The 111,881-nt window shown below is 64.4% G+C and carries 106 protein-coding genes and 2 tRNA genes (2 of these 108 only partly in view); 55 read left to right on the top strand and 53 right to left on the bottom strand.

The features are described from left to right. Both IGS58_RS17035 and IGS58_RS17030 read left to right on the top strand, forming a co-directional pair. A protein-coding gene (locus IGS58_RS17035) for a carboxymuconolactone decarboxylase family protein (protein ID WP_230522117.1) crosses the window boundary here: on the top strand, window positions 1–128 show its 3' end. 313 nt of this gene lie to the left of the window's left edge; the window shows 128 of its 441 coding nt (coding positions 314–441); the start codon falls outside the window, past its left edge; it ends in the stop codon at window positions 126–128. Window positions 129–208: 80 nt separating this feature from the next. Next, window positions 209–505: a hypothetical protein gene (locus tag IGS58_RS17030; RefSeq protein WP_230522116.1), complete on the top strand. Its 297-nt coding sequence runs from the start codon at window positions 209–211 to the stop codon at window positions 503–505. 127 nt (window positions 506–632) lie between these two features. On the opposite strand, the gene IGS58_RS17025 is transcribed toward IGS58_RS17030, so the two are convergent. Next, window positions 633–1,820 (bottom strand): multidrug effflux MFS transporter, encoded by a 1,188-nt coding sequence (locus IGS58_RS17025; RefSeq protein ID WP_099393181.1) that lies wholly within the window; start codon window positions 1,818–1,820, stop codon window positions 633–635. Window positions 1,821–2,009: 189 nt separating this feature from the next. Between IGS58_RS17025 and epsC the strand changes: the two genes are divergently transcribed. Continuing rightward, entirely contained in the window at window positions 2,010–2,948 is a 939-nt protein-coding gene (gene epsC / locus IGS58_RS17020) for a serine O-acetyltransferase EpsC (protein ID WP_052140419.1), read from the top strand. A gap of 93 nt (window positions 2,949–3,041) precedes the next feature. Here the strand turns inward: epsC and IGS58_RS17015 are convergent, their stop codons facing one another. The 6 genes from IGS58_RS17015 to IGS58_RS16990 all read right to left on the bottom strand — a co-directional run bounded on the left by IGS58_RS17015 (window position 3,042) and on the right by IGS58_RS16990 (window position 8,894). Then, entirely contained in the window at window positions 3,042–3,521 is a 480-nt protein-coding gene (locus IGS58_RS17015; RefSeq protein WP_230522115.1) for an META domain-containing protein, read from the bottom strand. Window positions 3,522–3,594: 73 nt separating this feature from the next. Continuing rightward, a complete protein-coding gene (gene bla / locus IGS58_RS17010) occupies window positions 3,595–4,494 on the bottom strand; it encodes a subclass B3 metallo-beta-lactamase (protein ID WP_230522114.1) in 900 nt (299 codons plus the stop codon). A gap of 65 nt (window positions 4,495–4,559) precedes the next feature. Then, window positions 4,560–5,363 carry a hypothetical protein gene (locus tag IGS58_RS17005; protein ID WP_230522113.1) on the bottom strand — a complete coding sequence of 268 codons (804 nt, stop codon included), beginning with the start codon at window positions 5,361–5,363 and terminating at the stop codon, window positions 4,560–4,562. 72 nt (window positions 5,364–5,435) lie between these two features. Then, window positions 5,436–6,827 (bottom strand): LLM class flavin-dependent oxidoreductase, encoded by a 1,392-nt coding sequence (locus IGS58_RS17000; RefSeq protein ID WP_230522112.1) that lies wholly within the window; start codon window positions 6,825–6,827, stop codon window positions 5,436–5,438. Window positions 6,828–6,830: 3 nt separating this feature from the next. Then, the gene (locus tag IGS58_RS16995; RefSeq protein WP_070259117.1) at window positions 6,831–7,658 is read right to left on the bottom strand and encodes a MetQ/NlpA family ABC transporter substrate-binding protein; all 828 of its coding nucleotides are present in this window, start codon (window positions 7,656–7,658) and stop codon (window positions 6,831–6,833) included. Between the two features lie 21 nt (window positions 7,659–7,679). Continuing rightward, a complete protein-coding gene (locus tag IGS58_RS16990; RefSeq protein WP_211547376.1) occupies window positions 7,680–8,894 on the bottom strand; it encodes an acyl-CoA dehydrogenase family protein in 1,215 nt (404 codons plus the stop codon). Between the two features lie 253 nt (window positions 8,895–9,147). Here IGS58_RS16990 and ssuE point away from each other — a divergent pair, with 253 nt between their 5' ends. From ssuE to IGS58_RS16965, 5 genes are read left to right on the top strand one after another with little or no spacing between them, the layout of a single operon-like run. Beyond that, window positions 9,148–9,768, top strand: coding sequence for an NADPH-dependent FMN reductase (gene ssuE / locus IGS58_RS16985; RefSeq protein WP_230522111.1), 621 nt, complete (start codon window positions 9,148–9,150; stop codon window positions 9,766–9,768). Window positions 9,769–9,792: 24 nt separating this feature from the next. After that, window positions 9,793–10,791, top strand: coding sequence for a sulfonate ABC transporter substrate-binding protein (locus tag IGS58_RS16980; RefSeq protein WP_268989840.1), 999 nt, complete (start codon window positions 9,793–9,795; stop codon window positions 10,789–10,791). 33 nt (window positions 10,792–10,824) lie between these two features. After that, window positions 10,825–11,985 (top strand): FMNH2-dependent alkanesulfonate monooxygenase, encoded by a 1,161-nt coding sequence (gene ssuD / locus IGS58_RS16975; RefSeq protein WP_230522110.1) that lies wholly within the window; start codon window positions 10,825–10,827, stop codon window positions 11,983–11,985. A 1-nt stretch (window position 11,986) separates the two neighbouring features. Next, complete coding sequence (gene ssuC / locus IGS58_RS16970) at window positions 11,987–12,778, top strand: aliphatic sulfonate ABC transporter permease SsuC (RefSeq protein ID WP_070259107.1); 792 nt, start codon at window positions 11,987–11,989, stop codon at window positions 12,776–12,778. A gap of 17 nt (window positions 12,779–12,795) precedes the next feature. Further along, window positions 12,796–13,626 carry an ATP-binding cassette domain-containing protein gene (locus IGS58_RS16965; protein ID WP_070279796.1) on the top strand — a complete coding sequence of 277 codons (831 nt, stop codon included), beginning with the start codon at window positions 12,796–12,798 and terminating at the stop codon, window positions 13,624–13,626. On the opposite strand, the gene IGS58_RS16960 is transcribed toward IGS58_RS16965, so the two are convergent. Then, the gene (locus tag IGS58_RS16960) at window positions 13,583–14,293 is read right to left on the bottom strand and encodes an HAD-IA family hydrolase (protein WP_034782899.1); all 711 of its coding nucleotides are present in this window, start codon (window positions 14,291–14,293) and stop codon (window positions 13,583–13,585) included. The genes IGS58_RS16965 and IGS58_RS16960 overlap by 44 nt on opposite strands. Window positions 14,294–14,348: 55 nt before the next feature. After that, the gene (locus tag IGS58_RS16955; RefSeq protein ID WP_230522109.1) at window positions 14,349–14,816 is read right to left on the bottom strand and encodes an META domain-containing protein; all 468 of its coding nucleotides are present in this window, start codon (window positions 14,814–14,816) and stop codon (window positions 14,349–14,351) included. Between the two features lie 149 nt (window positions 14,817–14,965). Between IGS58_RS16955 and IGS58_RS16950 the strand changes: the two genes are divergently transcribed. The 5 genes from IGS58_RS16950 (at window position 14,966) to IGS58_RS16930 (ending at window position 20,091) form a co-directional block, all read left to right on the top strand. Continuing rightward, entirely contained in the window at window positions 14,966–15,901 is a 936-nt protein-coding gene (locus IGS58_RS16950) for a hypothetical protein (protein WP_230522108.1), read from the top strand. Further along, window positions 15,898–17,373, top strand: a complete 1,476-nt coding sequence (gene pdxR, locus IGS58_RS16945) for a MocR-like pyridoxine biosynthesis transcription factor PdxR (protein ID WP_230522107.1) — start codon at window positions 15,898–15,900, stop codon at window positions 17,371–17,373. The genes IGS58_RS16950 and pdxR overlap by 4 nt, the downstream gene beginning before the upstream one ends. Window positions 17,374–17,550: 177 nt before the next feature. Then, window positions 17,551–18,687, top strand: coding sequence for a benzoate/H(+) symporter BenE family transporter (locus tag IGS58_RS16940; protein WP_070259289.1), 1,137 nt, complete (start codon window positions 17,551–17,553; stop codon window positions 18,685–18,687). Window positions 18,688–18,773: 86 nt separating this feature from the next. After that, a complete protein-coding gene (locus tag IGS58_RS16935) occupies window positions 18,774–19,517 on the top strand; it encodes a CPBP family intramembrane glutamic endopeptidase (protein ID WP_230522106.1) in 744 nt (247 codons plus the stop codon). A gap of 31 nt (window positions 19,518–19,548) precedes the next feature. After that, window positions 19,549–20,091: a gamma carbonic anhydrase family protein gene (locus tag IGS58_RS16930; RefSeq protein ID WP_070259099.1), complete on the top strand. Its 543-nt coding sequence runs from the start codon at window positions 19,549–19,551 to the stop codon at window positions 20,089–20,091. Here IGS58_RS16930 and IGS58_RS16925 read toward each other — a convergent pair. The 7 genes from IGS58_RS16925 to IGS58_RS16895 all read right to left on the bottom strand — a co-directional run bounded on the left by IGS58_RS16925 (window position 20,064) and on the right by IGS58_RS16895 (window position 26,115). Further along, window positions 20,064–21,005 carry an acyl-CoA desaturase gene (locus tag IGS58_RS16925; RefSeq protein WP_230522105.1) on the bottom strand — a complete coding sequence of 314 codons (942 nt, stop codon included), beginning with the start codon at window positions 21,003–21,005 and terminating at the stop codon, window positions 20,064–20,066. The genes IGS58_RS16930 and IGS58_RS16925 overlap by 28 nt on opposite strands. Beyond that, on the bottom strand, window positions 21,005–21,322 hold the full coding sequence (locus IGS58_RS16920; protein WP_034782889.1) for a DUF3144 domain-containing protein: 318 nt from the start codon (window positions 21,320–21,322) through the stop codon (window positions 21,005–21,007). The genes IGS58_RS16925 and IGS58_RS16920 overlap by 1 nt, the downstream gene beginning before the upstream one ends. Window positions 21,323–21,392: 70 nt before the next feature. Next, entirely contained in the window at window positions 21,393–21,896 is a 504-nt protein-coding gene (locus tag IGS58_RS16915; protein ID WP_230522104.1) for a gluconokinase, read from the bottom strand. After that, window positions 21,893–22,396: an OmpA family protein gene (locus IGS58_RS16910; protein ID WP_034782886.1), complete on the bottom strand. Its 504-nt coding sequence runs from the start codon at window positions 22,394–22,396 to the stop codon at window positions 21,893–21,895. Before IGS58_RS16910 ends, IGS58_RS16915 begins: the two co-directional genes overlap by 4 nt. Before the next feature lie 16 nt (window positions 22,397–22,412). After that, the gene (locus tag IGS58_RS16905; protein WP_034782885.1) at window positions 22,413–23,684 is read right to left on the bottom strand and encodes a diguanylate cyclase domain-containing protein; all 1,272 of its coding nucleotides are present in this window, start codon (window positions 23,682–23,684) and stop codon (window positions 22,413–22,415) included. Next, window positions 23,681–24,268, bottom strand: coding sequence for a YfiR family protein (locus tag IGS58_RS16900; RefSeq protein ID WP_230522103.1), 588 nt, complete (start codon window positions 24,266–24,268; stop codon window positions 23,681–23,683). The genes IGS58_RS16905 and IGS58_RS16900 overlap by 4 nt, the downstream gene beginning before the upstream one ends. 194 nt (window positions 24,269–24,462) lie before the next feature. Continuing rightward, window positions 24,463–26,115 carry a Na+/H+ antiporter gene (locus IGS58_RS16895; protein WP_034782883.1) on the bottom strand — a complete coding sequence of 551 codons (1,653 nt, stop codon included), beginning with the start codon at window positions 26,113–26,115 and terminating at the stop codon, window positions 24,463–24,465. Between the two features lie 207 nt (window positions 26,116–26,322). On the opposite strand from IGS58_RS16895, the gene IGS58_RS16890 reads away from it, so the two are divergent. The 4 genes from IGS58_RS16890 (at window position 26,323) to IGS58_RS16875 (ending at window position 31,275) form a co-directional block, all read left to right on the top strand. Next, on the top strand, window positions 26,323–27,621 hold the full coding sequence (locus IGS58_RS16890; protein ID WP_211547398.1) for a cytochrome c: 1,299 nt from the start codon (window positions 26,323–26,325) through the stop codon (window positions 27,619–27,621). Between the two features lie 24 nt (window positions 27,622–27,645). Continuing rightward, on the top strand, window positions 27,646–28,113 hold the full coding sequence (locus IGS58_RS16885; protein ID WP_070259091.1) for a (2Fe-2S)-binding protein: 468 nt from the start codon (window positions 27,646–27,648) through the stop codon (window positions 28,111–28,113). Continuing rightward, complete coding sequence (locus tag IGS58_RS16880; protein ID WP_230522102.1) at window positions 28,106–30,424, top strand: xanthine dehydrogenase family protein molybdopterin-binding subunit; 2,319 nt, start codon at window positions 28,106–28,108, stop codon at window positions 30,422–30,424. The genes IGS58_RS16885 and IGS58_RS16880 overlap by 8 nt, the downstream gene beginning before the upstream one ends. A gap of 185 nt (window positions 30,425–30,609) precedes the next feature. Beyond that, the gene (locus IGS58_RS16875) at window positions 30,610–31,275 is read left to right on the top strand and encodes a dienelactone hydrolase family protein (RefSeq protein ID WP_052140159.1); all 666 of its coding nucleotides are present in this window, start codon (window positions 30,610–30,612) and stop codon (window positions 31,273–31,275) included. A 9-nt stretch (window positions 31,276–31,284) separates the two neighbouring features. Here IGS58_RS16875 and fghA read toward each other — a convergent pair whose 3' ends face one another. The 5 genes from fghA to IGS58_RS16850 all read right to left on the bottom strand — a co-directional run bounded on the left by fghA (window position 31,285) and on the right by IGS58_RS16850 (window position 35,136). Then, on the bottom strand, window positions 31,285–32,151 hold the full coding sequence (fghA, locus tag IGS58_RS16870) for an S-formylglutathione hydrolase (RefSeq protein ID WP_329958000.1): 867 nt from the start codon (window positions 32,149–32,151) through the stop codon (window positions 31,285–31,287). Between the two features lie 72 nt (window positions 32,152–32,223). After that, on the bottom strand, window positions 32,224–32,778 hold the full coding sequence (locus tag IGS58_RS16865) for a hypothetical protein (protein WP_230522101.1): 555 nt from the start codon (window positions 32,776–32,778) through the stop codon (window positions 32,224–32,226). Continuing rightward, the gene (locus IGS58_RS16860; RefSeq protein WP_230522100.1) at window positions 32,778–33,641 is read right to left on the bottom strand and encodes an NAD-dependent protein deacetylase; all 864 of its coding nucleotides are present in this window, start codon (window positions 33,639–33,641) and stop codon (window positions 32,778–32,780) included. Before IGS58_RS16860 ends, IGS58_RS16865 begins: the two co-directional genes overlap by 1 nt. 48 nt (window positions 33,642–33,689) lie before the next feature. Next, window positions 33,690–34,361: a signal peptidase I gene (gene lepB / locus IGS58_RS16855; protein ID WP_230522099.1), complete on the bottom strand. Its 672-nt coding sequence runs from the start codon at window positions 34,359–34,361 to the stop codon at window positions 33,690–33,692. A gap of 223 nt (window positions 34,362–34,584) precedes the next feature. Next, entirely contained in the window at window positions 34,585–35,136 is a 552-nt protein-coding gene (locus tag IGS58_RS16850) for a GNAT family N-acetyltransferase (protein WP_230522098.1), read from the bottom strand. A 79-nt stretch (window positions 35,137–35,215) separates the two neighbouring features. Here IGS58_RS16850 and IGS58_RS16845 point away from each other — a divergent pair, with 79 nt between their 5' ends. Beyond that, the gene (locus IGS58_RS16845; RefSeq protein ID WP_230522097.1) at window positions 35,216–35,608 is read left to right on the top strand and encodes a VOC family protein; all 393 of its coding nucleotides are present in this window, start codon (window positions 35,216–35,218) and stop codon (window positions 35,606–35,608) included. A gap of 1 nt (window position 35,609) precedes the next feature. Here IGS58_RS16845 and IGS58_RS16840 read toward each other — a convergent pair whose 3' ends face one another. Continuing rightward, window positions 35,610–36,194 (bottom strand): DinB family protein, encoded by a 585-nt coding sequence (locus IGS58_RS16840; protein ID WP_230522096.1) that lies wholly within the window; start codon window positions 36,192–36,194, stop codon window positions 35,610–35,612. 239 nt (window positions 36,195–36,433) lie between these two features. Here IGS58_RS16840 and IGS58_RS16835 point away from each other — a divergent pair, with 239 nt between their 5' ends. Next, complete coding sequence (locus tag IGS58_RS16835) at window positions 36,434–37,345, top strand: HDOD domain-containing protein (protein WP_167468649.1); 912 nt, start codon at window positions 36,434–36,436, stop codon at window positions 37,343–37,345. 40 nt (window positions 37,346–37,385) lie between these two features. Here IGS58_RS16835 and IGS58_RS16830 read toward each other — a convergent pair whose 3' ends face one another. The 8 genes from IGS58_RS16830 to IGS58_RS16795 form a co-directional block, all read right to left on the bottom strand. Continuing rightward, window positions 37,386–38,087, bottom strand: coding sequence for an ABC transporter ATP-binding protein (locus IGS58_RS16830; RefSeq protein WP_070259070.1), 702 nt, complete (start codon window positions 38,085–38,087; stop codon window positions 37,386–37,388). Continuing rightward, window positions 38,080–38,793, bottom strand: a complete 714-nt coding sequence (locus IGS58_RS16825; RefSeq protein ID WP_070259068.1) for an ABC transporter ATP-binding protein — start codon at window positions 38,791–38,793, stop codon at window positions 38,080–38,082. The genes IGS58_RS16830 and IGS58_RS16825 overlap by 8 nt, the downstream gene beginning before the upstream one ends. Beyond that, the gene (locus IGS58_RS16820) at window positions 38,786–39,748 is read right to left on the bottom strand and encodes a branched-chain amino acid ABC transporter permease (protein WP_230522095.1); all 963 of its coding nucleotides are present in this window, start codon (window positions 39,746–39,748) and stop codon (window positions 38,786–38,788) included. The genes IGS58_RS16825 and IGS58_RS16820 overlap by 8 nt, the downstream gene beginning before the upstream one ends. Then, window positions 39,745–40,617 carry a branched-chain amino acid ABC transporter permease gene (locus tag IGS58_RS16815; protein ID WP_034782865.1) on the bottom strand — a complete coding sequence of 291 codons (873 nt, stop codon included), beginning with the start codon at window positions 40,615–40,617 and terminating at the stop codon, window positions 39,745–39,747. Before IGS58_RS16815 ends, IGS58_RS16820 begins: the two co-directional genes overlap by 4 nt. A gap of 104 nt (window positions 40,618–40,721) precedes the next feature. Further along, on the bottom strand, window positions 40,722–41,888 hold the full coding sequence (locus IGS58_RS16810) for an ABC transporter substrate-binding protein (protein WP_034782864.1): 1,167 nt from the start codon (window positions 41,886–41,888) through the stop codon (window positions 40,722–40,724). A gap of 60 nt (window positions 41,889–41,948) precedes the next feature. Continuing rightward, complete coding sequence (locus IGS58_RS16805) at window positions 41,949–43,487, bottom strand: class I adenylate-forming enzyme family protein (protein ID WP_230522094.1); 1,539 nt, start codon at window positions 43,485–43,487, stop codon at window positions 41,949–41,951. 11 nt (window positions 43,488–43,498) lie between these two features. Further along, window positions 43,499–44,653, bottom strand: a complete 1,155-nt coding sequence (locus IGS58_RS16800) for an acyl-CoA dehydrogenase family protein (RefSeq protein ID WP_034782861.1) — start codon at window positions 44,651–44,653, stop codon at window positions 43,499–43,501. Window positions 44,654–44,704: 51 nt separating this feature from the next. Further along, window positions 44,705–45,529 (bottom strand): IclR family transcriptional regulator, encoded by an 825-nt coding sequence (locus tag IGS58_RS16795; RefSeq protein WP_070259059.1) that lies wholly within the window; start codon window positions 45,527–45,529, stop codon window positions 44,705–44,707. A gap of 277 nt (window positions 45,530–45,806) precedes the next feature. Here IGS58_RS16795 and IGS58_RS16790 point away from each other — a divergent pair, with 277 nt between their 5' ends. Together IGS58_RS16790 and IGS58_RS16785 are read left to right on the top strand one after the other, a co-directional pair. After that, window positions 45,807–47,795 (top strand): TonB-dependent receptor plug domain-containing protein, encoded by a 1,989-nt coding sequence (locus IGS58_RS16790; protein WP_230522093.1) that lies wholly within the window; start codon window positions 45,807–45,809, stop codon window positions 47,793–47,795. Between the two features lie 30 nt (window positions 47,796–47,825). Next, a complete protein-coding gene (locus tag IGS58_RS16785; RefSeq protein ID WP_167468650.1) occupies window positions 47,826–48,362 on the top strand; it encodes a molybdopterin-dependent oxidoreductase in 537 nt (178 codons plus the stop codon). 51 nt (window positions 48,363–48,413) lie between these two features. On the opposite strand, the gene IGS58_RS16780 is transcribed toward IGS58_RS16785, so the two are convergent. From IGS58_RS16780 to IGS58_RS16770, 3 genes are read right to left on the bottom strand one after another with little or no spacing between them, the layout of a single operon-like run. Beyond that, a complete protein-coding gene (locus tag IGS58_RS16780) occupies window positions 48,414–49,343 on the bottom strand; it encodes an alpha/beta hydrolase (RefSeq protein WP_230522092.1) in 930 nt (309 codons plus the stop codon). Next, a complete protein-coding gene (locus IGS58_RS16775; protein WP_034782854.1) occupies window positions 49,340–50,206 on the bottom strand; it encodes an alpha/beta fold hydrolase in 867 nt (288 codons plus the stop codon). The genes IGS58_RS16780 and IGS58_RS16775 overlap by 4 nt, the downstream gene beginning before the upstream one ends. Before the next feature lie 12 nt (window positions 50,207–50,218). Further along, on the bottom strand, window positions 50,219–51,280 hold the full coding sequence (locus tag IGS58_RS16770) for a sugar phosphate isomerase/epimerase family protein (RefSeq protein WP_070259049.1): 1,062 nt from the start codon (window positions 51,278–51,280) through the stop codon (window positions 50,219–50,221). 140 nt (window positions 51,281–51,420) lie between these two features. Here IGS58_RS16770 and IGS58_RS16765 point away from each other — a divergent pair, with 140 nt between their 5' ends. After that, window positions 51,421–52,026, top strand: coding sequence for a TetR/AcrR family transcriptional regulator (locus IGS58_RS16765; protein WP_070259047.1), 606 nt, complete (start codon window positions 51,421–51,423; stop codon window positions 52,024–52,026). A gap of 20 nt (window positions 52,027–52,046) precedes the next feature. Here the strand turns inward: IGS58_RS16765 and IGS58_RS16760 are convergent, their stop codons facing one another. Further along, complete coding sequence (locus IGS58_RS16760; RefSeq protein ID WP_034782850.1) at window positions 52,047–52,418, bottom strand: flagellar basal body protein; 372 nt, start codon at window positions 52,416–52,418, stop codon at window positions 52,047–52,049. Window positions 52,419–52,658: 240 nt separating this feature from the next. Between IGS58_RS16760 and IGS58_RS16755 the strand changes: the two genes are divergently transcribed. The 5 genes from IGS58_RS16755 (at window position 52,659) to IGS58_RS16735 (ending at window position 57,369) form a co-directional block, all read left to right on the top strand. Further along, window positions 52,659–53,774, top strand: a complete 1,116-nt coding sequence (locus IGS58_RS16755; RefSeq protein ID WP_230522091.1) for a dienelactone hydrolase family protein — start codon at window positions 52,659–52,661, stop codon at window positions 53,772–53,774. A gap of 112 nt (window positions 53,775–53,886) precedes the next feature. Beyond that, window positions 53,887–55,386, top strand: coding sequence for an NYN domain-containing protein (locus tag IGS58_RS16750; RefSeq protein ID WP_230522090.1), 1,500 nt, complete (start codon window positions 53,887–53,889; stop codon window positions 55,384–55,386). Between the two features lie 135 nt (window positions 55,387–55,521). Beyond that, window positions 55,522–56,139, top strand: coding sequence for a PAQR family membrane homeostasis protein TrhA (trhA, locus tag IGS58_RS16745; RefSeq protein WP_034782847.1), 618 nt, complete (start codon window positions 55,522–55,524; stop codon window positions 56,137–56,139). Window positions 56,140–56,230: 91 nt separating this feature from the next. Then, complete coding sequence (locus tag IGS58_RS16740; RefSeq protein ID WP_034782846.1) at window positions 56,231–57,112, top strand: LysR family transcriptional regulator; 882 nt, start codon at window positions 56,231–56,233, stop codon at window positions 57,110–57,112. Between the two features lie 8 nt (window positions 57,113–57,120). Continuing rightward, window positions 57,121–57,369: a hypothetical protein gene (locus tag IGS58_RS16735; RefSeq protein ID WP_230522089.1), complete on the top strand. Its 249-nt coding sequence runs from the start codon at window positions 57,121–57,123 to the stop codon at window positions 57,367–57,369. Here the strand turns inward: IGS58_RS16735 and IGS58_RS16730 are convergent. Both IGS58_RS16730 and IGS58_RS16725 read right to left on the bottom strand, forming a co-directional pair. After that, window positions 57,359–60,238: a bifunctional diguanylate cyclase/phosphodiesterase gene (locus IGS58_RS16730; protein WP_230522088.1), complete on the bottom strand. Its 2,880-nt coding sequence runs from the start codon at window positions 60,236–60,238 to the stop codon at window positions 57,359–57,361. The genes IGS58_RS16735 and IGS58_RS16730 overlap by 11 nt on opposite strands. 154 nt (window positions 60,239–60,392) lie before the next feature. Continuing rightward, complete coding sequence (locus IGS58_RS16725) at window positions 60,393–61,169, bottom strand: transferase spermidine synthase (RefSeq protein WP_070259038.1); 777 nt, start codon at window positions 61,167–61,169, stop codon at window positions 60,393–60,395. A 178-nt stretch (window positions 61,170–61,347) separates the two neighbouring features. Here IGS58_RS16725 and IGS58_RS16720 point away from each other — a divergent pair, with 178 nt between their 5' ends. After that, window positions 61,348–61,623 (top strand): hypothetical protein, encoded by a 276-nt coding sequence (locus tag IGS58_RS16720; protein WP_034782903.1) that lies wholly within the window; start codon window positions 61,348–61,350, stop codon window positions 61,621–61,623. A 37-nt stretch (window positions 61,624–61,660) separates the two neighbouring features. After that, window positions 61,661–62,812 carry a GGDEF domain-containing protein gene (locus tag IGS58_RS16715; protein ID WP_034782841.1) on the top strand — a complete coding sequence of 384 codons (1,152 nt, stop codon included), beginning with the start codon at window positions 61,661–61,663 and terminating at the stop codon, window positions 62,810–62,812. 16 nt (window positions 62,813–62,828) lie between these two features. Here the strand turns inward: IGS58_RS16715 and IGS58_RS16710 are convergent, their stop codons facing one another. After that, on the bottom strand, window positions 62,829–63,158 hold the full coding sequence (locus tag IGS58_RS16710; protein WP_070279126.1) for a hypothetical protein: 330 nt from the start codon (window positions 63,156–63,158) through the stop codon (window positions 62,829–62,831). 296 nt (window positions 63,159–63,454) lie between these two features. Between IGS58_RS16710 and IGS58_RS16705 the strand changes: the two genes are divergently transcribed. The 4 genes from IGS58_RS16705 to fdhD all read left to right on the top strand — a co-directional run bounded on the left by IGS58_RS16705 (window position 63,455) and on the right by fdhD (window position 67,825). After that, window positions 63,455–64,537: a calcium:proton antiporter gene (locus tag IGS58_RS16705; RefSeq protein ID WP_070259032.1), complete on the top strand. Its 1,083-nt coding sequence runs from the start codon at window positions 63,455–63,457 to the stop codon at window positions 64,535–64,537. A gap of 163 nt (window positions 64,538–64,700) precedes the next feature. Further along, complete coding sequence (locus IGS58_RS16700) at window positions 64,701–66,158, top strand: Ppx/GppA phosphatase family protein (RefSeq protein WP_230522243.1); 1,458 nt, start codon at window positions 64,701–64,703, stop codon at window positions 66,156–66,158. Window positions 66,159–66,251: 93 nt separating this feature from the next. Continuing rightward, complete coding sequence (locus tag IGS58_RS16695; protein ID WP_230522087.1) at window positions 66,252–66,929, top strand: hypothetical protein; 678 nt, start codon at window positions 66,252–66,254, stop codon at window positions 66,927–66,929. A 68-nt stretch (window positions 66,930–66,997) separates the two neighbouring features. Beyond that, entirely contained in the window at window positions 66,998–67,825 is an 828-nt protein-coding gene (gene fdhD, locus IGS58_RS16690) for a formate dehydrogenase accessory sulfurtransferase FdhD (protein ID WP_081345828.1), read from the top strand. On the opposite strand, the gene IGS58_RS16685 is transcribed toward fdhD, so the two are convergent. Beyond that, the gene (locus IGS58_RS16685; protein ID WP_230522086.1) at window positions 67,822–70,128 is read right to left on the bottom strand and encodes an FdhF/YdeP family oxidoreductase; all 2,307 of its coding nucleotides are present in this window, start codon (window positions 70,126–70,128) and stop codon (window positions 67,822–67,824) included. The genes fdhD and IGS58_RS16685 overlap by 4 nt on opposite strands. A 143-nt stretch (window positions 70,129–70,271) precedes the next feature. Here IGS58_RS16685 and IGS58_RS16680 point away from each other — a divergent pair, with 143 nt between their 5' ends. Beyond that, window positions 70,272–71,033 carry a GNAT family N-acetyltransferase gene (locus IGS58_RS16680; RefSeq protein WP_070259024.1) on the top strand — a complete coding sequence of 254 codons (762 nt, stop codon included), beginning with the start codon at window positions 70,272–70,274 and terminating at the stop codon, window positions 71,031–71,033. Here IGS58_RS16680 and IGS58_RS16675 read toward each other — a convergent pair. The 3 genes from IGS58_RS16675 to IGS58_RS16665 form a co-directional block, all read right to left on the bottom strand. After that, on the bottom strand, window positions 70,966–76,431 hold the full coding sequence (locus IGS58_RS16675) for a CHAT domain-containing protein (protein WP_230522085.1): 5,466 nt from the start codon (window positions 76,429–76,431) through the stop codon (window positions 70,966–70,968). The genes IGS58_RS16680 and IGS58_RS16675 overlap by 68 nt on opposite strands. A 290-nt stretch (window positions 76,432–76,721) precedes the next feature. After that, a complete protein-coding gene (locus IGS58_RS16670; RefSeq protein ID WP_034786045.1) occupies window positions 76,722–77,009 on the bottom strand; it encodes a hypothetical protein in 288 nt (95 codons plus the stop codon). Window positions 77,010–77,190: 181 nt separating this feature from the next. After that, a complete protein-coding gene (locus tag IGS58_RS16665; protein WP_230522084.1) occupies window positions 77,191–77,883 on the bottom strand; it encodes an ABC transporter ATP-binding protein in 693 nt (230 codons plus the stop codon). Between the two features lie 324 nt (window positions 77,884–78,207). On the opposite strand from IGS58_RS16665, the gene egtD reads away from it, so the two are divergent. Together egtD and egtB are read left to right on the top strand one after the other, a co-directional pair. After that, on the top strand, window positions 78,208–79,200 hold the full coding sequence (gene egtD, locus IGS58_RS16660) for an L-histidine N(alpha)-methyltransferase (protein WP_099387361.1): 993 nt from the start codon (window positions 78,208–78,210) through the stop codon (window positions 79,198–79,200). An 11-nt stretch (window positions 79,201–79,211) separates the two neighbouring features. Continuing rightward, window positions 79,212–80,453: an ergothioneine biosynthesis protein EgtB gene (gene egtB, locus IGS58_RS16655; RefSeq protein WP_230522083.1), complete on the top strand. Its 1,242-nt coding sequence runs from the start codon at window positions 79,212–79,214 to the stop codon at window positions 80,451–80,453. Window position 80,454: 1 nt separating this feature from the next. On the opposite strand, the gene IGS58_RS16650 is transcribed toward egtB, so the two are convergent. The 4 genes from IGS58_RS16650 to IGS58_RS16635 all read right to left on the bottom strand — a co-directional run bounded on the left by IGS58_RS16650 (window position 80,455) and on the right by IGS58_RS16635 (window position 85,243). Further along, window positions 80,455–82,059 carry a methyl-accepting chemotaxis protein gene (locus IGS58_RS16650; RefSeq protein WP_230522082.1) on the bottom strand — a complete coding sequence of 535 codons (1,605 nt, stop codon included), beginning with the start codon at window positions 82,057–82,059 and terminating at the stop codon, window positions 80,455–80,457. Between the two features lie 169 nt (window positions 82,060–82,228). Next, window positions 82,229–83,935: a 2-isopropylmalate synthase gene (gene leuA, locus IGS58_RS16645; RefSeq protein WP_070259012.1), complete on the bottom strand. Its 1,707-nt coding sequence runs from the start codon at window positions 83,933–83,935 to the stop codon at window positions 82,229–82,231. Window positions 83,936–84,299: 364 nt separating this feature from the next. Then, window positions 84,300–84,587, bottom strand: a complete 288-nt coding sequence (locus IGS58_RS16640; RefSeq protein ID WP_230522081.1) for a barstar family protein — start codon at window positions 84,585–84,587, stop codon at window positions 84,300–84,302. Further along, window positions 84,584–85,243, bottom strand: a complete 660-nt coding sequence (locus IGS58_RS16635; protein WP_230522080.1) for a hypothetical protein — start codon at window positions 85,241–85,243, stop codon at window positions 84,584–84,586. The genes IGS58_RS16640 and IGS58_RS16635 overlap by 4 nt, the downstream gene beginning before the upstream one ends. A 179-nt stretch (window positions 85,244–85,422) precedes the next feature. On the opposite strand from IGS58_RS16635, the gene IGS58_RS16630 reads away from it, so the two are divergent. From IGS58_RS16630 to IGS58_RS16605, 6 genes are all read left to right on the top strand, one after another. Continuing rightward, window positions 85,423–86,334 (top strand): patatin-like phospholipase family protein, encoded by a 912-nt coding sequence (locus IGS58_RS16630; protein WP_230522079.1) that lies wholly within the window; start codon window positions 85,423–85,425, stop codon window positions 86,332–86,334. A gap of 59 nt (window positions 86,335–86,393) precedes the next feature. Beyond that, window positions 86,394–86,801 carry a GlcG/HbpS family heme-binding protein gene (locus tag IGS58_RS16625; protein WP_034786036.1) on the top strand — a complete coding sequence of 136 codons (408 nt, stop codon included), beginning with the start codon at window positions 86,394–86,396 and terminating at the stop codon, window positions 86,799–86,801. 295 nt (window positions 86,802–87,096) lie between these two features. Then, the gene (carA, locus tag IGS58_RS16620) at window positions 87,097–88,275 is read left to right on the top strand and encodes a glutamine-hydrolyzing carbamoyl-phosphate synthase small subunit (RefSeq protein WP_092610630.1); all 1,179 of its coding nucleotides are present in this window, start codon (window positions 87,097–87,099) and stop codon (window positions 88,273–88,275) included. Continuing rightward, window positions 88,268–91,498, top strand: coding sequence for a carbamoyl-phosphate synthase large subunit (gene carB, locus IGS58_RS16615; RefSeq protein ID WP_034786033.1), 3,231 nt, complete (start codon window positions 88,268–88,270; stop codon window positions 91,496–91,498). The genes carA and carB overlap by 8 nt, the downstream gene beginning before the upstream one ends. Window positions 91,499–91,661: 163 nt before the next feature. After that, window positions 91,662–92,138: a transcription elongation factor GreA gene (greA, locus tag IGS58_RS16610; RefSeq protein ID WP_034757428.1), complete on the top strand. Its 477-nt coding sequence runs from the start codon at window positions 91,662–91,664 to the stop codon at window positions 92,136–92,138. Further along, complete coding sequence (locus IGS58_RS16605) at window positions 92,138–92,581, top strand: DUF4149 domain-containing protein (RefSeq protein WP_230522078.1); 444 nt, start codon at window positions 92,138–92,140, stop codon at window positions 92,579–92,581. The genes greA and IGS58_RS16605 overlap by 1 nt, the downstream gene beginning before the upstream one ends. Window positions 92,582–92,792: 211 nt before the next feature. On the opposite strand, the gene IGS58_RS16600 is transcribed toward IGS58_RS16605, so the two are convergent. Beyond that, window positions 92,793–93,263, bottom strand: coding sequence for a YhbY family RNA-binding protein (locus tag IGS58_RS16600; RefSeq protein WP_010397237.1), 471 nt, complete (start codon window positions 93,261–93,263; stop codon window positions 92,793–92,795). A gap of 42 nt (window positions 93,264–93,305) precedes the next feature. Here IGS58_RS16600 and IGS58_RS16595 point away from each other — a divergent pair, with 42 nt between their 5' ends. The 6 genes from IGS58_RS16595 to IGS58_RS16570 all read left to right on the top strand — a co-directional run bounded on the left by IGS58_RS16595 (window position 93,306) and on the right by IGS58_RS16570 (window position 98,730). Next, a complete protein-coding gene (locus IGS58_RS16595) occupies window positions 93,306–93,989 on the top strand; it encodes an RlmE family RNA methyltransferase (protein WP_034757436.1) in 684 nt (227 codons plus the stop codon). Window positions 93,990–94,191: 202 nt separating this feature from the next. Further along, a complete protein-coding gene (gene ftsH / locus IGS58_RS16590; protein ID WP_034786027.1) occupies window positions 94,192–96,075 on the top strand; it encodes an ATP-dependent zinc metalloprotease FtsH in 1,884 nt (627 codons plus the stop codon). A 115-nt stretch (window positions 96,076–96,190) separates the two neighbouring features. Then, the gene (folP, locus tag IGS58_RS16585; RefSeq protein ID WP_230522077.1) at window positions 96,191–97,024 is read left to right on the top strand and encodes a dihydropteroate synthase; all 834 of its coding nucleotides are present in this window, start codon (window positions 96,191–96,193) and stop codon (window positions 97,022–97,024) included. A gap of 40 nt (window positions 97,025–97,064) precedes the next feature. Then, window positions 97,065–98,402: a phosphoglucosamine mutase gene (gene glmM / locus IGS58_RS16580; RefSeq protein ID WP_070259002.1), complete on the top strand. Its 1,338-nt coding sequence runs from the start codon at window positions 97,065–97,067 to the stop codon at window positions 98,400–98,402. An 82-nt stretch (window positions 98,403–98,484) separates the two neighbouring features. Continuing rightward, window positions 98,485–98,561 (top strand) — tRNA-Pro (locus IGS58_RS16575). A gap of 94 nt (window positions 98,562–98,655) precedes the next feature. Then, window positions 98,656–98,730 (top strand) — tRNA-Arg (locus IGS58_RS16570). Window positions 98,731–99,153: 423 nt separating this feature from the next. On the opposite strand, the gene IGS58_RS16565 is transcribed toward IGS58_RS16570, so the two are convergent. Further along, window positions 99,154–99,720, bottom strand: a complete 567-nt coding sequence (locus tag IGS58_RS16565) for a PEP-CTERM sorting domain-containing protein (RefSeq protein ID WP_230522076.1) — start codon at window positions 99,718–99,720, stop codon at window positions 99,154–99,156. 306 nt (window positions 99,721–100,026) lie between these two features. Next, window positions 100,027–100,578 carry a GbsR/MarR family transcriptional regulator gene (locus IGS58_RS16560; RefSeq protein WP_170909696.1) on the bottom strand — a complete coding sequence of 184 codons (552 nt, stop codon included), beginning with the start codon at window positions 100,576–100,578 and terminating at the stop codon, window positions 100,027–100,029. Window positions 100,579–100,717: 139 nt separating this feature from the next. Between IGS58_RS16560 and cydD the strand changes: the two genes are divergently transcribed. The 5 genes from cydD to cydX all read left to right on the top strand — a co-directional run bounded on the left by cydD (window position 100,718) and on the right by cydX (window position 107,092). Next, window positions 100,718–102,406: a thiol reductant ABC exporter subunit CydD gene (gene cydD, locus IGS58_RS16555; protein WP_230522075.1), complete on the top strand. Its 1,689-nt coding sequence runs from the start codon at window positions 100,718–100,720 to the stop codon at window positions 102,404–102,406. Next, complete coding sequence (locus IGS58_RS16550) at window positions 102,403–104,085, top strand: amino acid ABC transporter ATP-binding/permease protein (RefSeq protein WP_230522074.1); 1,683 nt, start codon at window positions 102,403–102,405, stop codon at window positions 104,083–104,085. Before cydD ends, IGS58_RS16550 begins: the two co-directional genes overlap by 4 nt. A 114-nt stretch (window positions 104,086–104,199) precedes the next feature. Beyond that, window positions 104,200–105,777: a cytochrome ubiquinol oxidase subunit I gene (locus IGS58_RS16545; protein WP_099387367.1), complete on the top strand. Its 1,578-nt coding sequence runs from the start codon at window positions 104,200–104,202 to the stop codon at window positions 105,775–105,777. A 13-nt stretch (window positions 105,778–105,790) separates the two neighbouring features. After that, window positions 105,791–106,945, top strand: a complete 1,155-nt coding sequence (gene cydB, locus IGS58_RS16540) for a cytochrome d ubiquinol oxidase subunit II (RefSeq protein ID WP_230522073.1) — start codon at window positions 105,791–105,793, stop codon at window positions 106,943–106,945. Window positions 106,946–106,966: 21 nt separating this feature from the next. Beyond that, window positions 106,967–107,092, top strand: a complete 126-nt coding sequence (cydX, locus tag IGS58_RS16535) for a cytochrome bd-I oxidase subunit CydX (RefSeq protein ID WP_070258990.1) — start codon at window positions 106,967–106,969, stop codon at window positions 107,090–107,092. A gap of 62 nt (window positions 107,093–107,154) precedes the next feature. Here cydX and IGS58_RS16530 read toward each other — a convergent pair whose 3' ends face one another. Continuing rightward, a complete protein-coding gene (locus IGS58_RS16530; RefSeq protein ID WP_139144250.1) occupies window positions 107,155–107,403 on the bottom strand; it encodes a hypothetical protein in 249 nt (82 codons plus the stop codon). Window positions 107,404–107,492: 89 nt separating this feature from the next. Continuing rightward, entirely contained in the window at window positions 107,493–107,672 is a 180-nt protein-coding gene (locus tag IGS58_RS16525; protein WP_034786014.1) for a hypothetical protein, read from the bottom strand. 164 nt (window positions 107,673–107,836) lie between these two features. Here IGS58_RS16525 and IGS58_RS16520 point away from each other — a divergent pair, with 164 nt between their 5' ends. Then, complete coding sequence (locus IGS58_RS16520; protein ID WP_230522072.1) at window positions 107,837–108,559, top strand: hypothetical protein; 723 nt, start codon at window positions 107,837–107,839, stop codon at window positions 108,557–108,559. A gap of 640 nt (window positions 108,560–109,199) precedes the next feature. Here IGS58_RS16520 and IGS58_RS16515 read toward each other — a convergent pair. Together IGS58_RS16515 and IGS58_RS16510 are read right to left on the bottom strand one after the other, a co-directional pair. Then, window positions 109,200–109,574: a DUF1294 domain-containing protein gene (locus IGS58_RS16515; RefSeq protein WP_070258986.1), complete on the bottom strand. Its 375-nt coding sequence runs from the start codon at window positions 109,572–109,574 to the stop codon at window positions 109,200–109,202. A 59-nt stretch (window positions 109,575–109,633) separates the two neighbouring features. After that, entirely contained in the window at window positions 109,634–110,200 is a 567-nt protein-coding gene (locus IGS58_RS16510; protein ID WP_230522071.1) for a methylated-DNA--[protein]-cysteine S-methyltransferase, read from the bottom strand. 106 nt (window positions 110,201–110,306) lie between these two features. On the opposite strand from IGS58_RS16510, the gene IGS58_RS16505 reads away from it, so the two are divergent. Next, window positions 110,307–111,065 carry a nucleotidyltransferase domain-containing protein gene (locus tag IGS58_RS16505; protein ID WP_230522070.1) on the top strand — a complete coding sequence of 253 codons (759 nt, stop codon included), beginning with the start codon at window positions 110,307–110,309 and terminating at the stop codon, window positions 111,063–111,065. A gap of 18 nt (window positions 111,066–111,083) precedes the next feature. Here the strand turns inward: IGS58_RS16505 and IGS58_RS16500 are convergent, their stop codons facing one another. Then, on the bottom strand, window positions 111,084–111,881 hold the end of the coding sequence (locus tag IGS58_RS16500) for a carbohydrate binding domain-containing protein (protein ID WP_230522069.1). The gene runs 1,011 nt beyond the window's last position; only the last 798 of its 1,809 coding nucleotides appear in the window; the start codon falls outside the window, past its right edge — the gene reads right to left on this strand; its stop codon occupies window positions 111,084–111,086.

Here is a 111,881-nt window from a genome sequence, read left to right as displayed (position 1 = left end):
CCGACGCAGACTATGGGGCGCTGGCGGAACAATTGACGCCGGCGGAAATGGTCAATGTCACCCTGGCCATCGGCTCCATCAATACCTGGAACCGCCTGGCCGTGGGTTTCCGCAAGATGCCCGAATAAGTTCTGTGTTCGTTCGCGAACAGACGCCTGGCTGGTCTCTGGGTAGGCTGGCAAAATAACTTGTCAGCGAGGGAACAGTCATGGAAGTCAATATTAGCGAAGCAATTGAAAAGACTCCGGAACAGCTGGAAGAGACGCGCCGCGAATTCGTCGCCGAACTGTGGCGGCGCTTTGAAGCCTTGCAGGAATGGGCCGTCAGCCACTGGCCTGACCAGCACAACCCCTTGAGTTCCGCCGACTTCGTCGAGGCGCGCAAGGAAATCTTGAGTCTGCGTTCGCCGGCCGGTTCCTTGAACCAGCCTGTGCAGCAAAATGAAGCGGAACCGGAGCAGGGCGGCGCGCAGTATGTGGATGTGACGCCAGCGCCCTGGCCTTGAGGAGCGCCTGAGAAAACGTCCATGACGGCGTTGCCGTGCCTTGCCGTACTAGCGTACTGCCTGCGGCACGGCGCCTTGTCCTGAACGTTTTTCAGGTGCTCCCGACCTGAAAAATCCGCTGTAAAAGCTACTGCTTGACCGCTTCCGTTTTCCCGCCCTGCGCAAACACCCAGCAAACCAAACTCACCAGCAATCCCGCCATCACGCCATACGCCAGATTCAAGGCGCTGTCGAACAGCAGCGGCGCCACCAGGCCCGAGACCAGCGCGAACAGCAGCATCTGGATGAACGACTGCATCGACGACGCCAGGCCGCTGTTGTTGGGGAAGTGGTTCAGGGCCATCAGGGTCATCGGCGGCATGGCGATCGACAGGGCGAACGAGTAGAAGAACAGCGGCAGCACGGCCCACGGCACTTCGGCGGCGAAGACATAGTTGTAGCCGATGTTGGCTGCAGCCGCCACCAGCATCAGGATAAAGCCGGCCCAGATCATCTGGCGCTGGCTGTAGCGGTGGGCGATCTTCGCCGACAGGGCCGAACCGAACACCATGCCGCTGATCAGGGGAATGAACAGCCAGGCAAATGCCGTTTCCGGCAGGTGCAGGATGTTGATGATGAAGTAGGCGGCCGAACCGATGTACAAAGCGAAGCCGCCAAAGGCGGCGCCGATGGCCGTCGACAGCAGCAGGAACTGGCGGTGGCACAGCACTTTCCAGTAATTGACGGCGATATCGCCCAGGTGGAAGGCGTGGCGCTGCTCCTTCGGCAAGCTTTCCGGCAGCGCGCGCCAGACGACGACGAACATCAGCACGCCAAACGCCGTCAGGAACCAGAAGATCCAGCGCCAGCCCAGGCCCACTTGCAGCCAGCCGCCCAGCACGGGGGCGATGGCCGGCGCCAGCGCGAACACCATCATGATGTGCGAGAGGATTTTTTGCGCGGCGGCGCCCGAATAGCGGTCTTGCACGATGGCGCGCCCGATCACGGAACCGGCGCCCGCCGAAAGTCCCTGCAGCACGCGCCAGGCCAGCAGCCAGCCCAGCGACGGCGCCAGCGCGGCGCCCACGGAGGCGATCACATACAGCACCAGCGAGACGAGAATCACGGGACGGCGGCCGAACGAGTCGGACAGGGTGCCGTAAAACAGCATCATGAAGGCGAACGTGAACAGGAAAAAGCTCAGGGTTTGCTGCACCAGCAGGGGGCTGGCATTGAAATCTTGCACGATGGCGGGGAAAGACGGCAGATAGGTGTCAATTGCAAGCGGTCCGACCATCGCCAGGCCCGCCAAAATCCATGTTAATAATTTAGTCATGTTGAAGAGTGTTTTTGTTAGCCCGTCATTTTACGCTAGTGGACGCAATCGGGTTTGGCGCCGGCCTTGTTTGTCATTCATATGTGTTTTTCGCATATGGAATCTTGAAATTCTTCGTTTGCATCGCTTGTCGCCACCGCTATGCTTGGGCGACCCGGCTTGTTTGCCATTTTCTGGAAGTGATACGCCATGCACAGTATTTATCCCGCGGCGCCCGCCGACGACACGGCTCAATGGAACCTGGGGCCCGTGATCCAGGCCTTGCGCAGCTCGCGCGAAGACAAGCACAAGATCCGCCATAACGGCAGGGTGCGCGAACTGCCGTCGCGCGAAGCCCTCACTACCATCGTCAACGGCCTGTCGGCAGCCTTGTTCCCCACGCATTACGGGCGGCCCAACCTGACGGACGAAAGCATCGATTATTTTGTCGGCGACACCCTCAACACCACCCTGAACCGCCTCAGCGAACAGGTGCGGCGCGGCTTGCTGTTCTCAGTGCCGGCCGGCGATGAGGGGGATGCCGCCAGCGACGACGCGGCCTTGGCGCAGCAGGCGCGCGACATCACCCGCGCCTTTGCCGCCAGCCTGCCCGATATCCGCGCCCTGCTGGTGTCGGACGTGCAGGCCGCGTATGCGGGCGACCCGGCCGCCACCTCGGTGGCCGAGATCATGCTGTGCTACCCGGGCACCATCGCCATCCTGTACCACCGCCTGGCGCACCGCCTGCACGCGCTCGGCGCACCGTTCCTGGCGCGCCTGATCGCCGACATCGCGCACACCCTGACGGGCATCGACATCCACCCGGGCGCGCACATCGGCGCCTCCTTCTTCATCGACCACGGCACGGGCGTGGTGATCGGCGAGACGGCCATCATCGGCCAGCGCGTGCGCCTGTATCAGGCCGTCACCCTGGGCGCCAAGCGTTTTCCCGCCGATGCTTCCGGCGCGCTGATCAAGGGCACGCCGCGCCACCCCATCGTCGAGGACGACGTGGTGATATACGCGGGCGCGACCGTGCTGGGGCGCATCACCATCGGCGCGGGATCGACTATCGGGGGGAATGTGTGGCTGACGCAGAGCGTGCCAGCGAACAGTAATGTATCGCAGGCGCAGATGCGCAATGACTAGGTGCGGTGGAGGTGGAGCAAGCCCCTGACAGATGCCGGGGTCGTACCCTGAGGGTACGACCCCAGTCTTTGCCTTTGGGGGAAGGCAGCAGTTTTACTTCACCGTCAGCGCTTCATAGCGCGCCACGGGCACGCCATCCTTCAGCAACAGCAATTCCTGGTCGGCGTAGCGGTAGCCATTGACTTCGCCCAAGGTGGTCAGCAGCAGGCGTTCCAGGTCCATGTCCTGCGGCTGGCACATCATCATGGTGCCGGCCATCTGCCCAAAGTTCAGGGTGCTGACGCCATCGCTGGTGTAGCCGCCCATCATCTGGTTGCAGCCGCTGTTGCCGCTGGCGCGGCCTTCAGCCAGCAGCAGGGTCACTTCGCGCTGCTCGGGCGCCTTGCGCACCACTTGCTTGCCCTTCAATTCCTTCAGCTTCCACTGCGTGCCCGTCAGCTTCGGTGCCGGCTTGGCTGGCGAGGTGGCGCCTGGCGCGGCGGCGGCAGCGTCGCTGCGCACGGGCGTCTGCGCGCAGCCGGCGGTGATGGCGACGATGGCGGCGAGGGGAATCAATCTGGCGAGTGTGAACATGGCATTTCCTTCTTCAAATGAATGGCGCCAGCGTAGCAGATCGGCGCCACGCCAGCGTGCACGGTTGACAAGCCTACCGTTCCTGCTCCAGGCGCGCCTCGAGCACGGTGCGCGCCGCCGCCACGTAGGCGCGGCAGGCTTGCGGGTCGATGAACGCCTCGCTGCCGGCCGTGGCGCTCGCTTCCAGCCGCTCCCACAGCTGCGACGCCTCCGGGTGGGCGGAGATCAGCACGTCGCAAGGCAGTTTTTCCAGGGTCTCGAAGCTGCGGCGCAAGTCCGCCACCGCGTTCGGATACTCGCTGCTGGCGCTGAACTTGAAGCCGGGACGCGAGACGGCGTTGAGGCTGTCCGCATAGACCATGTTCAGGCAGCGGGGGCCGTCGCACGATTGCCACGTCCAGCTCAAGCCTCCGGGCGTGTGGCCCGGCGTGGCGTGCGCCGTCAGGTTGACGGGGCCGACATTGAACCGGCCGCCGTCGCGCGCCAGGCGCATGTCCTTGACGGGCGGGTACTTGGGCAGCGCGTGGTATTGCGGGTCATCCGGCCCCACTTCGCCCGACGCCAGGTCCAGCGCGGCCGACGGGCTGGCGGCCACCAGCGCATTGCTGCGCCGCTGCAGTTCGGCCAGGCCGCCCGCATGGTCGATATGGCCGTGCGAATTGAGGATCAGTTTCACGTCCTCGATGCGAAAACCCAGCGTGCCGATATTGGCGCTGATCTTGGGCGCCGATTCCGGCAAGCCGCCGTCGATCAGCACGTGGCCCTGCGGCGACGTCACCAGCACGGAACTGAGGCCTTTGACGCCCACATAATAGGTATTGCCGAAGATGCGAAAGGGGGCCTGGTCCGCATTCCAGGTGGCGCAGACATCGCAACCAGGCGTCGGCGGCGTGACTGGCGCTTGCGCCAATGCCAGGGAGCCATGGCCTGCCAGCAGCGCCAGTGCCAGCGCGCGCGTAAGAGTGGGGGGCATTGCGATCCTTATCCGTGGTGCCAGGGTGGCATATGCTGACATGGAACGGGGCGCGACGCAAATGGTCACAAGGATGCGGGCGGTGCACCGGCGGCATCAAGGTACACCAGTTCTATCAGGGTATCGTCCGCATAGCGGGTGTCGCCCAAGGGGGCCAGGAAGGACGTGCCGCCATTTTTCACCTGCAGCGCGACGCGACGCCCGCCATCGAGCAGGGTGGCGCTGGCGATGGCCGGATCGCTGTAGGTGCTCATCTTGAGTTCAATGGCGGAGCACCAGTCGGTGGTGCGCAGCTTGGTGGCGACCAGGGTGCGTAGCAAGAAGGGCGTCTCTTTCTTGGCAATGGCGATGCCGACCTGGCACTGCAGGCGCAGGTCGCCCAGGCGGCGCATGCCGGGCGGTACGTCGTCGCTGCGTACGCTGGCTTGCCAGCGGAACCGGTCTTTTTTCTGGTTGGTGACCAGGTCCGCGTCGTCGCTGTCGGCTTGCGCGCTGCGGGGCAGCACAAAGCTGCCATCGGCAGACAGGGGCACGCTGATCGCCGTCTCGTTGCCGACGATGCGCAAGGTTGCGTCCCGCAGGGCATCGGCCGCGACACCGGGGGCGGGAATCAGCTGGAAGCGCACTTCGCGTGCCCTGGGCGCCAGTGCATGGTGGTCGTCAAAGGCATCGAGGCCGGCCGCCATCACGCGGTACGATTTCAATTCCGGATTGCGGATGCTGCTGACGTGGACGGACTGGCTGGTGTCGGCCGGCGCGGCCCGCTCGTCGTTTTGCGCGGCGGCCTGGCCACCGCACAGCAGGCTGGCGGCCAGGACGCCGCAGGCGAGGAGGGTAGCTGGTTTGTCTGGAGACGAAAAGGAATGCACGCACTTGCCCATGTATTATTAACACGGCAAGCTAACATGAATGGCAGGGCTTGTCACTGCCCCGCCTGGCATTCATGCGGCGGCCAGGGTGGCGCTGTCCGGTGCGATGCTGACCTGCCGGCCCGCGTGATCGGCGGGCAGGCGGGGGCCCTGGCCGAAGACCTTGTGGCGCAAGCTGCCTTCCTCGTATTGGGTGCGGTAGCGGCCGCGCCGCTGCAGTTCCGGCACGATGTGTTCCACCACGTCGGCCATGCTGTCGTGGGCCACGGCGAAGGCGAGGTTGAAGCCGTCGATGCCCGTCTCGTCGAGCCAGTTTTCCAGTTGGTCGGCCACCTGGCGCGCATCGCCCACCAGCACCGGGCCGCGCCCGCCCAGGCCGATGTATTCGGCCGCTTCACGTACCGTCCACGTGCGACTCGGATCGGCCTGGCTGAACGAGGCCAGCGCCGAGCGGCCGGCCGGGGAATCGATGTAGTCGATGGTGGCGTCGAGCGGGTAGCGGCTGAAATCGACGCCCGTCCAGCCGGACAGCAGCACGAGGGCCGCCTCGATATTCACGTGGCGCAGGTAGTCGGCATGCTTGGCGCGCGCTTCTTCCTCGGTGGCGCCCGTGATGACCAGCGCCTGCGCGTAGATCAGCAGCGCGTCGCCATCGCGGCCGGCCTGCCGCACGGCGGCGCGCAGGTCGTCGGCGTAGCGTTTCACCACCGTCTTGCTGGGGCCACTGACAAAGGTGGCTTCCGCATGGCGCGCCGCGAAGCGCGTGCCGCGCGGCGAGGTACCCGCCTGGTACAGCAGGGGCGTGCGCTGCGGCGACGGCTCGCACAAATGGATGCCGGGCACCTGGTAGTGGCGCCCGGCATGGTTGATCGGATGGACTCTGGCCGGATCGGCATAGATGCCGCGTGCCTTGTCGTTGACGACGGCGTCGTCGTCCCAGCTTTTTTCCCACAGCTTGTAGACGACGTCGAGGTATTCGTCGGCCAGGTCGTAGCGCTCGTCGTGGCCCAGTTGCTGGCCCAGGCCCAGGTTGCGCGCCGCGCTATCGAGATAGCCGGTGACGATATTCCAGCCGATGCGCCCGCCAGTCAGGTGGTCGAGGGTGGACATGCGCCGCGCGAACGTGTACGGATGTTCATAGGTGAGGGCGCAGGTGACGCCGAAACCCAGGTGCGTGGTCGCCTGCGCCATGATGGGCACGAGGGCCAGCGGGTCGTTCAGCGGCACCTGCACGCCGTGTTCCAGGGCCGCATCGAGGCTGCCCCGGTACACGTCATACACGCCCAGCACGTCGGCCAGGAACACCGCGTCGAACAGACCCGCTTCCAGCAGCCGCGCCAGTTCCGTCCAGTGCTGCGGATCGGTATAGCGGTGGCTGCGGTCGCGCGCATGCGTCCACAGGCCCGGCGACTGGTGGCCGACGGTATTCATCTGGAAGGCGTTGAAGCGTATCGTCTTTGCCATGGCTTACTTGGCCGCCGTCTGCAAGGCTTGCTGGTAGTCGGGTTTCGAATAGCCGGCAAAGTGTTTATTCGTGATGTCGAGGAATTCGCGCGAGCGGTAGGCGGCCGCCAGGTCTTTTGCGAACTGCTTGTCCTTGTCCGCCGTGCGCACGGCCACCAGGTTGATGTAGTTGGGCGAGATTTTCTCGGCCACCAGCGCGTCCGTCAGTTTCAGCCCCGACGCCAGCGCGTAATTGCCGTTGATGAAGGAGTAGTCGGTGTCGCCCAGCGAGCGTGGCAGCTGCGCCGCTTCCAGCGGCAGCAGCTTGATTTTCCTGGTGTTGACGGCGATATCCTTTTCCGATGCGCGCACGGGGTCGAAGCTGGCGCGCAGCTTGATCCAGCCCAGCTGGTCGAGCAGCACCAGCGCGCGCGCCTGGTTGGTCGGATCGTTCGGCAAGCCCACCGTCGTGCCTTCCTTCACGTCGTCCAGGGTCTTGTGCTTCTTGCTGTAGATGGCAATCGGCGCCGTGGGGATCGTGATCAGGTCCGTCAGCGCCAGCTTGTGCTCCAGCGCGAATTTCTTCAGGTAGACGATGTGCTGGAAGACGTTGGCGTCCAGCGAACCCTCGGCCAGCGCGAAGTTCGGCTGGATGTAGTCGTTGAATTCCACCAGCTTGACCTTGTAGCCCTGCTTTTCCAGGATGGGCTTGATGCCCAGCTTGATCTGGTCCGCGTACGGCCCGGCGCTGGTGCCGATGGTGATGTCCTTCGGGTCCTTGGCGTGGGCGAAGGTGGCCGTCAAGGCCAGGGTCAGGGCGCTGAGGAGGATGCTGCGGCGGGCGATGGTCATGGTGGCTCCTTGGTGGGTGAATTATGAATACGCGGTTGGTTCGGGCACCGTGCCGGTCAAGGCAAAGCGTCCCAGGTCGCGCAGCTTGTAGTCGATGGGGTCGTGCAGGGTATGCACGCGCACGTTGCGCCAGAAACGGTCGTAGCCATACTGGGCCGAGGTGGAACGGGCGCCCGTCAGTTCGAACATCTGGCTGCTGATTTCCAGCCCAGCCTTGTGCGCCAGGCACTTGGCTTCGGCCACGGCCACGGCCAGCAAGCCCCGTTCGCGCGCCGTTACCAGCGCGCCCTTGCGGAACACCTTTTCCAGTTCCTGCGCCGCCGCGTCGGCCAGCACTTGCGCGGGACGCAGCAAGAGCCACAGCTGGCCGTAGCGGTGCTGCACCAATGGGTCGTCCGTTGCCTTGGCCACGCCCGAGGCAAACCAGGCTTTCGCCTGCTCGTCCGTGTACCGGCGCGCCGCCTCGAACGCGCCTTCGGCGATGCCCAGATAGAGGTTGGCCATGATCAGTTGCGCGATCTGCGAGCGCACGGTGGCTTGCGGCGTGGCGGCCTGCGCGGGCGCCTGCAGCACCAGTTCGCGCGGCAGGGCGACGCCGTGGAAATGCACATTGCCGCTGTCCGTCTGGCGCTGGCCGAAGGCATCCCAGTCCGCCTGCACGGTGACGCCATCCTGGCGCGTGGGCAGGGCGGCGATCAGCGCCGTTTGCGTGGGCGCATGCCAGGCGGAGACGGTCAGCCAGTCCGATCCCACGGAACCGGAAGAAAAGCTCTTGATGCCGTCGAGGAGGTAGCCGTCGTCGCTGTCGCTGGCCGTGACCCGTTTGTCGAGGGGATTCAAGGCATTGCCCCAGAACAGGCGCTCGTCAACGGTCAAGGCGAGCAGGCGGCGCTGCTGCTGCGCGCTGCCATACAGCTGCAGGCCGGCCAGCTGCAGGTGGTGGAAGCCGAAGACATGCGCCAGTGCGCTGTCGGCCCGCGCCAGGATGCGGATCACCTGGTACACGAGGGGCCACGACGCGCCCTGGCCGCCGAATTCCACGGGGATCGACAAGGTCAGCAAACCCGACTCGCGCAGCCATTCGCGTTCCTGCGCAGCGTGCCCGCCGGCCTGGTCGCGGGCATTGGCCGTTTCAGCCAGGCGCGCGGCCAGCGACGTGGCGATGCTGATGGCGTCCTGCAGGGGTTCCGGCACAGGTGGCTGGGGACGGGCGGCATGGAGAAAAACGCTAGACATGGGTGACATTCCAGAAAGACGATGACGCCGATATTGCACCGCCAGGCACGCGCCGTACACGAAGAAAACCGCGCATGGATATGCGAAAAAAGCCGCGCAAGGAGCGGCGACTTCGCTTGCGGGGCGTCAGGCCTGGATGGTCAAAAAACGCATATCGAAGCGCGAAAGCATTCGTTTTACACGGCTGCTGATGGCGATAGGCTGCAAGCATCCGAGTAACTCCAATCCGACAACGTACAGGGACGGGCATCACATGAGCATCTTGTTATTGGGCGGTAGCCCGCAACTCCCATCGAGTTCCAGCCGTCTGCTGCTGCATATCGGCGAACAGCTGGCGCTGCAGGGCTACAGCTACGCCAAGCTGCATGTGCGCGACTTGCCGGCACATGCCTTGCTGCTGGCCGACTACGACGACGCGGCGATTGCCCGCGCCGTGCGCGCCGTGGCTGACGCGGACGCCATCGTGATCGCCACGCCCATCTACAAGGCTTCATATACCGGCTTGCTGAAAGCCTTCCTCGACCTGTTGCCGCAAGATGGCCTGGCCGGCAAGCTGGTGCTGCCGCTGGCCACGGGCGGCGGCCATGCCCACACCCTGGCGCTCGACTATGCGCTGCGTCCCGTGCTGCATGCGCTGGGCGCCAAGCAAGTCTTCACCAGCATCTATGCCAATGCGCAGCAGCTGGCGTGGCATGAAGAGCGGGGCCTGAGCCTGGATGCGCCGATTGCTGAACGCGTGCAGGCCGGCATCGAGGAACTCTCCACCGGCCTGTTCGTGCTGCAGGGACAGCGCCCGTCCGCGCCCGCCGATATCCCGTTGCCCGTGCGTTCGCTGCAAGACCAGCCTTACGCGCCCCAGTATCAAGCCGCCTGATTATTCACCGACCAAGGAACTGCCATGACACACCGCCACGCACAACGACTCTCGCGCCGTACCACCCTGGGCCTGCTGTTTGCCGCCGCCGCGGGCGTGATGGCGGCCGGCATGCCGGCCGCGGCGCAGGCGCAGGCCAAGGGGGAGGTCCGCATCGGTTACCAGAAATACGGCACATTGACCTTGCTGAAAGGGCGCGGCACCCTGGAAAAACGCCTGGCAGAGCAGGGCGTGGGCGTGAAATGGACGGAGTTCCCGGCCGGTCCCGTGCTGCTGGAAGGCCTCAACGTGGGCAGCATCGATTTCGGCACCGTGGGCGAGGCGCCGCCGATCTTTGCCCAGGCGGCCGGCGCGAATCTGGTGTATGTCGGCAATGAGCCGGCGTCGCCTGCCAGCGAAGCCATCGTCGTGCCCAAGGGTTCCGGCCTGCGCACCTTGGCCGACTTGAAGGGCAAGAAAATTGCCCTGAACAAGGGTTCGAACGTGCATTACCTGTTATTGAAGGCGCTGGAAAAGGCCGGTGTCGCGTACGCCGACATCCAGCCCGTGTTCCTGCCGCCGGCCGATGCGCGCGCCGCCTTCGAGCGGGGCAGCGTGGACGCGTGGGCCATCTGGGATCCGTTCCTGGCGGCCGCCGAAAAGCAGCTGGGCGCCCGCGTCCTGGCCGATGGCAAGGGCCTGGTGGCGAACTACCAGTTCTACCTGGCTTCGCGCACGTATGCGGAAAAAAATCCCGAGATCCTGCGCATCGTGCTCGACGAGGTGGCCAAGGTCGATGACTGGGGCCGCAACAATCCGGAAGAAGTGGCGACGATCCTCGCCGCGCAGACGGGGCTGGGCAAGGATGTCGTGGCGCTGGCCGCTTCGCGCTATGCGTATGGCGTCAAACCCGTGTCGGTCGACGTCATCGCTTCGCAGCAAAGGGTGGCGGACGCGTTTTCCAGCCTGAAGCTGATTCCGAAACCGATCGTCGTCAAGGACGCGCTGCTGCCGGTGCGCCAGCTGGCCACCAGCACAAAATAAACAAGCAAAGAAACAAGCAAAGGAAAGCACGCCATGTCATTGAATGTCTTCTGGTTCATCCCTACCCACGGCGACAGCCGCTACCTGGGCACGTCGCAGGGCGCGCGCCCCGTCAATGCCGATTATCTGCGCCAGGTGGCCGTGGCCGCCGATACGCTCGGCTACGACGGCGTGCTGCTGCCCACGGGCCGCTCCTGCGAAGACGCGTGGGTGGTGGCGTCGTCGCTGATCAGCGTGACGCAAAAGCTCAAATTCCTCGTGGCCATCCGTCCCGGCCTGTCCACGCCCGGCCTGGCCGTGCGCATGGCGTCCACCTTTGACCGCCTGTCGAATGGGCGCCTCTTGATCAATGTCGTCACGGGCGGTGACCAGGGCGAACTGGAAGCGGACGGCCTGTTTGCCGACCATGCCAAGCGCTATGAAATTTCCGATGAATTCATCAAGGTGTGGCGCGCCACCCTGGCGGGCGAGGGCGGCGCGGCCGGCTACGATTTCGAGGGCAAGCATATCCAGGTAAAGGGCGCGAAAACCCTGTACCCGCCCGTGCAGAAACCGTATCCGCCCCTGTATTTCGGCGGCTCGTCCGAGCCGGCGCATGAACTGGCGGCCGAGCAGATGGACGTGTACCTGACGTGGGGCGAGCCGCCGGCCGCCGTGGCCGAGAAAATCGCCGACATCCGCGCGCGCGCAGCAAAAAAAGGCCGCACAGTCCGGTTTGGCATCCGATTGCACGTGATCGTGCGCGAAACCAACGAGGCGGCCTGGCGCGCGGCCGATGAACTGATCAGTCACCTGGACGATGACATCATCGCCAAGGCGCAGGCGGCCTTCGGCAAGATGGATTCCGTGGGCCAGCAGCGCATGGCGGCCTTGCATGGCGGGCGGCGCGACAAGCTCGAAGTGTCGCCGAATCTCTGGGCCGGCGTGGGCCTGGTGCGCGGCGGCGCGGGCACGGCCCTGGTCGGCGACGGCCCGACCGTGGTGGCGCGCATGCAGGAATACGCGGACCTGGGCATCGATACCTTCATTTTCTCCGGTTATCCGCACCTGGAAGAATCGTACCGCTTCGCCGAACTGGTATTTCCGCTGCTGGGCAAGGGCAAGGCCTTGGGCGAGCAGTCACTGACGGGGCCCTTCGGCGAAGTCATGGCCAGCAATATCGTGCCGGCCGCGCCGCAGAAAAAGGCGGCCTGAGATGGCGGCCGGCTCCATACAACGGGCAGGCGCCGCGCCGTGGCGCAATGCCTTGGCGCCGTGGGCCTTGCCCGTGGCGCTGCTGCTGGCCTGGCAACTGGCGGCGCAGTGGGGCTGGCTGTCGAGCCGCATCCTGCCCGAGCCGTGGGCCGTGGCGAAAGCCTTCTGGCACCTGGCCGTGTCGGGCGAACTGTGGCTGCACCTGAAAACGAGCTTGTGGCGCGCGACGGTCGGTTTCGCCATCGGCGCGGGACTGGGCTTGCTGCTGGGGCTATTGACGGGCAGTTTCCGCCATGCGGAAACACTGCTCGACACGACCCTGCAAATGGTGCGCAACATCCCGGCCCTGGCCCTGATTCCGCTGGTGATCCTGTGGTTCGGCATCGATGAGACGGCCAAGCTGTTTCTGCTGGCCGTCGGCGTGTTCTTTCCCGTCTACCTGAATACCTTCCACGGCATCCGCTCGGCCGACCAGGGCTTGATCGAAATGGCGAAAAGCTATGGCTTGTCCGGCTGGCCCTTGTACCGCGACGTGATCCTGCCGGCCGCCATGCCTTCCATTCTGGTGGGCGTGCGCTTTTCGCTGGGCCTCGTGTGGGTGCTGCTGATCGTCGCCGAAACCATCTCGGCGCAGGCCGGCATCGGCTACATGACCATGAATGCGCGCGAATTTTTGCAAACGGACGTGGTGCTGGTGGGGATACTGCTGTATGCCTTGCTGGGCAAGCTGGCCGATTTGTTCTCGCGCCGGCTGGAGCGCCACTGCCTGCGCTGGAATCCCGCTTACCGCTAATGACGAAAGAAGACACCATGCTGCTTGCCCCCATCCAGATCGAAACGGATTTCCTGTCGCACTTCGTGCAGTACGACCCGGCCAGTGCGCCGCCGCAGGCGAAGATAGCCCCACAGGCTCCCTTGCAGCGGCGTGGCGTACCCTTGGCGCTGACGAACCTGAGCAAATCCTACACCAGTCGCTCCGTGCTGAAAAACGTCGACCTGCAGCTGGAAGCGGGCGAGTTTGTCGCCATCGTGGGGCGCAGCGGCTGCGGCAAGAGTACCTTGCTGCGCTCGATCGCGGGCCTGGAAAGCGTCGATGACGGCAGAATCGCCATCGGCAGCGGCATCGGCGCGCCCGACATCCGCATCATGTTTCAGGAATCGCGTTTGCTGCCGTGGAAGACAGTGCTCGACAACGTGGCTCTGGGCCTGCCCCGTTCCGTCGGTGCGGCGGCCGCTTCGCTGTGGACGGTGGGCCTGGCCGAGCGGGCGGACGACTGGCCGTCGGCCCTGTCGGGAGGGCAGAAACAGCGGGTGGCGCTGGCCCGCGCCCTTGTGCACGAGCCCCAGTTGCTGCTGCTCGACGAGCCGCTCGGGGCGCTGGACGCCCTGACGCGCATCGAGATGCAGCAGCTGATCGAGTCGCTGTGGCTGGCGCGCGGCTTCACGGCCGTGCTGGTGACGCATGACGTGGCCGAGGCCGTGGCCCTGGCCGACCGCGTGCTGCTGATCGAGGATGGGCAGATCACCATGGACGTGCAGGTGGATTTGCCGCGCCCGCGACAGCGCGGCCATGCGGCTTTCGCCGCGCTGGAGCAGGCTATCTTGTCGCGGGTGTTGCAGCCATCTCCGCCAGGACAATAAAGCCGTCACCATCGACGGTTGCCACGATGCGCTCGTAGCTGTCGATGGCCGGGTGGCGCGTGGCCAGCGGATGCGCATGCGTGGCAGTGACGACGATGACCTTCGCACCGGCCGCTTCTCCCGCCTCGATGCCGACGGAGGCATCCTCGAATACCAGGCAGTCAGAGGGCGCAACGCCCAGTTTTTCCGCCGCCAGCAGGTAGCAATCGGGTTTCGGCTTGCCGGCCTTGACGTCTTCCGCCGTCACCATGATGGCGGGGATGGGCATGCCGGCCGCCTTCAGGCGGGCCGTGGCCAGTGCCCTTGGCGCCGAGGTGACGATGGCCCATTGCGCGGGCGGCAGCGACTGCAAGAAGCGCAGCGCGCCGGCGATTTCAATAATTCCTTCCACATCGATGATTTCCGCATCCGTGATGCCCTGCGACTCGCGCTGCGCGTCGACGCCGGGCAAGCGCAGCTTGGCGATGGTGTCGACCGAGCGCGCGCCGTGGATGGTGGGCAGGAAGGCCGCCACGTCGAGGCCCTGGCGCTGCGCCCACGTGCCCCAGATGCGTTCGGCGGCGGCGATGGAATTGATGACGGTGCCGTCCATGTCAAAAAGAAAAGCCCGGTAGCGGCCGGCGGCCGATGGTGTCGGGGATGAAGACGGCGAGGGCAGTGCGGACATGGCTTCCTTCCGGATGATGGGCTGGAAGCCATTGTAACGGCAGTCGATTTTTATTTCACAGGTAGACCGATTCAAACCTGGCCACAGGCGCGCCATCCTTGAGCAGGATCAGGTACTCGCCTTCGAAGCGGTAGCCCGTCACGCTGTTCAAATTGGCCAATACCGCGCTTTCCAGCCGTATCAGGGGCGGCGGGCAGGCCATGCGCGTGCCGGCCAGTTGCGTGAAGCGCAGGACGTTGCCGCTCAAGGTATAGCCGCCCATCACGCGGTTGCAGCCCGTGAAACCATGGACCTTGCCATCGTCGGTGAGGGTGATGCGTACTTCGCGCTCCTGCTGCGGCGCCATCGTCACGTCGGCGCCATCGAGCTGCGTCAGCTTCCAGTAGGTATTCGTCAGGCTGTACATCGGTGTCAGACCGGTGTCCGGCTTGGCGCTGTCGGGCGTGGTGGCGCAGCCGCCGGCCATGGCGATGGCGGCGGCAAGGGGCAGGTAGGTGAGACGATGCGTCAGGCGATGCAGCATGGGGCGCTCCTGTGAGGGGGGAATGCCTGCAGACTAGCAGGTTTTTCGCGCCGGCCGGCGTACGGCAGCGGCGAATGTTTCCATTTTGCCAGTACTGGCATTACACTCATGCTTTCTATTGTTTTAACCTTGATCGGGGAGCCGGGCCGATGCTGCAAGCGCAAGCGCTGGATAATCGACTGGTCGCCACCAGTGCCGACGATGTGCTGGTCGACCGCATCGTGCCCGGCGCGCCGCTGGTGATCGCCTTCGGTTTCGTTTCGTGGACGACGCGTCCCGCCTTCGATTTTTACGGGCGCCTGCGCAAGCTGGAGCAGGCCAGCGGCCAGCATCTGAACAAGATCCTCGTGCGCGATTCGGGCAATGCCTGGTACCACCGCCGCATCGCGGGCCTGGGCAGCCATGTGGATGAAACGGCGCAGGCCCTGCGCGAACTCGTGCGCCGCATCGCGCCCAGTCAAGTCACCACCGTCGGCCAATCCATGGGCGCGTACGCGGCCGTCATGTATGGTTTGCTGTTGGACGCGCAGCAGATCGTCGCCTTCGGGCCGCTGTCCTTCCTCGACGTGCAGCAGGCGCGCTTGTACCATGAGCTGCGCTGGCTGCCCGTGATGGAATCGCTGGCGCAAGACCCGCCGCCGTCTGGCTACTATGACCTGGCGGCCCTGTGCCGCGCCAGGGCGACGGACGATACGCAGCTGCACCTGGTGTTCGGCACGCGGCCTGACGCGGCCAGTGCCGGCGCCAGCGCCAGCGAATCGGTCAACCTCGACGCCATGCACGCGCAGCGCCTGGCCGCCTTCGGCCGCTGCACCCTGCACCCGTTCCCGCAGTCGGGCCACGCGGTGGTGCAGCACCTGATCGACACGAAGCGCATCAACGGCTTGCTGGCCGCATGCATACTCGGTCTCACGCTGGAAGATGAGCCCATGCCGGAGATCGGCGCCGCCTGGCAAGACTGGGTGGCGGAAAACCTGCGTTTGGGCTGCGCCGGCGAGCAGCTGGTGGCGGTGCTGCAGCAGCACGGTTTTTCGCTGGCCAGCAGCATGGCTGCCGTGGATGCGGCCCGCGCCAAGGCCATATGACGCCGCAGTTCGAACTCGACACCCTGAAAATCCGCATCGCCGCGCCTGAACTGGCGGCGCTCGACTTGCGCGTGCGGGTGCAGCGCGCGCTGCGCCAGCTGATACTCGACGGCGTGCTGACGCCCGGCCTGCGCCTGCCGGCCACGCGCGCGCTGGCGCAATCGCTGGGGGTGTCGCGCGATACGGTGGAAATGGCGTATGCGCAGCTGCGCCTCGATGGCTATCTGCGGCGGCGAACGGGATCGGGCAGTTTTGTCTCGCCGACGATAGGCGCGAGCTTGCTGGGCAAGCCTGCGATGACGCTGCCGCCCTTGTCCGCGCAGCCGGTGGCCCTCAGCGCGCGCGGTGCGCAGATTCTCGCCAGTGGCGGCGTGGCCGACCAGCAGAGCGTGAAGGCATTCGCCACGGGCTTGCCGGAAACGCGGGCCTTTCCGCTCGACGTGTGGGAGCGCTTGCGGCGCCAGGCGGCAGGCGAACACCAGGCCGGCATGCTGCTGCACGGCGACCCGCAAGGGGCCGGGCCTTTGCGCCAGGCCATCGCCGACTATGTGAACCTGGAGCGGGGCGCGCGGGCCACGGCCAGCCAGGTGCTGGTGCTGAGCAGCACGCGCCAGGCCCTGTACCTGTGCGCGCAGGTGCTGGCCGACGCGCACGGTCCCATCCTGATGGAAGACCCCGGTTATTTCGGCGCGCGCAAGGCGTTCGAGATGGCGCAATTGCAGGTGATTCCAGTACCCGTCGATACGCATGGCTTGTCCATCGACCACCTGCGCGCGGACCGCAGCGGCGCCAACACGATTTACGTCACGCCATCGCATCAATACCCGACGGGCGCCACCCTGGCGCTCGAGCGCCGGCTGGCCCTGACTGCCTGGGCTGCGGAACGCCGGGGCTGGATCATCGAGGATGATTACGACAGCCAGTTTCACTACGCGGGCTTGCCGACGGCGTGCGTACAGGGGCTGGACACGCAGCAGCGCACGATTTATCTGGGTACCTTCGCCAAGTCGCTGTATCCGGGCCTGCGCATCGGCTACATGGTGCTGCCGCCCGCGCTGGTCAAGCCGATGACCCATGCGCGCAGCATTCTCGATGGCCACACGCCGCAGCTGGACCAGCTGACACTGGCCCGTTTCATCGCCGATGGCCATTTCGCGGCCCATGTGCGCGCCATGCGCAAGGTCTACGCCGTGCGCCGCGATGCGATGGCGCAGGCCGTGCAGCGGCACTTGCCGCACGTCGTCGCGGCGCAGCTGCCGCCGGGCGGCTTGCAGATGCCGTGTCTGCTGCACGAGGGCAGGGACGAGCTGGAGACGATACGCCTGGCGGCGCAGGCGGGCATCGTGCTGCCGGGCCTGAGCCGGCTGTACGCAACGCCGCCCGCGCGGGGCGGCTGGCTGCTGGGCTTTGCCGCACTCACGCCGCACGAGATCGACAGCGGTATCGTCCGCCTGGCCCGCGCGCTGGGGTAAGTATTCAAGTGGTCTGTTATGCATGCGGAAAGTGGCCTGTCCGAGCAGTCCATGCAAACGCTAAGATGCCCCTTTTGAACATCAGGCAAGGGCACACGCATGCACACAAGCTCCACATCATCGGCCGCAACCGGCAACAGGCGCCAGGCGCGCTGGCGCGACCTGGCGTCCCCCGCCATGGCCGCCTTCATTTCCGTCCTCGTCAACTATGGCGGCACCTTCGTGCTGGTGTTCCAGGCAGCCCAGCTAGCCCAGCTGAGCGCGGCGCAGACGGCATCCTGGGTCTGGTCGCTGAGCATCGGCGTGGGCGTGACGGGCATCTGGCTCAGCTACCGCTACCGCGCGCCCATCATCACGGCCTGGTCCACGCCCGGCGTGGCCTTCCTGGCCACCGTCATGCCGCACACGCCGTATGCCGAGGTGATCGGCGCCTACATGATCTCCGCCATCGCCTTCATTGTGCTGGGCATGTCCGGCGCCTTCGAGCGCCTGGTGCGCTTGATTCCTGGCGGCATCGCTGCCGGCTTGCTGGCCGGTATCCTGCTGCAGTTTGGCGTGAATGCGTTTGGCGGCGCCAGCGCCGACCCGCTGCTGGTGGTGGTATTGCTGCTGTCGTATGCCGTGCTGCGCCGTTTCACGGCACGCTTTGCCGTCGTCGGCATCATGCTGATCGGCCTGGTCCTGCTGCTGGCGCAGGGACGCATCGATGCGCAAGGCATAGCACTGGCCCTGGCCGCGCCCGTGTTCGAGATGCCGCGCTTTTCCGTGGCGTCCCTGCTGGGCGTGGCGCTGCCCCTGTTCCTGATCACCCTGACGGGGCAGTACATGCCCGGCATGCTGGTGCTGCGCAATGACGGCTACCAGGTCAGCGCCAATCCCATCCTGACGGTGACGGGGTTCGGTTCGCTGCTCATGGCGCCATTCGGCGCGCACGCCTTCAACGTGGCCGCTATCACGGCCGCCATCTGCACGGGCAAGGATGCGCATGCGGATCCGTCGAAGCGCTATGTCGCGGGGCTGGCGTGCGGCGTGCTGTACATTCTGGTGGGCATCTTCGGCGTCACCCTGGCCAGCCTGTTCATGGTCTTGCCGCGCAGCTTCATCACGGCGCTGGCGGGCCTGGCCCTGCTGGGCGCCATCGGCAACAGCCTGGCGCAGGCGATGGCGGACGTGCGCATGCGCGAAACGGCCTTGATTACTTTCCTGGCGACGGCCGCGAATGTGACCCTGCTGGGCGTGGGCGGCGCCCTGTGGGGGCTGGCTGCCGGACTGGCGGCGCATGGCCTGATGCATGGATGGCGCAAGGCCGCATAGCAAGATAGGTTGCCCGTTTTGCCAGCCGGCGCATACAATTGCTGCGCCCGTGCCCGTTGGCACCGTATTCCGACTTGAGCCGAACGATGCCCGAGATCACTTCCCTGGCGCAGTATCTGCTGGCGATCACGCCCGCCTTCCTCGTTTGCGGCGCCTTGCTGCTGGTGTTGCCGCGTACTGTGCCACGCTCGGTGCCGCTGCTGCGCGTGCTCGTGCACATTTTATTTTTCGTGCTGGCGCGCGATGCGATGACGGCACACGGCTATTGGCAGGTGGCGGCGGGCGGCTTGCGTTTCACGGCGCCGCCGCTGGACTTGCTGGCGCTGGGCGCCATGTCGCTGGGGCTGGTGGCCAGCACATGCTGGCTGGAAAGCGAGGCGCGCCGACAGATCCACTGGTTCGGCATGCGGCCAGCCCTGTCCGTGCTGCTGGGTGTGGCGGGCGCCGGCCTGATCATCGCGCTGGCGACGGGCTTGAAAGCCGTGTTTAACCTGCCCTCGCTGGCGCCCGTCGCGCCATCCGCGCTGCCCTTGCTGCTGGGTTTTGCGCTGGCGGCCAATTGTTATGAGGAATTGCTGTTTCGCGGTTTGCTGCAGCAGCAATTGCGCGCCTGGCTGCCGGCCTGGCGCGCGGCGCTGGTGTCGGGCCTGCTGTTCGGCCTGTGCCACGCCTTCCTCGCCACCACCGTCACGCAGGTGGGCGCGCCCATCCTCGTGTTTACCGTGATCGAAGGCGTGGTGGCGGGGCTGGTATATTGCCGTGCCGGCTTGCTGGGCGCGTCCCTGGTGCATGGGCTGGCCATTTTTGCGCTGGCCGCCGGCTGGGTGTGAATGTTTACTATTTATGAAGAGTGAGAAAGCGATGCCTGTCAGTTCCTACCTGAATACCCGCCCCGTCGTGGGCGAGCGCGTCTACCTGCATGATACGGCGCAAGTGATCGGCGATGTGCAGATCGGCGACGACTGCTCCATCTGGTGCAACAGCGTGCTGCGCGGCGACGTCAACCGCATCGTCATCGGCGAAGGCAGCAATATCCAGGACTTTTCCATGGGCCACGTGTCGCACAGGAATGCGGCCAAGCCCGATGGTTCACCGCTGACCATCGGCAACTACGTGACCATCGGCCACTCCGTGATCTTGCACGGCTGCACCATCGGCGACGAGTGCCTGATCGGCATGGGCAGCATCGTCATGGATGACGTGGTGGTGGAAAAGCACGTGATGCTGGGTGCGGGCAGCCTGGTATCGCCGGGCAAGGTGCTGGAAAGCGGCCATCTGTACGTGGGCCGGCCCGCTGCCAAGGTGCGCGCGCTCACCGAAGCCGAGATCGCCTACCTGCGCTATTCGGCCGAGCATTACGTGCGCGTCAAAAACAATTACCTGGCCGGTGGCGACGGCGCCTGAGCGCTAGCGGTATCAATGCGGCGCAGTTCCGGCCGCGGCGCCAGGTCTTGCGGCAGGCGCAGGCCGGAGACGAGCCTCAGGCGCCGCAAGAGCAGCAGCATCCACCAGCCCGGGTCCCATTCTCCCGGCAGCAGGCCAAGCCTGGCCGAGCCCGGGTACGCGTGATGGTTGTTGTGCCAGCATTCGCCCATGGTCAGCAGCGATGTCAGGCGGATATTCCGGCCTTGCACGGCGGCGCCGTCGACATGAAAGTGCATCTGGCCATGGTTGTGGGCGAAGTAGCCGATCAGCCAGTGACCGAGCACGCCGGCGCTGACCCGCGCGCAGACGCCCCAGCAGACCAGGCCCCAGCCGCCCCAGGCGTAGAACAGCACGGCCCACGGCAGTTGCTGCAGCATCCAGGTTCTTTCCAGAAAACGATAGAAGCGGTCGTGCGCGATGCGCGGCTCGATGGCGATGTGCGGCGGATGGTCGAGGTCGAGGCGGCAGAATAATTGCCACCAGGCATCGCGCCAGAAGCCGGCGCCGTGGCGCAGATACGGGTGGCAAGCGGGCAGGCGCTGCGCATAGTCGCGCAGTTCGTGCTGGCGCAGCAGGCCCAGCGGGCCGCTGAGGCCCACCAGCACGCCCAGGTACACGAGTACATATGCCAGCCATTGCGGGCATGCAAAGCTGTCGTGGATCAGCTTGCGATGGCTGCCCAGCGAATGGCCGAACAGCAGGACGATGGCCGTGCCGCTCACAAACAGCAGCAAGCCGGTCCAGCTGAAATAGAACAGGGCGCCCGTCACGGCGCCGGCCAGCATGGCTATCAGCCACAGCGATTGCAAAGGCGCAAAGCGTACTGCACCTTTCAGCACGCTGTCGGCGTAGGTGGCGCGGGCGCGGTGGCTGGCCAGGCTGGCTGCGGACATCAACCCTTGGGGGCTGACGACGGTTGCGTGTACTTGTCGAAGTTGGTGATGTAGTCGTTGAAGTTGTCGGTCAGCATGCGCTTGTACTGTTCCGTGAAGAACGCCACGGCACCTTCCTTCTCTTCCTGCATCTTGGCCACGTCGTTGCTCTTGCTGGCGACGAGGAAGGCGTTGAAGCGGGCAGCCGCGTACAGCAGCGAGGTGGCGACTTCATTGCCGCCGCTGTGCATGCATTGTTCATTGGCCAGGGCGATGACCTGGTCGGCGCGTTCCCAGAATTCCGGGCCCGGTGCTGGTTTGGTGGTTGGTGTGCTCATAAAAATCCCCATGAAAGTGCGCGCCAGTCTACACAGGGGGCCGCGGGCTGTCCAGCCGCGCGGCTGCCAGTCAGGGCGTTTGCAGGATCTGTCCGACCAGCACGGCCAGCGGCTGGCGGATGTCGAGCACGATGCCGGCCTCGTCCGCCTGCAGCGGTTGCAGCGTGGCCAGCTGGCTGTCGAGCAGGCTGGCCGGCATGAAATGGCCGGGGCGCTGCAAGCGGCTTTCCAGCACGGCGCGCGGGCCGTCCAGGTGGACAAAGCGCAGGGCCGGGTCGCCCTCGCGCAGCACGTCGCGGTAGGCGCGCTTCAGGGCCGAGCAGGAAACGACGAGGCCGTCGCCTTGCGCGCTGGCCGTGGCGATGCGCTCGCGCAGGGCGGCCAGCCAGCCGGCACGGTCGGCGTCGTCGAGCGGGATGCCGGCCGCCATCTTGGCCACGTTTTCCGGGGAATGCACGTCGTCGCCTTCCACATACGGCACGCCCAGCGTGCTGGCCAGCAGGCTGCCGACGGCGCTCTTGCCGCAGCCGGACACGCCCATCACGACCCAGCGGGCGGGCGCGCCTGTCCTCATGGGGCCGAGACGATGACGGTGACGCGGCGGTTTTCCGCCTTGCCGGCCTTGCTGGCGTTCGAGGCGACCGGCTTGCTCATGCCCAGGCCCTTGACGGTGATATTGCCGCGTGGAATGCCGGCCACGCCCATCGCATCGGCCACCACGTTGGCGCGCGCCAGCGACAGTTTGTTGTTCAGCACTTCGGCACCTTCGTTGTCCGTATGGCCTTCCACGCGCATGTGCGTGATGCCCACTTTCAGCAGGGCGGCGCTGATTTTCTGGATGGCGGCCCGGCTCGGCGCCGTCAGGCTGGAAGCGCCGAAATCGAACAGCAGCTTGTCGGTAAAGCTCAGCTCCCAGCCTTCTTCGGTCTGGTTGAAGCCTTGCTCCTTCAAGGTGGCCACTTGCTCGGCATTGAACAGCGGTTTTTTCTCTGGCGTGCTCTGGCAGGCGGCCAGCAGGCCCAGCATGAACAAGCCGAGGAAGACGCGGCGTAATTGCTTGTAGATGGATTGCATGGTATTGCTCCTTGATTCAGGGGTGGGTATGGGGTTGCGGCAGGCGCGCCACCTGGCGCGTGCCGCGCTGCGCCTGCTTGGCGCGGTACATGGCTTCGTCCGCCGCGCCGACCAGCGAAACGGCGTCGATGGCGTGATCGGGGAAGACGGCCACGCCGATGGTCAGCGAGCTGACGATGCTATTGCCGGTGGGCAGCTCAATGGCTTGCGCCATGGCGGCGATGATGTTGTCGGCGATGTGCATGGCGTCGCTGCTGTTGCGCAGCGGCTTGAGCAGGATGGCGAATTCGTCGCCGCCCAGGCGCGCCACCAGGTCGCCCTCGCGCAATTGCTGCTTGATGCGCGCGGCGATCGTCACCAGCACGCGGTCGCCCGAGGCATGGCCGAAGGTGTCGTTGATATATTTGAAACGGTCGCTGTCGAGGAACAGCACGGCCACCTTGCCATTGCCGACCCGCGCTTCGAGGATGGCGCGTTCCAGCTCCGCTTCCATGAAGGCGCGGTTGGACAGGCCCGTCAGGCTGTCGTGGTTGGCGCGGTGCGACAGCGAGGCGTTTTCCTTTTGCAGATGGCTTTGCCATGCTTCCAGTTCGTCGAGCAGGGCGTTGAAGTCGTCATTGATCTGGTTCAGCTCGGCAATATTGGCCGGCGGCACGCGCAGTTCGAACGAGCGGTCGCGCCGCACGCGGTGGGCCGTTTCCGCCAGGTGGCGCAGGGGCGACGTGATCTCCGTTTCCATGCTGCGCGACAGGCGCACGGCGACGACGAGGCTGAGCACCAGGCAGGCGAGCAGGCAGGTCAGGCCGCTGAGCAGGAAGGGCAGCAGGCTGCGGCTGTGCGGCACCAGCTTGATGCTGCCGATGGCCTGTTCGTTGCGCGTGATGGGGAAGGTCAGCGAATCGGGCAGCATCCAGCCCGTCAGCGCGCGTTCGATGTAGTAGCGCGTGCCGTGTTCGCCCCGTTCCCAGCGGGCCAGCACGTTGCCGGCCGTGTCGCTCACCTGCGCCTGGTCGATGTCTTCATTGACGCCGATCAAGGCCAGCGCTTCCTTGGCGGCCATGGAATCGCCAAAGACGACGGCCCCTTCCACCGTGTAGCTCATCGAGCGGGCCACCAGGCGCAGGTTCTGGTCCGAATACACGCGCAGGGCCAGCAGCGCCACGGCTGTCAGGGTCAGGCCAGCCGCCAGCACGGCGATCAGCGACACGCTCAGGTGGGCGCGCCGCAGCACGCTGTCGAGCGTCGGGCGGGGCCGGCGGGCAGGCTTGTTGCTCATCCGGGCGCTCATGGCGGCGGTCCCTTGCGACGTGCAATTTGCAAGGCGTTCGGATGCACGCGCAGGCCGCTGCGGGCGATGGCGTCGAGGTTGACGTCAAAACCGATCTGCGCCTCGGCGAGGCGCAGGCAGAACATGGTGCCCACGGCGCAGGACGTGCCGGGTTCGGCCACCGATAAAATCGGCTTGCCGATGATCTGCGCCAGCAGATGCTCGCGTTCGCCCTCGGGCAGGCTGCCCAGGTAGATGACGTCGCATTCGCTGACAGCGGCGGCTGCCGCCGGAATTTTCACGCGGATGCGCTGGCCCAGGCTGGAAGCGGGCGTGTCGACGATGGCCGCGCCGTAACGGGGCGCACCGAGCATGCAGACGCGCACTTCCTGGCGCGCCACGGGCCAGCGCACATAGCTGATGATGCCAAACAGGACCTGGGCCACCTCGGCGGGACGCCTGGCGTCCACCGCCGCGCCCGTTTGCGCCCACGCACACGGGGCCAGCGCCGTGCAGGCCAGCAATGATGCCAGCAGCGCGGCCAGCAGCACGACGAGCAGGGCGGGCGGCGCGGAGCGCTGCCGGTGGCGAGGGAAGGAGGGCACGGCGTCGGTGTCTTTATGCAGGTCGGGTTGCTATTCAACTAGTTACTCAGCAACACAGACTCTACGGAAGTCCCTGTTGAAAGTAAATCACGGCGCTACGCCATAAACCTTGCATTATAAACACGAATGTGAAAACTTGCATTCTTTACCATGAGAATTACTTGTCAACACTGCCGTGGCGTGCCAAAGTGTTGCTATTCTTCCAGTGTCGCTTCCAGCAAGTCGATTTCGCGCAGCAGGCGCAAATGGATGGTGTCGTCCAGTTCGCCCGAGATGCGTCGGCGGAACAGTTCATCCCGCTCCGCATTCAGCGCTTCCAGGCGCAGCGCCCGTTCGGCCTTGGCCAGTTCCTGCAGCCGCATCGCTTCGTCGTTGCTGCTTTCGCCATACGCGAGGCGGCGCCGGTAGGCTTCGATCAGGCGGTTGGCCGCCTCCGTGACGACTTGCTGCTTGTCATTTTTGTCGATGCCTTCGCACACTTTTTCCAGCCGCGCGATGGCCGCTTCGGCGGCAGCGGCGCGGGCATTGCGCTCTTCCGTCGAACGGCGCGCGGGCGGCGCGAACACGAGGCCCTTGGTCAGCAAGGGCAAGGTGACGCTGGCCAGCAGCAGCGACAATAAAATCACGCCCATGGCCAGGAAGATGACGAGGTCGCGCGCGGGAAAGCGCGTGCCGTCGGGCAAGAACAAGGGCAGGGTCAGAATGCCGGCCAGGGTCAGCGCACCGCGCACGCCCGCGAACGACGCCACCAGCAGCAGGCGCAGGCTGGGGCGCGCCAGCAACGCCGCGTCCTTCGGTTCGCCCGCCATTTTCTTGTGGTGCTTGAACAGGGTCAGTTTCATGGAAATGAAGACCCACAGGAAGCGCATGAAGGTCAGTCCCACCGTGATGGCGATGACGAACAGCGGCAGTTTCCAGGCGCTGCCGGCGCCGATTTCGGCGGAGGCGGCCGGCAAGCCGGCAACGGTGGTGGGCAGCTGCGCGCCCAGCATGACGAAGATCACGCCATTCAAGACCAGTTGCACGGTATCCCACACCGCCTTGCGCTGGGTGCGCGTGGCGGCCAGCGGACGGCCGATCAGGTCGGCGTAATGCATGGACACGCCCGCCGTGGCGGCGGCCAGGATGCCGGAACCGTGGATTTGCTCGGCGCCCAGGTAGGCGGCGAACGGGATCAGGATGCTGATGAGGATTTGCAGGCCCGGCTCTTCGCCGACCTTGCTCACCAGCCATTTATTCGCCAGGCCCACGCCCCACGAGATGGCCAGGCCGATGATGATGCCGCCGCCCGCTTCCTGCAGGAAACTCAGCGAGGCGGCACCGATGGAAAAGCCGCCCGTCATCATGGCGCCTACGGCAAACGTGAAGCAGACGAGGCCCGACGCGTCGTTGAGCAGGGATTCGCCTTCCAGGATGTGCATCAGGCGCGGCGGGATCGGGTTGCCGGCGGCGATCGCCGACACGGCCACGGGGTCCGTCGGCGAGAGGATGGCGCCCAGCGCGAAGGCGACGGCCAGCGGCACGCTGGGGATCAGCCAGTCGATGAAAAAGCCCATGCCCAGCACGGTAAACAGCACCAGGCCGATGGCCAGCATCAGGATCGAACGGGCGTCGGAAAAGAAGGCGCCCTTGGGGATGCGCCAGCCATCGAGAAACAGCAGTGGCGGGATGAAGAGCAGGAAGAAAATGTCGGGATCGAGCGGCACTTGCACGCCAAACACGGCCAATCCCGTGCCGCCGGCGATCTGGATCAAGGGCAGCGGCAGCTTGACCCAGCGCGAGCGGGCGAGAAAGCCGCACAGGACGACGGTCAGAACGAGGATGAGGATGATGGTAACGGTATGCATGAAGGAGCGGCGGCGTGCTGAAACGCTGATTATAAGGCGCGGCCCGCCTGTAGGCACCGCCTGCGTGTCATTGCGTACATACAACAAGTCACAATCGCGGTAAGATTGTCACTGTGGCCCTGCTGCCGCCGCCGTTGGCCGGCGGCTGGCCGCCTTGCTTGATATCTTTGCTTTTACCCTGGCCTTTACTTTTCACTGGTTCCTGTTTTGCTCAAGAAAATTTTCACCGGACTGCTGCTGTCGCTGGCATTGCTCATCGTGGCGGCCCTGGCCGCGTATCTGTATTACTGGCGCCCTGCGCTGGCGCCCATCGATCCGCCTGCCGCCACGGCATTTTCCCCGCAAGTGGTGGAACGGGGCCGCATCCTGGCCGGCATGGGCAATTGCGCCGCCTGCCATACGGCCAAGGGCGGCGCCGATTACGCGGGCGGCCACGGCCTGGCCACGCCGTTCGGCACGATCTACGCGACGAATATCACGCCCGACAGGCAAACGGGCATCGGCCGCTGGTCGCTGGCCGCCTTCCAGCGGGCCATGCGCGAAGGCGTGGGCCGCGATGGCGCCCATTTGTATCCTGTCTTTCCGTACACCCATTTCAACCTCGTTTCGGATACGGACCTGACGGCCTTGTACGCGTATGTCATGACGCGCCCGCCCGTGTATGCGGTGGCGCCCGCCAACAGCGTGCCGTTTCCCCTGAACCTGCGCCCCTTGCAGGCGGGCTGGAAGCTGCTGTTTTTCAAGCCAGCGACTTTCCAGCTTGATCCTGCGCAAGGACTGGACTGGAACCGGGGCCGCTATCTGGCCGAAGGCCTGGCCCATTGCGCCGCCTGCCACACGCCGCGCAATGCGCTGGGCGCCGAGCTTGCCGGTTCGTCCTATCTGGGCGCGCCCATCGACCACTGGTATGCGCCGGCCTTGACCAGCGCCAACACGGCACCCTTGCCATGGACGCAAGACGAGCTGTACGCCTTCCTGCGCACGGGGGCGACGGCCCTGCACGGCGTGGCGGCAGGACCCATGTCGGCCGTCGTGCATGAAGGCATGGGCGCCTCGCCCGACAGCGATATCCGCGCGCTGGCAACGTATTTTGCCGGCGTGGCCGGGGCAGAGCAACGCCAGGTGGATACCGATACCGTGGTAAAGGCCGGCATCGCCCGCTCGCAGAGGGTCAGCCTGGTCGACAATGACCGTGGCGCCAGCCTGTACGTGGCCGCCTGCGCGTCGTGCCACTCGAACAGCGATGGCCAGCCCGCAGCCTTGCGTCCGGAACTAAGCCTGAACAGCGCCGTCAGCGCGCCCGATCCCGCCAACCTGATCCAGGTGATATTGCACGGCATCAGCAAGGATGCAGCCATGCCCGGCGTGCTGATGCCCGGCTTTGCCGCCTCGCTGACGGACAACGACGTGGCCCAGCTGGCCGCCTATTTGCGCCGCAGCCGCAGCCATCAGCCGGCCTGGACGAACCTGGAAGCGGCCGTGGGGCGCGCGCGCGCCGGCAAGTAATTCTTGAAAGTTTCTTAAATATTTATGTATAACATTACCGTGAATGGCCAACCCTTCGGCACCGAGGCCGACGCCGAGACGCCGCTGCTGTGGGTGCTGCGCGACGAAGCCCGCTTAAAAGGCACGAAGTTTGGCTGCGGCATCGGCATGTGCGGCGCCTGCACCGTGCACGTGGATGGCCGCGCCATGCGCTCCTGCATCACGCCGATTGCCGCCGTGGCCGGCTGCGCCATCACCACCATCGAAGGCCTCTCGCCAGACGGCACGCACCCGCTGCAGCGGGCGTGGCTCGCCACGCAGGCGCCCCAGTGCGGCTATTGCCAGTCGGGCCAGATCATGCAGGCAGCCACCCTGTTGAAAGACTATCCGCAGCCGACGGATGCGAATATTGATGCCGTCATGAGCGGTAATCTGTGCCGCTGCATGGCATATGTGCGCATTCGCAAGGCAATCAAGCTGGCGGCCGGCATGCAGGAGGCGCCCGGTGTTTAAGTTGCCAAAAGAAACTACCAGTGCCTGTCCCAGCCCGCTGAGCCGGCGCGGTTTCCTGATCGCCGCCGCCGGCACGGGTTTTACCCTGGCTTTCTTGCGCGCCGACAGCTCCCTGGCCGCCGGCAAGGCGGCGCCCGTGCCGCCAAAACAAGGCATCGCGCCCGTGTTCGATCCCGGCATCTGGTTCCAGATCGGCCGCGACGGCATCGTCACCGTCAACATCGCCAAGGCGGAAATGGGCCAGCACATCGGCACGGCCCTGGCGCGCATCGTCGCCGAGGAGCTGGAAGCGGATTGGAGCAAGGTGCGCCTGCATTACGTGGATACGGACCCGAAATGGGGTTTGATGGTGACGGGCGGCAGCTGGTCCGTCTGGCAGAATTTCGACCCGCTCAGCCGTGCCGGCGCGGCCGGGCGCCTCGCGCTCGTCGAGGAAGGCGCGCGCCTGCTGCGCGTGCCCGTGTCCGCCTGCCACGCCAGACTGGGCGTCGTGCATGGCCGGGGGCGCTCGATCAGCTATGGCGACATCGTGCGCCGTGGCAAGCTGGCGCGCCAGTATACGCCCGAGCAATTGAAGGCCATCGTGCTGAAAACGCCGCAGCAGCGCAGCCTGATCGGCCAGCAGGTGCAGGCGCTGGACATCCCCGCGAAGATCAATGGCACGGCCGTGTACGGCATCGATGCGGAAGTCGAGGGCATGCTGTTTGCGCGCCCGAAGATCCCGCCCACGCGCTATGGCTCGAAAGTGGTGTCCATCGATGATACGGCCGCGAAAAAGGTCAAGGGCTACCTGCGTTCGTTTGCCTTGCAGGATCCCAGCGGCACGGTGCCCGGCTGGGTCATGGTGGTGGCTGAAACGTATGCGGCCGCCATGCGCGCGGCCGAGCTCGTGCAAGTGAAATGGCGGGCCGGCGCGGCAGCCCACGTGGCGGAGCAGGATATCCTCAACTATGGGACCAAGCAGCTGGCCGATGCCAGCCTGGGCGCCCGCGTGGTCGATGATGATGGCGTGGAGCAAGCGTTCAACGATGCCAGCCTGCAGCTGGAACGCCACTACACGACCAGCACCGTGCTGCATTTTCAGCTGGAACCCGTGAATGCCGTGGCGCAGGAAATCGACGGCGTCTGGCACATTCATGCGGGCAACCAGTGGCAATCGTTGATCCTGCCCGTGCTGGCGCAAGCGTTGACGGTGCCTGAGAGCAATGTCATGCTGCACACCTATCTGCTGGGTGGCGGCTTCGGGCGGCGCCTGAATGGCGATTATTGCGTGCCGGCCGCGCTGGCCGCGCAAGCCGTGGGGCGCCCCGTCAAGATGATTTGCACGCGGGCCGACGATGCCCGTTTCGATTCGCCCCGTTCACCATCCGTGCAGCATGTGCGCATGGCCTTCGACGACGCCGGCAAGGTGTCGGCGATGGTGCACGAAGCGAGCGCGGGCTGGCCCACGCAAGCCATGATTCCCGCCTTCCTGGCCAAGGATAAGCAGGGCCATCCGTATGACCCGTTCGCCATCGCCGGCGCCGACCACTGGTACACGGTCGGTGCGCAGCGCGTGCGGGCCGTGTCGAACGATCTGGCCAATAGCAGTTTCCGCCCCGGCTGGCTGCGCTCCGTGGGGCCCGGCTGGACGAATTGGGCCGTGGAAAGTTTCATGGATGAGGCGGCGCAGGCGGCCAAGGTCGATCCGCTGGCGTTCCGTTTGTCCTTGCTGCAGGGCACGGGGCGCAACGCGGGCAGCGCGCCGAACGCCGTCGGCGGCGCCGCGCGCCTGGCCCACGTGCTGCAGCGGGTGGCGGACAAGGCCGGCTGGGGCAAGGCCATGCCGCCCGACACGGGCCTGGGCATCGCCGCCACGTTCGGCCAGGAACGCGACATGCCCACCTGGACGGCCTGCGTCGCGCGGGTCAAGGTGGACCGCAGCACTTGCATGGTGAAAGTCGAAAAATTGTTCATGGTGATTGACGCGGGCAGCATCGTCGACCCCGATGGCGCGCTGGCGCAGGCGGAAGGGGGCGCCCTGTGGGGCGTGAGCATGGCCTTGCATGAAGGCACGGCCTTCCTGAATGGCGAAGTGAAGGACACCAACCTGAATACCTATACGCCCTTGCGCATGGCCGACGTGCCCGAGCTCGACATTGAATTTGTTGCCAGCACGGCAACTTCGACGGGCATGGGCGAACCGCCCACGACGGCCGTGGCGCCCGCCATTGGCAACGCCATCTTTGCCGCCGTGGCCTCGCGCGTGCGGCATTTGCCGATCCGCCCGGAAGCCGTGCTGAAGGGGCTGGACCGGCACGGCGCCGTGTAGTCCTGTCATCCTGCTTTCCTGGCGGCGGTGCGCGAACGGCTGCGCAGGAATGGCTGCGGGCTGCTACACTGAGGTTAGCCGCCCCGGGTATGCAGGCTGTGCCCGTCCCGGCAAGATCAGCGTAAAATCAGCGCACAGCTCGACTTCAGCGTTAGCTTGATCCCAGCTCGATTGCGGAGGCAACCATGCAAGAACAATTTGTCAGCATTACGGCCGATGAACTTCAACTGGATGGCGTGCTTGAAATGCCCGAGCGGCCGGTCGGTATCGTCCTGTTTGCCCACGGCGCAGGCGCCGACAGCGACTACCTGGGCGCCTCCAGCCACGCCACTTCCCAAGATTTCTTGCGAGCGGGCATCGCCACCCTGCGCTTCGACCAGGGCGGCGTCGGGCCTGGCGGCGGCAGCAATGGCCACGCCTATTTCGTGCGCAGCGATATCGTGCTGCTGGCGCGCCAGCTGGAAAAAGCCCTGGGCTGGCTGCAGATGGACGCGTCCACGCGGCGCTTGCCCTGCGGCCTGTATGGCTATGGCACCAGCGCGGCCGTCGTGATGCAGCTGGCGGCCTGGCGCAGCGCGGAAATCGCCGCGCTGGCCGTGTGCGATGGCCAGGTGGAAATGGCGGGCAAGGCGGCGCTGGAAAATGTGCGCGTGCCATCGTTGCTGATTGTGGGCGGGCGCGATCCCGACGTGGCTGGCCTGAACCGCATGGCGTTCGCCACTTTGCGCTGCGACAAACAACTGGAACAGATTGCCGCACCCGGCGGCCCCGACACGCGCCACCAGGCGGCCTTGCTGGCCACGGACTGGTACACGCGCCATTTCAACGGGCATACCAGCACGTCGCAGTAGCGCGGCAGATCAGGCGGCGCGCAGGTTCTTCGCATGGAAGCGCAGATGCTCTTCCATGAAGCTGGCGATGAAGTAATAGCCGTGGTCATAGCCGGCATGGCGGCGCAGCTGCAAAGGCTGGTCGGCGTCGCGGCACGCCGCTTCGAAGACGTCGGGGTACAGTTGCTCGGGCAGGAACTTGTCGGCCAGGCCCTGGTCGATCAAGATACCTTCGGGAAATGATGCTGGCTGGCCTTGCCGGCCGCGCATCAGCGCGCTGGCGTCGTACTGCTGCCAGCTGGCTGCATCGCTGCCCAGGTAGCCCGTAAACGCTTTCTTGCCCCACGGACATTGGCTCGGTGCGGCGATGGGGGCGAAGGCGGAGACGGAGCGGAACAGCGCAGGATTGCGCAAGGCCAGCACCAGCGCGCCATGGCCGCCCATCGAATGGCCGAAGATGCCCGTGCGTTGCGCATCGATCGCCAGTTCCTGTTCCAGCAGGGCGCGCAATTCCAGGATGTAGCTGTACATGCGGTAGTGGCTGCTCCACGGCGCCTCGGTGGCGTCCACGTAAAAGCCCGCGCCCACGCCGAAATCCCAGGATTCGCTCTCGCCCGCGATGTTCGCGCCACGGGGGCTGGTGTCGGGCGCGATCAGGATCAGTCCTTCTTCTGCCGCCACGCGCTGCGCGCCGCCCTTGATCATGAAGGTTTCTTCCGTGCAGGTCAGGCCGGCAAGGTAAAACAGGGCGGGGCGCTTGGTGCTGACCGTGGCGCCTGGCGCCGTGTCGGGAATGAAGGCCGAGAAACGCATGGGCAAGCCGATGGCTTGCGCGTCGTGGCGATAAAAGCGTTGTACGCCGCCAAAACAGGCGTGTTCACTCAACAGTTCCAGCATGAATTCTCCTCGTTAATCTCACAGTATAGCCAGAGTGGCAGGCGGCTGGAATAGCAGAGCGGCAAGCACGCGTCACCACTTGCAGCCGCTGTCGCCCGTCGCGCCTTTCAGCAGGAAGGGCAGCTTGGCCAGGCCGGCGAATTCCACATTGCCTAGCCGCGGCTTGTAATCGTTGTCGCACTTGGGCCGCGCGGCGCTGGCGATGGCTTGCGCCGTCCTGTCGCTGGACGTCAGTGCTGGCCCGGCGATGGATGGGCCAGTCTGACGCGCCGCTTCCCTGGCCTGGTGTTTCAAGGCGTCAAGGTCGAGCGCAGCGGGAGGCGGCAATGCGGCTGCCACGTCGCCATCGGCAGCAGGTGCGGGCATTGCTGCGGACACCGGCACGGGCGTGATGGCTACCGTATGCCGGGGCCGTGCCTGGATTTTTGAGATTGCTGGCGGCAGGGGTTGCGCGGGCGGCGTCACGGGGGCCAGCAACAGCAGTTGGGTGCTGCGCTGTGGCAGCAACGGTGGCGCCGGCAGGTGGTTTGAACGCAGCACTTGCCAAAGCAGCACATGCAGCAGCACGGCGATGCCGGCACCGGCCAGCATGCGTGCCGATTCCCGTGGCAGCGGCGGGGGCGGCATCAATCGAGCATGGCCGCAACCAGCGGCAGGATGTCCTGTGCCGGCGCTTCGGTCTTGAATGCCAGTAAATGGTCGGCGCGCGTCTTGCCCAGGTTGATGGCGGCCACGGGCTTGCCTGTTTCGGCCGCCATGCGGCACAGGCGAAAGCTCGAATACACCATGACGGATGAACCTACCACCAGCAGGGCGCCAGCTGCCATCATCTTGCGCTCGGCTTCGGCCGCGCAGGCGGCAGGCACGCCATCGCCGAAAAACACCACGTCAGGCTGCAGGGTGCCGCCGCAGCGGGGGCAGGCGGGCACGTGGAAGGTGGCCAGCTGCATTGGTTCCAGCAAGGCATCGCCATCGGGCGCCGGCGTGGCCGTGGCGCCCAGCAGCTGCGGATTGTCGCGTTCGAGCTGATCCTGGATCAGGCGGCGCGTGTGGCGGGTATGGCAATCGAGGCACACGACGCCATGTATGCTGCCGTGCAACTCCGTGACGGCCGCGCTGCCGGCTTGCTGATGCAGGCCATCCACGTTTTGCGTGACCAGGCCGCCTATTCTCCGGCGCTGCGCCAGTTGCGCGATGGCCAGGTGACCGGGATTCGGCACGGCCCGCGCCAGGGTCGGCCAGCCCACCATGCTGCGCGCCCAGTAGCGGCGGCGCACGGCTTCCTGGCGGCGAAAATCGGGACCTTGCACGGGCGCGTTGCCGCGCCGCACGCCCTCCATGTCGCGGTAGTCGGGAATGCCGGACGCCGTGCTGATGCCGGCGCCCGTCAGCAGCAGCACGTCGGGATGGCGCTGCAGGAACTGCGCCAGCTGATCGAGGGCGTGGTGGCTGCTGGCTGGCTGCTGGCTGGCGAAGGAAAAATTTTGCATGATGCGCCATGCTAACCGAAAAGCAGGACGCCGTTGCAAGGGCGATACTTACTCCAGTTTCATGCCGAAACGCTGCAGCCGCGGCTGCCAATGTTCCTCGATATTGGCCGAGACGAGGATGCGCTCGGCCTTGCCGATCAGCAATGCACGGGGCACGAAGCCGAAATAGCGCGAGTCGGCGCTGTTGTCGCGGTTATCGCCCAGCATGAGGAAATGGTCGGCCGGCACCGTCACGGGGGCAAAGCTGCGCCGCGCGCCAGCGATTTGCGGCAAGACCTGGATGCGGTGCTGCTCGGTTTGGTTGCGTTCGCTGATGCGCTGGGCCGTCAGCTGGCCCACGTGGGCGATGGTTTCAGGCGCCGTGTCGAGCGCCGTGTACTGGGCAGGCAGGCCATTGATGACCAGCTGCTCATTGCGCATTTCCACCGTGTCGCCGGGCAGGGCGATGATGCGCTTGATCAGGCGCGTGCCGTCTTTTGGCGAAGAAAAGGTGACGATGTCGCCCCGCTGCGGTTCGGCCAGGCGCTGCAGCACGATATCGGTGAGCGGCACTTTCAGGTTGAAGGCCAGGCGGTTGACGAAGACCACGTCGCCTTCGAGCAGGTTGGGGCGCATGGACGCCGACGGTATCGGATTCCAGTCCGCCACGGCCGTGCGGAACACGCCGAACAGCAGGAGGAACATCAAAAAACCTTTGTTTGCGCGCATCCATGTGCTCATGTCGGCTCTTTCGCTGGGCTGTGCCCGTGATGGTGAAGGGAGGCGCCATTGCTGCTGGCGACCTATTCACGATGCACGGCGAGGCTGAAGCCAGTCTTAAATGGCGCCAATGCGGGCACCAATGCGCAGGTGAATGGCGGGGATGGCGTACCGCTGTTGCGTGCACGCATCACTACGCCGGCTTCCGCGATGCCGGCACTTGTCGTGCATGCCATCCCACAGCTCACCGAGCGCCGTCATCCATGGTTTGCGTGTTGCGCCGTTCAAAATACAGCAGGTCCGACCAGACATCCTGGAAGCGCATGGCTTTTTCCGAGCGGCCATACTGGTGAAAGCCGTTACGCTGCATGACGGCGACCGAGCCCAGGTTTTGCGGCCGCGCCGTCGCTTCCAGGCGCCACAGTTCCAGTGTGCCGAACGCTTCCTCCAGCAGCAGGGCGACCACGCGCGTGGCGTAGCCGCGTCCGCCGAACCGTTCGCCGATGCGGTAGCCGAGCGTTGCCTTGTTGAAATAGGGGCGCGTGACGGCCGTCAGATTGACCCGGCCGATGATTTGCCCGTCCAGTTTTGCCAGGTACTGGTAAGCGAGGTCTTGCTGGCGCTCGCGCTGCGCCTGCTCGATGGCGGCGGCGATGGCTTCCGGGTGGTAGTAGGATGGCGCGCGCGCCGTGACCCAGTTTTCAAAATACGCGCGGTTTTCCAGTTCGAAGGCCAGCAAAGCGGGAAGGTCGCTGCTGGCCGGCGGGTGTAGCTGAAGGCGGTCGAGGTCTGGCATGGGAGCGTGTCGGAAAGCGATGCGCCATTATAATCAGCTGGCGCATTTCGCCGCACATCTGAATTCATGAAGGAGCAGCATGCTGTCCCATATCTGCCTGGGAACCAACGACTTTCCCCGCGCCTACGCCTTCTACACGGCGCTGCTGGGAGAACTCGGTTTGATCGAGAAATTTCATGACCCCGTCAAGCCATGGGCAGGCTGGATGGCGCACGATGCGCCGCGTCCCTTGTTCGTGCTGACGGCGCCGCATGACGGCTTGCCGGCCGCGCCCGGCAATGGACAGATGACGGCCCTGCTGGCGGCCAGCCGCGCCCAGGTGGACCGCTGCCACCGGGCCGCGCTGGCGCTGGGCGCCGCGTGCGAAGGGCCGCCCGGCTTGCGGACCCACTACCACGCCCATTACTATGGCGCCTATTTCCGCGACCTCGACGGCAACAAGCTGTGCGTCTGCTGCCACGCCGAGGAATAGTTCAGCGCTGGCCCCAGATATCTTCCTCTGTCCAGCCCAGCTCCGCAAAATCCTGCGCCCGCTCGTCCGCTTCGCCGGCGCAATAGAATTCGTCGAGCTGCGGCGGCGCGATGCGCGTGCCGGCCAGCATGGCGTGCACTTGCCCCCGGTGGTGGATCTGGTGCTGGAACAGATGCGCCAGCATGCGCTGGCGCGTGTCGACTTGCGGCGTGTCGCGCAGGATCGTCACGGGCCGCGCCAGGTCCGCGTCGCACAGCCTGCGGCAATGGGCGATCAGGCGCGCATCGGCTGCATGCTGTGCCGCCTGCAGCGTGGCGCAGTCGGTAAATGGCTCATCCTGTTCAAAGAAGACATAGCAGTCGGGATGGGGCGCTTCGTCGCGCAGCTCGCGTTCGAGCGCATCGAGGTAAAACCAGTCGCACGTGAGAATGTGGTTCAGGGTGGACTGGATGGTGGGGAAAAAGCTGACGCGCGTGGCCTGGAATTCGGCCTGGCTCAGTTCGCCGCAGGCTTTCAGCAGGCGGTGGTTGGCCCAGGCGTTGTTGTGGGCCTGGCTGGTGACGTACTGGGCCAGCAGATTGTTCATGATGTACCTTGCAAAGAGGGGGACCTGCGCGAGCGCCACTGTAGCACTTTGCGGCAGGTGGACCAAGCCGGCCACGCCCGCCGCACTGGCACGGCTGTCATCAAGTAAAATCGCGCAGCGGATGTCGCGATAGTGATGCATATAAGGCTGGAATAGCAATGGGTTGGATAGGAAAATTACTGAACGGCGGCGACGGAAAAAACAAGCTCGCGCCAGCCACGGCAGGGGCGGCACCCGAGATGGCACGGCAGCCAGCCACCATCACCGAAATCGATGCCATCTACTACCGCTGGCTGGCGGCCGCGGGTGCGACGCAGGCGACAAAGCAGGCCGAACAGCAGATGCTGGATGAATTGACGCGCCTGGCCAGTGAACCGGTCGCCGGCGCCGCGCTGGTGCCGCGCATTCCGGCCATCATTCCGCAGTTGATGCGTACCTTGCAAAATGAAAACATGAGCGCGGCCGAGCTGTCGCGCCAACTGGCCCAGGACGTGCTGCTGGTCGCCGAGGTCTACCGCGAAGCGAACCGGCCACGCTACCATTCGCGCTACAACGCCAGCCCGTCGATCAACAACATGGAAGGCGCCATCATGCTGCTGGGGCAAAACGGCATGCGCATGCTGCTCGCCCGCGTCGCCTTCCGTCCCATCGTCAGCATGCAGAGCGGCGGCCTGACCATACGCACGGCGCCGCTGATCTGGCGCCAGTCCGAGAAATGCGCGCTGGCGGCCAACCTGGTCGCGCCCGCCATGCAGGCCAACGCCTTCGACGCCTATCTGGCGGGACTGATGGCCAATGTCGGCCTGGTGGTGGCGTTCCGGCTGATCGACCAGATGCATGCGCCCGATGCCTTTCCGCAATCGGATGCCTTCATTGCCCAGGTGTTTGCGCAAGCGCGCATCCTGTCGGTACGGATCGCCGAGTTATGGGAGTTTCCCGAGTCCGTGACCCGCGCGATCGGGCATGCCGGCGTCGATGCCGATGCCGATCCGCAGGCGCGAGCGCTGGCGCTGGGAGATCGCTTGAGCAAGCTGCGCATGCTGGTCGATACTGGCCGCTTTCCTGCCGACGATCCCTTCGTGATGACGGGATTGAGCAAGGCCGAGCTGCAGGTGTTCGACAAGCTGGCCGACGAGGACGACGAGGAGTGACGGCCGCAGGCCGTCACGATGGGCATGCGGCGGATATCGCTCAGCGCGCAAAATAGAGTTCGTGCAGGTGATCGAGGTCGACCTCGGAAGCCGCCTGCGACAGCGCTACTTTGCCGCTTTGCATCAGGTAGACGTGATCGGCCACGCCCACGGCGCGCGCCGTGTTCTGCTCGACGAGGATGATGGTGCGCCGGCCGTCGTTCAGGCGCGCGAGGATCTCGAACAGCTCGTTGACCACCAGCGGCGCCAGGCCCAGCGACGGTTCGTCGATGATCAATAGCGACGGATCCGACATCAAGCCCCGCGCCATCGCCAGCATCTGCGCCTCGCCGCCGGATAATGAACCGGCCAGCTGCTTGCGCCGCTCGTGCAGGCGCGGGAACATGGCGTAGGCTTCGGCCAGGCGCGCCGGCATGTGGCTGCGGTGCTCTTTCGGAAACGCGCCCATGATCAGGTTTTCTTCCACGCTCATGTCGCGAAATGTCATGCGGCCCTCGGGGATCATGGTGACCCTCGCGTCGCTCATCTTCCACGTGGGCGTGCCGTTGATGGCCACGCCATCGAGCGCGATGCTTCCCGCGCCCACGGGCAGCAAACCCATGATGGCGCGCAGCAGGGTGGTCTTGCCGGCCCCGTTCGGGCCGATGATGGTGGTCAGCTTGCCCTTCTGGATCGACAGCGACACATCCCACAGCACATTGATGGCGCCATAGCCGGCGCGCAGATTCTCTATGTTAAGCATGCGCGGCTCCCGTGTAGCTTTCGATGACGGCCGGATCGCGGAACACGGCATCGGGCGTGCCGTCGGCGATCAGCTGGCCAAAATTGAGCACGGCCACGCGCTGGCACAGATTGCTGATGGTTTCGATGTCGTGCTCGATCATGACGATGCCCACGCCAAAGGCCGCGTGCAAGTCCTTCAGCATGCCCATGAAGCGGCGCTTGCCGTTCGTTTCCAGGCCGGCCAGCACTTCGTCGAGCAGCAGCAGCTTTGGATTGGTGGCCAGCGCCTTGGCCACTTCCAGCGCCTTGAGTTCCGTCAGCGCCAGTTCGCTGGCCGCGTCGCGCCCGGCCTTGTCCGCCAGGCTGGTGAAGTCGAGGATTTCATCGATCTTGCGCATGTCCACCTTGCCGGTGCCGAAGCGCTGCGCCACGATGAGGTTTTCGCGCACCGTCAATTCATGCATGGGTTGCGGAATCTGGAAGGTGCGGCCCAGTCCCAGGCGGGCGCGCTGGTACATGGGCGTGGCCATGATGTCGCGCCCCTCGAAGCGGATGCTGCCGCTGGTGGGGCGCACCAGGCCGGAGATCGCGTTGAACAGGGTGGTCTTGCCGGCGCCATTCGCGCCCACCAGGCCGATCACGTCGTGGCTGCCCACGTTCAGGGTGACGGAATCGACGGCCGTCAGGCCGCCGAAGCGCACGCAGACATTATCGAGTTCAAGCATGTTGTTTCTCCTTCGCTTTGAACGCCTTGCGTAGCAGCGGCAGCAGGCCGTTCGGACTGAAGACGATCATCGCCACCAGCAGCACGCCCAGCACCAGCTGGTGGCCAGTGGGAATCAGCGATTTGAAAATCAGCTGGTCGACCAGGTAGACCACCACGGCGCCCAGCACGGGGCCGAGGATGGTGCGGTAGCCGCCGAAGATGGCCGCCACGATCGGCAACGTCACCCACAGGCTGTTGAAGGCGTAGTCCGGCTCCAGGAAGTTGATGTAGTGGGCGTTGAAGGCGCCGAACAGGCCTGCCATGAAGGCCGACACGAGCAGCATGGCGCCTTTCAGCAAGGTGCTGTTGACGCCGACGACGCGCGTGGCGTCTTCGCTGTCGTGCATGGCGCGCAGGGCGATGCCGTAGTGGCTGGCGCGGATGCGGCTGTAGGCAAACGCGCAGCACACCACCAGGGTCAGTACCACCAGGTAGGCGCCCGTCTTGCTGGCCAAATCAAAACCGAAGACGGTGGGCAAGGTCGGGATGTTGTTGATGCCGCCGGCGCCGCCCGTCACGGAACTCCATTCCGTGGCCAGGATGCGGAAGATGTGGGCGTAGGCGAGGATGGCCAGCGCAAAATACGGCCCGCGCAGGCGCAGCACGGGCAGCATGATGACGGCGGCGATGGCTGCCCCCGCGCCGCCCAGCAGCATGGCGGCAAACACGGGCAAGCCCAGTTTCACGGTAGCGAGGGCGGAGACATACGCGCCCACGCCGAAGAAGGCCGCATGGCCGAAGCTGACCATGCCGCCCAAATTGCCCAGCAGGGCCCAGGACATGGCCACGCCGCCGATGATCAGGGCCGCAACCACCATGCTCATCACATACTGGTTGCCGCCCAGGGCCAGCGGCACGGCGATATAGGCGGCCAGCAGCAGGCCCGCCGTGGACATCAGTGAAGTACGGCTCATCCGCGCCTCCGTTGTGCGCCGAACAGGCCGTTCGGCATGATGAACAGCACCAGCAGGAACAGCACCATGCCGGACAATTCCTGCAACGCGGAGCTGGCCAGGGTGACGGTCAGCGCTTCGGCCACGCCCAGCAGCACGGCGGCGATCAGCACGCCGGGTATCGAGCCGATGCCGGCGAGGACCGTAATGATGAAGGCTTTCACCGTCAGCGCGCCGCCGTAGGCGGGCTGGATCACGCCATAGCTGAACAGGGCGACGCCGGCAAACGCGGCCAGGATGCCGGCGACTAAAAAGGAAACCAGTTCCGTGCGGCCCGGGTCGATGCCCATCAGCTTGGCCGCGTCGCGGTTGCTGGAGACGGCGCGCACGGCGCGGCCATACCAGCTGGTGGACAGCCAGCGCCACAGGGCCGCCATCAGCACCAGGCTGACGCCAAAGAAGATCACTTCGCTGCGCATGCTGAAAAACGGACCGATCTCGATGCCTTCCTGCAGCCAGCTCGACGAGGTCGAGCGGATGTCCGCCTTCCATACGAGCAGGATGAAATTGGTGAGGATGACGCCGATGCCATAGGTGAGGATCAGCGAATTGATTTCGCGGTCTTTCTTGATGCGGCTGACGATCAGGTACACGCCCACGGATGTGAGGCTGACGATCACCAGCGCGATGGGAATGGCGAACATGGGCCCCAGGCCCAGGCCGGATTCCACGCTGTAGGCGATGTAGGCGGCCAGCAGCACCAGCTCGCCGTGCGCCAGGTTGATCACTTTCATGGTGCCGAAGACCAGCGCCAGTCCCAGTGCGATCAGGGCGTAGGAGCCGCCCTGCAGCAAGCCAGAATACAAGGCTTGCAAGATTAATTCTGTCATGTCGTCATCCCGTCAGGCTTTCCTGGCGCATCGCGAAGATGCACCAGGGCCGCCGTTCATCGGTGCACGCCCGGCAGGCGTGCGCGTGTGCAGCGGGAGGCTGCCTACCAGGGCAGGGCTGGATAGGCCAGCTTGCCCGTGGCGTGTTCCTTCGGCCAGACGATCACCACTTTCTTGTCCTGGTGCTGCGCCATGCGGTGCACGAAATTCTGGTTGTCGCCATTGGCGGCGAACTGCACCCGGCCGATCAGGGTTTCACGGTCCGTCTTGCGCATTTCCTCGGCCACGCCGCCTTTCTTGAGCGTGCCCTTGTCGGCCGCGCGCGCGATGGCTTCGAACAGCAGCATCGATTGCACATAGCCGAACTGGCCCAGGTAGTCGGGCTCCTTCTTGTACAGCTGCTTGTAGGCGTCGCTGAAGGCCTTGCCGTCGGCCGTCTTGAATTCCGTGGGGAAGGGCAGCAGGGCCGTGCCGAACACGTTCGGCATCAGGTCGGGGAAGTCGGCCGCCATTTTCGGCGTGGCCAGCGACCACACGCCCACCATGGCCTTGATCTTCGGCTTCAGGACGCGGGCGGCGCGGATGATGCCCACGTAATCGTTTTCGTAGCCGACCATGGCCACCACTTCCGATTTATCCTGCAGCTTGATCTTGTTGATGATTGGCTTGAAGTCGGTAATGGCCGGGTCGAACGAGTGTGTCGTCACTTTCACGCCCTTGGCGGCCAGGGCCTTTTCCACGTCTTTCGCCAGGCCCGTGGTGGCGTCCTTGGTCGAATACACGATGGAGACGGACTTGGCGCCCACATCCTGCAGCAGGCCCAGCATGGCTTTTTCGTAGCCGGCCGTGTTATTGATGCGGAAAAAATTCTTGCGCCCGCTGGACACCAGGCTGTCGTCCACGCCGCCCGAGGTGATGTAGACGAGGCCCAGTTTATTCGCCGTGTCCGAGGCGGGCGAGATATTGTTCGAGCCATAGCCGCCCGTGATGGCCACCACGCCCTGGCTGGCCAGCTTTTCCACGGCGGCGATGGCCTTGGCGGGCGCCGATTCGTCGTCGACGGTGATGATCTTGATGGTGTGCTTGCCGTTGGTCTTGTTGAAGACTTCGGCCGCGACCATGATCCCTTCCTGCATGCCGGCGCCGACCCGCGCCAGGTTGCCCGTCAGCGGGATTTCCGCGCCGACTAGAAATTCGTCGGCGCTGGCCTGTGCCATCCAGGCGCTGGCAACCAGCGCTGCCATGGCGATGCGTGTATAGGTGCGTTTCATCGTGTCTCCTCCGGTGATGTGGCTTGGTTTTATTGTCGGGTCTGGTACAGCATGGTCAACTTATCGTGCATTCTGCGCCATTTGCCGCAGCTGCCCCTTTAAAATCTTGCCCGTGGCGGCCGCTGGCAGCGCTTCCATGACGATGATGGCGGATGGGCACTTGTACGGCGACAGGGTCTGTGCCAGCCATGCCTGCAATTCTGCCACGCTGGCGGGCTGGCGCGGGTCCAGTTCCACGTAGGCGATGACGTCCTCGTTGCCATCGGCCACAGTGCGCCCCACTACGGCCGACTGCACCACGGAAGGGTGGGCGTTCAGCGCCGTTTCCACTTCCAGCGGATACACATTGAAGCCGGAGCGGATGATCAATTCCTTGGTGCGTCCGACAATGAACAGCGCGCCGTCCGCTTCCTGGCGCGCCATGTCGCCCGTATTGAGCCAGCCGCCGTCGCGCATGGTGGCCGCCGTCATGGCCGGTTCGCGGTAATAGCCGGCCATGATGTTCGGTCCGCGTATCCACAATTCTCCCGGCTCGCCCGGCGTCACATCCGTACCGGCCAGGTCCACCACGCGCACTTCCACGCCCGGGATCGGCATGCCGACGGAATCGTCGCGGCGCGGCGCTTCCAGGCGGGTCTGGCTGATGGTGGGCGCGCTTTCCGTCATGCCGTAGCCATTGTGCAGCGCGGTACCCAGCAGCTTTTCCACGTCGCGCTTGAGCGATGGCGCCAGCGGCGAGCCGCCCGCATACGCAAAGCGCAGCCGCGTGGGCAGCGGCGTATCGGCGCCGCCCAGGGTTTGCAGCAGCTTGGCGTACATGGCGGGCACGCCCTGCACGATAGTCAAGCCGTCGTCCTTCAGGGCCGAGAGCAGGCCATCGACGGAAAAGCGCGGCACCAGATACAGCGCGGCGCCCGCATACAGGGTGCCCAGTGCTACCGAGGCCAGGCCGTACACGTGCGAAATCGGCAGCACGCCATACGCGCGGTCGCTGCGCGTCAGGCCCCGCAATGTGCTGGAGACGGCGGCGATGAACAGCAGGTTGCGGTGCGTGAGCATCACGCCTTTTGACTGGCCTGTCGTGCCCGTCGTGTAGATCAGCGCGGCCACCTGTTCATTGCCGGGGACCGTGTCTTCCGCGGTGGCGGCGTCGTTCAATTCGCCGGCCAGCAGCTCGCCCATGCCATCGACGGTGACAGGGCAGGCGCCGCGCCGCGCCGCATGCGCGGCCGCTTCCGGCGAGGCGCCGGCCAGGAACAGCACGCGCCGCGCGGAACTGTGTGCGGCGATGGTATCGATCTCGCGCGCCGACAGGCGCGCATTGACGTTGACGATCCACGCATCGATGCCGGCGGCAGCAAAAATCAGCGCCACCTGCAGCGCGCCATTTTCTCCCACCACCATCAGGCGGTCGCCGGCGCGCACGTCGAGGTTGCGCAGCAGCTGCGCTGCACTTTCCACACTGTGCTGCAACTGCGCGTAGGTCCAGCTGCGGCCAGCTTCATGCAGCGCCGGCGCATCCGGCGCGCGCGCGGCCCAGTAGGCGGGGATGGCCGACAGGCGCGCCGGCAAGCCGGCCAGCAGGGTGGGGATGTCCATCGCGGCCTCCTTCACTTTTGCGCTGCCTTGATCATGTTGCGGGCGATGACGATCTGCTGGATCTGCGTCGTGCCTTCATAGATGCGGAACAGGCGCACATCGCGGTAGAAACGCTCGGCCGCGTATTCGCTGATGTAGCCGGCGCCGCCGTGGATCTGCACGGAGCGGTCAGCGACCCTGCCGCACATTTCGGAGGCGAACAGCTTGCAGCACGATGCTTCCGTCGAAATGTCTTCCTTGTTGTCGCGCCGGCGCGCCGCGTCGAGCACCATGCTGCGCGCCGCGTAAATCTCCGCCTTGCTGTCGGCCAGCATGGCCTGGATCAGCTGGAATTCCGCGATGGGCTGGCCGAACTGCTGGCGCTCCATCGCATACGCGAGGGCGTCGGCCAGCATGCGCTCGGCCGCGCCCACGCAGACGGCGGCGATGTGCAGGCGGCCCTTGTCGAGCACCTTCATGGCCGTCTTGAAGCCCACGCCTTCCTTGCCGCCGATGATGTTCGCGGCCGGCACACGGCAATTTTCAAAGATGACGTCGCAGGTATGTGCGCCTTGCTGGCCCATTTTCTTATCAATCTTGCCCAGCGAGAGGCCGGGCGTGTCCTTTTCCACGATGAAGGCGGAAATCGCCGAGGCGCCCCGCTTGACGGGATCCGTGCGGGCCATGACGGTAAAAATGCTCGCTTCGGGCGCGTTGGTGATATAGCGTTTGCTGCCGTTGAGGATATAGAAGTCGCCGTCGCGCACGGCCGTCGTGCGCAGGGACGCCGCGTCGGAGCCCGATCCCGCTTCCGTCAGGGCGAACGAGCCGATGATCTCGCCCGCCGCCAGCTTGGGCAGATAGTATTGTTTTTGCGCTTCCGTACCGTCGATAACGATGCCTTGCGAACCGATGCCGTTGTTCGTGCCGATCAGCGAGCGGAAGGCGGGCGAGGTGCGGGCGATTTCGAAAGCGACCCTGACTTCCTCTTCCATGCTCAGTTCCAGGCCGCCGTAGGCTTCCGGGATCGACAGGCCGAACAGGCCCAGTTCGCGCATCTGCGCCACGATGGCGGGCGGGATGGTGTCCGTTTCGGCCACCAGCGCCTCGTTCGGCACCAGTACTTCGCGCACGAAACGGGCGATGCTGTCGAGCAGGATGTTCAGGGTTTCTTCGTCGCGTATCATCGGTTTCCTCGGCGCTTTGATTTGAACTGTCGTTGAGAGGGGGCGCGCAGTCTAACCGCGGCCCAGGTTTTTTTCCACTGTCTTGACCAGGGCGACCAGGCGCGGTCCCAGGTCCGATTCGAGTTTTTCGCGCGACAGCAGGAAGGCGGGACCGCCGCAATTGAAGGCCATCACCTGTTCGCCATCGGCACCCAGCATGGGCACGCCCACGGCATGCACGTCGTTCTGCCATTCGCCGGCCGAGATGCAAAAGCCCCGGTCCTGGTAATCCTTGAAGCCTTGTTCGATACCGGCCTTGATGCGCGGCCAGCGTTCCGTCTCGTGCACGCGCGCATGGTCCATCAGGTAGTCGCGTTCGGCCTGCGGCAGGATGCACAGCAGGGCCTTGCCCATGGCGGTCGTCATCAGGGGGATGCGCGAACCGACGTCGAGGCGCAGGGTGACGTTGGCGCTGCTGCGGCACGTTTCCACGTACACCATGCTGAGGCGGTCGCGCGTGCCCAGCGAAACGGAGGCCTGCGCATGCTCGGCCAGTTCTTCCATCAGCGGGCGCGCCATCTTGCGTACATCGAGGTTCGACAGCATGCGGTAACCGAGAGCCAGCACGCCGGCGCCCAGCTGGTACTTGCCCAGGCTGTCCGAATAATTCAGGTAGCCGAGTTTGGTGAGGGTATAGGTGAGGCGCGAAATCGTCGGTTTCGGAATGCCCGTGCGCCTGGCCATGTCCGCATTCGACAGGAATACTTCGCCGGGGCGAAAGCAGCGCAGTACTTCCAGCCCGCGCGCCAGCGCGTTGACGAACTGGCGGTCCTTGCCTTCCTCGTCATCGCTGAAGACGATGATTTCCGGATCTGCTGTGGTCTGAATATTTGTCATATTTGCATTCATTTTCAGGCTCCCTGGAAATCAGTTTGCCTAGCCAAAATCGACGTGTCAACCATTTTGTGAAACATTCGTTCGCACAGCGAAATGCTGCGCTGCATGAATTTTTCTCGGAAAATTGACCTGCGCAGGCGTTTTGGCGCTTGTCGCTTGAGCCTCGTTATATACGTCTGTATATTGCGCTGTTGGGTGACGGCCGCCGCAAGAGTGGCCGCTTTTTTGAGTATCGCTATATGAGACTCTATATAACGACAGTGGAAAGATCGAAACGATGTTGAAACAGGTATTGGCAGGTGCCGTGATGCTGGCGCTGGCGCACATGGCACAGACGGCGCGGGCGCAGCAAACCGCCGACAAGGACGAGGCGGCGCCGTTCGTGCTGGGCACGGTGACGGTGATCGGCCAGCGCGAGCAGGCAGGGCAGATGGAACAGCAGGTGGGGTCGCAAGTGAGCCGCGCCGAGATGCGCCGCTTTAACCGCGACAACGTGGGCGATGCTCTGAATTTGCTGTCCGGCGTGTCGCTGTCGACCAATGCGCGCAACGAGAAAACCGTCGCGATCCGCGGCTTCGACTCTCGCCAAGTGCCGCTGTACATCGACGGCATTCCCGTCTACGTGCCGTATGACGGCTATGTCGATTTCAACCGCTTCACGACGGCCGACCTGGCCGCCATCCAGGTGGCCAAGGGCTACAGTTCCGTGGCCTATGGGGCCAATACTCTGGGCGGCGCCATCAACCTGGTGTCGCGCAAGCCGTCCGCGCGGATGGAAGGCGATACGTCCATCGGTTTCGGCTCGGGCAGCGAGCGCCAGGTGTCGGCCAACGTGGGCACGAACCAGGGCCTGTGGTATCTGCAGGCGGGCGTGTCGTACATCGACAGCGACGGCTTTCCCCTGTCGTCCGATTTCCGCCCGACGGCCACGGAAGACGGCGGCACGCGCAACAACGCCTACCGCAAGGATCATAAACTGTCGTTCAAGGTGGGCTACACGCCCGTGGGCGGCGACGAATATGCACTCAGCTACTACAAGCAGCATGGCGAGAAGGGCCAGCCGCCATCGACGAATCCCGTCGGCGCGCGCTACTGGCAATGGCCGTACTGGAACAAGGAAAGCGTGTACTTCGCCTCGCAGACGCGCCTGGGCGACGCCGAGCGCCTGAAACTGCGCCTGTACCACGACAGCTATGACAATGAAATCACCTCCTACACGAACGGCAGCTACGCGGCCCTGAAAACCAGCGGCCAGGGCAGCGTCAGCGGCGGGCGCAGCATCTATAACGACCGCACGAACGGCGGCGCGGTGGAGCTCGAATCGTTCCGCCTTGCCGCGCACAGCCTGCGCTTTGTCGCCAGCTACAAGGCCGACGAGCATCAGGAACTCGATGCCAAGGGCGTGCGCACCACCTGGTACAAGGATGCCCTGTGGACCCTGGGCGCGGAAGACAGCATTGCCCTCAATGCGGCGACGGAACTGTCGCTGGGCGCCTCGCGCAACGCACTGCGCCCGGACACTGTCTACAGCGCCGGCAATGCGTATACCTTGCCGGAGAATCAATCGGCCACCGACCTGCAGGCGGGCCTGTTCCACAAGATCGGTACTGATGCGAGGGTGTACGCCACGGTGGCGCGCAAGTCGCGCCTGCCGACCCTGAAGGACCGCTACTCGCAGCGCCTGGGCACCTATATTGAAAACCCGAACCTGCGCGCCGAGGAGGCGCTCAATTATGAAGTGGGCTACCAGGCAAGCGTGCGCGGGCTGGCGCTCGATGCCGCCCTGTTCTACAGCGACGTGAAGGACAAGATACAGAGCGTGGCGAATGTGGCGGGCGTGCGCGCGCAGATGCGCAACGCGGGCAGGGCGCACATCAGCGGCGTGGAACTGGGCTTGCGCGGCAGCGCCGGCGCGTGGCTGGACTTCGGCGGCAACTACACGTACACGGAAATGAAGAACGTCAGCGACCGCGCCATCCGCCTGACGGACGTGCCGCGCCACAAGCTGACGGCGCACGCCGTGCTGCACGCGGCGCGCCAGCTCGATGTCGTGGCCATCGCGGAAGCGAACAGCGGGCGCTGGGTCTCGAACACCCTGGAACTGGGCGGCTTTGCCACCGTCAACCTGAAGGCCGTGTACCGGCCCTTGCCGGCCTTGACCCTGGAAGCGGGCGTGAGCAACCTGGCTGACCGCAACTATGCACTGGCAGACGGTTTCCCCAGCGCGGGGCGCACCTGGCTGACCAATGCGCAATACCAGTTCTGATTTTTTGATTGTTCCATGAAAGGACACAGCATGTTGAAGAAAATATTCCTTGGTTTTGCTTCGGCCGCCCTGCTGGCGACGGCGCCCGCATGGGCCGGCCCGGCGCCGGCGAGCGAGCATATGAGCCATGCGCTGACCGTGACGGGCAAGGTGGCAACGCCGTTGACCCTGACAGTGGCCGACCTGCGCCAGCTGCCGCCGGCGAATGGCGGCGAGCTTGCCGTCACGCGCCACAACGGCGACAAGGCCGAGACCATTACCAGTTACAAGGGCGTGCGCCTGCGCGATATCCTCGACAAGGCGGCGCTCGATGCGCCGGGCCATAACGATGTCAAGAAACTTGCCATCATCGCCACGGCCACCGATGGTTATGCGGTGGTGTTTTCCTGGGGCGAGCTGTATAACGCGCCGGCCGGCGAGGGCGTGATCGTCTACTACGAGAAGAACGGCAAGGCGCTTGACGAGAGCGATGGCGAGATATCCCTGATCTCGGCCAGGGATATCCGCACGGGTCCGCGCCACGTGAAGTGGTTGAACGGTATCGAAGTGCGCAAGCTGGTGGAATGACGCGCAACTGATGGAAAAAACGCGCCGTGGAGCCATCCCCGGCGCGTTTTTTTATGCCCCCAGCGCTTGCCGCATGGCTTGGCCCGCCACGTCGAACAATCCCCGCGCCGCTGGCGTCAAGCCCAGCATGTGCATCGACGCATGGATCATGCCGTCGAGCTGCACGCACTCGGCCGCCACGCCGTCGTCGCGCAAATACCGCGCATAGGCTTCGCCTTCGTCATGCAGCGGGTCGTACTCGCACACCAGCACGGTCGCCGGCGGCAAGTCCTTCAGCGAGGCGGCCCGCAGGGGCGCCGCGTAGGGCTGCGCGCCGTCAGCCGGCTCGTTCAGGTACGCCGACCAGCAAAAGCGCATGGCTTCCCGCGTCAGCGAATGGCCTTCCGCATAGCGTTGGTAGGACGGCGTGTCGAAGGCGAAATCGAGCGCCGGGTACAACAGCAGCTGGTGCGCCAGCGCGGGACCGGCCTGGTCGCGGGCCATCAGGGCCGCTGCCGCCGCCAGGTTGCCGCCGGCGCTGTCGCCGCCCACGGCCAGCCGTTTCACGTCGATGCCCAGCGCTTCGGCATGGTCCGCGACCCAGCAGAGCGCCGAGTAAAAGTCCTCCAGCGGCACGGGGAACTTGTGCTCGGGCGCCAGCCGGTAGTCGACGGAAAAGACCACGCAGCCGGTGGCGTTGGCCAGCGCGCGGCACGGATTGTCGTACAGGTCCAGCGAGCACAGACACCATCCTCCCCCATGCGCAAAGACGATGGCGGGCAAGGGCTGGCCCGTGTCCGCGCCGGCCGGCACATAGGCGCGTACGGTCAGCGCATGCTCGCCTGGCAGCACGTAATCCTTGATCGACGCGACGTCTTCCAATGGTCCGTGCAGCTGGCGCAAGCCCGTTTCCGTGGCGGCGCGCAGGTCCGCCAGCGAGGCGGGCTGCGGCGCATCCCTTGTCTCTTCCAGCCAGACGGCGATCAGCGGGTCGAGGCTCATGCGGGTGCTCCGGCCAGGAAGGGCAGCAGGTGGGCGATGAACGCTTCCGGCTGTTCTTCCATGATGAAGTGGCCGCATTCGGCGACGATGGCGCCCTGCAAAATATCGGCCTTGCCCTGCATGGTCAGCAGGGGCGCGTCATTCGTCGCATGGTCGGCGCCGATGGCCAGCACGGGCATGGCCAGGCTTGTCTTTGCCCGCTCGAGGTTTTGCCGGATGGTTTCCGGAATGGCGCGGTAGTAGGCGAAGCCAGCGCGCAGGGCGCCCGGCGTGGCATAGGCGTCCGCATACACGTCGACGGCCACCTTGTCGCGGCGGTACGACCAGCGGTCCAGGATGAAGCGGATGTATTCGCGTTCCTTGCCCGCCGTGAGCATCTCCGGCAAATCGAGCACCTGGTTGAACATGAAGTGCCACAGGAAGATGTTGTCGGACGGCGCGACAAAAATCGGCGGCGCCGGCGCCAGGCCTGGAATGACGGCTTCCGTCAGCGCCAGTTTCGTCACGGCTTGCGGGAAATCGCTGGCCAGCGCATAGCCGACCCACATGCCGATATCGTGGCCGACGACATCGTACTGCGCATGGCCCAGGGCCAGCATGGCGCGGTGCAGGGTGGCGGCAACGGCGCCCGTGTCATAGCCGCCGGCCGGGCGTTCCGAGTGGCCGCTGCCGGGCGGATCGATGGCGATCGCCTGGTAGCCCTGGGCGGCCAGGGCCGCCATCACGTGGCGCCAGGCATACCAGGTTTGCGGCCAGCCGGGGATCAGCAGCACGGGTTTGCCGGTACCAGCGATGACGCAATGCAGGCGCTGGCCGTCGATGCGGACGTAGTCGTGGGTGTAGCTGTCTTGATTCTGATGCATGGTGTTTCCTTGTTAGTTGTGCTCGATGCCGAGCAGGGTATTGATCTGCTGCGCGCTGACGGGGGCGCCGGCGAAGTCGTCGAAGATCTTGTCGGTCACGGGAATGATGTGGGCATTGATGAAGGCCACGCCTTCGCGCGCGCCCACTTCCTGGTCCTTCAGGCAGCATTCCCATTCCAGCGTGGCCCAGCCCGCGTAATCGTTCTGCGCCATCTTCGAGAAAATCGCCTTGAAGTCGACCTGGCCATCGCCCAGCGAACGGAAACGCCCGGCGCGGTTTTCCCACGACTGGTAGCCGCCATAGATGCCTTGCCGCCCCGTCGGATTGAACTCCGCATCCTTCACATGGAACATGCGGATGTGGTCTTTATAAATGTCGATGAATTCCAGGTAGTTCAGCTGCTGCAGCACGAAGTGGCTCGGATCGAACAGCATCTTGCAGCGCGGGTGGCGGCCCACGCGTTCATAAAACATCTCGAAGCTGATGCCGTCATGCAGGTCTTCGCTCGGGTGGATTTCGTAGCACAGGTTGATGCCCTGTTCTTCGCACACGTCGAGGATGGGCAGCCAGCGGCGCGCCAGTTCGTCGAAGGCCGCCTCGATCAGGCCGGGCGGGCGCTGCGGGAACGGGAATAAATATGGCCAGGCGAACGAGCCGGAGAACGTGCCCATGTCGGTCAGGCCCAGGCGCTTCGAGGCCATGGCCGCCAGTTTCACTTGCTCGATGGCCCACTCGGTGCGCGCCGCCGGCTGGCCGTGCAGGTGTGCCGGCGCAAAGCTGTCGCACAGCGCGTCGTAGGCCGGGTGCACGGCCACCAGCTGGCCGAGGATGTGCGTCGTCAGTTCGCTGATGACCAGGCCATGGCTGGCCAGCATGGCGACCAGATCGTCGCAGTATTGCTGGCTGTGCGCCGCTTGCGCCACGTCGAACAGGCGCGCATCCCAGGCGGGGATCTGCAGGGCCTTGAAGCCCATGCCGGCCGCCCACTCGGCGATGGCGGGCAGGGTGTTGAAGGGCGCCGTGTCGGCGGCGAATTGTGCCAGGTGCAGGCTTGGTCCTTGGATGGTTTTCATATCGGCTCCTATTGTTTGTCGATCGACAAAGAATAGGCGAAATTTTCCCTTCGGTCAAGCCCGTGATGCAAAATAAATCGGGAACGCGCCGTGGGCGCCAGGCGTTATACTGGCCGCCACTTCGCAAGCAGAGGATGAAAATGGCAGGAAGACCGAGGGAATTTGACCGCGCGCTGGCGCTGGCAAAAGCGCGCGACGCGTTCTGGACGCGCGGCTACGAGGGTGTATCGATGGCCGACCTGGTGGCGGCGCTGGGCATCGCCTCGGCGCGCATCTATGCGGCGTTCGGCTCGAAGGAGCAGTTGTTCCGCGAAGCCGTGGAATTGTATGAAACGGGCGAGGGCGCCTTTGCCGTGCATGCGCTGGCGGCCAGCCTGAATGTGCGTGACGCCGTGGCGCGCATGCTGGAAGAAGCGGTGCTGCTGTACACGCGCAGCGGCCAGCCGCAAGGCTGCATGGTGGTCACGGCCGCCACGAATACGAGCGCGGAAAACGCGGGCATCGCCGACTGGCTGGCGCAGCACCGCCGCGCACGCACGCAAGCCGTCATCGAACGCCTGCGCGCGGCGCAGCAGGCGGGAGAATTAAAAGGGGAGGCGGACGTGCAGGCCTTGGGCGACTACTATGCGGCCTTGCTGCATGGCCTGTCGGTGCAGGCGCGCGACGGCATTCCCGCCGAACGGCTGCTGGCGCTGATTGCGCCGGCGATGGCGCCTTTGGTGCTGGAAATGCAAAAACCAGACTAGCGTGTCGATAGTTGCCGTACTTAAGTCTTGACGTCGATCAGGCTGCCCAAGGCTTGGTCGGCCGCCTTGACGACATTCGCCGATAAATTAAAGCCGGCCTTGTAGACGAGGTTATCCGTCAGCTCGGAAGCGAGGCCCACGCCGTTCGGCCGGCTTTCCGCCGCCTTGGCCGCATTCGCGTTGGCACCGCTGACGCTTTCGCTGGCGGCCAGCTTGCGTCCTTCGACAGACAGGGTAACGCCCGTGCCGGCCGGGCTGGCTTCCTGGAACTCGGCTTGTTGCGGCTGGAAGCCCGGCGTATTCGCATTGGCGATATTGTTGGCGGCCACATCCAGCGCGCGCTGGTTGGCGGTCAGCCCCGAGGTACCGGTGGTGAGGGCGGATATGGACATGGCAACTCCTTCAGAATGCGCCCAGTTTACTCCCGCCAGCGGGAAAAGTGGTTGGTGCAAGGCAACAATTTTTCTTGCAGGCGGTTGCCGCAAAAAATAGGTGCATCACGTAATTTTTTTATATTGTTCTGTGGCATTTCGCTGCCTAGACTGGCAGGGAAGTCATCCACGGAGTCCGCCATTTTTCACCTGTTTCGTCCTCTTTTCCTGGGTTTTCTGCTCAGCCTGCCTTGCCTGCCCTTGAAAGCCGAGTATGCCCCTTCGTCACTGCCGCTCGACGTGCGCCTGAACGAGCAGGTCATCATGGTGCCGGCCGGCGATGGCTTGCGCGAGATGCTGGAAACGACGGTGTTCCGTCCAGCCGGCCCCGGCCCGTTTCCCCTGCTGCTGATGAATCATGGCAAGCAGGCCGGCCCGGCCCGGCTGCAGGCGCGCGAGCGCTTCATCTATATGGCGACCGAATTCGTGCGCCGCGGCTATGCGGTGATGCTGCCCATGCGCGCCGGCTTTGCGCGTTCCACAGGCGCCTACCGCGATTTCGGCTGCGACATGCTGGGCAACGCCCAGGGCCAGGCGCGCGACATGCTGGCCGCGCTCGCGTATGCGCGCCGCCAGAGCTGGGTCGACCCGGAACGCATCGTCGTCGCGGGCCAGTCGTATGGCGGCATGGCGGCACTGGCGCTGGCCACCCGGGTGCTGCCCGGCGTGCGCGGCGTGCTCAATTTTTCCGGCGGCTTGCGCGTCGACATGCCCGGCTGCGACTGGCAAGGGGCGCTGGCCAAGTCCTTCGCCACCATGGGCGCCTACAACCACATTCCCAGCCTGTGGCTGTATGGCGCGAATGACTCGTATTTTTCGCCGGCCCTGGCGCGGCGGCTGTTCAATTCCTTTACCGGATCGGGCGGCCGGGCGCAATTGCTCGCCTATGGTCCGTTCAAGCGCGACGCGCACCTGACCCTGGGCAGCCGCGACGGCGTGGCCGTGTGGTTGCCCGCCACCGAGCGCTTCCTGCGGAAGATCGGCATGCCGGTGCGCCAGGTCTACCGCGTGGCCGAGGCGCCGTCGCCGCCCGCCACGCATTTCGCGCCGCAGGACGATATCGCCGCCGTGCCCTACCTGGAAGAGCAGGGGCGCGCCGCCTACCGCGTCTTCCTGGAGAAAACCGCGCCGCGCGCCTTTGCCCTGTCGGCCAGCGGCGCCTGGGGCTGGGCCGAGGAGGGCGAAAGCCCCGATGTGCGCGCGCTGGCCTCGTGCCAACGCCGGAGCAGCCTGCCGTGCCAGCTGTATTCCGTCGATGAAAGCGTCGTTTGGCCGGTCGCCGGCGCCAGCGCCAGCGCCGCCGGCGGCGCGCAATAGGCGGGCTGCGCACGATAGTTGTCGCCGAAACGGGGGATGGGCGAATATACTAGACGAAAAGGGAGGCGTTGCGCTTCCCGTCCGCCCTTATCATCAGCGAGAATTCACCCTTATGGCGTCATCCCCAGAAAACCTCAGCATGGCCGTGTTTTGCGACTTTGAAAACGTCGCGCTTGGCGTGCGAGATGCAAATTACGAAAAATTCGATATCAAGCCCATCCTTGAACGCTTGCTGCTCAAGGGCAGCATCGTTGTCAAGAAGGCATATTGCGACTGGGACCGTTATAAAAGTTTCAAGGGCACCATGCATGAGGCAAACTTCGAGCTGATCGAAATTCCCCATGTGCGCCAGTCCGGCAAGAATTCGGCCGACATCCGCCTGGTGGTCGATGCGCTGGACCTGTGCTACACCAAGGCCCACGTCAACACCTTCGTCATCATCAGCGGCGACTCCGATTTTTCGCCGCTCGTGTCGAAACTGCGCGAAAACGCCAAGCAGGTGATCGGCGTGGGCGTCAAGCAGTCGACCTCCGACCTGCTGGTGGCGAACTGCGACGAATTCATTTTCTACGATGACCTGGTGCGCGAGAGCCGCCGCACGGCCGCCAAGCGCGACGCGCGCGAAAGCCCGGCTGCGGCCGCCAAGCGTTCGCCGGATGAAGAAGTGCGCCGCAAGGAAAAGTACGAGTCGCGCAAGACGGAAGCGATCGAGATGGCTGTCGAAACCTTCGATGCGCTGGTGTCCGAACGGGGCGACAGCGGCAAGATCTGGGCCTCGATGCTGAAGGAAGCGATCAAGCGCCGCAAGCCCGATTTCAGCGAGTCGTATTACGGTTTCCGTACCTTCGGCAACCTGCTGGAAGAAGCGCAGACGCGCGGCTTGCTGGAATTTGGCCGCGATGAAAAATCGGGCGCCTATGTCTACCGCAGCAGCGGCCCGGTGGCCGTACCCGCTGCCGTGAACGGGGAAGCCGCCGGCGAGGCCATCGTCGCCGGCGAGACGGGCGTGACGGCGGAAGAGGGCAATCAGCGCGAAGGCGGCAGCCGCCGCGATTCGCGCCGCAATGGCCGTGGCGGCCGCAAGCAGAACGAGCAACGCCGCGGCGAGTCCGCGCCACAGGCTTTCGTGCCGGTGGCCGACGCGGAAACAGTCGTCGTCGATCAATATGCGCCGGCGCCGCAGCCGGAAGTGCAGCACGAAGTGGCCGAAGCCGCCGCCGAAACGGTGACCGAGGTGGCGACGGAAGAAGGCAACGCCAAGCGCGGTTCGCGCCGCAATGGCCGCGGTGGCCGCAAGAATGGCGATGGCGGGCGTGAAGCGCGTGCCGAAGTTGTCGCCGTCGAGGTGGCGCCGGTGGTGGAAACCATGCCGGAGCCTGTACCTGAGCCGGTAGTGGAAGCGAAGCCGAAGGCCAAGGCGCGTACGCCGGCCCGCAAGGCGGCAGCGGCGAAGAAACCGGCCAAGAAGGCGGCTGACGTCGTGGTGGAAGCCGCACCTGTCGTTGAAGTGGCGCCGGTGGAAGTGGCCGTTGTGGCCGAAGACAAGCCAGCCAAGGCGCCGCGCAAGACGCCGGCGCGCCGTCCTGCGCGCAAGAAGGCGGAAGAAGCTTGATTGACACCCCCAAAGCAGGTACCGGGGTCGGACCCTCAGGGTCCGACCCCGGCCTTTCTATTGGGGGGAAGTTGCTTCACCTGACCCCCCAAGCGTGTACGATGAGCCTGTCTTTAACGCGGCAGGCGGTGATGCATGTATTACGGTGAACGCTTCAACAGCATTTCCCATACGGTGGGCGCCGCGCTGGCGGCCATCGGCGGCGTCATCCTGATCGTCGTGGCGGCCCGCACGGGCGATGCCTGGAAAATCGTCAGCTGCAGCGTGTATGCTGCCATGCTGCTCACCCTGTACCTCACTTCCACCCTGTACCACAGCGTGCGCGGCAAGGCCAAGGCCGTGCTGCAGCGGCTCGACCACTGCGCCATCTACCTGCTCATCGCGGGGACCTACACGCCATTCATGCTGGTGACCCTGCGCGGGCCCTGGGGCTGGTCGCTGTTCGGCGTCGTGTGGGGCCTGGCCCTGCTTGGCATCGTGCAGGAATATGTGTACGCGAAAGGCGCGCGCATCCTGTCGCTGGTGATTTACGTGGCCATGGGCTGGCTGATCGTCATCGGCATCAAGCCGCTGCTGGCGGCGCTCGAGTGGAATGGCTTCCTGTGGCTGGTGGCGGGCGGCCTGTGCTATACGGGCGGCATCGCTTTCTATGCCACCGACCACAAGCTGCGCCATGGCCACGGCATCTGGCACCTGTTCGTGCTGGCCGGCAGTAGCTGTCATTTTATCGCCATTTTGTTCTACGTTGCCTGATGTTGGCTGCTGCCTTCACTGTTGCCATGATTCCATTATAATGGCGCGATATGTGAAAATAGCGCAACAATGCGGCAATAATAAGGCAATAATGGATATCAATTCGGACGACCTGAAAATCTTCGTCACCGTGATCGACAGCGGTACCCTGAGCGCGGCCGCCGTGCACCTGGGGCAAACCACCTCGGGCGTCAGCCGCGCCCTGTCGCGGCTGGAAGACAAGCTGGCCACCTCGCTGCTGACGCGCACCACGCGGCGCATGGAGCTGACGGAGGAGGGGCAGCTGTTCCTGGACAAGGCGCGCGCCATCCTCGCGTCGATGGAAGACGTGGAAGAGTCGATCCGCATCCGCCGCCAGAAGCCGGCCGGGCGCCTGTCCGTCGATGCCGCCTCGCCCTTCATGCTCCATTGCGTGGTGCCCCACGTGGCGGAATTTCGCGCCATGTACCCGGACATCCGCCTGGAGCTGACCAGCAACGACCAGATCGCCGACCTGCTCGAGCACCGCACCGACATCGCCATCCGCATCGGCGCCCTGGTCGACTCGACCCTGCATGCGCGCCCGCTCAGTGCCAGCCCGTTGCACGTGCTGGCCACGCCCGCCTACCTGGCGCGCCACGGCACCCCGGCCACGCCGGAAGCGCTGTCCGGCCATGCGCTGCTGGGCTTTGCGCAATATGAACTGGGCAATAGCTGGCCGCTGCGCCACGAAGCCGGCAACAGCCTGCAGATCGTGCCCGCGCTGGCCGCGTCCAGCGGCGAAACCCTGCGCCAGCTGGCCCTGCACGACCAGGGCATCGTCTGCCTGTCCGACTTCATGACGAAGGACGACATCGCGGCCGGCCGCCTGGTGCAGGTGCTGCAGCCGTTCTATACGGGCTACCGCCAGCAGATCCACGCCGTCTACTACCGCAACACGCAGCTGGCGCAGCGCATCAGCTGCTTCCTCGAGTTCCTGCAACAGAAGCTGTAAGGCAGGGCATGAAGACGAAGAGCATGGAGTGTCCCACCTGCGGCGAATATGGCGACCTGCTGCACGCAACGGTCAAGAAGACGGGGCAGGCGGTGATCGTTTGCACGGAATGCGACTTGCTGTGGATGCATCCGCAACAGGACATCGATCCGGCCCGCGCGCTCGACGTGGCGTCGTTTCTCGAGCAAGCGGGCATTGAGCCCGATTGGCAGGAACTGCAATTGGGTGCCAGGGTGCCGCCGCCGGCTACAGCATGACGTGCGTTTCTTCCGCCCGCAGCAGCGCTTCCACTTCGTGTGCGGGCAGCGGCCGGCTGAAGTAAAAACCTTGCGCCTCGTCGCAGCCATGGCGGCGCAGGTAGTCGAGCTGCTCGGCCGTTTCCACGCCCTCGGCCACCACGCGCAGTTTTAAATTGTGCGCCAGGGCGATGATGGAAACGACGATGGCCGCGTCGTCCGCGTCGCGCGCCACGTCGCCGACGAAGCTGCGGTCGATCTTCAGCACGTCGATGGGGAAGGTGCGCAGGTAGGCGAAGCTGGAATAGCCGGTGCCGAAGTCGTCGATCGACAGCTTCACCCCCAGCGCCTTCATGTCGTGCAGCTGGCTGACGGCCAGCGCCACGTCGTGCATGAACAGGCTTTCCGTCAGTTCCAGCTCCAGGCAGGCCGGCGGCAAGCCCGTTTCCAGCAGCACGTCGGCGATCGACGCCACCAGGTTCGGCTCGTTGAACTGGCGCGCCGACAGATTCACGGCCAGGCGCAAGGTGTCCAGTCCCGCCGCATGCCAGCGTTTTACCTGCGCGCACGCTTCGCGCATGACCCAGGCGCCGATCGGCACGATCAGGCCCGTGTCTTCCGCCAGCGCGATGAAGCGCTGCGGCGCCACCATGCCCAGGTCGGGGTGCTGCCAGCGCAGCAGCGCTTCCACGCCGACGATGCGGCCGCTGGCCAGGTCCACCTGCGGCTGGTAATGCAGCACGAACTGCTCGCGTTCCAGGGCGTTGCGCAGCGCCGTCTCGATGCGCAGGCGCTCCAGGGTGGCCTGGTTCATGGCCGTCGTGTAGAACTTGATGTTGTTGCGGCCCTGTTTCTTGGCGCAGTACATGGCGATGTCGGCCTGCTCGATCAGGTTCTGCGTCTCGCCATTCAGGGTCACGTCGCCGGGGGCGTCGTAGCGCGACATGTCATAGACGGCCACGCCGATGCTGCAGGTGACGAAAAATTCCTTGCCATCCAAGAGTACCGGCTGCGCCACGGCATCCATCACGCGCTGCACGATGGCGCCGCTGAGCACTTCGTCCGCCTGTTCGCACAGGATGGCGACGAATTCGTCGCCCGACAGGCGCGCCACCGTATCGCTTTCGCGCAGGCTGGCCTGCAATCGCGTGGCGATGGTTTTCAGCAGCAGGTCGCCGGCCTTGTGGCCCAGGCTGTCGTTGACGAACTTGAACCGGTCGAGGTCAATCAACAGCACCCATAATGCGCGGTTCTTGCGGCGCGACAGGGCCATCGCCTGCGCCAGGCGGTCGCGCAGCAGGGCGCGGTTGGGCAAGCCTGTCAGCACGTCGTGGTGGGCGATGTGCTGGATTTGCTGCTCGGCCAGCTTGCGTTCCGTGATTTCCGAACCCGTACCCCGGTAGCCGCGAAATTCGCCCAGCTCGTTGAACAGCGGTTCGCCATTGATGCTGAACCAGCGCAGCTGGCCATCGCGGTCCTGCATCGCATATTCGAGGTTGGAAAAGGGCAGGTGCGCTTCCAGGTTGGCGATATGCTGCTTGCCCCAGCGCGAATTGCGCATCTCTGCATTGTTGTCCCAGCGGGTCAGGCCGATGAAGCGTTCCAGCGGCATGTTCGACTTGTCCGTGAAACCGCTGGTGATGTGGGTGAAGCAGAAGTTGGCATCCTGTTCCCAGTACCAGTCCGAGGACAGGGCCAGCAGGCGGCGGAAGCGCTTTTCGCTCTCCTGCAAGGCGCGCTCCGTGCGCTGGCGCGCCCGCACGTCGGCGCTGAGCAGCTCGTTGCTGCGTTTGAGGTCGGCCGTGCGCTGCTCCACCAGCAGTTGCACGCGGCGCGAACGCTGCGTCAGCGACTGCACGAAGGCGGCCGTCAATACGCTGAACAGCAAACCCGTGATCAGGGTAAACAGGGAGCCCAGATGGTCGGCCAGGAAGGGGCGGGGATGAGCCACCACGCGCACGTGCCAGGGCCGGCCGGCGGAAGCGAAGGCCCGGTCATAATGGCTGTGGTAGGCAAAGTGCAGCCAGCGGGGCAGCGACTCCCAGGCGCCGCCCGGTTCGTCGGCCGGCGCCTGACCATGCCGGAAGATCAATTGGCGCGGGTCGGCGCCGGCATCGGCGTAGACGCTCAGTTCAAGCTGCGAGTCGCCCAGCAGGTCTGCGCCGGCGAGGATTTTCTGCACCAGTTCCCCGGCGCGCACGATGACCGCCGTATCGCCGATCAATGCCGCGCGCCGCTGCTGTACCGTCTGCAGGGGTACGCCGTGGCGGTACACGGGGCGCACGATGACGAAGCCCTGCTGCGGTCCCTGCGCCAGGGCCAGCAGGCCGGTTGCGGTGGTCTGGCCGCTGACGATCGCCTGTTCCAGCGCGCGCGCTAGCACGCCGTTCGGGCTGACGTTCAGGCCGAAGGCGGGGCGGTTGCCCTGCAACGGTACGAGGTAGTCCACCACCAGGTAGCTGGCGCGCCTCGTGGCGGGCACGACGACGCCATCGCGCATTTCCGTCATGGCGTAGTCGGGCACGATGCGCCGCAGCTCGGCCTCGAATGCCGCGCGCTGCGCATGCGGCACGATGCGGTGGAAATTGAAGGCCTGGATGAACGGGTGGCGCTGCAGCAGCGGCGTGGTGAAGTCGTGGAACTGCTCCCGTGTGACGGGCACGACGGCGGCAAACAGCTGGTTCGTCGTGGTCAGCACCTCGACGGCATCGTCGAGTCCCTGCTCGATGGCGGCCACCCTGGCGCTGGCGCGCTGCTGCAGGCTCAGGCTCATCTTGTCGTATTCGAGCTGGCTGATGGCGGCGAACAGCACGGCCGTCACGCTGACGCCGCAGGCAAAGGTCAGCGCGGCCGCGGCAGAAATCGACAATGGCAGGCGGCCACGCAGCATGGTTTTTCCTATCTCACTTCATGGATACATGGGTTCGGCGGCGCCTGCCGGCCCCACGCAGGCCGTAGTTTGTCATAAACCACATCCATCATGCTGATTTTGCACCAAATCACTGCTAATAAGCAACAATATCTATGGTCGGGGAGGGCGACTTTCAGTCGCTGCCCGCGCCTGACTGGCGGCGCACACGCCACAACTGCCAGGCCGGCAGCCAGCGGTTCAGGAAAGCCAGGCCGGCCATCCGCCGCCAGCGCACCAGGCGCACCACGCGCACGGCGCGGCCGTCGGCGCCTTGGCCTTGCTCCGGCTTGGCGGCGAAGATGATGCGGTTATTGCCCGCGATGCCGTCGAAGTGGCACACGGCACCGCGGAAGGTGAGCATCAGGCGCGCCAGCATGGCAGGGTAGTGCTCGTCATAACTGAACAGATTGGCCACCAGCACGCCGCCGGGCAGCAGCGCGCGCAGGCAGTCCGCATAGAAGCGCGCGCTGCCCAGTGCCGGCGGCAAGCCCGTCTCGTCATAGCCGTCGAGCAGCAGCACGTCGGCGCAGCCCGGATGCTGGCGGATATAGCTGACGGCATCCGTCTCGATGATGCGCAGGCGCGCGTCGTCGGGCGGCAGCATGAACTGCTCGCGCAGGGCGATCACGTCGGCGCGCAATTCCAGCACGGTGATGCGGGTGTCGGGCAGGTGGCGGTGGCAGAATTTCAGCAGCGAGCCGCCGCCCAGTCCCACCATCAGGATATGCCGCGGGCGCGGCACGAACAGGGTAAAGCACATCATGGCGCGCGCATAGCGCAGCAGCAGATGGTCGGGGCGCGACAGCAGCATTTCGCTCTGGATCATGCCGGGCTGGAATTCCAGGCGGCGCCGGTCGCCACAGGTATGCACCTGCGGGGCAAGTGGGGTGGTGCTTCTGTTTTCCGGCATGGGACGACTTCGCTGAGTGGACTGTGGGAGATGCTTTGTTGCATTCAGAGAAATCTGATAAGCTCCCGTGAGCATACCCGATTAATCCGCGCCGAGCATGCGTATATGTAGATGCAATATGTAGATGTATATGGCGCGCGGCGGCACGGCCGCGCAGTCGGGCACCATGGAGACAAGCATGTTTTTGGATCACCCCATTATTACGGCGACGAACAGTTTCACGGAGCCTGACCGCATCGAGCGGCTGACGCGCGTGTATGGCTACGCGGCGGCGCTGGCCGACCAGGCCGACAATGTCGGTTTCATTGAAAAAGTGGCGCAGATCCACGATCACAAGGGTACCCTCATCGTGTTCTGGCACGAGGCACCCAGCGACGTGGAGAAGCAGTATTTCGTGCAGGCGTGGGCCAGCAAGGTCGGCGACGGCAGCACCAATGTCGAGCACGAAATCTGACCTGGCGCGCCGCGCCTGCGCATCGATAGCGTAGCCAATGGATATCAAGACCCTGGTACTGGCCCTGGCGCTCGGCAACCTGAGCCTGTGCGCGGCCCTGTTCTTCTTCGAGTACGAGCGCAAGAAGTCGCTCAGCATGTCCACTTGGGCGGTGGCCAAGCAATGCCAGGCCGTGGCCTGGTGCCTGCTGTACTTCCGCGGCGTGCTACCCGATTTCCTCTCCATCTTGCTGGGTAACAGCCTGCTGTTTGCCGGCATGGCGCTCGATGCGGGCGCGCTGTGGCAGGCGGCCGGGCGCAGCGGCTGGCGCCGTTATGTCTTGCCGGCGCTGGGGCTGTCGGTGACCCTATTTGCCGCCTGTTATCTGTTCGATGTGGCGCCGCTGCTGCGCAGCGCCGGCGGTTCGCTGATCGTGGCCGGTTTCTTCCTCGCCGGCGTGGCCGCCCTGTGCCTCAAGTGGCGCGAGGCGAGCATGCTGCGCCGTTTCCTCGTCGTCAGCATGGGCTTGCTGTCGCTGCTGATCGCCGCGCGCGGCGTGCTGGCTGCCGCCGTCCCCGATTTTGACGCGGAGCTGCTGCAGCTGGCCGGTTTTGGCGCCCTGTACCTGATGATGCTGACGAATGCTTTCGGCTACCTGCTGCTGTCGCGTGAAAAACTGGGCGGCGAGCTGGCGCGCCTGGAAGTGCTCGATGCGGCCACGGGCGTGCCGAACCGGCGCGGCTTTTACCAGGCGCTGGCGCCATGGATGGCACTGGCGCGCCGGCCTGGCTTGCCGACGGCGCTGGTGGTGCTCAATATCGATCACTTTAAAAGAGTCAACGACAGCTATGGCCATCCGGTGGGCGATGCGGTGCTGAAAACCATCGTCGACACGTGCCGCCAGCAGTTGCGCGACAGCGACCTGATGGGCCGCCTGGGCGGTGCCGAATTCGCCATCCAGCTGCCGCGCACGACCCTGGCCGATGCGCTGATGGTGGCCGAGCGCATCCGCGCCGCCGTCGAAGTGCTGCCCGTCAAGACGGAGCGCGCCGTGCTGCAGCTGACGGCCAGCCTGGGCGTGACGACCATCCGCGCCGAGGACAGCACCGTCAGCCTGTTCAAGCGCGCCGACGAGGCGCTGCAGGCGGCCAAGCAGGCGGGCCGCAACAGGGTAGTGGAAGCGCAGGGTGCCAGCACCCTGGACATTTAATTCAGCCCAAGCCCGCTTACTTCTTGCGCGAGCCCAGCCAGCTGGGTTCCTTGCCGCATTCCTTGGGCAGGAACAGGGCATCGAGGCCGGGATCGCAGCGATGGTCAGGCGCCTTCATCGGTTCGACGGTCAGCCATTCGCTCTTGGGCAGGATCTTTTCTTCGCGTGGTTCCACGGGCGGCGCGGGCGGCAGGCTGTCTTGCCACCTTGGCTCTGCGGCAGGCGCGGGCGCGGTGGCCCAGTTCGCGTCGACCTGCGCTGGCGGTGTGTCCGCGTGTGCGGCGGCGCTCAGCAAGCTGCCCGCGAGGATGAACGCACGCATGGCGGCGCTGTGTACGGAAATCATGGTCTGTCCTTGGTCGGTGCCGCGAGGGCGGGCCCTGCATTATGACGGCTGCAGCAAGCAAAAAACACAAGGAAATTGCAACGGCATGTTACTAAAGGGACTATAGTTACTGGTAGCAAGCAGGTGCATCACAGCAATGCGCTCGAACGGTGAGCAAGGCGCGGGGCGCCGCTACCCGAACGTGTGCATTCCCTAACTTTCATTTAAGCTAAGCAAGTTATGCTATCGAGCGCACGCCAGGCTGCCCTGTGCCGTCCGCACCGCAGTTCCTCTTTCTTACTCTTGCCAGGCCCATAATGAAAATGCTCAAATCCCTGCCTGTATGGCCGCTTGCCGCCCCCGTTGCCGGCTGGCTGTTCCTGTTCGGTTCCACCTTCAATGTCGGCGGCGCCTACCAGATACTGCTGGTGGCTGGCCTGATCGGCAGCGTGCTGGCCGCCGTGTACCACGCGGAAGTGGTGGCCCACCGCATCGGCGAACCGTACGGCACGCTGGTGCTGGCGCTGGCCGTGACCTTGATCGAGGTGGCGCTGATCGTCTCGCTGATGCTGGCCGGCGGACCGGAAACGACAGGGCTGGCGCGCGACACCGTGTTTGCCGCCATCATGATCATCCTGAACGGCATCGTCGGCATCTGCCTGCTGCTGGGCGCCGGGCGCCACAAGGAGCAGACCTTCGGCCTGCTGGGCGTGAGCGCCTCGCTGGCCACCCTGGCGGCGATTGCCGTTTTGACCCTGGTGCTGCCGAACTATACCTCGAGCGCCGCCGGTCCCTTCTACAATTCCAGCCAGTTGATCTTCATCGCTGTCATTTCCCTGGTCCTGTACGGCACCTTCGTGCTGGTGCAGACGGTGCGCCACCGCGATTACTTCCTGCCCAAGGAAGCCGTCGGCGATGAAGAGGTGCATGCGGCGCCGCCCACGGCCACCGTCGCCTGGGTCAGCGCCGGCGCGCTGCTGGTGTGCCTGGGCGCCGTGGTGCTGCTGGCCAAGTCGCTGGCGCCCGCGCTGGAGACGGCGATCGCCGCCATGGGCGCGCCGAAAACCCTGGTCGGCATCGTCATCGCCGCCATCGTGCTGCTGCCCGAAGGCTTGGCCGCCGTGCGCGCCGCGCGCGCGAATCGCCTGCAAACGAGCTTGAACCTGGCGCTCGGTTCCGCGCTGGCCAGCATCGGCCTGACGATTCCCGCCGTGGTGGTGGTGTCGCTGGCCACGGGCCTGACGATTACCCTGGGACTCGACATCAAGTCGACGGTGCTGTTGCTGCTGTCGCTGATGGTGGCCACCCTGTCGCTGGGCACGGGCCGCACCACGGTCATGCAGGGCACGGTGCACCTGGTGATTTTCGCTGTTTACCTGTTTACCACCATCGTGCCTTAAGCTGCCGCACCGCTGCCGTTTTGTCACAATCCTGTCACGCCGCTGTCATACGATGAGGGTAGTGTGGTAGGATTTTTAAATCGTTTAAATGATTTATATAGTTTAGCAACTGAGTTTGCCAACTTTTTCAGTTGGCACAGTAATGACAAGACAAGAGGCCAGTATGTATGCAGCGGTGGACCTGGGGTCCAACAGTTTTCGTTTACACGTCGGCAAGCATGATGGCGACACGATCCGCGTGGTCAAGAGCGTGCGCGACCCGATACGCCTGGCCGCCGGCCTGGACGCCAATGGCGACCTGACCGAGGCGGCCATGCAGGGCGCCCTGGCTTGCCTGCAGCGCTTTCGCGCCATCCTCGCCGGCTTCGAACTCGATGCCGTGCGCGTGGTGGCCACGTCGGCCATGCGCGTGGCGCGCAACGGCGCCGTCTTCCTGCCGCTGGCCGAACAAGCCATCGGCCATCCGATCGAGATCATCTCGGGCGAGGAAGAGGGGCGCTTGATCTACATGGGCGTGGCCAATGCGCTGGCCATTCCCGGCGAACGCCGGCTGGTGATGGATATCGGCGGCGGCTCGACCGAACTGATACTCGGGCGCGGCAACGATATCGAACGGGTCGAGTCGTTCAGCCTGGGCACGGTCAAGCAAAGCCTGTCGTTCTTCATCGGCGGGCGCATCGACGCGCCGTCGTTCGAGGCGGCCATCCTGTCGGCGCGCAGCCATTTCGAGGATGCCGCGCCGCCGTACCGTCCGCAGCACTGGAAGACGGCCTACGGCTCTTCCGGCACCATCCGCACCATCGCCGACATCATCGCCCGCAACAAGCTGGGCGACGGCTTGCTCACGAGCGCCAGCCTCGATGCGCTGGCGCGCCGCTTCATCGAACTTGGTCACACCAGCCGCATCGACATGCCCGGCTTGCGCCCCGACCGCGCCAGTACCATCGTCGGCGGCCTGGCCATCTTGATCGGCCTGTTCCGCGAACTGGCCATTCCCGTCATGACGCCGATCGAGGCGGGCTTGCGCATGGGCGTGATGTGGGATTTGTACCTGCGCTCGACCAAGCGCGACCGCCGCGAACAGTCGGTGCAGGGCTGCATGGAGAAATTCCATATCGACCAGCAGCGCGCCGGCAGGGTGGCCGAGCAGGCGCTGGCCATGTATGCGCAGCTCAAGCCCACGTCCGACGCCCTGGTGAAATGCCTGCGCTGGAGCAGCCTGCTGCACGAAGTGGGCCTGGCCGTATCGCAGACGGGCTACCACAAGCATGCCTCCTACATCGTGGAAAACGCCGACTTGCCCGGCTTTACCACGCGCGAACAGAAGACCATGAGCCGGCTGATCCTGGCGCAGAAGGGCAACTTGCGCAAGATCGGCGAAGTGCTGTCCGACCCCGATTTCGCCAAGGCCGTGCTGGCGCTGCGCCTGTCGATCTTGCTCATGCATGCGCGCATCGAAGCCGATTTCAGCGAACTGCGCCTGCGCATGAAGAACCGCATCGAACTCGACATCAAGCGCGGCTGGGTCGCACACCATCCCACCGTGTCGTTCTGGATCGAGAAGGAGCAGGAATTCTGGGATGAGGTCGGGGTCGATTTTACCATCCGCGCCAGTGCCTAGAAGGTCATGCCGTGCGCATGACTTGATGTGCGGCAAGCAAGATTTTAAAAAACAGTATATATTGTTTATATTATTTATTAGATTGGAGAATCCATGACCAAAACCGTCCCAGCGAAAAAAGCCGACAGCGTGCCCGTATCGATGTTCCCTACCAGCGCCTCGATCAATGCGGCTGCGGCCAAGGCGGCACCGGCCGCGAAGCCCGCCGCTAAACCAGCTGCTAAACCAGCTGCTAAACCAGCCGTCAAGCCAGTGGCAAAAGCCACCGTCAAGCCGGCGGCAGCCAAGCCAGCGGCGGTCAAGCCAGCCGTGGCCAAGGCGCCAGCCGCCAAACCGGCAGCGAAGGCCGCCGTTGCCAAGCCTGCGGCCAAAGCCATCGTCAAAGCCGCCGTCAAACCGGCAGCCAAGCCAGCCGTGAAAGCTGTCGCCAAGCCGGCGGCCAAACCTGCGGTGAAAACCGTCGCCAAACCGGTAGCCAAGCCGGCCGCCAAGCCTGCGCCAGCGAAAAAAGCGCCGGTCGCCAAGGTCGCCGCCGTCAAGGAAAAAGCCCGCAAGCCGAAACTGGTGCGCGACAGCTTCACCATGCCGGAAGCGGAATACGAAGTCCTGGGCCAGGTGAAAAAAGCCTGCCTGAAGGCTGGTTTCGAGATCAAGAAAAGCGAATTGCTGCGCATCGGCGTGGCGCTGATCAGCCAGATCGACCTGGCCACCCTGCAAAACGTGCTGGCCGGCTTGCCGCAGCTGAAAACGGGCCGTCCGAAGAAGGATTGATGGCGCGGGCAGGGGCCGCCCCCTGTCTGCCCGTTCTGGTTTACCATGGGGCCTGTGCTAGTTCCCCCATGGTTGCCATGTCAGAAGATACAGAGATCGAACGCGCCGGCTTTGTCGAGCGCGCCATTGTCCGCCACCAGGCGGGCATTTCTACCCCAGCCATCGACCACGTCGCCGAGGAAATTCCCGTCGCGCTGGTCTTCAATGGCATTTCCCACGTCGTCATGATGGCCACCCCGCGCGACCTGGAAGCGTTTGCCTACGGCTTCGCGCTGACGGAAGGCGTGGTCGCTTCCGCTGGCGCCATCTTCGACTGCGAAGTGTTCCTGCGTCCTGATTCCGCCGAAGTGGCTTTGAGCATCGCCCAGGAAGATTTCGTGCGCCTGAAGGACCGGCGCCGCCAACTCACGGGCCGCACGGGCTGCGGCGTGTGCGGCATCGACAGCATCGACATGCTCGATTTGCGGCCCGCAGCGCTGCCGCCGGCGCTGATCCACGTCGACCTGCCGGCCGCGCTGGCGCGCGCATCAAGCGGCTTGCGAGAACACCAGGCGCTGATGCGGGAAACGGGCGGCGTGCACGCAGCCGCGTGGTGCACGCCCGATGGCGATATCGCGCACGTATTCGAGGATGTCGGCCGCCACAATGGCCTGGATAAACTGATCGGCCATTTGGCACTGAGCGGGGCGGACATGCGGCGCGGCTTCGTCTTCCTGTCCAGCCGCGGCAGCTACGAGCTGGCGCGCAAGGCGGCGCGCATGCAGATACCGTTGCTGGCGACGATCTCCGCGCCCAGTTCGCTGGCCATTTCCATCGCCACGCAGGCGGGCATGAAGCTGGTGGGTTTCTGCCGCCAGGATGCGTACGTCGACTACACCCCCGGTATCAGTATTTAGGCAGCACTGCGCTGCAGCAGCACGGGGACGGACTTCGACGTGGGCGTGCCGGCGCCGTCGGCCGTGCTGGCCAGCGGCACCAGCGCGTTCGTCTCCGGGTAATACGCGCCCAGGCAGCCGCGCGGGATGTCGTAGGCCACGAGCCGGAAGCCGTCGGCGCGGCGCGCCACGCCATCGTCCCAGGCGCCGATCAAGTCCACCAGGTCGCCATCGGCAAAGCCCAGCATGGCGATATCTTCCGCGTTGGCGAAGACGACCTTGCGCGTGCCGTACACGCCGCGGTAGCGGTCATCCATGCCGTAGATGGTGGTGTTGTACTGGTCGTGCGAGCGCGTGCTCATCAACACCATCAGGCGCTCGCCATGCCGCGCGCGGGCGCGGTGCAGCGGCGTGTCGAGGTCCAGCGGAGCGACGAGGAAGCTGGCCTTGCCGCTGGCCGTCTTCCACACGCGTTCGCGCGACGCCACCGTCAGATGAAAGCCGCCCGGCTGCGCCACCCTGGCGTTGTAGTCGTAAAAGTCATCGAATACCTTCTCGATATCGTCGCGGATGCGCGCATAGTCTGCCGCATACGCGCGCCAGTCCACCAGGCTGCTCCCCACGGTCGCTTCGGCCATGCCGGCCACGATGGCCACTTCCGAGCGCAGCTGCGGCGAAGCGGGCGCATTGCGGCCGTACGAGATATGCACCATGCTCATCGAGTCTTCCACCGTCACGCCCTGCGCCACGCCGTGCTGCAGGTCGATCTCCGTGCGCCCCAGGGTGGGCAGCAGCAGCGCTTCCTTGCCGATGACCAGGTGGCTGCGATTGAGCTTGGTGGCCACCTGCACCGTCAGCGCGCACTGGCGCAGGGCGGCAAAAGTGAGTGGCGTGTCCGGCGTAGCCGCGGCAAAATTGCCGCCCAGCGCGATGAACACCTTTAGCTCGCCGCGCTGCATGGCTTCGATGCTGGCCACTACGTCGTGGCCATGCGCGCGCGGCGGCTCGAATCCATACACCTGGCCCAGGCGGTCGAGGAAGGCCTTGGTCGGCTTTTCCTCGATACCCACCGTGCGGTCGCCCTGCACGTTCGAGTGGCCGCGCACGGGGCACAGCCCGGCGCCCGGCTTGCCGATCTGGCCGCGCAGCATCATCAGGTTCGACAGCATGCGGATGGCCGCCACGCTGTGCTTGTGCTGCGTCAGTCCCATGCCCCAGGTGGCGATGATGCGCTGGCCCTTGACGAAGATGTCCGTCAATGCCTCGATCTGCGCGCGCGCCACGCCCGATTCTTTCAGCAGCAAGTCCCAGCTTTCGGCCCGCAGGTCGGCGCGGAAGGCGTCAAAGCCGCTGCAGTGTTCCGCGATGAAAGCGTGATCGACGACGGCGGGCCTGCCTGCCGCCAGCGCCGCATCGTCATGCTCGACGACGCGCTTGGCGACGGCCTTGATCAGGGCGAAGTCTCCGCCCAGCGTCGGCTGCACGAACAGGCCGGCCAGGCGCGTGCTGCCCAGGGTCGCCATTTCCAGCGCGCTTTGCGGGTCCATGAAGCGCTGCAAGCCCCGTTCGCGCAGGGGATTGATGGAAACAATGCTGCCGCCGCGGCGCGCGCAGTCGCGCAGTTCGCCCAGCATGCGCGGGTGGTTGGTGGCGGGATTCTGGCCGAAGATGAGGATGGTGTCGGCCAGTTCGAAATCGGCCAGGGTCACCGTGCCCTTGCCGATGCCTACCGTGGCCGGCAAGCCGCGGCTGGTGGCCTCGTGGCACATGTTGGAGCAGTCGGGGAAGTTGTTGGTGCCGTACAGGCGCGCCATCAGCTGGTACAGGAAGGCCGCTTCGTTGCTGGCGCGCCCCGACGTATAGAACGCGGCCTGGTCCGGATCGGGCAGGGCGCGCAGGTGGCGACCCACGAGGGCGTAGGCGTCATCCCAGGAAATCGGCACGTAGCGGTCGCTGGCAGCGTCGTACACCATCGGTTCGGTCAGGCGTCCGTGCTGCTCGAGCGCGTAGTCCGACTGTTGCAGCAGCTGCGTGACGGTATGGCTGGCAAACAGTTCCGGGCCGGCGCGGCGGCTGGTCGCTTCGGCGGCGACGGCCTTGGCGCCGTTTTCGCAAAAGGCAAACGTGGAAGCGTGGTCGCGGTCGGGCCAGGCGCAGCCGGGGCAATCGAAACCGTCCGGCTGGTTTTGCGCCAGCAGCGCTTTCAGATTGCCGGGCGCGACCCGCTCCTGGCGCAGGCTGATGGCCACGTGTTTCAAAGCATCCCAGCCGGCTGCCGGCTTGGTGTAGGGCGTGATGTGTGGTGGGTCCTGGTATTTCATCATGTCTTTCGGCTGGGCGAGTGTGGTAATTATGCACGATCCCCGAATGACATTGACTTGCGTCATGGAAATGACATTCGGCTGTCATTTTCCTGACATATTAGACAAGTACGCTGGAGTCGTCTTGATCACAGGGGGATGAAACCATGCAGAACATAATCGCATCAAACGAAGCCAAGGCCCGGCCGGTCCAACTGGTGCTGAGCCAGGCCACGACAGCGGCGGAAGTGCGCGAAGTCCAGCGTTTGCGCTACAAGGTGTTTATCGAAACCATGGGATTGAGTTCGCTGGCCAATGCCGATGGCCTCGACAGCGATGAATTCGACGCGCACTGCGACCACCTGATCGTGCGCGACGCCGATACCCTGAAAGTGGTGGGCACCTACCGCGTGCTGAGCGCGGCCAAGGCGGCCAAGATCGGCCGGCTGTATTCGGAAAACGAGTTCGACCTGAGCCGCCTGAAGAACCTGCGCGGACGCATGGTCGAAGCGGGCCGCGCCTGCATCCACCCGAAATACCGGGGCGGCAGCGTGATCATGCTGCTGTGGTCCGGTCTGGCCGAATACATGCGACGCGAGCGCTGCGACTACCTGGTCGGCTGCGCCAGCATCAGCCTGGCCGATGGCGGCCATAACGCCGTCGCCGTGTACCAGGCGCTGGCCGAAAAGCACATGGCCCCAAGCGAGTACCGCGTCACGCCGCACCTGCCTTTCCCGATCCACCAGGTGGAAGCGGCGCACAAGCCGCAGGTGCCGCCGCTGATCAAGGGCTACCTGCGTTCGGGCGCCTGGATTTGCGGCGAACCAGCCTGGGACCCTGATTTCGAAAGCGCCGACATGTTCATGATGATGCCGCTGGCGAATCTGGACGAGCGCTATGCGCGCCATTATGGCGTGGTGCCTGGCTAAGGGCGGGAAGCGAGGATTGCAGCTGGCTGGCCAGCGCCTGCACGGCGCTGCGCAAGCCGGTGTCCGCGCTGTCGGGCGGCAGCAGTTCGAGCAGGAAGCGCAGCGGCGCCGTGATCGCTTCGGGTTCGCCGATGCTGCCGTGGCGCCGCACGGCGTCGTGATATAGCGCCATGAAGGCGGCGCGCGCGGGCGCGTCGAAAGGCTGGCCGTCCGGCACCTGCCACAGGGCCGCCAGCAGGGCGGCGCGCACGGGGGCGCCGGCATCGATGGCGCGGTGTTCGTCCGCGTGGCGCTGGCGCGCATAGGCGATGGCGTCGTGCAGCAAGTCGCCCAGCTGCGGATCGAGCGCGCGCCAGGCGCTGTCGTCGGCATGGGCTTTCAGGAGCAGGGCGCCCGCCAGCACCTGGAAAATGAGGTCGCAGTCGGCCACGCCGCTGCGCCGCCGCGCTTCTTCCAGCGCGGCCAGGCAGGCATCCGTCATGCCGCGCAGGGCCGGCGCGCCGGAGCTTCCTGCGCCGCAGGCCAGGCGCGCCTGCAAGGCCCAGTAGCGTCCCAGCAGCGCCAGGCGCTGCGCCGTGGGCGCCAGCGCCACCAGCAGGTCGATATGCTGTTTTCCGTCCTGCAGCAACTGCCGGCCCTGTGGCATATCCGGCACGGCAGGTACTTCGATGCCGGCGCCCGCATCGAGGCCGCACAGGGCGGCGCCCTGGCGTATCTCCAGTTCCGCCCAGTGCGCCAGCGCGCGCAAGCCCACCTTGCCGTCGGCCGCGCTGTGCGCCGCCCGGTAGTGTTCGATGGCGCGCAGGGTGTTTTCCAGGCCACCGAGGCCGGCCCGCGTGGCGGCCATGTTTTCGCGGATGTCGGCGCAACCGAAGAAGCGCGCGCGCACGGCTTCCTCGATGCTGCCCAGCTTTTCCTCGATGGCCGCGCGGCGCGCAGGATCGGCGCCCGCCAGGCGCGCGTGCAGGGTTTCCAGGTCGGCCAGCAGGTGGCCGTGGTAGTGGTAGTCAGGCGCTTGCCAGGGCCGGCTCTGGGTGTTCGGAAAGCGGTAGCGGTCGTCGCCATACGCCTGGTAGGCGCCCCAGGTGTTCGACGCCGGGAACTGCAGGTACGCCGCTTCGCGCGCCAGGCGCACGGCGTCGCCGAAGTATTCGCCGCTCAGCATGGCGTGATAAAAGCTGTGCGCGAAGATGCTGGCCGCCTTGTCGTCGATGCGCCAGCCGGCCGCGATCACCGCCTGCGAGCCCATTTCAATGAAGGCCGTGGCCAGGCTGGCGGCCAGTTTCGACCATGGCGCGATGGCGTCGGGACGCATGTCGCCCAGGTGGCAGCAATTGATGAAGACGAATTGCGGCACGCGTTTGAGCTTGCCCACCTGCGCCGCCGTCAGCCGCGTTTTCGGCCCCAGCACCAGCCCTGTATGGGCGATGCCGGGGCCGGCCACTTCGCCATGGCCGGCCAGGTGGATGGCGAAATAGCGCTCGTCGAACAGATGCACCAGCACGCGCTGCGCCTGCGGGCGCAGCAGCTCGCGCACCTGGTAGCCGTACGCGCCGAACATGCGCGCCACGTCCTGCGCCTCGGCCTGCGCGGCGGGCAGCTCGGGCAGGCCGGAATCGGTATCGCCGATCACCAGCACGCTGTTGCTGGGCGGGCTGACGGCGGACGGCTGCTCGCGCAGGCTGGCCAGCTGGCGCACCATGCCGATGCGCGTCGACAGCGGGCTTTCCTCGCTGCCCGCCTCGTCGCGCATCAGCTCCCACGGATAGATGGCGGCGCTCTGGTCGACGGCCAGGATCAGGCCGCGCATCTCGGGGATGGCCGCCTTCAGGCCATTGGGCAGCATCAGTTCGTACAGGGCGCGCGACAGGCCCGGCTGGTCGGTGGTGTTGTCGGTGGCGTCCATGATCAGGCCATCGACGGCTTGCCGCTGGTTCGGTTCCTCGTCGACGCTGTTGTGGGCGCGGTCCGTCAGCACGGTGAAGCGCAGGGCGCCGGAGAGATCCGCGGCGACGATCTGCACGCGGCGCCAGCCATTGTCGCCGCTCAGGCTGGGCAGGATGCGCCTGTAGCCGCCCGGGCTGTGGCGGATGCGCTGTTCGAAGGTGAAGCTGCCCTGGTAGCGCGCCTCGGCCATGATCTGCTCGATGGCCATGGCGGCGGCGATGGCGCGCGTCTCGGACTGTTCGTAGATGGCGATGTGGCCGATGCGGCAAGCCATGCCCGCGTCTTCCAGGCGCCGGTTGGCGCTGCGCGCGCCATCGAGCAGGGCCCGGGCGCACAGGGCGATGCTCAAGCCGCCATAGCCGGAGCCGGACAGCAGGCTGGCCACGCGCAAGCCGTGTTCGCCCATCGGCGGCGCGGCTACATGGCCGGCGGCGCGCACCTGCAGGCAGACGCACGCATATTCGAGCAGGCCGCCGGCAAAGGCGCGCGCCAGTTCGCCCGGCGTCAGCTCGCCCAGCGCGCCCAGGCCGATGACGATGGCGCCGCCGGGCCGGCGCGCCGCATCGGGCTGCAGCACCACCAGGGCGGAGTCGGGGCGCTGCGGAAAGCGCCCCAGCGCGTGGATTTCCTGCAGCTTGCCGGCCAGCAGGCGGTCCAGGAAGCTCATGCTGCCGCGCAGCGATTCGGACGCGTAGCAGCCGCTCATGACGGGCGCGTCGGCCGAAGCCATGCTGCCGTGGATGACGGATAGGCTCAGCTGCGGCGCGCGGCTCTCCGGTGCGCTGGCGGGGCCGGCGGCGCCGATGGCCGCGTCGAGCAATTCCTGCGGCTGCGGGTACAGCGGCGTAGCGTCGGGCACATACGGATGGAAGCGGGGCGGGACGCCGCCAGGCGCGTGCGGCGGGTGCCGCGGCAGGGAGGTCCCCTGGCCGCTGTCGAGCAGCTGCGCGATGGCCGGGTAGTAGTCCTTTTGCAGCAGCAGGTCGCCATGCGCCACCGGCAGGTAGCAGGCCGCTACGCCGTCCGGCACCGCGCCTTGCCAGGCCGTGCGGCCATCGCCGTCCGGCGACCAGGCGGTCTCGATGCCGCCGTCGCGCAGGCGCAGCGCCACCGGCGTGTCGGCGCAGCCGGCCAGGTAGCTGCAATGGCGGGCGTCGAGCGGGGCCGCTTGCAGCAGGGCCACGGTGGCGCGCGCCGCGGCCAGCGCTGGCGCCTCGGGGGCCTGCCAGCCGCCGGGCAGGCCCGCTTGCCCGTCGCCGGCGGCCAGCTGCGCCCAGGCGGCGGCGTCGAAATAATCGATGCCGCCCCCCGCCTGCGGCCACGGCAGCATCTCCAGCACGCCGGGAAAGGCGCGCACGAAGCCGAGAAACTGGCGCCGCGTGTGCTTCCAGCCTATCCAGCACGCCAGCATCTGCACCAGCCGGTCGCGTCCCAGCAGCACTTGCACCATCGCCTGCGTGCCACGGTTGGCCGTGCCCACCTGCAGCAGGCGGCTGCCGGGCAGGGCGCCGAAGCGCTGCCAGCGGTCTTTCAGGGCCAGGCGCGCCACCAGCCCGCCCATGCCGTGGGCCACGATGCGCAGCGGCTGGCCGCGCTGTTCGGCGTCGCCCATGGCCTCGTCGAGCACGGGCAGGAAGGCGCTGCCGGAATGCTGCAGCGAGAGGCGCCAGTCATAGGCAAAGGGCCGCACTTCCTGGCTTTGCGCGAGGAAGCGGGCAAACGGTTCATAGCAGGATTCGATCCAGCCGGCGCTGACGATGTGCGGCTGGCCCACAGCCAGGCGTTCGATGCGCCCTTCGACCAGGTTGACGGGGTCGAACCAGATGCGGTTGCTGCCCACTTGCAGGTGGCTGCCCAGCATGTCGGGCAGCAGCAGCACGATGGGCGCGTGCGCGCGCCGTTTCGGCACTTCGCCGCCGCGCCCCAGCGCGCCATGTTCCATGCCGGCCAGCGGCTGGTAGCCGGTTTCGTCGCCCGTGAGCGCCTGCACGGTGGCCAGGCTGGACGGCGCGCGCTCGAAGTAGTTCAGGTGGTGCGTCTGCGGCCCGCGCAGCAGCAGTTGCCGCACCGGCGTGCTGCGCGTGGCGCCGCCGGCCATCGAGGCGCAATTGACCACCAGGTCGTTCTGCCCGCCGTACAGCTGTTCGCCCAGGCAGTCGCCCAGCCAGCCCAGCAAGCCATCGCCGCTGCAGGCGCCGGCCAGCACATGCAGCGGGCTGGCCACGCGCACGTCGGGCGCGTTGAGCAGCGCCACCAGGGGCGAGTCGGGCATCATCGCTTCCAGGCCAGGCAGGATGCGCGCGTCGCAGCGCTGCTGCACCACGGCCAGCAGGAATGCCACGGCGCCATCGGGAACGTCGTCCTGCAGCAGCAGGTTGAACATCACGCTGGCCCAGCGGTCCAGCCGGCCCGACATCAAGGTGGTGCCGCGCGCCGGGCAGGCCACGCGCACGAAGCGGGCGATGCGGATGGCGCGTTTCTTCAGTTCCACGCTCAGTTCGCGCAGGCGCGCCGCATCCTCGTCGTAGCCGCCGCGGCCGCCCAGCCGTGCCTGCGCCGTGAAGTGGTCGATATCGTGGCTGTTGAACGCCTCGCCACCCACCGTGTTTTCGCTCAGCCGCTCCAGGCCGTCGCCGGCCAGGTCGACGGCGCCGCGGCTGTCGATGCGCTGCGCCCGCGCCAGCAACTCGCCCACCAGGCCGCCGCGCGAATGGGCCAGCAGGTGCAGCACGGCGCCGTGCGGCAACTGGCGCACGAGGGCCAGCGCATTCTGGATGGGGCTGTCGCTGAGGCTGCGGTGCTCAAAGCCATAGATGCGGTTGCCGTACTGCGCCGCCAGTTGCGGCGCCAGGCCGTTGCGCCACAGGCCGCCAAAGCTGCGCTGGGTCGATGAGGCCGTGCCGTGCAACAGCAGCAGCACAGGTTCCGGTCCGGCGGGCAGGCTGGCGACGGCCGTCATGTTGCCGGCCTCGATGCCGCAGCGGTACAGACCCAGGCGCTGTTCCAGCTGGCGGTCCTGGAAGGCGCCCGCCGCCGCCAGCGCCGTCATGGCGGCGGCGCCGCAGCGGTACACGCGCACGGCCCGCAGCATCCAGGCGCCCAGGCCGTCGCGGCTGGCGCCGGGCGGCTGGCGCGCCGCCTGCGGACGCAAGGCCAGCCCCACTTCGATGCTGGCGGGCGCGCCGTCGCGCGCTGCCGTGGCCGGTCCCAGGTAGCGTGGCAGGTCCAGGCTGCCCGCCAGCAGCGAACTGCCGTCGCACAGCAGCAGTTGCACCACGTCGGACGGGCCGATATCGAGGGCGATGCGGCAGCTGCCGATGCCGCGCGCGCTGGATAGCACATGGGTCTGGCCATGCCAGCCGGGCGCGGCGGGGCAGTCGCCGGCATTGGCGAGGGGATCGCGCGTGAGCGTCAGGCGCAGCACGGGCGGCGCAAGAGGGTCGCTGGACATGCGGTTGGGATCGCTGGTTAAAAGCCGACCTTGATGCCTGCGCGGACTATGCGTGTTGTGTCAGATCAAGTGTGAGTGGAAATGCTGGCTGGCGGGGCAATGCAGGGTGAAGGCGGGGAGGGTGTGGAACTGGGGCGGGAGGGCAGAGAAACGGTCAGCATGGTTTGGGCTGGGTCTCTTCGCTATCGTGCTCGGATGTTGTGCGGTGAGCGAACTGCGCGAATTTCATGGCAAAAGTTCATGGCGCCGGGAACCTGGGTGCCTGGCATGGCATTACAACAGCGGTTATATCAATGGACTGGCGTGGCGGACAGTTCCTTCAGTTCGCGGATGGTGATGTCCGATTTTTCATGCATGCGCAATAAAATCGTTGCACCGACCGACAGTTTGCCGTGACGAATCTTGCTGATGATGGGGGGCTGGACTTCCAGTACACGGCACAGTTCCGCATCATTTTTCAGGTTCATCTTCTCGATCAGGGTATCGAGCAGCTTGTTGGGCACAAAACTCGATGGTTCGAGCGCACGCGCCCGGTTCATCGCCTCAATCATTTCCAGCTTCTTTTGCCGAACGTTCATTTACTCCTCCTTCAGGTTATGCAAGGGACGAGACCACTTTGACGCGGTCCCGGCTATAGTTCGTCATCGCAGTACGGCTGTCTGGGTGACGTAGTACAACATTCGCGTTACAACATTGATAACCAGGCAAGTGTTTAAATAATACTACGATAACAAAACTTGTGACAGATGGTCAGTTAAATTAACTGATTGTTTGATCAGTTTGGTTGACGATTGTTGTATTTTGTAGTCCGCTTTTCGTCAGAATCATGGTCCGGTCCGCCATTTCGGCGGCGGCCAGCGAATGCGTGACCATGATCGCGCAACTGCCGTTGGCCTTGATTTCGGCGCGCAGCAATTGCAGGATGCTGTGCGCCGTGTCCGGGTCGAGGTTGCCGGTGGGCTCGTCGGCCAGCACCAGTGCCGGCTTGTGGACGAGTGCGCGGGCAATGGCCACGCGCTGCATTTCGCCGCCGGACAATTGCTGCGGAAAGTCGCCGCCGCGCCCGCCCAGGCCGAGCGCCTCGAGCATGCTGGCGGCACGCTCCTGGGGCAGTCCGTTGAGCAGCAGTGGCAGGGCCACGTTTTGCAGCAGGGTCAGGTGCGGCAAGACGTGGAAGGCCTGGAAAATAAAGCCCATGCGGGCGCGACGCAGCCGGGTGGCGGCGGCGTCATCGAGGCTGGACATGGCAATGCCGTCCACCAGGATAGGGTGCGCTTCGGCACCCGCGTCGGGCGTATCGAGGCCGGCGATCAGGTTCAGCAAGGTCGACTTGCCCACGCCCGAGTCACCCATGATGGCGATGAATTCCCCGGCCTTGAAGCGGCAGGAAATGTTGGCCAGCACGGGACGGGCATTGGCATAGGACTTCGACAGATGGCGCAATTCGAGCATGGTGTTAACGGCTATCGTAAAGGGAGGCACGCGGGGGAGAGGGGGGCCTGGGAACTGCAAAGGGGCGCGGATTGTTTGGCCGGCAATGTGTAGTATACGACAGGCTTATGCTTTTTGCTTGGTAATACCACTTTTGTGTGGTTCCTGCGGCAGACGGCGCGTATCGACCTTAAGTTACCTGCCGCACGGCTGGCTTGCGCGGATTCCGCTATGATGAGAAAAAGTCATCGGCAGAGGCGCCCGCAAACCGCTGCGGCAGGGGCGGTGCGCCCGGTGGCTGACCGTGCAAGCCCTTCGTGAACCTAACATTGACGACGCCAGCCCATGACCATGCCACTTGCGCAACAGCAGTCCGATTTCCGTCCCGCCAGCCACGCCAGCGCGGCCAGCGCCACTCCTGCCACGATAGCCGAGATCAGCAGCGGCCTGCTGGCGCGCGATGCCTGGACGTCGCCCAAGTACCTGTACGACGCGCTCGGCTCCAAGCTGTTCGAAGCCATCTGTGCCTTGCCCGAGTACTATCCGACGCGCACGGAAGCGGCCATCTTCGCCCGCCATGGCGCCGAGATCGCCCACGCCGTGGGGCCGGGCAGCACCCTGATCGACCTGGGCGCGGGCAATTGCGCCAAGGCCGCCAGCCTGTTCCCCCTGCTGCACCCGGCCCAGTACGTGGCCGTGGATATTTCCTACGATTTCCTCAGCGAATCGCTGAGCCGGCTGCAGCAGCGCTTTCCGCACATCGAGATGACGGGCCTGGGCCTGGATTTTTCCAGCCGCCTGGACTTGCCCGATAGCGTGCGCGAGGCACGGCGATTGTTCTTCTATCCCGGCTCGTCGATCGGTAATTTTGCGCCCGAGCAAGCAACCGCCTTTTTGCGCCGCCTGCGCGCGAATGCGGACGGCGATGGCGGCCTGCTGATCGGCGTCGACCTGATCAAGGACGACGCCATCCTCGATGCCGCCTATGACGATGCGCTGGGCGTCACGGCCGCCTTCAACCTGAACATGCTGCGCCACGTGAACGGGCTGATCGGCGCCGACTTCGACGTGCGCGCGTGGCAGCACCATGGCTTTTTCAATGCCGACGAGCGCCGCGTCGAAATGCACCTGGAAGCGCGCAGCGAGCAGTTTGTCCATTGGAAAGGCGGCCAGCGGCGCTTCGCGAAAGGCGAGCGCATCCATACTGAAGACAGCTATAAGTACACGCGCGCGGCCTTTGTCGGCTTGCTGGAACAGGCTGGGTTTTCCACCGTGCAAGTCTGGACGGATCCGCAACAGTGGTTTGCCGTGATTTACGCGCGGGTCATCCGGGACTAAGAAGGGAACAGATGCTGATCGATCATTACCATCAAGTGCGCCAGCACTCGCTGCGGCTGGCCGAGCCCCTGTCCGACGAGGATTGCGGCGCCCAGTCGATGCCGGACGCCAGTCCCGTGAAATGGCACCTCGCGCATACCACCTGGTTTTTCGAAACGTTTATTCTGGAAAGCATGGAAGCGGCGTTTGCGCCATTCCACCCGGCCTTCCGCGTGCTGTTCAATTCCTATTACAACGGCGTGGGCGAGAAGCACCCGCGCGCCCAGCGTGGCCTGCTGACGCGCCCCGGCATGGACGTCGTGCGCGCCTACCGGATGGATGTCGATGCACGCATCGGCCGCCTGCTGGCGGGCGAACTGGCGCGCGAGGAGCGCGAACGGCTGACCATGCTGCTGGCGCTGGGGCTCGAACACGAGCAGCAGCACCAGGAATTGCTGTTGACGGACGTCAAGCACCTGCTGGCGCAGAGCGCCCTGTTTCCTGCCTACCTGGATCGCATGGACAGTGCGGCGCCATCAGCGCAGCAAGCCGCGCAGCCCACGGCCTGGCTCGCCTTCGACGGCGGCCTGGCGCAGATCGGCCATGCGGGCGATGGCTTTTGCTTCGACAATGAATTGCCGCGCCATCCGCAATATGTGGCGCCGTTCGAACTGGCCAGCGCCCTGGTGACGAATGGCGACTACCTGGCCTTCATCGAGGCGGGCGGCTACCGCACGGCGCATTGGTGGCTGGCCGAAGGCTGGGACTGGGTGCGTAGCCAGCAACTGGAATGCCCGTTGTACTGGCAGCGCGACGAGGCGGGGCAATGGCAGGAATTCACTCTATATGGTTTGCATCGGCTCGACCTGCAGGCGCCGGCCACGCATCTGTCCCTGTTCGAGGCGGACGCCTATGCGCACTGGGCCGGCGCGCGCCTGCCGACGGAAGCGGAATGGGAAGTGGCGGCGCAAGGCGTCGCGCTGCAAGTTGGCCAGCTGCATCCGGCCGCCGGCGCACCGGGAACAGGACTGCGGCAAATGTTCGGCCATTGCTGGCAGTGGACCAGCAGCAGCTACGCGCCGTATCCGGGCTACCGCACGGCGCCCGGGGCGCTCGGCGAATACAACGGCAAGTTCATGCTGAACCAGTATGTGCTGCGCGGCTCGTCGTGCGCCACGCCGGCCGGCCATGCGCGCGCCAGCTACCGCAATTTCTTCCCGGCCGGCGCGCGCTGGCAATTTTCCGGCATCCGCCTGGCGCGCCAGGTGGAATAACTTAGTGCAGGCGCGGGACGGCGGGTGCGTCAGGGCGGGGCGGCGCCTTGGCGGCAGTGTTCTGTTCCAGCTTGAACTGGCTGACGAGGGTTTTCAGTTCGCCCGCCTGTTCATGCATGGCCGCCGCCGCCGCGGCCGCTTCCTCGACGAGGGCCGCGTTTTGCTGCGTCGTCTGGTCCATCTGCATGATGGCCGCATTGATTTGCTCGATGCCTTCGCTCTGCTCGTGGTTGGCGACGCTGATTTCACCGACGATGGCGCTGACCCGGCCCACGCTGGCCACTACTTCATCCATCGTGGCGCCCGCCTGGCTGACCAGTTGCGCGCCCTGGCCGACCCGGCTGACGGAGTCGGCGATCAGTTCCTTGATTTCTTTCGCCGCCGCCGCCGAGCGTTGCGCCAGGTTGCGCACTTCGGACGCCACCACGGCAAAGCCGCGGCCTTGCTCACCTGCGCGCGCCGCTTCCACCGCCGCGTTCAGTGCCAGGATATTCGTCTGGAAGGCGATACCGTCGATCACGGCGATGATGTCGACGATCTTGCGCGACGATGCATTGATGGCATCCATGGTGCCGATCACTTCCGCCATGGCCGAGCCGCCGCGCTGGGCGATGGCCGATGCCGAGCGGGCCAGGCTGTCGGCCTGGCGCGCATTGTCGCTGTTGCTGCGCACGGTGCCCGTCAGTTCGATCATCGACGAGGCCGTCTCTTCCAGCGCGCTGGCTTGCGCTTCCGTGCGGGCCGACAGGTCGGCATTGCCGCTGGCGATCTGGCTCGACGCCACGGCTATCGTTCCCGTGCCGCCGCGCACCTGCCCCACCAGGGTGGCCAGGTTGGTATTCATGTCGCGCAACGCCTGCAGCAACTGGCCCGCTTCATCCTTGCCTTCGGCCACGATTTTGCTGCTCAGGTCGCCTGCGGCCACGGCTTGCGCCACGCGCAAGGCATAGGCGATGGGCGTGGTGATCGAGCGCGTGACGCGCCAGGCAAAGAGCACGCCCAGCAGCAGGGCGGCCGTGCCCAGGCTGGCCATCAGCACATTCGCTGCGGAAATATTCTGCTGGATTTGCTGGCCGCCATGCACGACCACCCCGCGCTGGATTTCATTCAGGCGGTTCACCGTCTTTTGCAATTGGTTCAGGGCGGGCAGGGTATCGTCGCGCACGTGCTTGGCCGCTTCCGCGCGCTGTCCCGCCACCAGCAGCTTGTCGGCCTGGCTGAACGACACGACATAGGCCTTGCGCTGCTGCTTCAGGGTAGCCAGCAGTTCCTTGCCTTCAGGCAGCACGATCAGGCGATCGAGCACGACCAGCGCATCGGTGATGGTGGCCTTGTTGGCATCGATTTCGCCGTGGATGGCGTTGGCGCGGGCCGGATCTTCATGGATGAACAGTTCCAGCACCAGTGCCGCGTTCGAACGCGTGGTGCTGCGGATGGTGGCGATGGCATCGGCCTTGGCCCAGTCTTTCTCGATGATGGCTTCGCTGAGCGCGCCGATCTTGTCGAGCCGGAAAAGGCCCGTGCCTACCAGCACTGCCATCAGCAACAGCACCACGCCAAAAGCGGCGCCCAGGCGCACGCCTATCTTCATATCCGTCAATTTCATACTGATTCCCTCGGTAGCTAATGATCTGTCTCCGGTGGTCTTGTTATGCAACGATTATACGGTCGGTGATACCTGATTTGCACTGCTAATTGCCCAATAGAAATGAAAAAGCGGCACGGCGATCAAGCCGTACCGCTTTTTCTCCCTATGAGGGATGCCCTGGCCGTGCTCAGGCGGCGTTGGCAGCCACGTCGGCCTCTGTTGTTTTTTCAGCGTCCGTCTGCTTGATGCGGCGGTTCACGGCCGACAAGACAGCCTTGAACGAGGCGGTGACGATATTGCTGTCGATGGCGGCGCCGAACAGGGTCGGGCCATTGTCGAGGCGCAACTCCACGTAGCAAGCCGCTTGCGCGTTGGCGCCGGAGCCGATCGAGTGCTCATGGTAGTCCATCAGCTTGATGTCGAGACCGAGGGCGTTGACGAAGGCATCGATGGGGCCGTTGCCGCCGCCTTGCAGGGCCAATGGCGTCTGACGGTGCGACAGGCTGATGTCGATCTGCACGGATTCGTCGCTGCTCGTGTCTTCCACCATGCGGTGCGAAGCGTAGGCGTAGGGCGCCGTCTGCTCCAGGTATTCCTTCTGGAAGATTTCATGGATATCCTGCGCGGCGATTTCGCGGCCCGTGGCGTCGGCCACGGCTTGCACGGCGCGCGAGAATTCGATCTGCAGGCGGCGCGGCAAGACCAGGCCGTATTCCTGTTCCAGCAAGTACGCCATGCCGCCCTTGCCGGACTGGCTGTTGACGCGGATCACGGCGTCGTAGCTGCGGCCCAGGTCGGCCGGGTCGATCGGCAAGTACGGCACTTCCCAGATGCTGTCCGGTTGTTGCTTGGCGAAACCTTTCTTGATCGCATCCTGGTGCGAGCCGGAGAATGCCGTAAACACCAGGTCGCCCGCATACGGGTGGCGCGGGTGGACGGGCAGCTGGTTGCACTCTTCCACGCACTTGCGCACGGTATCGATGTCGGAGAAATCGAGGCCCGGATGCACGCCCTGCGTGTACAGGTTCATCGCCAAAGTCACCAGGTCGACGTTGCCCGTGCGCTCGCCATTGCCGAACAAGCAGCCTTCCACGCGGTCGGCGCCCGCCATCACGGCCAGCTCGGCCGACGCGACGGCCGTGCCGCGGTCGTTATGCGGATGCACGCTGATGATGATGGAATCGCGGCGCGCCAGTTTGCGCGACATCCATTCGATCTGGTCCGCGTACACGTTGGGCGTGCTGCATTCCACGGTCGATGGCAAATTGATGATCATCTTGTTGGCCGGCGTCGGCTTCCAGATGGCGCTGACGGCGTCGCAGATATGCTTGGAGAAATCGAGTTCCGTGGTGGAAAACGATTCCGGCGTGTATTCGAAACCCCATTCCGTTTCCGGATGCTGCGCCACCAGCTGTTTTACCAGGGTGGTGCCGGTGGTGGCGATATTCGTGATTTCCTCGCGCGACATGCCGAACACGACTTTGCGGAACACGGGCGCCACGGAGTTGTACAGGTGGACGATGGCGCGCTTGGCGCCGACGACGGATTCCACCGTGCGGCGGATCAGCTCTTCGCGCGACTGGGTCAGCACGATGATGGTGACGTCGTCCGGGATGCGGCCCTCATCGACGAGCTTGCGCACGAAATCGAAATCCGTTTGCGATGCCGACGGGAAGCCCACTTCGATTTCCTTGAGGCCGATGGCGATCAGCATGTCGAAGAACCGCAGCTTCTTTTCCGCGCTCATCGGCTCGATCAGCGACTGGTTGCCGTCGCGCAAGTCGGTGCTCATCCAGATAGGCGGTTTGCTGATGATCTGGTTCGGCCATTGACGGTCGGTCAATTTGACGGGAGGAAAGGCGCGGTATTTGGAAGCTGGGTTTTGCAACATCATGATCGGGTACTCCTGAAGATAGGGGGAAATCAATGGTTGTGGCGCAAGCTTGCCGGGCGGCCACGCAACACTAGGCCAGGCAAGCGATCGGTAGCGATAGCGGTGCAGCGACGATGCCAGCGGGGGCGGTCGCAGGGGGAACTACGTGTACGAATGGGGATGGTGCAAACATCATCAAACCTTCCAGGGTTTTTGAAACACGCCGGCGTGTGGCCAGGCGAAGCAATGCGGCAAACTTATGCGCGTGCTAGGTGTAGTCGCGATAGCGACAGCAGGGAAGGGGATGGATGTTTGAAGGAGGACATGCACTTAATGTAAGGGAGGTTGGGGCGGGCTGTCAAGCGTTTCCTGGCGTCACGTTGTGTCAAGCGTAATGCACTTGCGCGGCCAGGTCCGGCATTTCCTGCGCCATGCGCGCCAGGATGCGCTGCAGGAGGGCCGCATCGTGCGGCAGCCGTGCGACGAAGGCTGGCCAGCCGCGCAGCTCCAGTTGTTGCGGCATGTCCACCAGGCCCGTGACGGCGTCCCAGAACGCATCCCAGTTCATGCCGTAGAAGGAAGGAAAACCCAGCGCGGCGGCCAGCGCCGCATGCAGCTGGCGCGGCGAGTTGATATCGCTCAAGTCGATCGTGACAAGGGCTTGCCTGCTCACAGTATTCCCTTGAGCAAGTTCTGCAGGTTTTCCCGCATGCCGCCGACCACCGTTTCGTGGCGTTCCAGGATGGCGGGGGCGTCCTTGAATGGCTCAGGGTCGAGATACAGGCGCGGCAAGTCGGCCACGGCTACGCCGCGTGGGCCGCCGCGCAGGATGTCATCCGCATGCTGCTGGATCGAGTTGACGGCCGCCTGGACGCGCGGCGTCGCGGAGGCGGCCAGGCAGGCGGCCAGCGCGGCGTCGAGGTCGGCGCGCGCGGGCGCTTGCGGCAGCACGGGGGCGGCGATCTGTTCCAGCGGCGACATGTTGACGGCCGGCTTGCGGTACGCGAGCAGGGTATCGAGCGCCATCAGCCGGTGCGCGCCGCCGCGCTGCAGCCAGTCCAGGATGCGTGGCCACGGCGTGCCCAGCAGCGCCGCCGCCACGCCCCATTGTCCCGCCACGGGCGAGCCCACATTGGTCTCGATCCAGGCGAGGGCAGCCGGATTGCCCGTGTAAGCCAGCAAGGTGGCGTTCGACGAGCGCAGCGCGGGCGCCTGCGTGGAGAGGATGGCGGTCAGCCAGGCGAGGGCGCCATCGGGCTGCTGCTGCGATAGCTGTTGCGCAAATGGGTCGCTCAGGGCGCGGCTGTCGGCAAATTGGTGTTCTGACATATTGATTGGAGGAAAGTAAAAACCAGGCGCCAGTCTAGCAGTGGTCCGCTGGATGGGGCGGCGCGCACGAACATTGTCAGCATAAACATTTAAGACGGCCTTCAGTGCGGGTGGCCCCGCTTGCGCTACAATCGGCTCTCCTTTATTGCCACTGCCGCGCGCGGTTCCCCCTCTCCACCATGTTCCCTAAACGCCTGACCCTGCTTGCCCTGGCCGCCTTTGCGCTTGCCGGCTGCGATACCACCGCCCCGAAACCCGTTCAAGTATTGACGCCACCCGAACCCATCGTCGTCACGCCGCGCAAGATCAAGATCGGCCTGGCGCTGGGCGGTGGCGCGGCGCGCGGTTTCGCGCATATCGGCGTGATCAAGGCGCTCGAATCGCAGGGCATCAACGCCGACATCGTCACCGGCACCAGCGCCGGCAGTGTGGTGGGCGCCATGTATGCGGCAGGCAATTCCGGTTTTGCCCTGCAAAAGATGGCGTTCGACATGGACGAGGCGGCCATTTCCGACTGGGCCTTGCCCCTGTTCGGCAAGTCCTCCGGCGTGCTGAAAGGCGAAGCGCTGCAAAGCTATGTCAACAAGGCCGTGGGCGGCGTGCCGCTGGAAAAGCTGAAGATTCCCTTCGGCGTGGTGGCGACCGATTTGAAAAATGGCCAGCCGATCCTGTTTCAGCGCGGTAACACCGGCATGGCCGTGCGCGCCTCGTCGGCCGTGCCCGGCGTGTTCCAGCCTGTGACGATTGCCGGCCACACCTATGTCGATGGGGGTCTCGTCGCTCCCGTACCCGTGCGCTTTGCGCGCGACATGGGCGCCGATTTCATCATCGCCGTGAATATCTCGTCGCAAACGGATACCCAGAAGGCCATCAGCTCGATGGAAGTGCTGATGCAGACCTTCGCCATCATGGGCCAGCGCATCAACCAGTTCGAGCTCAAGGATGCGGACGTGGTGATCCAGCCCAGCCTGGGCACCATGAAGGGCAACGATTTCAACAGCCGCAATCAGGCGATCCTGGCGGGCGAGCAGGCGACCTTTGCCGTCATGGCGCAGCTCAAGCAAAAGCTGAAAGCCAAGCGCGAGCAGTAGGGGGTAGCGCCGTCGCGCATTTCGTATACAATTTTGATTCAACATAACAAGGATGCACCATGCAATCGAAACCGATTTTGACCCTGGACGACGTAAAGAAAATCGCTGCCGCCGCCGAAGCGGAAGCGGTCAAGAATAACTGGGCGGTCACGATCGCCATCGTCGACGACGGCGGCCACCTGCTGTGGCTGCAGCGCATGGATGGCGTGGCGCCGATCTCGTCGCACATCGCCCCATCGAAAGCCAAGACGGCCGCACTGGGCCGCCGCGAATCGCGCATCTATGAAGAGATGATCAATGGCGGCCGCGTGTCGTTCCTGAGCGCACCGGAAATCGACGGCTTGCTCGAAGGCGGCGTGCCCATTGTGTTCGACGGTCATTACGTGGGCGCCGTCGGCGTCTCGGGCGTCAAGTCCGCCGAGGACGCGCAAATCGCCAAAGCCGGCATCGCTGCTTTGACGGCCTAAGTAGTAGCCGCAATTGCAGAACCAGCCGCCCCGCGCAAGCCGGGCGGCTTTTTTCATGGGGCGCAGTTTTTATGTTGCCATGCAAAAAAATGCCGCCGATTCTGAATTTTCTTCCTTGTGGAAAAGCTTCCTTTTGGTTATAATTCAAAGGTTTAGCCAATCACACATATACCGTAGCGACTACCCATCCCCTCATTCAAAATGACCGTTGAAACACCCTGAGTGCATCTGGCTCGGGTAACTAGGCGGTCGGTCTGACGTGGCGCAGCTACGGTAACTTTATCAGGAGTTGCCCTTGCCGCCATTTTTTTCTGGCCCTGCCGTTCCAGCCATATTAGCGCTTGCTGATGGAACGATCTTTAAAGGTTTTTCGATCGGTGCCGCCGGTCATACCACGGGCGAGGTTGTTTTCAATACCTCCATGACCGGGTATCAGGAAATCCTTACCGACCCAAGCTATTGCCGCCAGATGGTCACCCTGACCTATCCGCATATTGGCAATACGGGCGTCAATCCGGAAGACGTCGAATCTTCCAAGGTACACGCCGCTGGCCTCATCATCCGCGATCTGCCTTTGCTGGCATCCAATTTCCGTTCCACCCTTTCCCTGTCCGACTACCTCAAAGCTGAAAATATCGTCGCCATCGCCGGCATCGATACACGCAAGCTCACGCGCATCCTGCGTGAAAAAGGTGCGCAGGGCGGCGCCATCCTCGTCGGCACGCAAGGCAATGAGCCATCCGCCGCGCAAGCGCTGGAACTGGCCCGCTCCTTCCCCGGCCTGGCCGGCATGGACCTGGCCAAGGTGGTGTCGAGCAAGGACGCCTACGAGTACCGCGAAACGGAATGGACGCTGGGCGAAGGCTATGGCCAGCTGGCCGACGCGGACGCGAAATACCACGTGGTCGCCTTCGACTACGGCGTCAAGCGCAACATCCTGCGCATGCTGACGGCACGCGGCTGCAAAGTCACCGTATTGCCGGCGCAAGCGACGGCCGCCGACGCCCTGGCGCTGAATCCGGACGGCATCTTCCTGTCGAACGGTCCCGGCGATCCGGAGCCGTGCGACTACGCCATCGCGGCAACCAAGGAACTGATCGAAAAGGGTATCCCGACCTTCGGCATCTGCCTCGGTCACCAGATCATGGCGATCGCTTCCGGCGCGAAGACGCTGAAGATGAAGTTCGGCCACCACGGCGCCAACCACCCGGTGCAAGACCTGGAAACGAAACAGGTCTTGATTACCTCGCAAAACCACGGTTTCGCAGTCGACGCGGCAACCTTGCCCGCGAATTGCCGCGTGACCCATGAATCGCTGTTCGACGGTTCCCTGCAGGGCTTTGCCCGCACGGACAAGCCGGCCTTCTGCTTCCAGGGCCACCCTGAAGCGTCGCCGGGCCCGATGGATGTTGCTTACCTGTTTGACCGCTTCATCAACCTGATGGCTGCGGAGGAGAAAAAGAAAAATGCCTAAACGTTTAGATATCAAAAGTATTCTGATTATTGGCGCTGGCCCGATCGTGATCGGCCAGGCCTGCGAATTCGATTATTCCGGCGCGCAAGCGTGCAAGGCCCTGCGCGAAGAGGGCTACAAAGTCATCCTGGTCAACAGCAATCCTGCGACCATCATGACGGATCCGGAAATGGCCGACGTGACCTATATCGAACCGATCACCTGGTCGGTCGTTGAACGCATCATCGCCAAGGAGCGTCCTGACGCGATCCTGCCGACGATGGGCGGCCAGACGGCGCTGAACTGCGCGCTGGACCTGTTCAACAATGGCGTGCTGGCAAAATACAACGTCGAACTGATCGGCGCATCGCCGGAAGCCATCGACAAGGCGGAAGACCGTTCCAAGTTCAAGGACGCGATGACCAAGATCGGCCTCGGTTCGGCCCGTTCCGGCGTGGCGCACTCGATGGAAGAATCGTGGGCCGTGCAGCGCACGCTGGGCTTCCCGACCATCATCCGTCCATCGTTCACCATGGGCGGTTCCGGCGGCGGCATCGCCTACAACGAAGAAGAATTCGAAACCATCTGCAAGCGCGGCCTGGAAGCATCGCCGACGAAAGAGCTGCTGATCGAAGAATCGTTGCTGGGCTGGAAAGAGTACGAGATGGAAGTGGTGCGCGACAAGGCGGACAACTGCATCATCATCTGCTCGATCGAAAACCTGGACCCGATGGGCGTGCACACGGGCGACTCCATCACGGTGGCGCCTGCGCAAACGCTGACGGACAAGGAATACCAGATCATGCGCAATGCCTCCCTGGCAGTGCTGCGCGAGATCGGCGTCGACACCGGCGGCTCGAACGTGCAATTTTCGATCAACCCCGTCGATGGCCGCATGATCGTCATCGAGATGAACCCGCGCGTATCGCGTTCGTCGGCCCTGGCATCGAAAGCGACGGGTTTCCCGATCGCCAAGATCGCCGCCAAGCTGGCCGTCGGTTTCACCCTGGACGAGCTGCGCAATGAAATCACGGGCGGCGCCACGCCGGCCTCGTTCGAACCGTCGATCGATTATGTCGTCACGAAGATCCCCCGTTTCACGTTCGAGAAATTCCCGACCGCCGACCACCACCTGACGACGCAGATGAAATCCGTCGGCGAAGTGATGGCCATCGGCCGTACCTTCCAGGAATCGTTCCAGAAAGCCTTGCGCGGCCTGGAAGTGGGCGTGGACGGCATGAATGAAAAGACCAAGGACCGCGAAAAGATCGAAGAAGAACTGGGCGAGCCTGGTCCTGAGCGCATCTGGTACGTGGGCGACGCGTTTGCCCAGGGTTTCACCCTGGAAGAAGTGCACCAACTCACCAAGATCGACCCGTGGTTCCTGATCCAGATCAAGGAAATCGTCGACCTGGAACTGTGGCTGGACACGCAGAAGCTGGAAAACCTGGACAAGAACACCCTGTACAAGTTGAAACAGAAGGGCTTCTCGGACCGCCGCCTGGGCTTTTTGCTGCAGACGACCGACACGGCCGTGCGCCAGCAGCGCCATGCGCTCAACATCCGTCCCGTCTACAAGCGCGTCGATACCTGCGCAGCGGAATTTTCGACCGACACGGCGTACATGTATTCCACGTACGACGAAGAGTGCGAATCGAACCCGACCGACAAGAAAAAGATCATGGTGCTGGGCGGTGGCCCGAACCGTATCGGCCAGGGTATCGAGTTTGACTATTGCTGCGTCCACGCTGCCCTCGCCATGCGCGAAGACGGCTACGAAACCATCATGGTCAATTGCAACCCAGAAACCGTTTCGACCGACTACGATACCTCGGACCGCCTGTATTTCGAATCCTTGACGCTGGAAGACGTGCTGGAAATCGTCGCCATCGAAAAACCGGTAGGCGTGATCGTGCAGTACGGCGGCCAGACGCCATTGAAACTGGCGCTGGACCTGGAAGCGAATGGCGTACCGATCATCGGCACCTCGCCCGACATGATCGATGCGGCCGAAGACCGCGAGCGTTTCCAGCAAATGCTGCACAAGCTGGAACTGCGCCAGCCGCCTAACCGCACCGCGCGCACGGAAGCCGACGCCCTGGCGCTGGCGCAGGAAATCGGCTACCCGCTGGTCGTGCGTCCTTCGTACGTGCTGGGTGGCCGCGCCATGGAAATCGTCCACGAGCAACGCGACCTCGAGCGCTACATGCGCGAAGCCGTCAAGGTCTCGCACGATTCGCCGGTGCTGCTGGACCGCTTCCTGAACGACGCCATCGAGTGCGACGTCGATTGCATCTCCGACGGCGAAACGACGTTCATCGGCGGCGTGATGGAACACATCGAACAGGCAGGCGTCCACTCGGGCGACTCGGCTTGCTCGCTGCCGCCATACTCGCTGGCACCGGAAACCATTGAAGAACTGAAACGCCAGACGGCGCTGATGGCCAAGGGCTTGAACGTGGTCGGCCTGATGAACGTGCAGTTCGCGATCCAGAAGCAAGAGATCGACGGCGAAATGAAAGACGTCGTCTTCGTGCTGGAAGTCAATCCACGCGCGTCGCGCACCGTGCCTTTCGTCTCGAAAGCCACGGGTTTGCAACTGGCGAAGATCGCCGCGCGCTGCATGGTTGGCCAGTCGCTGGCATCGCAAGGCATCACGCAGGAAGTCGTGCCGCCGTACTTCAGCGTCAAGGAAGCCGTGTTCCCGTTCGTCAAGTTCCCTGGCGTGGACACCATCCTGGGCCCTGAAATGAAATCGACGGGCGAAGTCATGGGCGTGGGCCTGACGTTCGGCGAAGCGTTTGTGAAATCGCAACTGGGCGCCGGCGTGAACCTGCCAAAATCGGGCAAGGTCTTCATCAGCGTGAAAGCGTCGGACAAGCCGCGCGCCGTGCAAGTGGCGCGTGACCTGGTCGAGTCCGGCTTCACCGTGGTCGCCACCAAGGGCACGGCCGCCGTGATCGCTGCTGCCGGCATCGCCGTCACGCCAGTGAACAAGGTGATCGAAGGCCGTCCGCACGTGGTCGACATGATCAAGAACCATGAAATCGTGCTGGTGATCAACACCGTGGAAGAAAAGCGCAGTGCCATCGTCGATTCGCGGGCCATCCGCACCTCGGCCCTGGCATCGCGCGTGACGACCTACACCACCATCGCGGGCGCGGAAGCGGCCGTCGAAGGCATCCGCCACCTGGATGAGCTGCGTGTGTACGATTTGCAAGGTCTGCACAAGACCTTGAACTAAGTGCGTTTGCAGTGGCCGCCGTTAGGCGGTACACTGCATGCTTATCAACCACAGAGTTCCGTGCAGAGCAGCGCGCGGCCTCTGTGGTTTTCACTTGGTAAGTCCGTTAACCGTGGCAAAACACGGACAACGGCGCCGATAACTAGCAGATAGTAGAGATAACATGACCTCAGTCCCATTGACCAAATACGGCGCAGAACTCTTGAAGGAAGAGCTGCATCATTTGAAGACCAAGGAACGCCGCATCGTCATCGATGCGATCGCCGAAGCGCGTTCGCACGGCGACCTGTCGGAAAACGCCGAGTACGATGCCGCCAAGGAACGCCAGGCCTTCGTCGAAGGCCGCATCGCCGAACTCGAAGGCAAGCTGGGTGCAGCGCAAATCATCGACCCGACCGCGCTCGACGCGGAAGGCCGCGTGGTGTTTGCCTCGACCGTGAACCTGGAAGACCTGGAATCGGGCCAGAAAGTCACGTACCAGATCGTCGGCCTCGATGAAGCCGACCTGAAAATGAACAAGGTTTCCGTGACGTCCCCGATCGCCCGCGCGCTGATCGGCAAGTACGCCGGCGACGTGGTGGAAGTGCAGGCGCCGTCCGGCCCGCGCGAATACGAAATCCTGGAAGTACTGTACATCTGATGCTGGGCCGCGTGCGCATCCTCGTTGCCACCCTGTGGGCCGGCAGCCTGTGGACCATCGGCTTCATCGTGGCGCCGACCCTGTTTGGCACCCTGAGCGATCGTGTACTGGCAGGCAATATTGCCGGCAGCATGTTCCGCGCCGAAGCCTGGCTGTCGATCGCCTGTGCGCTGGTGCTGCTGGCCTTGCTGCAATGGGCTCCCGGCGCGCTGGAACTCAAGCGCCGGCGCCTCTTGGCAGCGCTGGTGCTGTCGATGCTGGTGTGCGCATTGCTCAGCCATTTCGGCATTTCGCCCCTGATGGCCGAACTCAAGGCGCAGGCGCCGTCGGGTATCATGGACGAGGCCATGCGCAGCCGCTTCGGCATGCTGCATGGCGTGTCGACCGTGATCTTTGCCGCGCAGAGCTTGCTGGCGGGCGTGCTGATCTGGAAGCAGCAGTAATCGCCTCGGGTGTTGTCGGATTATGCGCTGCGCGCTAATCCGACCTACATGACATACGTAGGTCGGATTAGCGAGGCCGCAGGCCACGCGTAATCCGACAATCGCCGGCGTGTGAATATCGTAATAGCAATAAAAAAGCGGAGCAGGGAATATCCCGTGCTCCGCTTCTTGTTTCAAGCCCGGCCGCCTTGCGGTTGCCGGGTGAACAGGCTTACTTGCTGCCCAGTGCGCTTTTCTTGGCGCTTTTCTGACGTGGCTTGGCACGCTTGATGGAACCGCCTTCGGTAACGCGCTCATTGCCCTTGATCATGACTTTCGTCACGCTCGGGCGCTTGGTGCCGCTGGCGCTGGCCTTGACGATGGTCACTTCGCGCATGCCTTTGCCGGCGCTGACCTTCTCCTTAACCACTTCTTTTTTCGGACGGTAGATTACCAGCAGTTTGCCAATATGTTGTACCGGGGCGGCGCCGAGATTGCCGCAAATCGTATCGTACATTCCGACGCGCGCTTCGCGGTCGTCGCCGAACACGCGGACTTTAATCAGGCCGTGCGAATCCAGGCCAAGGTCGATCTCTTTGAGGACAGCAGGTGTCAAGCCCGCTTCGCCAATAATGACGATAGGCTTCAGCGCGTGTGCTTCGGCGCGCAGTGCGCTGCGCTCTACGGGTGTAAGTTTTAGCATAATAATATTTAGTAATTCCCTTAAAAGCAGTATTCTACGCGAATGGCAAAGAAGAAATTAAACAAAAACTGGTTGCACGACCACATAAATGATCCTTATGTGAAGTTGGCGCAAAAAGAGGGCTACCGCGCCCGGGCAGCATACAAGCTCAAAGAAATCGATGAAGACGAGAAACTGATCAAACCTGGCCAGGTGATTGTCGACCTTGGTTGCACTCCCGGCAGCTGGGCCCAGTACACGCGGCGCAAGCTGGCCGGCAAGGACGGCGGCGGGGTCAATGGTACCCTGATTGGCCTGGACATGCTGGAAATGGAGCCGATCGCCGATTTCCACTTCATCCAGGGCGACTTCCGCGAAGCGCGCGTGCTGCGCCAGCTGGAAGTGGTGTTGCAGGGCCGCAAGGTCGACCTGGTCCTGTCGGACATGGCGCCCAACCTGTCGGGCATCGCCACGGCGGATGCCGCGCGCATGGAGCACTTGATCGACCTGGCCATCGAATTTTCGCAATTGCACCTGAAGCCGTCTGGCGTGCTGCTGGTGAAATGCTTTAAAGACATGGGTTTCAGCCAGATCGTGGAGAAATTCCGCGCTGAATTCAAGGTTGTGGTGCAGAAAAAGCCCAAGGCCAGCCGCGATAAATCGTCGGAAATCTTCCTGATGGGCCGTGGAATCAAGAATCCGCTGAAAAATGCCGTGGAAGAAGATGATTCCGCCCTTGATATTTAAGCGGGAATCCGCACATGGGAACGAGAAGTGCAGTAGCGTCTGATGGCATAAAAGCCTAAATTGTTTATACTGCATTTTTTTGCGTGAACGCGATTTTTTCGCGCGCACGGATCGGCGGGCTTTGGCACGGCCCGCTTATTGCGAGTAAAATCGTGTTTCTAGCTATAGGTAAAGAGATGCGCACTGCATCCAAGGAGTCTTCGTGAATAACATGTTTTCCAAATCTGCCATCTGGGTAGTCGTATTGCTGCTGTTGTTCATGCTGTTCAAGCAATTCGACAGTCATGGCGCCACAGGCGGCAGCAAGGCCATCGCTTATTCCGATTTGCTGGATGAAGTCAAAGCCAAGCGCGTCAAGGATGTCGTGATCGAAGGTTCGTCGATCACCGCCAAGCTGATGGACGACACCAAGGTGCGTACCACCGCCACCAGCCTCGACAAGGGCCTGATCGGCGACCTGCGCGACAATGGCGTGCATTTCGATGTGCGTCCGCCCGAGGAAGCGTCTTTCCTGCAAACTATTTTTGTTTCCTGGTTCCCCATGCTGCTGTTGATCGGCGTCTGGGTCTTCTTCATGCGTCAGATGCAAGGCGGCGGCAAGGGCGGGGCATTCTCGTTCGGCAAGTCGAAGGCGCGCATGATGGATGAAGCCAGCAACACCGTCACCTTCGCCGATGTCGCCGGTTGCGACGAAGCGAAAGAAGAAGTCAACGAAGTGGTCGACTTCCTCAAGGATCCGAGCAAATTCCAGAAACTGGGCGGCCGCATTCCCCGCGGCGTGCTGATGGTCGGTCCTCCGGGCACGGGTAAAACCCTGCTGGCGCGCGCCATCGCCGGCGAAGCCAAGGTGCCGTTCTTCTCGATTTCCGGTTCCGACTTCGTGGAAATGTTCGTCGGCGTGGGCGCCAGCCGCGTACGCGACATGTTTGAAAACGCCAAGAAACACTCGCCGTGCATCATCTTCATCGACGAGATCGACGCTGTCGGCCGTCACCGCGGCGCCGGCATGGGCGGCGGCAATGACGAGCGCGAACAGACCTTGAACCAGTTGCTGGTCGAGATGGACGGTTTTGAAGCGAACTCCGGCGTGATCGTCGTGGCCGCCACCAACCGCGCCGACGTGCTCGACAAAGCTCTGCTGCGTCCAGGCCGTTTCGACCGCCAGGTCTCCGTCGGCTTGCCCGATATTCGCGGCCGCGAGCAGATATTGAACGTGCACATGCGCAAAGTACCTATCGGTACCGACGTGAAAGCCGATATCCTGGCCCGCGGCACCCCTGGTTTCTCGGGCGCGGACCTGGCCAACCTGGTCAACGAGGCAGCCCTGTTCGCCGCACGCCGCAGCAAGCGCCTGGTGGAAATGGCTGACTTCGAAGACGCGAAAGACAAGATCTACATGGGCCCTGAGCGCAAATCGATGATCATCCGCGAGGAAGAGCGTCGCAATACGGCTTACCATGAGTCCGGTCATGCCGTCGTTGCCAAGTTGCTGCCGAAGGCTGATCCCGTGCATAAAGTCACGATCATGCCGCGCGGCTGGGCCCTGGGCCTGACCTGGCAGCTGCCGGAACACGACAACTTGTCCGCCTACAAGGACAAGATGCTGGAAGAAATTTCCATCCTGTTCGGCGGCCGTATCGCCGAAGAGATTTTCGTGGGACAAATGTCCACCGGTGCGTCGAACGACTTCTCGCGTGCCACCAAGCTGGCCCGTTCCATGGTGACCCGCTTCGGCATGTCCGACAGCATGGGCGTGATGGTCTACGAAGACAGCGAAAACGAAGGTTTCTTTGGTGGCGCCACCAAGACGATCTCGGAAGCGACCCAGCAAAAGGTCGATGCTGAAATCCGCAACATTCTCGACAAGCAATATGCTTTGGCGCGCACCTTGCTGGAAAGCAACCGCGACAAGGTCGAAATGATGACCAAAGCCTTGCTGGAATGGGAAACCATTGATGCAGAGCAAATCAACGACATCATGGCCGGCCTGGAGCCGCGTCCACCGAAAGTCATCCCGCCACGCCGCAATGCGGGCGGTGACAGCGGCACGGGCGGCATCTCGCCAAACGTGACGGCACCAGCCTGATTAGGGCCGCCCTGACGGGCGGCACGCAAGGGTATGGCAAGAACGAGGGTAAGGAGCAATCCTTGCCCTTTTTCGTTGCCGCAGCAGTTTTTTCCTGACGACTACAAAGATTTACATGCGACACTATTTGCAATTCGGCCGTTTCGGCTTCAACCTGCAGGGCACGCAAGCGCTGGTGATGGGCATCCTGAACATCACGCCCGACTCGTTTTCCGATGCGGGCCAGTATCAACACCTGGAGTTTGCCATTTCGCGCGCCGAGCAGATGATACTCGACGGTGTCGACATCATCGACATCGGCGGCGAATCGAGCCGTCCCGGCGCGCCGCCGCTGCCGCTGCAGGATGAGTTGCAGCGCGTCATGCCGGTGCTGTACGCCTTGCGCGACTGCGGCAAGCCCATGTCCGTCGATACGTACAAACCGGAAGTGATGCGCGAAGCCATCCTGGCGGGCGCCGACATGATCAACGACATCAACGGTTTCCGCGCGGCCGGCGCCATCGACGCCGTGCGGGACAGCGATTGCGCACTGTGCATCATGCACATGCAAAGCGTGCCGCAAACCATGCAGGACCAGCCTCAATACGAAGATGTGGTGCGCGAAGTCATCGACTTCCTGCGCGAACGCATCGACACGATGACGGCGGCCGGCATCGACCGCGAACGCCTGTGCGTCGATCCCGGCTTTGGCTTCGGCAAGACGGTGGAGCAGAACTATGCCTTGCTGCGCGCCACGCGCCAGCTGCGCAGCGAACTGGACCTGCCCGTGCTGGCAGGCCTGTCGCGCAAGTCGATGATCGGCGCCGTCACGGGACGCCCCGTCGAGCAGCGTCTGGCCGGCAGTGTTGCCGGCGCGCTTGCTGCGGTAGCACAAGGTGCGGAAATTATCCGTGTGCATGATGTAGCTGAAACCGTCGATGCACTGAAGGTCTGGCGCATGGCGCACTGAGCCTGTAAGATTCATTATAAACAACAAAAAGAGAAATACTATGACGCGTAAATATTTTGGTACCGATGGCATTCGTGGCCTGGTGGGCACGGCGCCGATTACCCCCGATTTCGTCATGCGCCTCGGCTATGCTGCCGGCAAGGTGCTGGCCAAGTCGCAAGGCGGCAAGACCCGTCCGACGGTGCTGATCGGCAAGGACACGCGCATTTCCGGTTACATGCTGGAAGCGGCGCTGGAGGCGGGCCTGTCGGCCGCCGGCGTGGATGTGATGCTGGCCGGCCCCATGCCGACGCCGGCAATCGCCTATTTGACGCGGGCCCTGCGCCTGTCGGCCGGTGTCGTCATTTCCGCTTCGCACAATCCGTATCATGACAATGGCATCAAGTTCTTTTCCGGCCAGGGCACCAAGCTGCCCGACAGCGTAGAACTGGAAATCGAAGCGGCGCTCGACGAACCCATGGCTTGCGTGCCGTCGGACAAGCTGGGCCGCGCCAAGCGCCTCGATGACGCCCAGGGCCGCTACATCGAATTTTGCAAGGGCACCTTCCCGAACGAGCTGGACTTGCGCGGCCTGAAGATCGTCGTTGATTGCGCGCACGGCGCCGCCTACCATATCGCGCCGCACGTCTTCCATGAACTGGGCGCGGAAGTCATCGCCATCGGCAACAAGCCCGACGGCTTCAACATCAATGCGGGCTTCGGCGCCACGGCAACCAAGGCCATGGCCGAAGCCGTCGTCGAGCATGGCGCGGACCTCGGTATCGCCCTTGATGGCGACGCCGACCGCCTGATCATGTGCGACGCCACCGGGCGTCTGTATAACGGCGATGAGTTGTTGTACGTCATGGTCAAGGACCGCCTGGCGACAGGCTCCGTGGCCGGTGCCGTCGGCACCTTGATGACGAATATGGCGCTGGAAGTGCTGTTCAAGCAGCAGGGCATCGGCTTTGCGCGCGCCAAGGTGGGCGACCGCTACGTGCTGGAAGTCATGAAGGAAAAAGGCTGGATCCTGGGCGGCGAAGGTTCCGGCCATTTGCTGTGCCTGGACAAGCACACGACGGGCGACGGCATCGTCTCCGCGCTGCAAGTATTGTCCGCGCTCAAGCGCAGCGGCCAGAGCCTGCAGCAATGCCTGGCCGAGCTGGTGTTGTTCCCGCAAACCCTGATCAACCTGCGCGTGGCGCCCGGTTTCGACTGGCAGAAAAATGCCGCCATGGTGGCCGAGAAGGAACTGGTCGAGGCAGAGCTGGGCGACACGGGCCGCGTGCTGATCCGCGCTTCGGGCACGGAACCGCTGATCCGCGTAATGGTGGAAGCGAAAGACAAGGAGAAGGCCGAGTCGATGGCCCGCCGCATCGCCGATAAAGTGACCGCGTGACAGGCAGGAACCGATAGTTATTTCCATCTAATTCGTCTATGGCAATTGACGAAATTGGGTAGGGGCGTTATTATCTTGTCTTCGGAGTGTGGCGCAGCCCGGTAGCGCACCTGGTTTGGGACCAGGGGGTCCAAGGTTCGAATCCTTGTACTCCGACCAAAGTCATAAGCGGGCTGTCAGAAATGACAGCCCGTTTTCTATTCCGCGCTGGCATTTCATTGCTGGCGCGCATGGATTAAAATACTGCACCTCTCCGCCCATCGTTCAACGGATAGGACAACGGTCTTCTAAACCGTGAATGGGGGTTCGATTCCCTCTGGGCGGACCAGTTTCATACTGGCCACGATCATGCGGCGGCAAACTGCCGCAACGCAGCTCCTCTTTCCCTCCATTCGGTTTTCGCGCAGCTGCTCACGGCTGCGCAAACAGTACCACGCTCAGCAAATACAGCAGTGGCGCTGCGCACAGCAGCGCCGAGCATGCCGAAATGATTTTTCTGTTGGCCAGTCGGGCCAGGCGCAGTCGTTCCCGCACGGGCAGGTGCTGGCGGAGCACCTTGCGTGCGCGTGGCTGAAACGGTTGTTCATGCATGGGGACTCCCTCGTCGGTCGGCAGTGGATGCCGCCAAGCATAGCGAGGGGAGTCTAAAAATAGTGTAAACAGTGGGCCTGGCGCCGCAAGTGCGGCGTAAACAGGCCGCGCGTGTGGCGGGCGGCAGCGGGCGCTGGTGCGCCGCTGCCGTTCATGCGGCTTACTTTCCTTGGCGGCGGCGTGCCAGGAAGCCCAGCAGGCCCAGGCCGGCGAGCAGCATGGCATAGGTTTCAGGTTCCGGCACGGCGGAAATGAAGGCCCTGTAGTTGCTCAGATCCTTGGGCAGGCCCTCCACCGTGAAGGTGGTGCCGGCAGCCACGGGAGCGGCCCAGTGGAACACCAGTTCGCCCTGGCCGAAGTGGATGGCCAGGTAGTCATAGGCGGCCGCGCTCGTATAGGAATTGACACCGCCACTCAAGCCTGCCGTGGTGCCGGCAGTGCAGCCCGAGGTGGCGTTGTCGCAATACGAGACGGCGGCGCCCAGGCTGGTGCCGAACACGCCATTGATATAACCCTGGATGTCCGAGGGACTCTGTGGTACCAGGTTATCGTCATAATATTTCACCTGCAGTGCCGGCGATGGTGAATAGGTGACGGTGCTGCCGGCGATGACGAAACCGCTGGCCGGACCCACATCCACCCAGGTGGCCGCTTGCGCCGCACTTGCCAGTACAGTCATTGCTGCCAGCATGGATGCCTTGATGGCAATGCTCTTTATGCTTTTCATGAAAATCCCCTTGTGCTTGAGACAGTCGCTTCATAGTGTCGGGACGCGTCCCTGCATGCCGGGGAAGTCATCCCATTGCCCGTTTTAGCTGCTTTTACCTATTTCCTGCGCGTAGTGAATACGCATATGAAAGCTTACTCTTGATATAAATTAATACAATTTTAATAATTCTATTGGCTGGCTTGACAACATCGTATATGGCTATGTTTGGCTGTGCCAGCGATAGCCAACATGAGGTTGGGAAATGGCGTGACATAGGCGCCAGTTTGTGCTGGCGGCGTCTTGCCTTGGGGAAGGGAGGGGGCGTCAGTCGCTGTTGTTGCTGACGCCAAACAGGCGATCCTTGGCGTTGAGCAGTTTTTGCACCTTGGCGCCCATTTTCATCAGCTGCGCCATCGATTCGGGCGACAGGCGCTGCAAGTCGTCGAACCAGGTGTTGGCCAGGTCGACCAATTCATACATTTCGCGCATGCGCTCCTGCGCATACTGGTCCACGGGTTCCGTGGCCGGCGCCAGCAGCGATTCGCGCAGCACCGTCAGGGTGGGCGCCACTTCGCGGCGGCGGCGCTCGGCGGCCACCACGCGGAAGATTTGCCACACATCGCCCAGCGAGGAAAAATACTCGCGCCGATCACCGGGAATGCGCGACTGGCGTATCAAGCCCCAGCCCTGCAATTCCTTGAGGCCGATGCTCACGTTCGAGCGTGAAAAACTCAGGTGTTCCGCGATTTCATCCGCGTGTAAAGGATGCTCCGCGACAAACAACAAGGCGTACACTTGCCCCACTGTCCGGTTAAAGCCCCAGCGGCTGCCCATCTCGCCGAAATGGCTGACGAAGGTCAGGATCAGCGGCGTCATTTGGATATGTTGAGTTTTCATAATTATCTGAATTTTTTCACGCCACACCCGCAGGGTCAATTGATATATGTCATGTTTCGCAGTATTATACAAAATATCGAATTTACAGAAAACTCTGAAAACTCAAGAAGTATAGAAGATGCCGACCACGCCCTTGTCCTTGCCCCGCTTTATTCTTCCCCGTGTCGCCAGCCTGGCGCAGGGCGGTGCCGCCTTGCTGTGGCTGCCACAAGCGGCCTTGCTGGCCTGGGCCGTGCAAGCCATGCAGGGCGGTGCGCCCTGGCGTGCGGCCCTGCTGCCGGCCGCTGGCGTGCTGCTGCTGGGTGTGCTGCGCGCCGGCTGCGAAGCGTGGGGCGCGCGGCGCATGTATGCGGCGGCGCGCGAGCACCTGTCGACCTTGCGCGCGCAAGTGGCGCAAGCGCTGGCGCAGCGTTCGCCGCTGGACCGCCAGCGCGCCCAGTCGGGCCAGGCGGCCAGCGTCATCGCCGAACAGGCCGAAGCCATCGTGCCGTATCTGGTGCGCTACAAGCCGGCACGCTGGAAAGTCATGCTCGTGCCGCTAGTGATCCTCGCCGTGGTGACGCCGCTGTCGTGGATCGCCGCCTTGATCCTGCTCATCGCCGCGCCCCTGATTCCCGTCTTCATGGCCCTTGTCGGCATGGGCGCGCAAGCGGCCAGCCGCGCACAAATGGTGGAAATGGGCAGCATGAACGCCTTTCTGCTGGACCGCCTGCGCGGCCTGGCCACCTTGCGCGCGCTCGACGCCGTCGAGGCCACGGCTGAACGGCTGGATGCCTCGTCGCAATCCGTGCGCCGGCGCACGATGGTGGTGCTGCGCATCGCCTTTTTGTCGTCCGCCGTGCTGGAACTGTTTTCCGCGCTGGGCGTGGCCATGGTGGCGGCGTTTATCGGTTTCTCCTTGTTGGGCAGCATCAATTTCGGCACCTGGGGCCGGGAACTGAACCTGGGGCAGGGCTTGTTTATCCTGTTGCTGGCGCCCGCGTTTTTCGAGCCCTTGCGCGAACTGGCCGCCGTTTGGCATGACAAGGCGGCCGGCGAAGCGGGCCTGGCCGGCTTGCACGACCTGGCGGGCGAGGGCGTGCCCCTGCCTGGCGCGCAGGTACTGCCTGCCGCCGTCTCCGCCGCAGCCATGGCGGTGGCGGCACCGCCCGCCGTGGAGCTCCGGCAATTGCGCTTTGCCCATCCTGGCGAGGCGCCCGTGTTCGACGGCTTCGACCTGAAGGTGCGTGCCGGCGAGCACGTAGCCCTGCTGGGCGCCAGCGGCGCCGGCAAGACCACCTTGCTGTCCTTGCTGGCCGGCTTGCTGCCCGCCAGCGGCGGCGACATCCGCATCGGCGGCGTGCGCCTGACCGACAGCACGGTCAATATCTTGCGCCAGCGCATGGCCTGGATGGGGCAGCGCCCGCACGTGTTTGCCGCGTCCGTCAGCCAGAACGTGACCCTGGGCCGCGTTGGCGCGAATGCCGCGCAGGTGACGCGGGCCCTGCACCTGGCCGACCTGGCTGCCGTGGCGCAGGCCCAGCCGGCCGTCATGCTCAGCGATGGCGGCCAGGGCTTGTCCGGCGGCGAAGCCGTGCGCCTGGCCCTGGCCCGTGTGGCCCTGCACCCGCATGCCGATTTGCTGCTGGTCGATGAACCGACGGCCCACCTGGACAGCGAAACGGCGGCGCGCGTGACGGATGCCTTGCTGGCACTGGCGAAAGGCAAGACGATGATCGTCGCCACACACGACCCCGTGCTGGCCGGCCGCCTGCAGCGCACGGTGCAGGTCGATGCCCGAGCCCTGGTACAGGAGCAGCAGGCATGAAAAATTCACTGATACGCAACCCCGTCCTGCGCCAGTTGCTGCTGGCCCAGCCCGGCAAGCTGATCGGCGGCGCCTTGCTGGCGGCCCTGACGGCGGTGTCCGGCATGGCGTTATTGGGCTTGTCCGGCTGGTTTATTACCGCCACCTCGATCGCCGGCCTGCATGCGTCCACCGCGATCCTGTTCGACGTGTTCGGCCCGTCCGCCGGCATCCGCCTGCTGGCCATCGGCCGCACGGGCTCGCGCTATGCGGAGCGCCTCGTCACGCACGACGCCACGTTCGCCGCGCTGGCCAGCATCCGCGTGCGGCTGTTCCGCGGCTGGTCGCGCCCGGAGGCGGCCAGTCGCCTGTTGCGCCAGCCCGCCAAGCTGCTGTTCCGCCTGACGGCCGATATCGACGCGCTCGAATCGCTGTACTTGCGCCTGCTGGTGCCCGCCTTCACGGCCCTGTGCGCGGCCTTGCTGGCCGGCGTGGCGCTGGGCGTGATGCAGTGGCAGCTGGGCCTGGGCCTGGCCGCATGGCTGCTGGCCGCCGGCGGGGGCATCAGCTGGATCGTCGCGCAGCGCGCCCGCCGTCCCGCCATCGTGCGTTCGCGCGCCATTGAAAAATTGCGTTCGGGCACTATCGACCTGGTGGCGGGCCAGACGGACCTGGTGATGGCGGGACGCATCGACGCCCAATGCGCGGCGTTGGCGCAGATCGACCGCTCGCTGGCGCAAGCCGATTTTGCCCTGCTGCGCCTGGAGACGGCTGCCGGCGCCGCGTATGGCGTGGCCGGCAGTGCGACCCTGGCTGGCGTGCTGCTGGCCGTGGCCGCGCTGCTGGAGCAGCAGGCGCTGAACGTGCCGCTGGCCGCGCTGGCCCTGCTGATCGCCCTGACGGCCGTGGAACCGTTTGCTGGACTGCGCCGCGGCGCGCTGGAAGCGGGCCGCATGCTGCTGGCCATGCGCCGTCTGGCGCCGCGCCTGGCCGGACGGGACATAGCGGTGCCGCCCGTGGATGCCGTGCCGGGCTTGCGCCTGGAACGCGTGAGCGCCGCCCATGCGGGCAGCCATGTGGCCATCTTGCATGACGTATCGCTGCACATCGCGGACGGCGAGCGCGTGGCCTTGATCGGTCCCAGCGGTGCGGGCAAGTCGACCTTGCTGGCCATCGCCGCGCGCGAGCTGGCGCCGCTGTCGGGCACGGTGGCTGCGCCGCGCGCCTGCCTGTTTACACAGAAGACGGAATTGTTCCAGGACAGCTTGCGCGACAACCTGCGCCTGGCGGATCCTTCCGCCAGCGATGAACGCCTGTGGGAAGCGCTGCAGGCAGCCGGCCTGGACGACGAAGTGCGGGCCTTTGCGGACGGCTTGGGCACCATGCTGGGCGAGGGCGGCTTGGGCTTGTCGGGCGGCCAGGCGCGGCGTTTGGCGCTGGCGCGGCTGTTCCTGCACGAGTCGACCTTGTGGCTGCTCGACGAAGCGACGGAAGCGCTGAATGCGCAGACGGCAATCGATGTCCTGCAGCGCCTGCGGATGCGCAGCGAAGGGCGCAGCTTGCTGATCGCAACCCACTTGCGGCGCGAAGCGGCGCTGGCGGACCGGCTGCTGCGCATCCGCGACGGCCGCATCGTCGAAGAGCTGCGGCGCGGCACGGATGGCTTCGAAGCGGCCCTGGCGGGCTTGCGGGGGGATTAACAAGAACGGAGACAGGCGGTACTGCAGGCCAGCCTGAAGGCAGCGGAACCAATCGAATCGCATCAGATAGATACCAAGTTTACAATTACAGTAGGGAAACACCAAGGAAATCATATGGACTTCGATATTGTCGCTTTATCCAGACTGCAGTTCGCGCTGACAGCTCTGTACCACTTTATATTTGTTCCGCTGACGATCGGCCTGTCAGTGATCCTCGCCATCATGGAGACGGTTTATGTGATGACGAACCGCCCCATCTGGCGCGACATGACCAAGTTCTGGGGTGTCTTGTTCGGCATAAACTTCGCCATGGGCGTGGCGACGGGCATCGTCATGGAATTCCAGTTCGGCATGAACTGGAGCTATTACAGCCATTATGTGGGCGACATTTTCGGCGCGCCGCTGGCCATCGAGGGCTTGATGGCCTTCTTCCTGGAAGCGACCTTCGTCGGCCTGTTCTTCTTCGGCTGGGATAAGCTGTCGAAGCGGGGCCACCTAGTCACGACCTGGCTGGTGGCCATCGGTTCGAACTTTTCGGCCCTGTGGATCCTGATCGCCAACGGCTGGATGCAAAATCCCGTCGGCGCGGCCTTCAATCCGCAAACGATGCGCATGGAAGTGACGGATTTCGGCGCCGTGCTGACGAATCCCGTGGCACAGGCCAAATTCGTGCACACGGTGTCGGCCGGTTATACAGCCGCGGCCGTGTTCGTGCTGGGTATTTCCGCCTGGTATCTGCTGAAGGGCCGCCACGTGCAGCTGGCCAAGCGCTCGATGACGGTGGCCGCCTCGTTCGGCCTGGCCGCCTCGCTGTCAGTGGTGGTGCTCGGTGATGAAAGCGGCTACCTGTCGTCCGAACATCAAAAGATGAAGCTGGCCGCGATTGAAGCCATGTGGACCACGGAGCCGGCCCCGGCCGCCTTTACGGCCATCGGCTTCCCTGACGCGAAAGCGCGCGAAACGCATTACGCCGTGCACATCCCGATGGTCATGGGCTTGATCGGCACGCGTTCGCTGACGACGGAAATCCCTGGCATCGAGCAACTGGTCGACCGCGGCGAGCTGCTGATCAAGGATGGCATCAAGGCGTATGACGCGCTGCAAACCATCCGCGGCGTGGCGCCGGGCAGCCCCGTGCCGCAAGAGGCGAAGGACATGTTCGAGTCGAAAGGCCAGTCCATGGGCTATGCCCTGCTGCTGAAACGCTATGTCGACGATCCTCGCCAGGCCACGCCCGAGCAGATCCGCAAGGCCGCGCTCGATACCGTGCCGCCCGTGGCGCCCCTGTTCTGGTCCTTCCGCGTGATGGTGGGCCTGGGCATGTTCTTTATCTTGTTGACTGGTACGTTCTTCATCCTGTCGACGCGCCGCACCCTGGACAAGCACCGCTGGCTGCTGAAGCTGGCCGTGTTCGCCATCCCGCTGCCGTGGGTGGCCATCGAGGCGGGCTGGATCGTGGCCGAAGTGGGCCGCCAGCCGTGGGTGATCGAAGGCGTGCTGCCGACGGCCGTGGCCGTGTCGAACCTCGGCGCTTCGACCCTCTTGATCACGATTGCCGGCTTTGCCGCCATCTACACCGTGCTGTTGATTATCGAAATGAAGCTCATGCTCAAGGCCATCCGCAAGGGGCCGGAAGAGAAGGCGCCGGCCCCCGTGCCAGCCCCCGCTGCCATTCAGACTCAACGCGCCTAAGGAGGGCCAGACCATGATTTTGCATGAAATGATTTCTTACGAAACACTGCGCCTGATCTGGTGGCTGCTGATCGGCATCCTGCTGGTGGGCTTTGCCATCACGGACGGCTTCGACCTGGGCACGGGCATCCTGCTGCCCTTCGTCGGCAAGACGGACCTGGAACGCAGGGTCGTCATCAACAGTATCGGTCCCGTGTGGGAGGGCAACCAGGTGTGGCTGATCCTCGGCGGCGGCGCCATCTTTGCCGCCTGGCCGCAACTGTACGCCGTCTCGTTCTCGGGCTTTTATCTGGCCATGTTCGTCATCCTCGTGGCGTTGATCGTGCGTCCCGTGGCCTTCAAATTCCGCAGCAAGCGCGAAGATCTGCGCTGGCGCGCCCGTTGGGATGCGGCCCTGTTCGTGGGCGGTTTCGTGCCGGCCCTGATCTGCGGCGTGGCGATTGGCAATGTGCTGCAAGGCGTGCCGTTCCGTTTCTCGCCAGACATGCACATCTTCTATGACGGCAGCTTCTTTGCGCTGCTCAACCCGTTCGCCCTGCTGTGCGGCCTCGTCTCGGTCGCCATGCTGGTGATGCACGGCGCCACCTGGCTGCAGCTGAAAACGGACGGCGCCGTGGCCGAACGGGCGCGCCGCTACGGCAGCGTGGCGGCGATCGCGACAGTGGTGCTGTATGCGCTGGCCGGCGTGGCCCTGTGGCTGTGGGTCGATGGCTACCGCATCAGCAGCACGGTGGTGGTCGACGGTCCGTCGAATCCGCTGCTGAAAACGGCGGAAGTCCACGTGGGCGCCTGGTTCCTCAATTTTGCCGCCCATCCGTGGACCTGGATCGCCCCTGCGCTGGGCCTGCTTTGCCCGCTGCTGGCGTTTGCCTTCCAGCGTGCGCGCCGCGAAGTGCCGGCCTTGCTGGCCAGCGCGGCCGGCATCGCCGGCATCATCCTTGGCGTGGGCGCGGCCATGTTCCCGTTCATCCTGCCATCGTCGATCGACCCGCGTGCCAGCCTGACGGTGTGGGATTCCTCGTCCAGCCACATGACCCTGTTCATCATGCTGGTCGTCACGGCCGTCTTCATTCCCCTCATCGTGGCGTACACGACGTGGGTATATAAAGTGCTGTGGGGTAAGGTTGATGAAAAAGCAATCAAGGACGACAGCGGTCACGCCTACTAAGAATTTACGAAAGGAATAACTATGTGGTATTTCGCCTGGATACTGGGTCTTCCGCTGGCGGCGACCTTCGCCGTGCTCAACGCGATGTGGTATGAAATCGCCGATGGCGACACGACGCCCGAGCAGTACCGCGACACGCCGAAATAGGAAGGTGTCGGCTTGACTGGCCCCGCCCCGTGCGCATGCATCGGGCGGGGCTTTTACTTTTATCACAGCAAAATGAATTCGCCGCGGATGCGCAGCTTCATGCCGCGCGGCGCATCGGCGCCCGCCGCCACGGCCCAGGCCGTGATCCATTGCGCGCAGCGTTCCCGTTCTGCCGCATCATGCAAGCGTTGCAGGCGTGCACCGGCCCGGTCGATGCGCTGGGCCAGATACAGGCGCTGATCCATGGGATCCGTTTTTTTGCTGTAATGCTGCATGGCTTTTCCTTCCCGCGTGGCAACTTCATTCGTCATGGCATAGCCATGTACGCGCGGGTGGGGCGGCCAGATTCAGTTTCGGCAAAAAAAAGCCACCGCAAGGGTGGCTGATGGGGGAGATGCCTTCAGGAGGGCGTCTTGCCGGCCGGTTTTGGGGTGGCAATGGCGATCGGGTCGCTGGCCGGAAAGCTTTCCTTCAGCGCTTCATCGAGCGCTTCCTCCGCATGGCTTTCATTGGCCGGCGTGGGCGAATCGCGCTCCGGTGGCGGGGCGGGTGCGGTGGCGGCGTTGGTGCTCGAATGCATGATGATCCCCTTGTGGTGGTGCGCCAGTCGGCCGGGGGGCCGTGGCGCGTGCTGATGCTTCCAGCCTAGCACATCGCGCAAAAAAGGCGCGCCCGCTGCGCCTGCCGACGGGGATGATGGCGGCGTCTGCTACACTGCGCTCCACTTTTATCGACGGAACCGCCATGACCTCCCTTTCCTTGCCGTACCGCGCCACCGCCTTTGACGCCTGTGCCTGGCTGGCTGAACAGACGGGCACGCCTTGGACCCTGGCACGTTTGCTGGAGCAGGGCGGCTTGCCCTACGTCTGGCTCGATTACAGTGAAGAATGGGCCGAACTGTTCCATGATGGCGTAACGCGCTATGCGGCGCCTGTCGTGTTCATCGGCGACAAGGAGCACCTGGCCTCGGGCGCCGATGACGTGTGGCTGCGCTTTACGCGCGACTCGGGCAACATCGCCATCGAGCTGAAGGCGCCGGGACTGCGCGTGCCGGTCGATGGCTTGCACTTCCAGGAGCGCGATCTGTTGCGTTTGCTCAAGGAACTCCAGCACCCACAGCCGGACCCGGCCGAAGCTGAAAAAGCGGCGCCGGTGGTCTTGCCCAGCACCTTGAAGGGCCTGGGACGCGAGCAGATTTTGATTGCCTTTGCCGGCGTGGGCAAGATCGACCTGGACAAGGGGTTGGCCAGCGGCGTGGGCATCTTTGGCGACGATGGCGCGCGCGTGCGCAAGAATTCGCGCGGCGGCAAGAACAGCCACCTGTGGCATCCGGTGACGTTGGCGTTCGGCTTGCACGATGTGCACCGCGTGCCGATGGCGCACCTGAAGAAGGCCTTCGCCACGCAACCATTGCTGCGCGAATGGAAGGCGGACTGGCTGGAATCGCTGCGCTTGCTGGGCGAGTAATAATATTGAATCAAACCCGCCACGCCTCGTGATGCGCGGTAGCCACGGCGGCGTCTTGTGCGGCGGCATCAGCCTTTCGATACTTTATTTACTCTCCTCGATTCTGCCACCGCATTGCGTATAGCACACTCTGTAATCTGCCTCGCATTGCCACGTTCCAGCTGTGTTGGAAGAACAATATTGCCGTTTCTTCGAGCACAGTTCCCGGTCAGCATCTGTTTTCGCAACTGCCAGGCAAATGGAGACGGTACTGACATTCCTCATCTCACAAGCCTGTACCTGGGCCGCCGCAACTTGCTCTTTGCCTGCGATGCATATTTGTTGATTGGTCCCGCAGCTCGTCACGCATTGACGGCCCGCGTCGGAGTCCGGGGGAATAAAGCGATAGCTGGTGCAGCCGGCCAGACTGATGGCGAAACAAATCGCCACAGCAAGGCGTGACAAGAAGGAATTGTGGAATTGCAAGGTACGCATGCTTGAAAAGGGCTTTCCCGTGTAGATGAATGGGGTTGAATATCGTATATGTTGATATTCTGACAGGCGATCTTTTCATGAACAATGCGCTGCAATAACTGTTACATCTTAGCGGGTGGAACTGCTTCTCGACAACGGTGTTCTACGAGCGAGAAGCCGGGCAGTTTTACAGTTCGATCGGCGCCACCTCGGTGCCGATATCGGGCGCCGCGTAATGCATGCTGAAATACACGAAAGCGCCGATGTTGATGGCGACCGTGATCCAGAACGCGATGCGGAATGAACGCTTGCTGGACTTGTGGCGCAGCCATTGCTGCGCCAGTACGGCACCCGGCCAGCCGCAAAGCAGTCCCAGCAGCAACAGGGTGCGTTCCGGCGTGCGCCAGCGTCCCTGTTTTGCTGCGGACTTGTCGATCGCATAGGCGACGAAACAGCTCAGGCTCAGCACGCCATACACGAGGGCGACCAGGGCGGGAATGTGGAAAAAGAAAGTGGCCAGCAAATACAGAACAACAAAGAACAGGATGACAAGGTAGGGCATATGATGTGTTTGCTTGAGCGGGGGGCGTGAGTATCCCACAAGGGGAGCGATGCTGCAGCTTAAAACAAACAGCCTTGCGCCGTATCGATGGGCACGGCGCGGCGGCGGGCGTGGCCCGTTTTCAGCGCTTCGCGGTCGCTGGACAGGGCGATGCCTTCCAGGGCCAGCAAGGTTTCCTTGGCATGCAGGCCGCCCGCAAAACCCGTCAACTCGCCCGTGGCGCCGATGACGCGGTGGCAGGGGGCGATGATGGAAATGGGATTCTTGCCGTTGGCGGCGCCCACTGCGCGCATGGCGGCGGGACGGCCGATCTGGCGCGCGATCTCGCCATAGCTGCGCGTCTGGCCGTACGGTATCGTCAGCAGCGCACGCCACACTTCCTGCTGGAATGGCGTGCCGGCAAAATCGAGCGGCACGTCGAATTGCTGGCGCGTGCCGGCGAAATATTCCGCCAGCTGGCGCGCCGTTTCCTGCAGCACGGGGCAACTGTCATCGACGCGCATCGCGCCCAGACGCACGCGGTTGGGCTTGTCGTTTTCCCACAGGATGGCGGTCAGGGCCGCGCCGCGCGCCACCAGGGTCAGCTCGCCCACGGGCGAGGGCACCACGATGCAGTCGTATTCCATGTTTGTTCCTTGATCAGATGGCGCCAGTTTAGCAGGATGGCGGCAGCGTGCATGTCGTCTGCACGATCGCGTGTAGGATAACCTTTTTCGGCCCGGAGAATGTGCTTTGACGACGATCCCTACCTATGACGATATCCGCGCGATTGCCGCGCGGCTGGTGCGGCAGCAGTATCCCACGGCCGTGGCGGCCATCATCGGCGGCTCGTTCGCCACGGGCCGGCAGACGCCCAGTTCCGATATCGACTTGCTGCTGCTGTTCGAGCACCTCGACTGCGCCTGGCGCTCGACCATCGTGGCCGAAGGGCGCACGGTGGAACTGTTCGCGCATGACGTGGCCACGTTCACGTATTTTTGCAAGGAAATCGATGCGCCGGGCGGCACGGTGCCGCTGGCGAGGATGGTGCTGGAAGGCGAGAACATCGCCGCGCCCGGACCGCAGCACGCGCAGCTGCTGGCGCTGGCGCAAGCCATCGCCGCCGCCGGGCCGCCCGTGCTCGATGTGGACAATTTGCAGCGGCGCCGCTACGCCATCACCACCTCGCTGGAAGACCTGATCGACAGCCGTCACCCGGGCGAGGCGCTGACCGTTGCCTGCCAGCTGTATCCGGCGCTGGCCGACCTGCACTTGCGCGCGGCGGGACAGTGGAGCGGCGAGGGCAAGCACCTGTTTCGCCGCCTGCTGGCGTTCGACGCCTATATCGCCGGGCAACTCGATGGCGCGCTGCGCCTGGTGGCGGCCGACTTGCCGGCCGGCCAGCATGCGTTCGGGCAGGTTGCCGCCGCCGTGCTGGCGCCGGTCGGCGGCCCCTTGCTCGATGGCTTTACCCTGCCGGCGCCCGCGCACTGGCGCAGCGCGCCGCAGTAACTGTCCCGCCAGGGGGATTTACTGCTGCGGCCAGCGCTGCGGATAATGCCTCTTGATGTAGTCGGCGACGGCCTTGACATCGGCATAGCCGGCATTGCCGCGCCAGGCGGTGTACATGAAGCCGTTGACGCCCGTTACGCCATTGCTTTCCGCCTGCGCCAGCGCCTCCATCCAGGAATGCACATTGCCGGTGTCGAGGGCGCTGTCGTCGTAGTAGCCGGCGATCATTTGCCGATGCCCGAGGCCATGGAAGAATTCCAGCGATGCCTTGCGCTTGGCGGTCCCTTCATCGCTCCAGTTGACGATGACCGTAGTCGTCTTCAGGCCTTCCCATGAGTTGCTTACGTCGCCGTTGACGGCCCAGTATTTGGGAATGGCGTTCATCTTCGGATCGAACATGTCATTCCAGACATACAGTTCCAGATTCGGGTACGCTTGCAGCAGGGTTTCCTGGTGTTTCTCGATCATGTGCGCCAGGTATTTGCCAGCCGTGATGTTGCCGCAGGCAGGATCCCAGTTGAGTACCCGGTTTTCATCGTAGTAGAGGAAGAATTTCGTCGGGCCGTCGAGCAGGCCGTGGATATTGTCGTAATACTGTTTCTGGATATCGAAGAATTTCTGATAGCAGGCGCTGGCCGGCGTACTCCACATGGAGGTCATGTTCTGCGCCGACTGGTAGGCTGATACGTGCAGGATGGCGCCTTCGCCGATGCTGCTTTGCGCGGGAAGGTTCAGCGCTTCCGTGCCAACGACATAATCGAGCGATTCCACATACGTGATGCTGCCGTCTTCCGACTTGACCGTGACGGGCAAGGT

It is taken from the genome of Janthinobacterium sp. EB271-G4-7A, assembly GCF_020858075.1.
In the GTDB taxonomy this organism is placed as follows: Bacteria; Pseudomonadota; Gammaproteobacteria; order Burkholderiales; family Burkholderiaceae_D; genus Janthinobacterium; species Janthinobacterium lividum.
The sequence above is the reverse complement of the archived record's forward strand: the minus strand, read 5'-3'. Positions and strand labels throughout refer to the sequence as shown.

Excerpts from the sequence above, each read along its gene's own strand:
- IGS58_RS16705 (WP_070259032.1), top strand. The coding sequence starts at position 63,455 with ATGAAAATGCTCAAATCCCTGCCTGTATGGCCGCTTGCCGCCCCCGTT.
- IGS58_RS16670 (WP_034786045.1), bottom strand. The coding sequence starts at position 77,009 with ATGAACGTTCGGCAAAAGAAGCTGGAAATGATTGAGGCGATGAACCGG.
- IGS58_RS16820 (WP_230522095.1), bottom strand. The coding sequence starts at position 39,748 with ATGAGCCGTACTTCACTGATGTCCACGGCGGGCCTGCTGCTGGCCGCC.
- IGS58_RS16885 (WP_070259091.1), top strand. The coding sequence starts at position 27,646 with ATGTATAACATTACCGTGAATGGCCAACCCTTCGGCACCGAGGCCGAC.
- IGS58_RS16520 (WP_230522072.1), top strand. The coding sequence starts at position 107,837 with ATGACCTCCCTTTCCTTGCCGTACCGCGCCACCGCCTTTGACGCCTGT.
- IGS58_RS16595 (WP_034757436.1), top strand. The coding sequence starts at position 93,306 with ATGGCAAAGAAGAAATTAAACAAAAACTGGTTGCACGACCACATAAAT.
- IGS58_RS17015 (WP_230522115.1), bottom strand. The coding sequence starts at position 3,521 with ATGTTCACACTCGCCAGATTGATTCCCCTCGCCGCCATCGTCGCCATC.
- IGS58_RS16840 (WP_230522096.1), bottom strand. The coding sequence starts at position 36,194 with ATGAACAATCTGCTGGCCCAGTACGTCACCAGCCAGGCCCACAACAAC.
- IGS58_RS16910 (WP_034782886.1), bottom strand. The coding sequence starts at position 22,396 with ATGCAATCCATCTACAAGCAATTACGCCGCGTCTTCCTCGGCTTGTTC.
- egtB (WP_230522083.1), top strand. The coding sequence starts at position 79,212 with ATGCTGATCGATCATTACCATCAAGTGCGCCAGCACTCGCTGCGGCTG.
- IGS58_RS16740 (WP_034782846.1), top strand. The coding sequence starts at position 56,231 with ATGGATATCAATTCGGACGACCTGAAAATCTTCGTCACCGTGATCGAC.
- IGS58_RS16800 (WP_034782861.1), bottom strand. The coding sequence starts at position 44,653 with ATGATACGCGACGAAGAAACCCTGAACATCCTGCTCGACAGCATCGCC.
- IGS58_RS16725 (WP_070259038.1), bottom strand. The coding sequence starts at position 61,169 with ATGCCGGAAAACAGAAGCACCACCCCACTTGCCCCGCAGGTGCATACC.
- IGS58_RS16730 (WP_230522088.1), bottom strand. The coding sequence starts at position 60,238 with ATGCTGCGTGGCCGCCTGCCATTGTCGATTTCTGCCGCGGCCGCGCTG.
- IGS58_RS16650 (WP_230522082.1), bottom strand. The coding sequence starts at position 82,059 with ATGAAATTGACGGATATGAAGATAGGCGTGCGCCTGGGCGCCGCTTTT.
- ssuD (WP_230522110.1), top strand. The coding sequence starts at position 10,825 with ATGTCATTGAATGTCTTCTGGTTCATCCCTACCCACGGCGACAGCCGC.
- folP (WP_230522077.1), top strand. The coding sequence starts at position 96,191 with ATGCGACACTATTTGCAATTCGGCCGTTTCGGCTTCAACCTGCAGGGC.
- IGS58_RS16810 (WP_034782864.1), bottom strand. The coding sequence starts at position 41,888 with ATGAAACGCACCTATACACGCATCGCCATGGCAGCGCTGGTTGCCAGC.
- greA (WP_034757428.1), top strand. The coding sequence starts at position 91,662 with ATGACCTCAGTCCCATTGACCAAATACGGCGCAGAACTCTTGAAGGAA.
- IGS58_RS16720 (WP_034782903.1), top strand. The coding sequence starts at position 61,348 with ATGTTTTTGGATCACCCCATTATTACGGCGACGAACAGTTTCACGGAG.
- carB (WP_034786033.1), top strand. The coding sequence starts at position 88,268 with ATGCCTAAACGTTTAGATATCAAAAGTATTCTGATTATTGGCGCTGGC.
- IGS58_RS16605 (WP_230522078.1), top strand. The coding sequence starts at position 92,138 with ATGCTGGGCCGCGTGCGCATCCTCGTTGCCACCCTGTGGGCCGGCAGC.
- IGS58_RS16940 (WP_070259289.1), top strand. The coding sequence starts at position 17,551 with ATGGCCGCCTTCATTTCCGTCCTCGTCAACTATGGCGGCACCTTCGTG.
- IGS58_RS16845 (WP_230522097.1), top strand. The coding sequence starts at position 35,216 with ATGCTGTCCCATATCTGCCTGGGAACCAACGACTTTCCCCGCGCCTAC.
- IGS58_RS16700 (WP_230522243.1), top strand. The coding sequence starts at position 64,701 with ATGTATGCAGCGGTGGACCTGGGGTCCAACAGTTTTCGTTTACACGTC.
- fdhD (WP_081345828.1), top strand. The coding sequence starts at position 66,998 with ATGGTTGCCATGTCAGAAGATACAGAGATCGAACGCGCCGGCTTTGTC.
- pdxR (WP_230522107.1), top strand. The coding sequence starts at position 15,898 with ATGACGCCGCAGTTCGAACTCGACACCCTGAAAATCCGCATCGCCGCG.
- egtD (WP_099387361.1), top strand. The coding sequence starts at position 78,208 with ATGACCATGCCACTTGCGCAACAGCAGTCCGATTTCCGTCCCGCCAGC.
- epsC (WP_052140419.1), top strand. The coding sequence starts at position 2,010 with ATGCACAGTATTTATCCCGCGGCGCCCGCCGACGACACGGCTCAATGG.
- IGS58_RS17030 (WP_230522116.1), top strand. The coding sequence starts at position 209 with ATGGAAGTCAATATTAGCGAAGCAATTGAAAAGACTCCGGAACAGCTG.
- IGS58_RS16530 (WP_139144250.1), bottom strand. The coding sequence starts at position 107,403 with ATGACGAATGAAGTTGCCACGCGGGAAGGAAAAGCCATGCAGCATTAC.
- IGS58_RS16635 (WP_230522080.1), bottom strand. The coding sequence starts at position 85,243 with ATGTCAGAACACCAATTTGCCGACAGCCGCGCCCTGAGCGACCCATTT.
- IGS58_RS16715 (WP_034782841.1), top strand. The coding sequence starts at position 61,661 with ATGGATATCAAGACCCTGGTACTGGCCCTGGCGCTCGGCAACCTGAGC.
- IGS58_RS17000 (WP_230522112.1), bottom strand. The coding sequence starts at position 6,827 with ATGGCAAAGACGATACGCTTCAACGCCTTCCAGATGAATACCGTCGGC.
- ssuC (WP_070259107.1), top strand. The coding sequence starts at position 11,987 with ATGGCGGCCGGCTCCATACAACGGGCAGGCGCCGCGCCGTGGCGCAAT.
- trhA (WP_034782847.1), top strand. The coding sequence starts at position 55,522 with ATGTATTACGGTGAACGCTTCAACAGCATTTCCCATACGGTGGGCGCC.
- IGS58_RS16600 (WP_010397237.1), bottom strand. The coding sequence starts at position 93,263 with ATGCTAAAACTTACACCCGTAGAGCGCAGCGCACTGCGCGCCGAAGCA.
- IGS58_RS16625 (WP_034786036.1), top strand. The coding sequence starts at position 86,394 with ATGCAATCGAAACCGATTTTGACCCTGGACGACGTAAAGAAAATCGCT.
- IGS58_RS16760 (WP_034782850.1), bottom strand. The coding sequence starts at position 52,418 with ATGTCCATATCCGCCCTCACCACCGGTACCTCGGGGCTGACCGCCAAC.
- IGS58_RS16695 (WP_230522087.1), top strand. The coding sequence starts at position 66,252 with ATGACCAAAACCGTCCCAGCGAAAAAAGCCGACAGCGTGCCCGTATCG.
- IGS58_RS16930 (WP_070259099.1), top strand. The coding sequence starts at position 19,549 with ATGCCTGTCAGTTCCTACCTGAATACCCGCCCCGTCGTGGGCGAGCGC.
- IGS58_RS16765 (WP_070259047.1), top strand. The coding sequence starts at position 51,421 with ATGGCAGGAAGACCGAGGGAATTTGACCGCGCGCTGGCGCTGGCAAAA.
- glmM (WP_070259002.1), top strand. The coding sequence starts at position 97,065 with ATGACGCGTAAATATTTTGGTACCGATGGCATTCGTGGCCTGGTGGGC.
- IGS58_RS16915 (WP_230522104.1), bottom strand. The coding sequence starts at position 21,896 with ATGAGGACAGGCGCGCCCGCCCGCTGGGTCGTGATGGGCGTGTCCGGC.
- IGS58_RS16510 (WP_230522071.1), bottom strand. The coding sequence starts at position 110,200 with ATGGAATACGACTGCATCGTGGTGCCCTCGCCCGTGGGCGAGCTGACC.
- IGS58_RS16785 (WP_167468650.1), top strand. The coding sequence starts at position 47,826 with ATGTTGAAGAAAATATTCCTTGGTTTTGCTTCGGCCGCCCTGCTGGCG.
- cydX (WP_070258990.1), top strand. The coding sequence starts at position 106,967 with ATGTGGTATTTCGCCTGGATACTGGGTCTTCCGCTGGCGGCGACCTTC.
- bla (WP_230522114.1), bottom strand. The coding sequence starts at position 4,494 with ATGCCCCCCACTCTTACGCGCGCGCTGGCACTGGCGCTGCTGGCAGGC.
- IGS58_RS16950 (WP_230522108.1), top strand. The coding sequence starts at position 14,966 with ATGCTGCAAGCGCAAGCGCTGGATAATCGACTGGTCGCCACCAGTGCC.
- IGS58_RS16795 (WP_070259059.1), bottom strand. The coding sequence starts at position 45,529 with ATGACAAATATTCAGACCACAGCAGATCCGGAAATCATCGTCTTCAGC.
- IGS58_RS16895 (WP_034782883.1), bottom strand. The coding sequence starts at position 26,115 with ATGCATACCGTTACCATCATCCTCATCCTCGTTCTGACCGTCGTCCTG.
- cydD (WP_230522075.1), top strand. The coding sequence starts at position 100,718 with ATGCCGACCACGCCCTTGTCCTTGCCCCGCTTTATTCTTCCCCGTGTC.
- IGS58_RS16675 (WP_230522085.1), bottom strand. The coding sequence starts at position 76,431 with ATGTCCAGCGACCCTCTTGCGCCGCCCGTGCTGCGCCTGACGCTCACG.
- ssuE (WP_230522111.1), top strand. The coding sequence starts at position 9,148 with ATGAGCATCTTGTTATTGGGCGGTAGCCCGCAACTCCCATCGAGTTCC.
- IGS58_RS16545 (WP_099387367.1), top strand. The coding sequence starts at position 104,200 with ATGGACTTCGATATTGTCGCTTTATCCAGACTGCAGTTCGCGCTGACA.
- IGS58_RS16790 (WP_230522093.1), top strand. The coding sequence starts at position 45,807 with ATGTTGAAACAGGTATTGGCAGGTGCCGTGATGCTGGCGCTGGCGCAC.
- IGS58_RS16805 (WP_230522094.1), bottom strand. The coding sequence starts at position 43,487 with ATGGACATCCCCACCCTGCTGGCCGGCTTGCCGGCGCGCCTGTCGGCC.
- IGS58_RS16665 (WP_230522084.1), bottom strand. The coding sequence starts at position 77,883 with ATGCTCGAATTGCGCCATCTGTCGAAGTCCTATGCCAATGCCCGTCCC.
- IGS58_RS16995 (WP_070259117.1), bottom strand. The coding sequence starts at position 7,658 with ATGACCATCGCCCGCCGCAGCATCCTCCTCAGCGCCCTGACCCTGGCC.
- IGS58_RS16525 (WP_034786014.1), bottom strand. The coding sequence starts at position 107,672 with ATGCATTCGAGCACCAACGCCGCCACCGCACCCGCCCCGCCACCGGAG.
- IGS58_RS16565 (WP_230522076.1), bottom strand. The coding sequence starts at position 99,720 with ATGAAAAGCATAAAGAGCATTGCCATCAAGGCATCCATGCTGGCAGCA.
- IGS58_RS16830 (WP_070259070.1), bottom strand. The coding sequence starts at position 38,087 with ATGCTTAACATAGAGAATCTGCGCGCCGGCTATGGCGCCATCAATGTG.
- IGS58_RS16990 (WP_211547376.1), bottom strand. The coding sequence starts at position 8,894 with ATGTCTAGCGTTTTTCTCCATGCCGCCCGTCCCCAGCCACCTGTGCCG.
- IGS58_RS16875 (WP_052140159.1), top strand. The coding sequence starts at position 30,610 with ATGCAAGAACAATTTGTCAGCATTACGGCCGATGAACTTCAACTGGAT.
- IGS58_RS16680 (WP_070259024.1), top strand. The coding sequence starts at position 70,272 with ATGCAGAACATAATCGCATCAAACGAAGCCAAGGCCCGGCCGGTCCAA.
- IGS58_RS16630 (WP_230522079.1), top strand. The coding sequence starts at position 85,423 with ATGTTCCCTAAACGCCTGACCCTGCTTGCCCTGGCCGCCTTTGCGCTT.
- IGS58_RS16735 (WP_230522089.1), top strand. The coding sequence starts at position 57,121 with ATGAAGACGAAGAGCATGGAGTGTCCCACCTGCGGCGAATATGGCGAC.
- IGS58_RS16770 (WP_070259049.1), bottom strand. The coding sequence starts at position 51,280 with ATGAAAACCATCCAAGGACCAAGCCTGCACCTGGCACAATTCGCCGCC.
- IGS58_RS16980 (WP_268989840.1), top strand. The coding sequence starts at position 9,793 with ATGACACACCGCCACGCACAACGACTCTCGCGCCGTACCACCCTGGGC.
- IGS58_RS16905 (WP_034782885.1), bottom strand. The coding sequence starts at position 23,684 with ATGAGCGCCCGGATGAGCAACAAGCCTGCCCGCCGGCCCCGCCCGACG.
- IGS58_RS16560 (WP_170909696.1), bottom strand. The coding sequence starts at position 100,578 with ATGACGCCGCTGATCCTGACCTTCGTCAGCCATTTCGGCGAGATGGGC.
- IGS58_RS16865 (WP_230522101.1), bottom strand. The coding sequence starts at position 32,778 with ATGCCGCCCCCGCCGCTGCCACGGGAATCGGCACGCATGCTGGCCGGT.
- IGS58_RS16685 (WP_230522086.1), bottom strand. The coding sequence starts at position 70,128 with ATGATGAAATACCAGGACCCACCACACATCACGCCCTACACCAAGCCG.
- leuA (WP_070259012.1), bottom strand. The coding sequence starts at position 83,935 with ATGATGTTGCAAAACCCAGCTTCCAAATACCGCGCCTTTCCTCCCGTC.
- IGS58_RS16515 (WP_070258986.1), bottom strand. The coding sequence starts at position 109,574 with ATGCCCTACCTTGTCATCCTGTTCTTTGTTGTTCTGTATTTGCTGGCC.
- IGS58_RS16550 (WP_230522074.1), top strand. The coding sequence starts at position 102,403 with ATGAAAAATTCACTGATACGCAACCCCGTCCTGCGCCAGTTGCTGCTG.
- IGS58_RS16780 (WP_230522092.1), bottom strand. The coding sequence starts at position 49,343 with ATGAGCCTCGACCCGCTGATCGCCGTCTGGCTGGAAGAGACAAGGGAT.
- cydB (WP_230522073.1), top strand. The coding sequence starts at position 105,791 with ATGATTTTGCATGAAATGATTTCTTACGAAACACTGCGCCTGATCTGG.
- IGS58_RS16935 (WP_230522106.1), top strand. The coding sequence starts at position 18,774 with ATGCCCGAGATCACTTCCCTGGCGCAGTATCTGCTGGCGATCACGCCC.
- IGS58_RS17025 (WP_099393181.1), bottom strand. The coding sequence starts at position 1,820 with ATGACTAAATTATTAACATGGATTTTGGCGGGCCTGGCGATGGTCGGA.
- IGS58_RS16955 (WP_230522109.1), bottom strand. The coding sequence starts at position 14,816 with ATGCTGCATCGCCTGACGCATCGTCTCACCTACCTGCCCCTTGCCGCC.
- IGS58_RS16815 (WP_034782865.1), bottom strand. The coding sequence starts at position 40,617 with ATGACAGAATTAATCTTGCAAGCCTTGTATTCTGGCTTGCTGCAGGGC.
- IGS58_RS16825 (WP_070259068.1), bottom strand. The coding sequence starts at position 38,793 with ATGCTTGAACTCGATAATGTCTGCGTGCGCTTCGGCGGCCTGACGGCC.
- IGS58_RS16850 (WP_230522098.1), bottom strand. The coding sequence starts at position 35,136 with ATGCCAGACCTCGACCGCCTTCAGCTACACCCGCCGGCCAGCAGCGAC.
- IGS58_RS16925 (WP_230522105.1), bottom strand. The coding sequence starts at position 21,005 with ATGTCCGCAGCCAGCCTGGCCAGCCACCGCGCCCGCGCCACCTACGCC.
- IGS58_RS16710 (WP_070279126.1), bottom strand. The coding sequence starts at position 63,158 with ATGATTTCCGTACACAGCGCCGCCATGCGTGCGTTCATCCTCGCGGGC.
- IGS58_RS16750 (WP_230522090.1), top strand. The coding sequence starts at position 53,887 with ATGGCGTCATCCCCAGAAAACCTCAGCATGGCCGTGTTTTGCGACTTT.
- IGS58_RS16860 (WP_230522100.1), bottom strand. The coding sequence starts at position 33,641 with ATGCAAAATTTTTCCTTCGCCAGCCAGCAGCCAGCCAGCAGCCACCAC.
- IGS58_RS16775 (WP_034782854.1), bottom strand. The coding sequence starts at position 50,206 with ATGCATCAGAATCAAGACAGCTACACCCACGACTACGTCCGCATCGAC.
- IGS58_RS16920 (WP_034782889.1), bottom strand. The coding sequence starts at position 21,322 with ATGAGCACACCAACCACCAAACCAGCACCGGGCCCGGAATTCTGGGAA.
- IGS58_RS16960 (WP_034782899.1), bottom strand. The coding sequence starts at position 14,293 with ATGTCCGCACTGCCCTCGCCGTCTTCATCCCCGACACCATCGGCCGCC.
- IGS58_RS16965 (WP_070279796.1), top strand. The coding sequence starts at position 12,796 with ATGCTGCTTGCCCCCATCCAGATCGAAACGGATTTCCTGTCGCACTTC.
- lepB (WP_230522099.1), bottom strand. The coding sequence starts at position 34,361 with ATGAGCACATGGATGCGCGCAAACAAAGGTTTTTTGATGTTCCTCCTG.
- IGS58_RS16835 (WP_167468649.1), top strand. The coding sequence starts at position 36,434 with ATGGCACGGCAGCCAGCCACCATCACCGAAATCGATGCCATCTACTAC.
- fghA (WP_329958000.1), bottom strand. The coding sequence starts at position 32,151 with ATGCTGGAACTGTTGAGTGAACACGCCTGTTTTGGCGGCGTACAACGC.